This window comes from Salinicoccus sesuvii, assembly GCF_042648145.1.
GTDB classification, from domain to species: Bacteria; Bacillota; Bacilli; order Staphylococcales; family Salinicoccaceae; genus Salinicoccus; species Salinicoccus sesuvii.
This window is the reverse complement of sequence record NZ_JBHRWV010000007.1, coordinates 1-114,442: the sequence shown is the minus strand read 5'-3', so window position 1 is coordinate 114,442 and position 114,442 is coordinate 1. Positions and strand designations below refer to the sequence as shown.

At 42.6% G+C, this 114,442-nt stretch carries 127 protein-coding genes, 2 pseudogenes and 1 riboswitch (1 of these 130 cut by a window edge); of the genes and pseudogenes, 109 read left to right on the top strand and 20 right to left on the bottom strand.

Annotation, left to right across the window (positions count from 1 at the left end):
- Both ACFOJ8_RS06310 and ACFOJ8_RS06305 read left to right on the top strand, forming a co-directional pair.
- On the top strand, window positions 1–24 hold the 3' end of the coding sequence (locus ACFOJ8_RS06310; protein WP_380654138.1) for a tRNA (adenine(22)-N(1))-methyltransferase. The gene continues 651 nt to the left of window position 1, outside the view; 24 of the gene's 675 nt are visible here — the last part of the coding sequence; its start codon lies off the left edge, out of view; its stop codon occupies window positions 22–24.
- A complete protein-coding gene (locus ACFOJ8_RS06305; protein WP_380654136.1) occupies window positions 21–1,094 on the top strand; it encodes a Nif3-like dinuclear metal center hexameric protein in 1,074 nt (357 codons plus the stop codon). The genes ACFOJ8_RS06310 and ACFOJ8_RS06305 overlap by 4 nt, the downstream gene beginning before the upstream one ends.
- 36 nt (window positions 1,095–1,130) lie before the next feature.
- On the opposite strand, the gene ACFOJ8_RS06300 is transcribed toward ACFOJ8_RS06305, so the two are convergent.
- Window positions 1,131–2,093: a 4-hydroxy-3-methylbut-2-enyl diphosphate reductase gene (locus ACFOJ8_RS06300; RefSeq protein WP_380654133.1), complete on the bottom strand. Its 963-nt coding sequence runs from the start codon at window positions 2,091–2,093 to the stop codon at window positions 1,131–1,133.
- 140 nt (window positions 2,094–2,233) lie between these two features.
- On the opposite strand from ACFOJ8_RS06300, the gene ACFOJ8_RS06295 reads away from it, so the two are divergent.
- From ACFOJ8_RS06295 to ACFOJ8_RS06260, 8 genes are all read left to right on the top strand, one after another.
- Window positions 2,234–3,547, top strand: a complete 1,314-nt coding sequence (locus tag ACFOJ8_RS06295) for a DEAD/DEAH box helicase (RefSeq protein WP_380654131.1) — start codon at window positions 2,234–2,236, stop codon at window positions 3,545–3,547.
- Between the two features lie 21 nt (window positions 3,548–3,568).
- On the top strand, window positions 3,569–4,474 hold the full coding sequence (locus tag ACFOJ8_RS06290) for a deoxyribonuclease IV (protein ID WP_380654129.1): 906 nt from the start codon (window positions 3,569–3,571) through the stop codon (window positions 4,472–4,474).
- A gap of 123 nt (window positions 4,475–4,597) precedes the next feature.
- On the top strand, window positions 4,598–5,395 hold the full coding sequence (locus ACFOJ8_RS06285; RefSeq protein ID WP_380654126.1) for a metal ABC transporter ATP-binding protein: 798 nt from the start codon (window positions 4,598–4,600) through the stop codon (window positions 5,393–5,395).
- Window positions 5,376–6,233 (top strand): metal ABC transporter permease, encoded by an 858-nt coding sequence (locus tag ACFOJ8_RS06280; RefSeq protein WP_380654123.1) that lies wholly within the window; start codon window positions 5,376–5,378, stop codon window positions 6,231–6,233. The genes ACFOJ8_RS06285 and ACFOJ8_RS06280 overlap by 20 nt, the downstream gene beginning before the upstream one ends.
- Window positions 6,202–6,627 (top strand): Fur family transcriptional regulator, encoded by a 426-nt coding sequence (locus ACFOJ8_RS06275; RefSeq protein WP_380654121.1) that lies wholly within the window; start codon window positions 6,202–6,204, stop codon window positions 6,625–6,627. Before ACFOJ8_RS06280 ends, ACFOJ8_RS06275 begins: the two co-directional genes overlap by 32 nt.
- A gap of 82 nt (window positions 6,628–6,709) precedes the next feature.
- On the top strand, window positions 6,710–7,087 hold the full coding sequence (locus tag ACFOJ8_RS06270) for a GntR family transcriptional regulator (RefSeq protein ID WP_380654118.1): 378 nt from the start codon (window positions 6,710–6,712) through the stop codon (window positions 7,085–7,087).
- Window positions 7,084–7,956, top strand: a complete 873-nt coding sequence (locus ACFOJ8_RS06265; RefSeq protein WP_380654116.1) for an ABC transporter ATP-binding protein — start codon at window positions 7,084–7,086, stop codon at window positions 7,954–7,956. Before ACFOJ8_RS06270 ends, ACFOJ8_RS06265 begins: the two co-directional genes overlap by 4 nt.
- A 187-nt stretch (window positions 7,957–8,143) precedes the next feature.
- Window positions 8,144–8,602, top strand: coding sequence for a hypothetical protein (locus ACFOJ8_RS06260; protein WP_380659900.1), 459 nt, complete (start codon window positions 8,144–8,146; stop codon window positions 8,600–8,602).
- 45 nt (window positions 8,603–8,647) lie between these two features.
- Here ACFOJ8_RS06260 and ispG read toward each other — a convergent pair whose 3' ends face one another.
- Window positions 8,648–9,766, bottom strand: a complete 1,119-nt coding sequence (gene ispG, locus ACFOJ8_RS06255; protein WP_380654112.1) for a flavodoxin-dependent (E)-4-hydroxy-3-methylbut-2-enyl-diphosphate synthase — start codon at window positions 9,764–9,766, stop codon at window positions 8,648–8,650.
- Window positions 9,767–9,857: 91 nt separating this feature from the next.
- A complete protein-coding gene (locus ACFOJ8_RS06250; protein ID WP_380654109.1) occupies window positions 9,858–10,592 on the bottom strand; it encodes a DUF1189 family protein in 735 nt (244 codons plus the stop codon).
- 158 nt (window positions 10,593–10,750) lie between these two features.
- Here ACFOJ8_RS06250 and ACFOJ8_RS06245 point away from each other — a divergent pair, with 158 nt between their 5' ends.
- The 12 genes and pseudogenes from ACFOJ8_RS06245 to ACFOJ8_RS06190 all read left to right on the top strand — a co-directional run bounded on the left by ACFOJ8_RS06245 (window position 10,751) and on the right by ACFOJ8_RS06190 (window position 22,358).
- Complete coding sequence (locus ACFOJ8_RS06245) at window positions 10,751–11,353, top strand: superoxide dismutase (RefSeq protein ID WP_380654106.1); 603 nt, start codon at window positions 10,751–10,753, stop codon at window positions 11,351–11,353.
- 108 nt (window positions 11,354–11,461) lie between these two features.
- Window positions 11,462–13,657: a peptidoglycan D,D-transpeptidase FtsI family protein gene (locus ACFOJ8_RS06240; RefSeq protein WP_380654103.1), complete on the top strand. Its 2,196-nt coding sequence runs from the start codon at window positions 11,462–11,464 to the stop codon at window positions 13,655–13,657.
- Between the two features lie 152 nt (window positions 13,658–13,809).
- Window positions 13,810–14,790, top strand: coding sequence for a phosphate ABC transporter substrate-binding protein PstS family protein (locus tag ACFOJ8_RS06235; protein ID WP_380654100.1), 981 nt, complete (start codon window positions 13,810–13,812; stop codon window positions 14,788–14,790).
- A gap of 62 nt (window positions 14,791–14,852) precedes the next feature.
- Window positions 14,853–15,779, top strand: a complete 927-nt coding sequence (gene pstC / locus ACFOJ8_RS06230) for a phosphate ABC transporter permease subunit PstC (protein WP_380654097.1) — start codon at window positions 14,853–14,855, stop codon at window positions 15,777–15,779.
- Window positions 15,780–16,658: a phosphate ABC transporter permease PstA gene (pstA, locus tag ACFOJ8_RS06225; protein ID WP_380654094.1), complete on the top strand. Its 879-nt coding sequence runs from the start codon at window positions 15,780–15,782 to the stop codon at window positions 16,656–16,658.
- Window positions 16,659–16,706: 48 nt separating this feature from the next.
- Window positions 16,707–17,528 carry a phosphate ABC transporter ATP-binding protein PstB gene (gene pstB / locus ACFOJ8_RS06220; protein ID WP_380657051.1) on the top strand — a complete coding sequence of 274 codons (822 nt, stop codon included), beginning with the start codon at window positions 16,707–16,709 and terminating at the stop codon, window positions 17,526–17,528.
- Window positions 17,529–18,176 carry a phosphate signaling complex protein PhoU gene (gene phoU / locus ACFOJ8_RS06215; protein ID WP_380654092.1) on the top strand — a complete coding sequence of 216 codons (648 nt, stop codon included), beginning with the start codon at window positions 17,529–17,531 and terminating at the stop codon, window positions 18,174–18,176.
- A gap of 137 nt (window positions 18,177–18,313) precedes the next feature.
- Window positions 18,314–18,886 (top strand): 5-formyltetrahydrofolate cyclo-ligase, encoded by a 573-nt coding sequence (locus ACFOJ8_RS06210; RefSeq protein ID WP_380654089.1) that lies wholly within the window; start codon window positions 18,314–18,316, stop codon window positions 18,884–18,886.
- Window positions 18,879–20,294, top strand: a complete 1,416-nt coding sequence (locus ACFOJ8_RS06205; RefSeq protein ID WP_380654086.1) for a rhomboid family intramembrane serine protease — start codon at window positions 18,879–18,881, stop codon at window positions 20,292–20,294. Before ACFOJ8_RS06210 ends, ACFOJ8_RS06205 begins: the two co-directional genes overlap by 8 nt.
- On the top strand, window positions 20,287–20,475 hold the full coding sequence (locus ACFOJ8_RS06200) for a YqgQ family protein (RefSeq protein WP_380659899.1): 189 nt from the start codon (window positions 20,287–20,289) through the stop codon (window positions 20,473–20,475). The genes ACFOJ8_RS06205 and ACFOJ8_RS06200 overlap by 8 nt, the downstream gene beginning before the upstream one ends.
- A gap of 2 nt (window positions 20,476–20,477) precedes the next feature.
- Window positions 20,478–21,440, top strand: coding sequence for an ROK family glucokinase (locus ACFOJ8_RS06195; RefSeq protein ID WP_380654080.1), 963 nt, complete (start codon window positions 20,478–20,480; stop codon window positions 21,438–21,440).
- A gap of 61 nt (window positions 21,441–21,501) precedes the next feature.
- Window positions 21,502–22,358, top strand: a pseudogene (locus ACFOJ8_RS06190) (PhzF family phenazine biosynthesis protein).
- Window positions 22,359–22,411: 53 nt separating this feature from the next.
- Here ACFOJ8_RS06190 and ACFOJ8_RS06185 read toward each other — a convergent pair.
- On the bottom strand, window positions 22,412–23,140 hold the full coding sequence (locus tag ACFOJ8_RS06185; RefSeq protein WP_380654079.1) for an SDR family NAD(P)-dependent oxidoreductase: 729 nt from the start codon (window positions 23,138–23,140) through the stop codon (window positions 22,412–22,414).
- Window positions 23,141–23,299: 159 nt separating this feature from the next.
- On the opposite strand from ACFOJ8_RS06185, the gene ACFOJ8_RS06180 reads away from it, so the two are divergent.
- Together ACFOJ8_RS06180 and argH are read left to right on the top strand one after the other, a co-directional pair.
- Window positions 23,300–24,511, top strand: a complete 1,212-nt coding sequence (locus ACFOJ8_RS06180; protein WP_380654076.1) for an argininosuccinate synthase — start codon at window positions 23,300–23,302, stop codon at window positions 24,509–24,511.
- Complete coding sequence (gene argH / locus ACFOJ8_RS06175; protein WP_380654073.1) at window positions 24,504–25,883, top strand: argininosuccinate lyase; 1,380 nt, start codon at window positions 24,504–24,506, stop codon at window positions 25,881–25,883. The genes ACFOJ8_RS06180 and argH overlap by 8 nt, the downstream gene beginning before the upstream one ends.
- A gap of 45 nt (window positions 25,884–25,928) precedes the next feature.
- Here argH and ACFOJ8_RS06170 read toward each other — a convergent pair whose 3' ends face one another.
- Window positions 25,929–26,168, bottom strand: coding sequence for a DUF2759 domain-containing protein (locus tag ACFOJ8_RS06170; protein WP_380654071.1), 240 nt, complete (start codon window positions 26,166–26,168; stop codon window positions 25,929–25,931).
- Between the two features lie 91 nt (window positions 26,169–26,259).
- Here ACFOJ8_RS06170 and ACFOJ8_RS06165 point away from each other — a divergent pair, with 91 nt between their 5' ends.
- Entirely contained in the window at window positions 26,260–26,883 is a 624-nt protein-coding gene (locus ACFOJ8_RS06165) for an MBL fold metallo-hydrolase (RefSeq protein ID WP_380654068.1), read from the top strand.
- A 48-nt stretch (window positions 26,884–26,931) separates the two neighbouring features.
- Here ACFOJ8_RS06165 and ACFOJ8_RS06160 read toward each other — a convergent pair whose 3' ends face one another.
- Window positions 26,932–27,180 carry a DUF2626 family protein gene (locus ACFOJ8_RS06160; protein WP_380654065.1) on the bottom strand — a complete coding sequence of 83 codons (249 nt, stop codon included), beginning with the start codon at window positions 27,178–27,180 and terminating at the stop codon, window positions 26,932–26,934.
- A gap of 215 nt (window positions 27,181–27,395) precedes the next feature.
- On the opposite strand from ACFOJ8_RS06160, the gene comGA reads away from it, so the two are divergent.
- The 10 genes from comGA (at window position 27,396) to gcvPB (ending at window position 35,627) form a co-directional block, all read left to right on the top strand.
- A complete protein-coding gene (gene comGA / locus ACFOJ8_RS06155) occupies window positions 27,396–28,388 on the top strand; it encodes a competence type IV pilus ATPase ComGA (protein ID WP_380654062.1) in 993 nt (330 codons plus the stop codon).
- Window positions 28,354–29,403 carry a competence type IV pilus assembly protein ComGB gene (comGB, locus tag ACFOJ8_RS06150; RefSeq protein ID WP_380654059.1) on the top strand — a complete coding sequence of 350 codons (1,050 nt, stop codon included), beginning with the start codon at window positions 28,354–28,356 and terminating at the stop codon, window positions 29,401–29,403. The genes comGA and comGB overlap by 35 nt, the downstream gene beginning before the upstream one ends.
- A 16-nt stretch (window positions 29,404–29,419) precedes the next feature.
- Window positions 29,420–29,746, top strand: a complete 327-nt coding sequence (comGC, locus tag ACFOJ8_RS06145; RefSeq protein ID WP_380654056.1) for a competence type IV pilus major pilin ComGC — start codon at window positions 29,420–29,422, stop codon at window positions 29,744–29,746.
- Window positions 29,721–30,155: a prepilin-type N-terminal cleavage/methylation domain-containing protein gene (locus ACFOJ8_RS06140; RefSeq protein WP_380654053.1), complete on the top strand. Its 435-nt coding sequence runs from the start codon at window positions 29,721–29,723 to the stop codon at window positions 30,153–30,155. Before comGC ends, ACFOJ8_RS06140 begins: the two co-directional genes overlap by 26 nt.
- On the top strand, window positions 30,145–30,414 hold the full coding sequence (locus tag ACFOJ8_RS06135; RefSeq protein ID WP_380654050.1) for a hypothetical protein: 270 nt from the start codon (window positions 30,145–30,147) through the stop codon (window positions 30,412–30,414). The genes ACFOJ8_RS06140 and ACFOJ8_RS06135 overlap by 11 nt, the downstream gene beginning before the upstream one ends.
- Complete coding sequence (locus tag ACFOJ8_RS06130; protein WP_380654048.1) at window positions 30,398–30,814, top strand: competence type IV pilus minor pilin ComGF; 417 nt, start codon at window positions 30,398–30,400, stop codon at window positions 30,812–30,814. The genes ACFOJ8_RS06135 and ACFOJ8_RS06130 overlap by 17 nt, the downstream gene beginning before the upstream one ends.
- 158 nt (window positions 30,815–30,972) lie before the next feature.
- The gene (locus tag ACFOJ8_RS06125) at window positions 30,973–31,452 is read left to right on the top strand and encodes a shikimate kinase (protein ID WP_380654045.1); all 480 of its coding nucleotides are present in this window, start codon (window positions 30,973–30,975) and stop codon (window positions 31,450–31,452) included.
- A gap of 94 nt (window positions 31,453–31,546) precedes the next feature.
- Window positions 31,547–31,635: riboswitch (glycine riboswitch) on the top strand.
- Between the two features lie 67 nt (window positions 31,636–31,702).
- Window positions 31,703–32,788 carry a glycine cleavage system aminomethyltransferase GcvT gene (gcvT, locus tag ACFOJ8_RS06120; RefSeq protein ID WP_380657048.1) on the top strand — a complete coding sequence of 362 codons (1,086 nt, stop codon included), beginning with the start codon at window positions 31,703–31,705 and terminating at the stop codon, window positions 32,786–32,788.
- A 21-nt stretch (window positions 32,789–32,809) separates the two neighbouring features.
- Complete coding sequence (gcvPA, locus tag ACFOJ8_RS06115; protein ID WP_380654043.1) at window positions 32,810–34,153, top strand: aminomethyl-transferring glycine dehydrogenase subunit GcvPA; 1,344 nt, start codon at window positions 32,810–32,812, stop codon at window positions 34,151–34,153.
- Complete coding sequence (gene gcvPB / locus ACFOJ8_RS06110; protein WP_380654041.1) at window positions 34,146–35,627, top strand: aminomethyl-transferring glycine dehydrogenase subunit GcvPB; 1,482 nt, start codon at window positions 34,146–34,148, stop codon at window positions 35,625–35,627. The genes gcvPA and gcvPB overlap by 8 nt, the downstream gene beginning before the upstream one ends.
- 46 nt (window positions 35,628–35,673) lie before the next feature.
- Here the strand turns inward: gcvPB and ACFOJ8_RS06105 are convergent, their stop codons facing one another.
- Window positions 35,674–36,060 carry a rhodanese-like domain-containing protein gene (locus tag ACFOJ8_RS06105; RefSeq protein ID WP_380654038.1) on the bottom strand — a complete coding sequence of 129 codons (387 nt, stop codon included), beginning with the start codon at window positions 36,058–36,060 and terminating at the stop codon, window positions 35,674–35,676.
- 88 nt (window positions 36,061–36,148) lie between these two features.
- Between ACFOJ8_RS06105 and ACFOJ8_RS06100 the strand changes: the two genes are divergently transcribed.
- The gene (locus ACFOJ8_RS06100; protein WP_380654035.1) at window positions 36,149–36,982 is read left to right on the top strand and encodes a lipoate--protein ligase family protein; all 834 of its coding nucleotides are present in this window, start codon (window positions 36,149–36,151) and stop codon (window positions 36,980–36,982) included.
- 51 nt (window positions 36,983–37,033) lie between these two features.
- Here ACFOJ8_RS06100 and ACFOJ8_RS06095 read toward each other — a convergent pair.
- From ACFOJ8_RS06095 to ACFOJ8_RS06080, 4 genes and pseudogenes are all read right to left on the bottom strand, one after another.
- Window positions 37,034–38,348: pseudogene (locus ACFOJ8_RS06095) on the bottom strand (IS3 family transposase).
- A gap of 109 nt (window positions 38,349–38,457) precedes the next feature.
- Complete coding sequence (locus tag ACFOJ8_RS06090; protein ID WP_380654032.1) at window positions 38,458–38,682, bottom strand: SA1362 family protein; 225 nt, start codon at window positions 38,680–38,682, stop codon at window positions 38,458–38,460.
- A gap of 2 nt (window positions 38,683–38,684) precedes the next feature.
- On the bottom strand, window positions 38,685–39,587 hold the full coding sequence (locus tag ACFOJ8_RS06085; RefSeq protein WP_380654029.1) for a DUF1385 domain-containing protein: 903 nt from the start codon (window positions 39,585–39,587) through the stop codon (window positions 38,685–38,687).
- Window positions 39,588–39,607: 20 nt separating this feature from the next.
- Complete coding sequence (locus tag ACFOJ8_RS06080; RefSeq protein ID WP_380654026.1) at window positions 39,608–40,174, bottom strand: hypothetical protein; 567 nt, start codon at window positions 40,172–40,174, stop codon at window positions 39,608–39,610.
- Between the two features lie 183 nt (window positions 40,175–40,357).
- Here ACFOJ8_RS06080 and ACFOJ8_RS06075 point away from each other — a divergent pair, with 183 nt between their 5' ends.
- The 13 genes from ACFOJ8_RS06075 (at window position 40,358) to recN (ending at window position 52,279) form a co-directional block, all read left to right on the top strand.
- Window positions 40,358–41,413: a M24 family metallopeptidase gene (locus tag ACFOJ8_RS06075; protein ID WP_380654023.1), complete on the top strand. Its 1,056-nt coding sequence runs from the start codon at window positions 40,358–40,360 to the stop codon at window positions 41,411–41,413.
- A gap of 30 nt (window positions 41,414–41,443) precedes the next feature.
- Window positions 41,444–42,001: an elongation factor P gene (gene efp, locus ACFOJ8_RS06070; RefSeq protein ID WP_380654020.1), complete on the top strand. Its 558-nt coding sequence runs from the start codon at window positions 41,444–41,446 to the stop codon at window positions 41,999–42,001.
- Window positions 42,002–42,104: 103 nt separating this feature from the next.
- Window positions 42,105–42,536, top strand: a complete 432-nt coding sequence (gene accB, locus ACFOJ8_RS06065; protein WP_380654018.1) for an acetyl-CoA carboxylase biotin carboxyl carrier protein — start codon at window positions 42,105–42,107, stop codon at window positions 42,534–42,536.
- Entirely contained in the window at window positions 42,536–43,882 is a 1,347-nt protein-coding gene (accC, locus tag ACFOJ8_RS06060; protein ID WP_380657045.1) for an acetyl-CoA carboxylase biotin carboxylase subunit, read from the top strand. Before accB ends, accC begins: the two co-directional genes overlap by 1 nt.
- A 246-nt stretch (window positions 43,883–44,128) precedes the next feature.
- Window positions 44,129–44,476: an Asp23/Gls24 family envelope stress response protein gene (locus ACFOJ8_RS06055; protein WP_380659898.1), complete on the top strand. Its 348-nt coding sequence runs from the start codon at window positions 44,129–44,131 to the stop codon at window positions 44,474–44,476.
- A gap of 25 nt (window positions 44,477–44,501) precedes the next feature.
- Complete coding sequence (gene nusB, locus ACFOJ8_RS06050; protein WP_380654012.1) at window positions 44,502–44,903, top strand: transcription antitermination factor NusB; 402 nt, start codon at window positions 44,502–44,504, stop codon at window positions 44,901–44,903.
- Window positions 44,890–46,236 carry an exodeoxyribonuclease VII large subunit gene (xseA, locus tag ACFOJ8_RS06045; RefSeq protein WP_380654010.1) on the top strand — a complete coding sequence of 449 codons (1,347 nt, stop codon included), beginning with the start codon at window positions 44,890–44,892 and terminating at the stop codon, window positions 46,234–46,236. Before nusB ends, xseA begins: the two co-directional genes overlap by 14 nt.
- Complete coding sequence (xseB, locus tag ACFOJ8_RS06040) at window positions 46,223–46,432, top strand: exodeoxyribonuclease VII small subunit (RefSeq protein ID WP_380654007.1); 210 nt, start codon at window positions 46,223–46,225, stop codon at window positions 46,430–46,432. The genes xseA and xseB overlap by 14 nt, the downstream gene beginning before the upstream one ends.
- A 4-nt stretch (window positions 46,433–46,436) precedes the next feature.
- On the top strand, window positions 46,437–47,303 hold the full coding sequence (locus ACFOJ8_RS06035; RefSeq protein WP_380654004.1) for a polyprenyl synthetase family protein: 867 nt from the start codon (window positions 46,437–46,439) through the stop codon (window positions 47,301–47,303).
- Window positions 47,304–47,393: 90 nt separating this feature from the next.
- Window positions 47,394–49,286, top strand: coding sequence for a 1-deoxy-D-xylulose-5-phosphate synthase (gene dxs / locus ACFOJ8_RS06030; RefSeq protein WP_380654002.1), 1,893 nt, complete (start codon window positions 47,394–47,396; stop codon window positions 49,284–49,286).
- Complete coding sequence (locus ACFOJ8_RS06025) at window positions 49,264–50,055, top strand: TlyA family RNA methyltransferase (RefSeq protein WP_380653999.1); 792 nt, start codon at window positions 49,264–49,266, stop codon at window positions 50,053–50,055. Before dxs ends, ACFOJ8_RS06025 begins: the two co-directional genes overlap by 23 nt.
- A gap of 82 nt (window positions 50,056–50,137) precedes the next feature.
- A complete protein-coding gene (gene ahrC / locus ACFOJ8_RS06020; protein WP_145286201.1) occupies window positions 50,138–50,590 on the top strand; it encodes a transcriptional regulator AhrC/ArgR in 453 nt (150 codons plus the stop codon).
- Window positions 50,591–50,605: 15 nt separating this feature from the next.
- Entirely contained in the window at window positions 50,606–52,279 is a 1,674-nt protein-coding gene (recN, locus tag ACFOJ8_RS06015) for a DNA repair protein RecN (RefSeq protein WP_380659897.1), read from the top strand.
- Between the two features lie 10 nt (window positions 52,280–52,289).
- Here recN and ACFOJ8_RS06010 read toward each other — a convergent pair whose 3' ends face one another.
- On the bottom strand, window positions 52,290–52,556 hold the full coding sequence (locus tag ACFOJ8_RS06010) for a DUF2627 domain-containing protein (protein ID WP_380653994.1): 267 nt from the start codon (window positions 52,554–52,556) through the stop codon (window positions 52,290–52,292).
- A 160-nt stretch (window positions 52,557–52,716) separates the two neighbouring features.
- Between ACFOJ8_RS06010 and ACFOJ8_RS06005 the strand changes: the two genes are divergently transcribed.
- The 8 genes from ACFOJ8_RS06005 to ACFOJ8_RS05970 all read left to right on the top strand — a co-directional run bounded on the left by ACFOJ8_RS06005 (window position 52,717) and on the right by ACFOJ8_RS05970 (window position 61,040).
- Window positions 52,717–53,616, top strand: a complete 900-nt coding sequence (locus ACFOJ8_RS06005) for a phosphate acyltransferase (protein WP_380653991.1) — start codon at window positions 52,717–52,719, stop codon at window positions 53,614–53,616.
- 18 nt (window positions 53,617–53,634) lie between these two features.
- Window positions 53,635–54,729, top strand: a complete 1,095-nt coding sequence (locus ACFOJ8_RS06000) for a Leu/Phe/Val dehydrogenase (protein WP_380653989.1) — start codon at window positions 53,635–53,637, stop codon at window positions 54,727–54,729.
- 8 nt (window positions 54,730–54,737) lie between these two features.
- Window positions 54,738–55,802 (top strand): butyrate kinase, encoded by a 1,065-nt coding sequence (gene buk, locus ACFOJ8_RS05995; RefSeq protein ID WP_380653987.1) that lies wholly within the window; start codon window positions 54,738–54,740, stop codon window positions 55,800–55,802.
- A gap of 8 nt (window positions 55,803–55,810) precedes the next feature.
- Window positions 55,811–57,232, top strand: a complete 1,422-nt coding sequence (lpdA, locus tag ACFOJ8_RS05990) for a dihydrolipoyl dehydrogenase (protein ID WP_380657043.1) — start codon at window positions 55,811–55,813, stop codon at window positions 57,230–57,232.
- Between the two features lie 13 nt (window positions 57,233–57,245).
- Window positions 57,246–58,241: a thiamine pyrophosphate-dependent dehydrogenase E1 component subunit alpha gene (locus ACFOJ8_RS05985; protein ID WP_380653984.1), complete on the top strand. Its 996-nt coding sequence runs from the start codon at window positions 57,246–57,248 to the stop codon at window positions 58,239–58,241.
- Entirely contained in the window at window positions 58,234–59,217 is a 984-nt protein-coding gene (locus ACFOJ8_RS05980; RefSeq protein ID WP_380653981.1) for an alpha-ketoacid dehydrogenase subunit beta, read from the top strand. Before ACFOJ8_RS05985 ends, ACFOJ8_RS05980 begins: the two co-directional genes overlap by 8 nt.
- A gap of 14 nt (window positions 59,218–59,231) precedes the next feature.
- Complete coding sequence (locus tag ACFOJ8_RS05975; RefSeq protein ID WP_380653978.1) at window positions 59,232–60,509, top strand: dihydrolipoamide acetyltransferase family protein; 1,278 nt, start codon at window positions 59,232–59,234, stop codon at window positions 60,507–60,509.
- A 93-nt stretch (window positions 60,510–60,602) separates the two neighbouring features.
- Window positions 60,603–61,040 carry a BrxA/BrxB family bacilliredoxin gene (locus ACFOJ8_RS05970; protein WP_380653976.1) on the top strand — a complete coding sequence of 146 codons (438 nt, stop codon included), beginning with the start codon at window positions 60,603–60,605 and terminating at the stop codon, window positions 61,038–61,040.
- 38 nt (window positions 61,041–61,078) lie between these two features.
- Here ACFOJ8_RS05970 and prli42 read toward each other — a convergent pair whose 3' ends face one another.
- Entirely contained in the window at window positions 61,079–61,180 is a 102-nt protein-coding gene (gene prli42, locus ACFOJ8_RS05965; RefSeq protein ID WP_380653974.1) for a stressosome-associated protein Prli42, read from the bottom strand.
- 82 nt (window positions 61,181–61,262) lie between these two features.
- Between prli42 and ACFOJ8_RS05960 the strand changes: the two genes are divergently transcribed.
- The gene (locus tag ACFOJ8_RS05960) at window positions 61,263–62,390 is read left to right on the top strand and encodes a M20/M25/M40 family metallo-hydrolase (protein WP_380653972.1); all 1,128 of its coding nucleotides are present in this window, start codon (window positions 61,263–61,265) and stop codon (window positions 62,388–62,390) included.
- Window positions 62,387–63,790 carry an NADP-dependent phosphogluconate dehydrogenase gene (gene gndA / locus ACFOJ8_RS05955; RefSeq protein ID WP_380653969.1) on the top strand — a complete coding sequence of 468 codons (1,404 nt, stop codon included), beginning with the start codon at window positions 62,387–62,389 and terminating at the stop codon, window positions 63,788–63,790. The genes ACFOJ8_RS05960 and gndA overlap by 4 nt, the downstream gene beginning before the upstream one ends.
- Before the next feature lie 33 nt (window positions 63,791–63,823).
- Here gndA and ACFOJ8_RS05950 read toward each other — a convergent pair whose 3' ends face one another.
- Both ACFOJ8_RS05950 and zwf read right to left on the bottom strand, forming a co-directional pair.
- Complete coding sequence (locus ACFOJ8_RS05950; protein WP_380653966.1) at window positions 63,824–64,675, bottom strand: helix-turn-helix domain-containing protein; 852 nt, start codon at window positions 64,673–64,675, stop codon at window positions 63,824–63,826.
- A gap of 19 nt (window positions 64,676–64,694) precedes the next feature.
- Window positions 64,695–66,179 carry a glucose-6-phosphate dehydrogenase gene (gene zwf / locus ACFOJ8_RS05945; protein WP_380653963.1) on the bottom strand — a complete coding sequence of 495 codons (1,485 nt, stop codon included), beginning with the start codon at window positions 66,177–66,179 and terminating at the stop codon, window positions 64,695–64,697.
- A 113-nt stretch (window positions 66,180–66,292) separates the two neighbouring features.
- Between zwf and ACFOJ8_RS05940 the strand changes: the two genes are divergently transcribed.
- Entirely contained in the window at window positions 66,293–67,219 is a 927-nt protein-coding gene (locus tag ACFOJ8_RS05940) for an MBL fold metallo-hydrolase (protein ID WP_380653960.1), read from the top strand.
- Here the strand turns inward: ACFOJ8_RS05940 and ACFOJ8_RS05935 are convergent.
- Entirely contained in the window at window positions 67,194–68,114 is a 921-nt protein-coding gene (locus ACFOJ8_RS05935; protein WP_380653957.1) for an alpha/beta hydrolase, read from the bottom strand. The two genes, ACFOJ8_RS05940 and ACFOJ8_RS05935, sit on opposite strands and share 26 nt — an antisense overlap.
- The gene (locus ACFOJ8_RS05930; RefSeq protein ID WP_380653955.1) at window positions 68,114–69,034 is read right to left on the bottom strand and encodes an aldo/keto reductase; all 921 of its coding nucleotides are present in this window, start codon (window positions 69,032–69,034) and stop codon (window positions 68,114–68,116) included. The genes ACFOJ8_RS05935 and ACFOJ8_RS05930 overlap by 1 nt, the downstream gene beginning before the upstream one ends.
- A 153-nt stretch (window positions 69,035–69,187) precedes the next feature.
- Between ACFOJ8_RS05930 and ACFOJ8_RS05925 the strand changes: the two genes are divergently transcribed.
- The 4 genes from ACFOJ8_RS05925 to deoB all read left to right on the top strand — a co-directional run bounded on the left by ACFOJ8_RS05925 (window position 69,188) and on the right by deoB (window position 72,343).
- Window positions 69,188–69,745 (top strand): NUDIX hydrolase, encoded by a 558-nt coding sequence (locus tag ACFOJ8_RS05925; protein WP_380653952.1) that lies wholly within the window; start codon window positions 69,188–69,190, stop codon window positions 69,743–69,745.
- Between the two features lie 75 nt (window positions 69,746–69,820).
- Window positions 69,821–70,267 (top strand): ferric iron uptake transcriptional regulator, encoded by a 447-nt coding sequence (gene fur / locus ACFOJ8_RS05920; RefSeq protein ID WP_380653949.1) that lies wholly within the window; start codon window positions 69,821–69,823, stop codon window positions 70,265–70,267.
- A 9-nt stretch (window positions 70,268–70,276) separates the two neighbouring features.
- On the top strand, window positions 70,277–71,161 hold the full coding sequence (gene xerD / locus ACFOJ8_RS05915; RefSeq protein WP_380657040.1) for a site-specific tyrosine recombinase XerD: 885 nt from the start codon (window positions 70,277–70,279) through the stop codon (window positions 71,159–71,161).
- A 9-nt stretch (window positions 71,162–71,170) separates the two neighbouring features.
- Entirely contained in the window at window positions 71,171–72,343 is a 1,173-nt protein-coding gene (gene deoB / locus ACFOJ8_RS05910) for a phosphopentomutase (RefSeq protein ID WP_380653946.1), read from the top strand.
- An 86-nt stretch (window positions 72,344–72,429) separates the two neighbouring features.
- On the opposite strand, the gene ACFOJ8_RS05905 is transcribed toward deoB, so the two are convergent.
- On the bottom strand, window positions 72,430–72,957 hold the full coding sequence (locus ACFOJ8_RS05905; protein ID WP_380653943.1) for a DUF309 domain-containing protein: 528 nt from the start codon (window positions 72,955–72,957) through the stop codon (window positions 72,430–72,432).
- 31 nt (window positions 72,958–72,988) lie between these two features.
- Between ACFOJ8_RS05905 and ACFOJ8_RS05900 the strand changes: the two genes are divergently transcribed.
- From ACFOJ8_RS05900 to ACFOJ8_RS05860, 9 genes are all read left to right on the top strand, one after another.
- Window positions 72,989–73,702, top strand: a complete 714-nt coding sequence (locus ACFOJ8_RS05900; protein WP_380653940.1) for a segregation and condensation protein A — start codon at window positions 72,989–72,991, stop codon at window positions 73,700–73,702.
- Window positions 73,702–74,235, top strand: coding sequence for an SMC-Scp complex subunit ScpB (scpB, locus tag ACFOJ8_RS05895; protein WP_380653937.1), 534 nt, complete (start codon window positions 73,702–73,704; stop codon window positions 74,233–74,235). The genes ACFOJ8_RS05900 and scpB overlap by 1 nt, the downstream gene beginning before the upstream one ends.
- Window positions 74,231–74,962, top strand: a complete 732-nt coding sequence (locus tag ACFOJ8_RS05890) for a pseudouridine synthase (RefSeq protein WP_380657037.1) — start codon at window positions 74,231–74,233, stop codon at window positions 74,960–74,962. Before scpB ends, ACFOJ8_RS05890 begins: the two co-directional genes overlap by 5 nt.
- A 93-nt stretch (window positions 74,963–75,055) precedes the next feature.
- Entirely contained in the window at window positions 75,056–75,586 is a 531-nt protein-coding gene (locus ACFOJ8_RS05885; RefSeq protein WP_380653934.1) for a redoxin domain-containing protein, read from the top strand.
- A 12-nt stretch (window positions 75,587–75,598) separates the two neighbouring features.
- Window positions 75,599–77,230 carry a cytochrome c biogenesis protein ResB gene (locus ACFOJ8_RS05880; protein WP_380653931.1) on the top strand — a complete coding sequence of 544 codons (1,632 nt, stop codon included), beginning with the start codon at window positions 75,599–75,601 and terminating at the stop codon, window positions 77,228–77,230.
- Between the two features lie 4 nt (window positions 77,231–77,234).
- Entirely contained in the window at window positions 77,235–78,428 is a 1,194-nt protein-coding gene (ccsB, locus tag ACFOJ8_RS05875) for a c-type cytochrome biogenesis protein CcsB (protein WP_380659896.1), read from the top strand.
- A gap of 18 nt (window positions 78,429–78,446) precedes the next feature.
- Window positions 78,447–79,154: a response regulator gene (locus ACFOJ8_RS05870; protein WP_380653925.1), complete on the top strand. Its 708-nt coding sequence runs from the start codon at window positions 78,447–78,449 to the stop codon at window positions 79,152–79,154.
- On the top strand, window positions 79,154–80,851 hold the full coding sequence (locus tag ACFOJ8_RS05865; RefSeq protein WP_449329069.1) for an ATP-binding protein: 1,698 nt from the start codon (window positions 79,154–79,156) through the stop codon (window positions 80,849–80,851). The genes ACFOJ8_RS05870 and ACFOJ8_RS05865 overlap by 1 nt, the downstream gene beginning before the upstream one ends.
- On the top strand, window positions 80,848–81,405 hold the full coding sequence (locus ACFOJ8_RS05860; RefSeq protein WP_380659895.1) for an ECF transporter S component: 558 nt from the start codon (window positions 80,848–80,850) through the stop codon (window positions 81,403–81,405). Before ACFOJ8_RS05865 ends, ACFOJ8_RS05860 begins: the two co-directional genes overlap by 4 nt.
- 40 nt (window positions 81,406–81,445) lie before the next feature.
- On the opposite strand, the gene ACFOJ8_RS05855 is transcribed toward ACFOJ8_RS05860, so the two are convergent.
- Complete coding sequence (locus ACFOJ8_RS05855; RefSeq protein WP_380657034.1) at window positions 81,446–81,670, bottom strand: 4Fe-4S domain-containing protein; 225 nt, start codon at window positions 81,668–81,670, stop codon at window positions 81,446–81,448.
- A 212-nt stretch (window positions 81,671–81,882) separates the two neighbouring features.
- On the opposite strand from ACFOJ8_RS05855, the gene ACFOJ8_RS05850 reads away from it, so the two are divergent.
- Together ACFOJ8_RS05850 and ACFOJ8_RS05845 are read left to right on the top strand one after the other, a co-directional pair.
- Window positions 81,883–82,941 carry a LysM peptidoglycan-binding domain-containing protein gene (locus ACFOJ8_RS05850; protein ID WP_380653917.1) on the top strand — a complete coding sequence of 353 codons (1,059 nt, stop codon included), beginning with the start codon at window positions 81,883–81,885 and terminating at the stop codon, window positions 82,939–82,941.
- 13 nt (window positions 82,942–82,954) lie between these two features.
- On the top strand, window positions 82,955–83,929 hold the full coding sequence (locus ACFOJ8_RS05845) for a YpdA family putative bacillithiol disulfide reductase (protein ID WP_380653915.1): 975 nt from the start codon (window positions 82,955–82,957) through the stop codon (window positions 83,927–83,929).
- 44 nt (window positions 83,930–83,973) lie between these two features.
- Here ACFOJ8_RS05845 and ACFOJ8_RS05840 read toward each other — a convergent pair whose 3' ends face one another.
- Window positions 83,974–84,933 carry an asparaginase gene (locus ACFOJ8_RS05840; protein ID WP_380653912.1) on the bottom strand — a complete coding sequence of 320 codons (960 nt, stop codon included), beginning with the start codon at window positions 84,931–84,933 and terminating at the stop codon, window positions 83,974–83,976.
- 71 nt (window positions 84,934–85,004) lie between these two features.
- Here ACFOJ8_RS05840 and cmk point away from each other — a divergent pair, with 71 nt between their 5' ends.
- From cmk to ACFOJ8_RS05670, 34 genes are all read left to right on the top strand, one after another.
- Window positions 85,005–85,661, top strand: coding sequence for a (d)CMP kinase (gene cmk, locus ACFOJ8_RS05835; protein ID WP_380653910.1), 657 nt, complete (start codon window positions 85,005–85,007; stop codon window positions 85,659–85,661).
- 2 nt (window positions 85,662–85,663) lie between these two features.
- Window positions 85,664–86,239 (top strand): lysophospholipid acyltransferase family protein, encoded by a 576-nt coding sequence (locus ACFOJ8_RS05830; protein WP_380653907.1) that lies wholly within the window; start codon window positions 85,664–85,666, stop codon window positions 86,237–86,239.
- 74 nt (window positions 86,240–86,313) lie between these two features.
- Window positions 86,314–87,543: a 30S ribosomal protein S1 gene (gene rpsA / locus ACFOJ8_RS05825; protein ID WP_380653904.1), complete on the top strand. Its 1,230-nt coding sequence runs from the start codon at window positions 86,314–86,316 to the stop codon at window positions 87,541–87,543.
- A 102-nt stretch (window positions 87,544–87,645) separates the two neighbouring features.
- Window positions 87,646–88,956 (top strand): ribosome biogenesis GTPase Der, encoded by a 1,311-nt coding sequence (der, locus tag ACFOJ8_RS05820; protein ID WP_380653901.1) that lies wholly within the window; start codon window positions 87,646–87,648, stop codon window positions 88,954–88,956.
- A 15-nt stretch (window positions 88,957–88,971) separates the two neighbouring features.
- Window positions 88,972–90,015 carry an NAD(P)H-dependent glycerol-3-phosphate dehydrogenase gene (locus ACFOJ8_RS05815; RefSeq protein ID WP_380653898.1) on the top strand — a complete coding sequence of 348 codons (1,044 nt, stop codon included), beginning with the start codon at window positions 88,972–88,974 and terminating at the stop codon, window positions 90,013–90,015.
- Between the two features lie 19 nt (window positions 90,016–90,034).
- The gene (locus tag ACFOJ8_RS05810; protein WP_380659894.1) at window positions 90,035–90,241 is read left to right on the top strand and encodes a DUF2768 domain-containing protein; all 207 of its coding nucleotides are present in this window, start codon (window positions 90,035–90,037) and stop codon (window positions 90,239–90,241) included.
- The gene (locus ACFOJ8_RS05805; protein ID WP_380653893.1) at window positions 90,234–90,956 is read left to right on the top strand and encodes a hypothetical protein; all 723 of its coding nucleotides are present in this window, start codon (window positions 90,234–90,236) and stop codon (window positions 90,954–90,956) included. Before ACFOJ8_RS05810 ends, ACFOJ8_RS05805 begins: the two co-directional genes overlap by 8 nt.
- Before the next feature lie 119 nt (window positions 90,957–91,075).
- Complete coding sequence (locus ACFOJ8_RS05800) at window positions 91,076–91,348, top strand: HU family DNA-binding protein (RefSeq protein WP_160652473.1); 273 nt, start codon at window positions 91,076–91,078, stop codon at window positions 91,346–91,348.
- A gap of 60 nt (window positions 91,349–91,408) precedes the next feature.
- Window positions 91,409–91,903 (top strand): hypothetical protein, encoded by a 495-nt coding sequence (locus ACFOJ8_RS05795; protein ID WP_380653890.1) that lies wholly within the window; start codon window positions 91,409–91,411, stop codon window positions 91,901–91,903.
- Between the two features lie 11 nt (window positions 91,904–91,914).
- Window positions 91,915–92,625 carry a demethylmenaquinone methyltransferase gene (locus tag ACFOJ8_RS05790; protein WP_380653887.1) on the top strand — a complete coding sequence of 237 codons (711 nt, stop codon included), beginning with the start codon at window positions 91,915–91,917 and terminating at the stop codon, window positions 92,623–92,625.
- Window positions 92,622–93,575 carry a polyprenyl synthetase family protein gene (locus ACFOJ8_RS05785; protein WP_380653884.1) on the top strand — a complete coding sequence of 318 codons (954 nt, stop codon included), beginning with the start codon at window positions 92,622–92,624 and terminating at the stop codon, window positions 93,573–93,575. Before ACFOJ8_RS05790 ends, ACFOJ8_RS05785 begins: the two co-directional genes overlap by 4 nt.
- Before the next feature lie 68 nt (window positions 93,576–93,643).
- Entirely contained in the window at window positions 93,644–94,090 is a 447-nt protein-coding gene (gene ndk / locus ACFOJ8_RS05780) for a nucleoside-diphosphate kinase (RefSeq protein ID WP_380653881.1), read from the top strand.
- Window positions 94,091–94,164: 74 nt separating this feature from the next.
- Window positions 94,165–95,331, top strand: coding sequence for a chorismate synthase (aroC, locus tag ACFOJ8_RS05775; protein WP_380653878.1), 1,167 nt, complete (start codon window positions 94,165–94,167; stop codon window positions 95,329–95,331).
- 1 nt (window position 95,332) lies between these two features.
- Window positions 95,333–96,382 (top strand): 3-dehydroquinate synthase, encoded by a 1,050-nt coding sequence (aroB, locus tag ACFOJ8_RS05770; protein ID WP_380653875.1) that lies wholly within the window; start codon window positions 95,333–95,335, stop codon window positions 96,380–96,382.
- The gene (gene aroA / locus ACFOJ8_RS05765) at window positions 96,379–97,665 is read left to right on the top strand and encodes a 3-phosphoshikimate 1-carboxyvinyltransferase (protein ID WP_380653871.1); all 1,287 of its coding nucleotides are present in this window, start codon (window positions 96,379–96,381) and stop codon (window positions 97,663–97,665) included. The genes aroB and aroA overlap by 4 nt, the downstream gene beginning before the upstream one ends.
- Before the next feature lie 2 nt (window positions 97,666–97,667).
- A complete protein-coding gene (locus ACFOJ8_RS05760; protein WP_380653868.1) occupies window positions 97,668–98,939 on the top strand; it encodes a tetratricopeptide repeat protein in 1,272 nt (423 codons plus the stop codon).
- Entirely contained in the window at window positions 98,917–99,390 is a 474-nt protein-coding gene (locus ACFOJ8_RS05755) for a YpiB family protein (protein ID WP_380653866.1), read from the top strand. Before ACFOJ8_RS05760 ends, ACFOJ8_RS05755 begins: the two co-directional genes overlap by 23 nt.
- Window positions 99,391–99,403: 13 nt before the next feature.
- Window positions 99,404–99,838 carry a DUF2487 family protein gene (locus ACFOJ8_RS05750; RefSeq protein WP_380653863.1) on the top strand — a complete coding sequence of 145 codons (435 nt, stop codon included), beginning with the start codon at window positions 99,404–99,406 and terminating at the stop codon, window positions 99,836–99,838.
- 139 nt (window positions 99,839–99,977) lie between these two features.
- Window positions 99,978–100,478, top strand: coding sequence for a ubiquinol-cytochrome c reductase iron-sulfur subunit (locus tag ACFOJ8_RS05745; protein WP_380653860.1), 501 nt, complete (start codon window positions 99,978–99,980; stop codon window positions 100,476–100,478).
- 11 nt (window positions 100,479–100,489) lie between these two features.
- The gene (qcrB, locus tag ACFOJ8_RS05740) at window positions 100,490–101,164 is read left to right on the top strand and encodes a menaquinol-cytochrome c reductase cytochrome b subunit (protein WP_380653858.1); all 675 of its coding nucleotides are present in this window, start codon (window positions 100,490–100,492) and stop codon (window positions 101,162–101,164) included.
- A gap of 24 nt (window positions 101,165–101,188) precedes the next feature.
- Window positions 101,189–101,998 (top strand): menaquinol-cytochrome c reductase cytochrome b/c subunit, encoded by an 810-nt coding sequence (locus ACFOJ8_RS05735; RefSeq protein ID WP_380653855.1) that lies wholly within the window; start codon window positions 101,189–101,191, stop codon window positions 101,996–101,998.
- Window positions 101,999–102,051: 53 nt separating this feature from the next.
- Window positions 102,052–102,627, top strand: a complete 576-nt coding sequence (locus ACFOJ8_RS05730; protein ID WP_380653852.1) for a DUF1405 domain-containing protein — start codon at window positions 102,052–102,054, stop codon at window positions 102,625–102,627.
- Between the two features lie 66 nt (window positions 102,628–102,693).
- Window positions 102,694–103,383 carry a zinc metallopeptidase gene (locus ACFOJ8_RS05725; protein ID WP_380657031.1) on the top strand — a complete coding sequence of 230 codons (690 nt, stop codon included), beginning with the start codon at window positions 102,694–102,696 and terminating at the stop codon, window positions 103,381–103,383.
- Between the two features lie 86 nt (window positions 103,384–103,469).
- On the top strand, window positions 103,470–103,952 hold the full coding sequence (locus ACFOJ8_RS05720) for an NUDIX hydrolase (protein WP_380657028.1): 483 nt from the start codon (window positions 103,470–103,472) through the stop codon (window positions 103,950–103,952).
- A gap of 72 nt (window positions 103,953–104,024) precedes the next feature.
- On the top strand, window positions 104,025–104,408 hold the full coding sequence (locus ACFOJ8_RS05715) for a methylglyoxal synthase (protein ID WP_380653849.1): 384 nt from the start codon (window positions 104,025–104,027) through the stop codon (window positions 104,406–104,408).
- Entirely contained in the window at window positions 104,409–105,554 is a 1,146-nt protein-coding gene (gene bshA, locus ACFOJ8_RS05710; RefSeq protein ID WP_380653846.1) for an N-acetyl-alpha-D-glucosaminyl L-malate synthase BshA, read from the top strand.
- Window positions 105,547–106,758 (top strand): CCA tRNA nucleotidyltransferase, encoded by a 1,212-nt coding sequence (locus ACFOJ8_RS05705; RefSeq protein WP_380653843.1) that lies wholly within the window; start codon window positions 105,547–105,549, stop codon window positions 106,756–106,758. The genes bshA and ACFOJ8_RS05705 overlap by 8 nt, the downstream gene beginning before the upstream one ends.
- Window positions 106,715–107,677 carry a biotin--[acetyl-CoA-carboxylase] ligase gene (locus ACFOJ8_RS05700; RefSeq protein ID WP_380653841.1) on the top strand — a complete coding sequence of 321 codons (963 nt, stop codon included), beginning with the start codon at window positions 106,715–106,717 and terminating at the stop codon, window positions 107,675–107,677. Before ACFOJ8_RS05705 ends, ACFOJ8_RS05700 begins: the two co-directional genes overlap by 44 nt.
- 17 nt (window positions 107,678–107,694) lie before the next feature.
- Entirely contained in the window at window positions 107,695–110,211 is a 2,517-nt protein-coding gene (locus ACFOJ8_RS05695; RefSeq protein WP_380653838.1) for an exonuclease domain-containing protein, read from the top strand.
- A gap of 31 nt (window positions 110,212–110,242) precedes the next feature.
- Window positions 110,243–111,430 (top strand): pyridoxal phosphate-dependent aminotransferase, encoded by a 1,188-nt coding sequence (locus ACFOJ8_RS05690; protein ID WP_380653835.1) that lies wholly within the window; start codon window positions 110,243–110,245, stop codon window positions 111,428–111,430.
- Between the two features lie 6 nt (window positions 111,431–111,436).
- Window positions 111,437–112,726: an asparagine--tRNA ligase gene (asnS, locus tag ACFOJ8_RS05685; RefSeq protein ID WP_380653832.1), complete on the top strand. Its 1,290-nt coding sequence runs from the start codon at window positions 111,437–111,439 to the stop codon at window positions 112,724–112,726.
- A 46-nt stretch (window positions 112,727–112,772) separates the two neighbouring features.
- Window positions 112,773–113,390 carry a DnaD domain-containing protein gene (locus ACFOJ8_RS05680; RefSeq protein WP_380653829.1) on the top strand — a complete coding sequence of 206 codons (618 nt, stop codon included), beginning with the start codon at window positions 112,773–112,775 and terminating at the stop codon, window positions 113,388–113,390.
- Window positions 113,383–114,039 carry an endonuclease III gene (nth, locus tag ACFOJ8_RS05675; protein WP_380653826.1) on the top strand — a complete coding sequence of 219 codons (657 nt, stop codon included), beginning with the start codon at window positions 113,383–113,385 and terminating at the stop codon, window positions 114,037–114,039. The genes ACFOJ8_RS05680 and nth overlap by 8 nt, the downstream gene beginning before the upstream one ends.
- Window positions 114,036–114,320, top strand: a complete 285-nt coding sequence (locus tag ACFOJ8_RS05670) for a YpoC family protein (protein WP_380653823.1) — start codon at window positions 114,036–114,038, stop codon at window positions 114,318–114,320. The genes nth and ACFOJ8_RS05670 overlap by 4 nt, the downstream gene beginning before the upstream one ends.
- Window positions 114,321–114,442 lie beyond the last annotated feature (122 nt).

Genomic DNA, 114,442 nt, shown 5'->3' with positions numbered 1-114,442 from the left:
TTGAAAGAGGTGCTCGAAGAGTGAAAGTAGAAGAACTGATGACTGTGCTTGATGAAATTGCGCCGTTCAAGGATAGTGAAAAGTGGGACAATACAGGACTGCTTGTAGGGGATCAGAAAAGCGATGTATCCGGTATATTGACCACGCTCGACTGTGCCCATGAAACAGTGGAGGAGGCAATTAAAGCAGGTGCGAACGTTATCATCGCCCATCACCCGATAATTTTCCCGGAAATTTCTCAGATTATCGAATCGGGCACTGGTTCAGTCATTCGAAGTCTCATTAAAAATGATATCGCGCTTATTGCGATGCATACCAATCTGGATCATCAGCCAAACGGCGTCAGCCACATGATCGCAGAAACATTGGGGTTTAATGAGACGGAAATGCTGATTAAACACGAGTACTTCTATAAGAAGCTGCGTGTTAATATACCAAAAGAAGATGTGGAACAGCTGAAAAAAGATCTTTCAGCAGCAGGTGTTGGGCATCAAGGAGACTACTCAGAATGCTTTTTCGAATATGCTGTCAAAGGCCAGTTCCGTCCAAATGAGAATGCAGATCCATACATCGGCAAACAAGGGGAACTTGAGCATGTAGACGAATATATTGTCGAAGCCATATTTGAGACAGCGCATGAGAATCAGGTGATTGAGGCACTTATTGCTTCCCATCCTTATGAGGAACCTGTATATGACGTACTAACTTTGAAAAAGCCGAGCGATAAGGGGCTTGGTGTTCAATTCAGTTATGATGGTACTTTAGTGGATCTTGTATCTCTTATTGAGAGTAACATCGGTCGCAATGTCGTGAATATAGTTGACGGTGGCAATGAATCTATTAAGAGGGTAGGCATCATTGGAGGTGCTGGAATGAGCTATGTTGATGATGCATTTTCTCAGGGTATCGATGTACTCATTACTGGAGATGTGAAATACCATGAAGCGTACGATGCCAAACTGTCGCAAATGTCTATCATTGATGCCGGCCATTATGCTGAGTCAGTGATGGCAGAGGGATTAAAGCGTCTAGTAGAGCCGAAAGTAAATGTAGATGTACATGCTACGTCAGTATCGACTAATCCTTTCGAATAGTAAAAGGCCTTGGAGTAATTTTCCAAGGCCTTTTTATTATTCCATAATTTTTACTGGTTTTGCTTTTTTGATTTTTGGTAGGATTTTATCTTTAGGCACTGTCGATACAGGTTCGTTCGGTGTTTTTTCATCATAGTCTTTAATATAGTCGATAACTTCCTTAACGATTGGCGTCGGAGTGGAAGCGCCGGCTGTAATGGCCACACTATCGATGCCCTGAAGCCATTCGTTTTTCAATTCACTTAGCGAGCTAATTCGATATGCATTAGTATGTGCAATTTCCTTAGATACTTGTGCAAGTCTGTTGGAATTGTTACTTTTCGGATCACCAACCACGATGAGTAAATCCGCTTCTTTTGCTTGTTCAGCGACTGCTTCTTGGCGGACCTGAGTGGCCAGGCAGATTTCCTTGTGCACTTCAATATGCGGATATTGTTCTTTTAGTTGGTCCATGAGATGACTGACATCCCACTGGCTCATAGTGGTCTGATTGGTTACAACTAACTTTTTGTTGGCTAACACTTCCGGCAATGCTTTTACATCCTCAATGGTTTCCACAAGATGAACATGATCAGGTGAGACACCGAGGGCACCTTCTGGCTCAGGATGTCCCTTCTTGCCAACATAAATGACGTCATAGCCTTTTTGTGTTTTCTCTCGAATGAGCTGGTGTGTCACTTCGACATCAGGACATGTTGCATCAATGCATGTCAGTCCTTTTTCTTTAGCTCTCTGCTTCACCTGGGGAGAGACACCGTGCGCTGTAAAAATGACGGTCCCCTCATCAATGCCTTCCAAAATCTCAAGCCTGTTGGCGCCATCCAGAGTACGAATTCCATCTTCTTCGAATGCGTCAGTCACATGCTTGTTGTGTACGATCATACCGAGTATATATATCGGGCGGGGTAGTGTTTTGTCCATAGACGCATTTCTGGCAATCACCATTGCGTCCACAACACCGTAGCAATACCCACGCGGGCTAATTTTAATAATATCCATGAAGTTATTCCTCCCTTACATTCATTATAAACAATATCACACTTTTTTTAAATCAACACGCAGTATGAATGATGTGTGGCTTAACATCTCCATATCAGTTATAATATAATCTGAGTTTATTAAAGAAATCAGGTGAAATCATGAGCAGTGCTTTTAAAAGATTCGAGTTCAGCGATCAGATGCTGAAAGCAATCGAACGCATAAATTTTACACACCCGACTTTGGTACAGGAGCGTGTGATACCAAAAGTATTCAAAAGAGAAAATGTGGTGGCCCAGTCGGAGACGGGCAGTGGCAAGTCTCACTCCTTCCTTCTGCCGATCGTCCATGAGATCGATACGGATAAATCCCATACACAGTCAGTAATTCTCGCACCTACGAGAGAGCTAGCTAAGCAACTCTATCAAATGACGAATGAACTGCTGGAATCATTTCCAGAAATTAGTGCGGCTGCCTTCATCGGCGGCACAGATATTGAAAGGGATGTGCAAAAAGCAAGTAAGTCTCCGCATATCGTCATCGGTACCCCAACACGCATCAAGGATTTAAGAGACAAGGGTGGACTGCATCTTCATGCAGTCGAGAGTCTCGTCATAGATGAAGCAGACTTGATGATAGATCTCGGGTTCCTCGATCAGATTGACAGCATCTCTTCCACTGTCAGTGACTCCTGCCAGTTCCTTGTCTTCTCGGCAACCATTCCTGAAGCATTGAGAATTTTCCTTCGGAAGTACATTGGAGAGACCGAGATTATCATCATCGACCAGCCGAAGAACAAGGCCTCCATCCACTATAGCCTTGTACCGGTCAAGGGGGACGACAAAGCGGGCAAAGTACTTGCTCTGACTAAGGAGATTACACCATACATTGGTCTGATATTCGCCAACTCAAAAGATCGTGCCGATGAACTGTTTGAATACCTAAACAGTAACGGCGTAAACGTCGGTTTGTTCCACGGTGGGTTAAAACCGCGTGAACGTACAAAGGAAATCCGAAAAATCCGTGACCTTGAATACGTTTGGGTGGTCGCAAGCGACCTTGCTGCCAGAGGCTTGGATATAGACGGGGCATCGCACGTTATCAATTTCGATATACCAAAGGACATCGAGTTCTTTACGCATCGTGTCGGCCGTGTCGGCAGAGGCGAATACAAAGGAAATGCAATTACTCTCTACACTCCAGATGAGGAATACCTTGTCAATGCTTTGGAAGGCAAAGGCTATCATTTTTCACATGAGGATCTGCGTAAAGGGGAACTTGTTGAAATAAAATCACGTACTCAACGCGCAAAAAGGAAGCGTCAGGAAGATAACTTGGAAAATCAACTTTCACACAGGGTCAAGAAGCCGAAGAAAGTGAAGCCTGGTTACCGACGTAAGATGAAATATGAACTGGATACGTTAAAGAAGCAGGAACGCATGAAGCATGCAAAGAGTAAGAAGAAAAAACGATAGCAACATAGAAAGGTGAATTAGATGCTGATAGGATCACATGTTTCCATGAGTGGAAAGAAAATGCTCGAGGCGGCAAGTATATCTGCAAAGAGCTATGGGGCGAACACATTCATGATCTATACAGGTGCCCCTCAGAATACGAGAAGGAAAAAAGTGGAGGACCTGAATATTGAAGCTGGTAAGCGTCATATGGCAGACAACGGCATTTCGAATATTGTCGTCCATGCCCCTTATATCATCAATATAGCGAATTCAGAGCGCGAAGGCGTATTCGATCACGGTGTCGAATTTCTCCAAGAAGAGATTTTACGCACCGAACATCTTGGTGCCAAACAGATTGTACTGCATCCTGGAAGTCATGTTGGTACAGGCTCGGAGCGAGGCATCAAATCCATCATTGAAGGATTGAATGAAGTGCTGACGAATGATCACGACGTTCAGATTGCTCTTGAGACAATGGCAGGTAAGGGGTCTGAGGTCGGTCGTACTTTCGAGGAACTTGCAGAAATTATCAGTGGCGTGACAAATAACGAACGTCTCAGTGTCTGTTTTGATACTTGCCACGTCCATGACGCGGGATACGATATTGTTAACGATTTTGACGGTGTGCTTGATTCATTCGATCGCATCATAGGTAAAGACCGTATCAAAGTACTTCACATCAATGACTCTAAAAATGAAGTTGGTGCGCACAAGGACCGCCATGAAAATATTGGTTTCGGCCATATCGGCTTTGATGCACTGTCCTACATCATCAACCATCCCGATTTTGAATCTGTGCCAAAGATTCTTGAAACGCCCTTTGTTGGGCCAGACAAGAAGAATAGGATTGCACCGTACGAACATGAAATTGAAATGATCAGAAGCGGCCAGTTCAATCCTTCATTGAAGGAAGAGATAAACCCGATGATTACCGCTCAAGAATAGGTGTAGAATAAAACCAGGATGTCCTCATGGATGTCTTGGTTTTATTTCGTAATCATTACTATTTACAAATCGTAATGACTCCTTTATACTACTGTAGTGATTAAAAATAAAGGGGACAACGTGATGGCACATCCGATATTCGAACTAAAAAACATCTCCTATACTTATAAAGATAAACTCGAGACCACACCGGCTCTTAAAAATATTAACCTCAAGATTCATAAAGGTGACTTTGTTGCACTTGTGGGACCGAATGGTTCTGGCAAGACAACATTGCTGAAGCTCATACTCGGTGTGTTGCGACTACAGATAGGGGAAATCAACATTAACGGCAAAAGTATACGCAACTACCAATCTTGGCAGGAAGTCGGGTATGTCTCACAAAAGTCCAACAGCTTTAGCAAGGGATTTCCCGCGACAGTAGGGGAAGTTGTACTCAGCGGCCTGACTAAAGAAAAAGGGTTGTTCCGGCGTTTTAATAAAAAAGATCGTGAGAAACTACAGGAAGTACTTGAACTGCTGAACATCAGTCATTTGAAGAACAAGAACATTTCACTATTGTCCGGTGGGCAAACACAACGCGTTTTTATCGCTAGGGCACTAATCAACAATCCATCAATATTGGTGCTCGATGAGCCGACGGTCGGTATCGATGCAAAGCATGTCAAAGAGTTCTATGATGTCCTTTTTAAACTTAAATCCCAATCGGTTACTATCCTACTTGTAACCCATGATATTGGAGTAGTCGTTGACCATGCTGATATGGTGGCGTGTTTGAATGAGAATCTTCATTTCCATGGCACGAACAATGAGTTCAAAAATCTGGGTGAGGCTGAATTGTCTAAGATATATGGCTTCCCGCTGCAGCTGGTCAGTCACGATCACGAAAGGAGTGCGGCAAGTGATACAGGCACTTATTGATTATGACTTTATACGCTATTCTTTCATCAGCGGACTCATTGCCGGACTTATTGCGCCACTAATCGGTACGTTCATCGTCATCAGGAGATTGTCGCTCATTGCTGACGCATTGAGCCATGTGACACTGGGCGGAATTACGTTTGGTGTCTACCTATCGTCGCTTATCGGAATGACGATCAACCCACTGATTACAGGAATTTTATTTTCGGTATTTGGTGCACTTGGTATTGAACGTCTGCGTAGTGTTTATAAACACTACCAAGAACTTGCCATACCAATCATCATGAGTTTTGGTGTTGCTCTTAGTGTACTGTTTTTATCCTTGGCTGATGGTTTCAATCAGGATTTGTTTGGCTATTTGTTCGGCAGCATTAGTGCCGTTAACTCCTTTGACCTTATATTAATTTCTGTCATTGGGGTGGTTGTTCTCATCTTTATCTATCTATTATATAAAGAAATGTTTCTCGTTTCTTTTGATGAAGAGTATGCCAATGTAATGAATATCAGTAAATGGATCCATTTCCTATTCATTATCGTGGTCGCGCTTGTTATTAGTGCTTCGATGCGCATTGTAGGCATACTGCTTGTCAGTGCTTTAATGACATTGCCGGTAGCAGCCGCTATGCGTGTCACTTCAAGCTTTAAACAATTAATGGTAATGAGTGTGGTATTCGGTGAACTGTCGGTGGTTATCGGGTTATTTCTTAGTTTCCACCTTAACATATCACCAGGAGGTACGATTGTACTTATATCTCTGATGCTGCTTGCCATAACGATTATTCTTGACCGGATCGGAGTGAAGAGACGTGGCGAACCAACTGAATCAATACAAAGATAAATTAAAAGAAAATAACCTGAAGATTACACGCAAAAGGATGCGTATGATCGAATTGTTTCTTAATGAAAACAGGTATCTGAGTGCAAAGGACGTCCAAGAGCTCTTAAAGGAAGAGTACCCTGATCTCAGTTACGATACAATTTACCGCAACCTTTATACTATGAAAGACATAGATGTGCTTGAACAAACGACGTTATCGGGAGAAATGCACTACAAAATATCGTGCACAACCCATCATCATCATCATTTCATATGTGACAAATGTGGCGTTACACGTGTTATACACTACTGTCCGGTGCAACAATGGGAAGATGAACTGGATGATGTCGAAATAAAAAATCATAAAGTTGAACTATATGGCCTATGTGGCGAATGCAGAAAAACCAGGACTTGATCAGGTCTTGGTTTTTTTATATTGACGTAACTGTTTATATTGTATATATTAATTATATACAATATAAACAAAGAGGGTTTTTATGAATATCCGAATATCAAATCAGAGTGAGGTACCGATCTATGAACAACTTAAAGGAGAAATTATCAGACTCATCATGAATGGAGAACTAAGGCCTGGAGATCCACTATTGTCGATGCGCGCGCTCGCCAAAGAACTGAGTATCAGCATTATAACCACCAAGCGCGCCTATCAGGATCTTGAGGCTTCGGGTTTTGTCTATTCTGTTGTTGGTAAAGGAACATTTGTAAGCGAGCAGAATGCCGAAAATAGGAGAGAGCAAGTTCTTGTCGAAATTGAAAATAAGATTGAAGATTTGCTGAAGATATCAAAACAAGTCGACCTTTCCGTTGATGAACTCACGGAAATGATGAAAGTCATGGAGGATGAGAGTATATGAATGCCATCACCGTTACAGGACTGCATAAAAGTATGGGGGAATTTAAACTAGAAGGTATCGATATGAATATAAAGAAGGGATACATCACAGGGTTAATCGGAGAAAATGGCGCCGGAAAGTCCACAGTTATCAATCATATGCTGACCCTAAAGAAACAGGATGCAGGTCAAATTAACATCCTAGATAAAGATCTGGAAGCAGAGAGAACGGCACTTCTTAATGAAATTGGACTAGTTTTTGCGGAAGATCGACTACCACAGAACATAACACCGGATAGACTGGGCAAGCTTCTAAGGACTTTCTATGATCGATGGGATAAAGAAACATTTTTTTCTTATCTGAAAACGTTCAATGTCAGGGCAGATCGCAAGATAAAATACTTATCTACCGGCGAAAAAGTCAAACTTTCCATTGCTATTGCGCTCAGTCACAAGGCGAAATTGTTGATTCTAGACGAACCGACGTCGAATCTCGATCCGACCTTTCGCCTGGAACTCCTTGAAATACTGCAGGAACTGATGGTAGATGAAGAGGTTACGATACTTTTCAGTACGCACATTACCTCAGACCTCGATAAGATTGCGGACTACATTATCATGATCGACGATGGGAAAGTCATATTTGAAATGGAGAAGGAGACACTTTTTGAAACGTATAGGAAAGTAAAGGGTAGCTTAGATATGCTTGATGCTGAAATCGAATCACTAATCATCGGCACAACCAGGAGTTCTCTTGGCTTTGAAGGGATGTCCAAAGAATACGAAGTGTTCAAAGAATTGTTTGGAAATAAAGTTGTTATAGAGCCAATTACAATAGATGAAATTATGTACTACATCAAAAAGGAGAAGAGAGGATTCGATAATGTATAAGCAGCTTGTTTTAAATTTATTCCATTCGAAATGGATATGGTACATCGGTATTGCTACTATCATAATAAATTTCATTACAGCTACATTACCTTCAGATATCCAATCAATTATACTACCATATAGTAGTTGGGCAAATGTTTTCTCTATCGTATTTACGACTGCATCGTATCTGTTCATACATGAAGAGATGAAAAAAAATAATAACCATCATTTCTTTTTCACGCTTCCGAATACAAAACGAATTATGTTTCAAGGAGATTACCTTTATTACGCAATAATGATTCTTTTCACTTCTCTGATCATCGCGAGCTATCTTGCTACCGATAAGGAGATGTACTACATTTACGGGTTTATGATGCTTATCGGTGTCAGTCTGATCGTTATGAGTGTGTACTATCTTGGTTTTTCGAAGCATTGGATGCGCTATGTTTTTAATGGTTATATTCTATACAGTGTACCTATGATCCTTACCTATATTTTTCATTTTCTGCTAGTAAGAAATATTAATGAAATGAATCTCAACTTACCAAATTACGAAACTTTTCTCTATCAAATTTCATACTATACTCTAGCTATCGGCATCATCGTGTTCATTGCAACATACTTCATCAATAGGCGCAATGTCACAAAATATGACATGATATAAAAGAAGCCCTCCAAACCTGGGTTTGGAGGACTTCTGATTATCGATCTATTTTGCAGCTTGTGCTTCTTCTTTTGCTTTACGTTCTTTTTCGTAGTGTTCCTCTGCAAGAATATCAATTTCTTTTTTTAGTTCCTCGACCATGATTTCTTCCGGTACTTTTCTCACCGTCTTACCATGCATGAAGAGCAAGCCCTCGCCACGGGCACCAGCGATGCCAATGTCTGCTTCGCGAGCTTCGCCTGGGCCGTTTACTGCACAGCCAAGAACCGCCACCTTGAGTGGTGCTTTAATCGTCGAAATGTATTCTTCAACTTCGTTGGCGATGGAAATGAGATCAATCTCAATGCGACCACAAGTCGGACAGGCTATAAGTGTTGCCGCATTACTAGCAAGCCCATAGCTTTTCAGCAACTCTTTAGCTACCTTCACTTCTTCCACCGGATCTGCAGAGAGTGAAATCCTCATCGTGTTACCAATCCCTTTGGAGATGATAGCGCCGAGTCCTGCAGCACTTTTGACGGTACCAGCAAACAACGTGCCACTCTCTGTGATACCAAGGTGGAGGGGGTAATCGAAAGCTTTAGCGGCTTTTTCATATGCTTCGATGGCGAGATTAACATCCGATGCCTTCATCGACACGATGATATCGTGAAAGTCGAGATCTTCAAGTATTTTGATGTGATGCAAAGCACTCTCGACCATGCCATCAGCCGTTGGATAGCCATATTTCTTGATAATGTGCCTTTCAAGACTTCCAGCATTGACGCCGATACGAATCGGTATACCTTTAGCTTTACAGGCTTCAACGACTGCTTCGACTTTTTCACGCTTACCAATATTACCTGGATTGATACGAATCTTATCCGCACCGCCCTCAACAGCAAGCAATGCAAGTTTATAATCAAAATGGATATCTACAACAAGTGGAATGTTAATTTGTTTCTTTATTTCTGGAATAGCCAGTGCATCTTCTTCTTTAGGACATGCAACACGTACAACCTGACATCCTGCTTCTTCCAAACGATGAATCTCTTTTACTGTCGCTTCGACATCATGAGTTTTCGTCGTCGTCATGCTCTGGATGATGATTTGATCAGCGCCGCCGATGGTGACATCACCGACCTTGACCGGTCTTGTATTAGTACGGTGTGTAATTTGAGACATAACCAAACTCCTCATATTATATGATTCTCTAAATCACTAGCTATTATACTAGATTTCGATTGAAAATGTAAATCTTGCGCATTATTGAACACTATTTCAAAGTGGGAAGTTTTCTGTAATAGTGAATATAGGCAGGTATCGTAGCGATGTATATCCCCCACAAAGCGGAGCCGAAGACCAATTGGATAACAATTATTGGTACCAGAGCAGTGATAGTTGCAAAGGTTGAAAATTTAAACCAATTCATAAACCGTGATTTTTTTCTCAACCCAACTGAAATAGTGTGCATGGCATATACGCCTATTGACAGCAGTATAACCGTAAAGAACATAATGACCGAAGTATAAAAGACGACATACACTAAAGCGTAGAAATAAAGACTAGATGTCTGTTGCTCAATGAAAGTTTCAAGGTCCTCGTCTGTTTTTATTTCACTGATATACGAATAGTCCAGCCCGCCACCTTGCACATCACGTATGTATATACCATCTCGGAGGAATCCAATAAGTACATCCTGATCTGCTGAAACTGTCAAATCAGCTGTAGTTCTGTTTTCACTGAAAAGAATAGTGCTACCATGTATCTCTATCGTTTTTGAATCACCAACGTACTTGCCATCCACGATCTCGAATTCGGGTATCTCTGACTCGATGTCTGACAAGCCTGCGGTAGCATTTACGCTTTGGAACAATGAAACAACGTTCGGCAACGCAATAAGAATTGAAATAACCATGATATTTATGAGCATATGTTTGAAATTGGCAGTTCGGAATAATGGATATTTTTTAAAAGATAGTAATCTTTTATAGAAAGTAAAATACTTCATTGTAATACACTTCTTTCTGCTGCTTGAATATCTACTATCGCACTAAAATTCATACTACGGTCTGAAAAGTACAACGAAGATAGGCAATACATTTGTTATTTTAACACCGAATTGATATATTTGGTATGTAAACAACTAACTATGGAGGGGAATTAACTATGGCTTTTGAACTACCAGAACTACCTTATGCATATGATGCATTGGAACCTAACATTGACAAAGAAACTATGGAAATTCACCACACTAAGCACCATAACACCTATGTAACAAAACTGAATGATGCAGTACAAGGTACAGATCTTGAAAACAAGTCTATTGAAGAAATCATTAAAAATCTTGATTCTGTCCCTGAAGACAAGAAGACAGCAGTTAGAAATAATGGTGGCGGACACCTCAATCACTCTATGTTCTGGGAACTGCTTTCTCCAGAATCAAAAGAAGTTTCAGGTGATGTTAAAGACGCAATTGAATCTAAATTCGGTTCTTTCGACAAGTTTAAAGAAGAGTTCGAAGCTGCAGGTGCGGCACGTTTTGGTTCAGGCTGGGCTTGGCTCGTTGTAAACAATGGAGAACTTGAAATTGTCTCTACTCCAAACCAGGACAACCCTATTACGGATGGTAAAACACCAATCCTTGGTGTAGATGTTTGGGAGCATGCGTACTACTTAAAGTATCAGAACAAGCGCCCTGAATATCTAAAAGCATTCTGGAACGTTGTCAACTGGGATAAAGTAAACGAACTATACAACCACGCAAAATAATCAATCTATAAAGAGCAGGATTTCCTGCTCTTTTTTTATTTGTTTTCAATGTCTATGAAGAATATGTGGTAAAATAACGGTACATATTTTAAGTGGAAGAAGGAATGAGTGGAATTGAAACGTGCAAAAACCAAGAGCCTCGAGGCAATAAATAGACAAGTGATGAAATCAAGAATCAACATCATCATGTTGGTTGTTTTTTTGCTTTGTCTGGTTCTCGTATTCCGTCTCGGATACCTACAGATTGTAAAGGGTGACGAATATCAGGAGGAGATTGCCAACGAGCAGTACGTGGAAATCAACCAAAGTGTACCAAGAGGCGAGATATATGATAGAAATGGAAACTTGCTGGTCGGTAATGCCTCTAAAAAGGCAATTTATTTTACACGACATCGCAATATGTCCTCTGGTGAAATCATAGAGGTAGCTTCCGAACTCAGTACATATTTAGATATGGAAACAGAAAACTTGTCCTTAAGGGATAAACAGGACTATCTTATCAGAATGTACCCTGAAGAAGTGGGGGAACTCATGTCGGATGAGCAAACATTACTTGATAATGGTAACATTTCACAAGAACAGTTCAATCAGGAACTTTACCAACGTATTACGGATGAGCAGATTTCAGGTATACTCTCTGAGGAAGACCTTAACACTGTTGCTACCTATGTTGAGATGGTTAACGCACGCGAGCTGAATCCAGTTGTTGTCAAAAGTGACGGCGTAACGGAGGAGGAGTTCGCAGAAATCAACGAGTCACTGGATTCATTGACAGGGGTATCGACCGGAATGGATTGGGAAAGAGACTATCCATATGGCGACACACTGCGAACAATCCTAGGTGAAGTTTCCTCATCAGAAGAGGGGTTGCCGAGGGAGTTGCTCGACTACTATATGGCACGTGGTTACTCCAGAGACGATAGAGTAGGAAAGACTTACCTTGAATATCAGTATGAGAATATACTTCGAGGTAAAAAAGAACAGGTCAAGTTTACAACTGACAAATCGGGTGAAATTATCAATCGTGAAGTTGCCAAGCAAGGGGAACCAGGAGACAATTTATATTTGACTCTTGATATCAACCTTCAGCTTGAACTAGAATCGCTAGCCGAACATCACCTTACATCACTGAGAAATATGGCTGAGGAGATACAGCAAAGAAACAGAGGCACTGGGGAAATAGATTACACTATTATCCCGGAATATTTAGATACGGTTGTTCTTGTTGTTCAAGATCCGAACAATGGGGATGTGCTCGCTATGGTCGGAAAGCAACTTGATGAGAATGGGAATATCGTTGACTATCATTACGGTGCACTGACCTCCACCTACGCGGTAGGCTCGTCGGTCAAAGGTGCAACAGTTGCTACTGGATATCAAAACGGTGTCATCGAGCCTGGAGAAACGCTGATAGATGAACCATTGAACTTTGCAGGTAATACTCAGAATATCAGCTCATTCTTCAACAGATCGGGCCAAGTTCCAATCGATGATCAGGAGGCCCTGATGGTTTCATCAAACGTCTATATGATGAAAACTGCTTTGAAGATTGCGGGCCTCGAATACTACGATGGCATGTCATTACCAACGGATATAGGTGAGGCGGCAAACACCTTTAGAAATGGTCTTAATCAGTTCGGGCTCGGTGTGTCGACGGGAATTGACCTACCGAATGAAGCAATCGGTCTCAGCCCTGATCTTTCCAATAGTCCTGGAAGCTATCTAAATTTGGCAATCGGTCAATACGATACGTATTCCGCACTACAACTCTCGCAGTATGTTTCCACCATTGCCAATGGCGGAAACCGTGTAGGGCTGCATATGGCGAAGGAAGTCCGCGAAGGTGATGCTAATGAAAATGGTGCGATACTCCAGTCATTCAGTGGTCAAGTGCTCAATACGGTCGGTTTTTCACCTGCAGGATTATCACAGATTCAAGCAGGGTTTTACGATGTGTTTAATACGCACGATACATCCACCGATCGATACGGTACCGGATGGGATGCTTATCACGAACTAGAACCCAAAGCTTCGGGTAAGACAGGGACTGCAGAGGCAAGTTACAATGGCGACGATGTACTGAATCAGACCTACACCGGCTATGCTCCCTATGATAATCCAGAGATGGCATTCTCTATCATCTTCCCGCATATGCCATACACAGTTCCATTCTTTCCAGCTCAATATCTTGGTAGGGACGTTATTGATAAATACTATGAACTTTATTACGAACAGGCGCCTGTTGAACCTTATCAGTACGATACGGATGCTTTCTATGCAAGACTGTCGTACGGCAGTTATTAATAAAAACCTGGATTTGAAGTGATCTTCAAATCCAGGTTTTTTTAAACCGAATTTACACAATCTTTACAAACCATTCATTTCAAATTTACATTGGTTCGTTAAAGTAGTGCTTGTAACAAATACAACACACAATTATTGGAGGAATTCGGGTAATGAAAAAAAGTATGTTTATGGCTGCACTCCTTATGAGTTTAATGTTTATTCTTGCAGCTTGCGGCGGTGGTTCCGCTGAAGATCCAACAGATGAAAGCACAGAGGCTGATACAGAAAGTTCCGAGACAAGCTCCGACGAGGAAGCATCTGCATCTGGTAGCATTTCTGGTGACGGTTCATCCACAGTCGCACCAATCCTCGAATTAATAAATGAAGACTTCAACGCTGAAAATCCGGACGTGCAGGTTTCTATCGGTGTATCCGGCACAGGCGGTGGGTTTGAGAAGTTTGTAGCTGGTGAAACAGATTTTCAAAATGCTTCTCGTCCAATCAAGGAAGAAGAGATTTCTGAACTTGAAGACGCAGGCATCGAATACACAGAATTTAAAGTTGCGAACGATGGATTGACTGTAGCAGTCAATACTGAAAACGACTTTGTAGACTACCTCACATTCGAGGAACTTCAAATGATCTACAGTGGTGAAGCAACAACTTGGAGTGACGTCCGCTCTGACTTCCCTGATGAAGAAATCACAGCTTACGCTCCAGACCAGTCACACGGTACACACGACTTCTTCCAAGAAGCAGTTATGGAAGATGGTGATATCAGTGCTGAATTGAATCAAGATACAAATGTTATCTCCCAATCAGTTACAAGTGATGTAAATTCCATCGGATTCTTCGGATACAACTTCTATATGGTGAACGAAGAGAACTTGAAAGGTGTTCCTATCCAAGGTCCGGATAACGATGAGCCAGTTGAAGTGACTGACGAATCAGTGATGAGCTATGACTATCCACTAGCGCGCCCACTGTTCGTATATGCAAAGAATGAATCTCTTGAAAGCAATGATGCATTCATGCAGTTTATGGAATTCACAATTGATAACGCATCATCTGCAGCTGAAGAAGCTGGTTATGTAGCACTTACTGATGAAGAAATGCAAGAGCAGGTCGACAAACTTGCTGAATTTCAATAAGTAGTATCACATGGACGGGTTGAGCCCCGTCCATTTTAAAGTATTATGAAACGAGGTCTAATATGAGCGAGTATAATATCAGGGAAATGATTGAAAAGAAAAAAGGAAAAAGTGGGAATGCAGCCATAGAAAAAGCAGTACCTATCGTACTACTTATCATTACACTTGTATCCGTCCTGACTACGATAGGAATTCTAGTAACTCTCCTGACAGAAACCATAATGTTCTTCACTAGAGTCTCTCCCATAGAGTTTTTAACTTCCACTGAGTGGTCAGCTTTCAGTTCTGATCCACAATGGGGGATTTTTGCTTTAATCATGGGTACATTAAAAATTACAGTCATCGCAGTCATTTTTGCTGTTCCTGTTGGCTTGGGGGCGGCAATATACCTCAGTGAATATGCAAGTGATCGTGTTAGACGCCTAGTCAAACCGATTCTCGAAATACTTGCCGGAATTCCGACAGTTGTGTACGGATTCTTTGCGCTGACGTTTGTAACTCCATTGATTAGAGGTATTTGGCCTGAAGTCAACTTGTTCAATGCCATCAGTCCTGGACTTGTTGTGGGTGTTATGATTATACCGATGATTGCCAGTTTGAGTGAAGATGCTATGAGTGCAGTGCCGAACTCCACTAGAGAAGGCGCTTTGGGTCTCGGATCTACCCGCTTGGAAATGGTGATGAAAGTTGTTTTACCCGCTGCAGTTTCAGGCATCATGGCTTCAATTGTACTCGCCATATCCCGAGCAATTGGGGAGACAATGATTGTTTCTATCGCCGCAGGTAGCACACCGAACAATAGTCTCAATCTTATGGAATCTCTTCAGACGATGACTGGGTTTATTGTCCAGGTGGCATCGGGCGATGCAACGTATGGTACCGACACATACTTTAGTCTTTATGCCGTCGGTATGACACTATTTGTATTTACATTGTTGATGAATATTGTTGCGCAATGGTTCTCACGGAAATTCAGGGAGGAATACTAGATGGAATTGATAAATAAGGAACAGGTCTCGAAAAAGTTAAATGGAAGGCTGATGGTTAATAAAATCTTGAAGTTCGTCTTCCTACTATGTACTCTGGTAGGTCTGGTTGTACTTGCAACTTTGCTGATCGATACCATTCTCGAAGGCTGGAGCTATCTTAAGACTAACTTTTTCACAAACTTCAGCTCAAGTCGACCTGAAAATGCAGGAATTAGAGGCGCCATCATTGGAACACTTTGGTTGATGGCTACAACAGCACCGATAGCTATCATACTCTCAGTAGGTACGGCCCTCTATCTGGAGGAATATGCACCAAAGAACAAGCTTGTAGATTTCGTGAAGATAAATATCTCTAATCTTGCAGGTGTACCGTCAGTCGTATTTGGTCTTCTTGGCCTAACGCTTTTTGTAAGGATTGCTGGTCTCGGCAATTCAGTTTTGGCAGCAGCCCTTACGATGTCACTAATGATACTCCCAGTAATTGTAGTGGCATCGCAGGAATCCATCCGCTCAGTGCCTGGTTCCATACGTGAAGCGTCTATCGGTATGGGAGCTACAAAATGGCAGACTATCACACGTATCATTCTGCCAGCAGCAATACCCGGCATTATTACGGGAATCATTTTGTCTCTCTCTCGTGCAATTGGTGAGACAGCGCCTTTAGTCATTATCGGCATACCGACAATCCTTCTGTTTACGCCAACAGGTGTATTCGATACTTTCTCGGCACTGCCTATGCAAATATTCTCTTGGGTAAAAATGCCAAATCCTGAATTCCAGAACATTACAGCCGCCGCCATTCTTGTACTACTGTTTATTCTTTTCCTGATGAACTCAGTAGCAATCTATATAAGAAATAAATATTCGAAACGTTTTTAATTTGGAGGTTTAAATATGACTTCGTCAAAGATAAAAGAGGAAACTGATATGAATACAGTCTACGACACAGCCGTCAAAACTCGTGTGCAAGAAACAGAAACAGCTAAGCCAGCTGCGAATACAGTTTTTCAAGCAAAAGATTTCAATCTATGGTATGGTAACAACCATGCTCTTCAAGATATTAATCTGGACTTTAATGAAAATGAAATTTCAGCAATCATTGGTCCTTCGGGCTGTGGCAAATCAACCTTCATTAAATCATTAAATAGAATGGTTGAACTTGTGCCAATTGTACGCACAGAAGGGGATATTGTCTACCGAGATAAAAGTATCTTCGATAAGTCCTACACAGTGGAAGATCTTCGTACAAAAGTCGGTATGGTTTTCCAAAAACCCAATCCATTTCCTAAATCCATTTACGACAATGTCGCATACGGGGCACGCATACACGGCATTCGCAATAAAAAAGTCCTTGATCAGGTAGTAGAAAAAAGTCTCAAAGGCGCAGCTATCTGGGATGAAGTAAAAGACAGGCTTAATGACAATGCTTATGGCTTATCCGGAGGTCAGCAGCAGAGAATATGTATTGCACGTGCACTTGCGATAGAGCCTGACGTAATCTTGATGGATGAACCAACGAGCGCACTTGACCCGATCTCGACAACTAAAGTTGAAGACCTCATGCATGAATTGAAAAAAGATTACAGTATTGTCATAGTCACACATAATATGCAGCAAGCAGCTCGAATTTCTGACAAAACAGCTTTCTTCTATCAAGGGTATGTTGTCGAGTATGATAAAACCAATGTCATTTTCGATAAGCCGAAGGATCAACGCACCGAAGATTACGTATCGGGAAGATTCGGTTAGATGGTTTACCGCGAGAAATTCTCGAGTGAAATGGCATATTTACTGGAGAATGTACTGACACTTGGCAAGGAGTGCCACGAGCGTCTTGAGGGATGCACTGCCATACTATCGAGTGAGGACACCGCGGATGCCAGGCAATTGGTAAGTGATGATAAAAGAATCAATAAGCTTGAAGAGGAAATAAACACGCAGGCGGTCAACCTCATCACCACCCAGCAGCCTGTAGCAACGGATCTTCGCATTATCATTTCAAGTATCAAGATAGCAGATGATCTCGAGCGGATCAGTGATAACATTAGTAATCTTGGTGAAGTTAGAAAGCGTGTACGTATCACCAATGAAAGGCTTCTACTAAGATTGTCTACAATGGAGCACCTTGCTTTATTGATGCTCGAGGATGTAAGAACCGCGTACGATGATCAGGACCTTGAACTATGTAGGGAAATCATTGTGCGCGATCAAGATATTGATGGGTTATTTGTTCAAATCACAACATCGGATATATTCGATGAGACAGACGTTTTCATAACTGGGCAGAGCCAGCTGTGTGCAAAGTATTTGGAGCGTATCGGGGACCACATTAAGAATATCGCAGAACATGTCTATTATGTTCTGACTGGCGACAAATACGAAGCTAGAAACATTTAAGTAGACCTTGGTTTTCCAAGGTCTATTTTTATTGACTAAATTGTTTATATTCATTGTCTATACCTTTTTCTTTATAGTGATCATGATTATAATAGAGAGTATCATGCCAACAATTACATATGAAATGAGGTACTGAAATGAGTAAGAAAGCATTACGTAAGGCAATGATCGCCACCTTGTCTTCTATGGAATCTGTGGATAAACAAAAACACGAAGAAATACTGAAAGACAAGTTATTCGATTTTATCGAAAGTCATAAAATTCAATCTCTTGGAATTGTACTCTCCATGCCCCATGAAATGGAAACCGACGATATTATCGAGCAGCTTGTCCAACAGGGTAAACAAATATATACACCGGTGTGTGACTATAAAAGCAAAACGATGAATTTCTGCAGATTCAGATCTTTTAATGAAGTTGTTGAAGATGAAAAACACTTGCGCATTCCGCAAGATACAAAAGATGTTAACAACAATCCAGAGATGATTGTTGTACCGGGTCTGATCTATTCTGAAACTGGGTATAGAATTGGCTACGGCGGAGGCTACTACGACAGGTTTCTCATTGACTATACTGGTTTGAAGGTCTCTCTTCTATTTGAAGAGCAACTTGGCGATGTCGTTGTAGAAAATCATGACATTCCAGTAGACCATCTGCTTACGCCAGAAAGAATAATTGATGCACGAGCAAAGAGGCAGAACCATGTTTAGCTTATGGCATATCGCATATGAAATTTCACGCTATACTGACTACGCATTTTATCAATACGACCAAGGACGCGACATCATCTGGATGCGCCATTCTAAAAAGCATGCATTGATGTGTTTGAATGGTCGAAACATTGAAGAAAATAGCCAGGAGGACGAAATACAATACTTGTCGGAAATGCATGATAGGTTATCTCAAAATATGCATGTCTCTCTAATTGAAAGTTTCCATTTTACAAACAGCCCCTATACCATCAAACAAAAGGTACAAGGTGGAAAAATTGTACTCAGAGGCATCAAGAGTCCAGAAACAATAGTGAAAAATCCATTCTATAGGATTGATCTTTCCCACAAAAAATCGAAATCATCCAGTTACTATCAAAAGCGGCTGATGAGCAGCCATCCTTTCGAAAAGTTTATGCATCAGTTCAGTCCAATGACATATCTGCTTATATGCATCAACTTGATTATTTTCCTTGTCAATCTATCGGCCATCCAATTTGCAGATTCGTACAGATTTACTCAAATGCTTGCACTGAATCACGCCAATGTTGTTGAAGGAGATTTATACCGTCTGTTAAGTAGCAGTTTTCTACATTCAACTGTCGACCATTTTTTGTTTAATATATTTGCCCTTTACATTCTGGGAAAGTTCACAGAGAGTATCTTTGGCAGTTGGCGTCTCCTCATTGCGTATGTTACGACAGGTATCACTTCAAGTTTGTTCTCTATCATGTTCATTACTGAAGGAATATCGCTCGGGGCCAGTGGAGCTATATATGGACTGCTGGCAATTTTAATTCTCCACTTGCTTGTACACGGAAGGATCAGTTCCAAATTGCTTTTCCAGATTGTTGTCGTCTTCGTCGTGGTGTCTGTGCTCACCCAGTTCATATCAAATGTGAACCACTATGCGCACATCGGCGGTCTGATTTTCGGTGCATTAATCGGCGTGGTTTATCATCCACGAAAATTCGGATGGAGATGGCAGGCTACGGCAATTGCAGCATTTATCCTGCTTATCGCACTTTCCTGGTTTATGGCTCAAAGGCACGCCTCATCCCAGCCACAAAATATTATAGCGATGGAATACATTGAGGCAGGGGAGTATGAGGAGGCGCTCACTATGCTCAACGAAATAATACGTACGAACAATGATACAGCAAAGACATACCATTCACTTGGACTTTTAGCAGAGTATGCAGGAGATATGGAGCAGGCCGATGAGTTTCATGAACAGAGTTACAAAATGAATCCAAACGATGAGTGGGTAATGCGCCATAGGTTGATGCAACTTAGAAAAGAACGAAATTATAACGAAATGGAACAAATTCTTTCCGGAGTGGATATTGAGAAAATAGAAGATCCCCAACTACGGGCAATCGCGGAATCTTATAATGAAAATGAATAAGGACTTAACCTATATTAACAGACTATTGTTGCGCTACGGCATCTACGTATACGATAAGGATAAGCAAAACATGCTTAGACTTATGGAAATGGAAATCAAAGAACTATACAGTTATGGACTTATCACAAACGAAGAATACAAAACTTCCATACTAATTTTAAGACAGAGGAAAGAGGAATAGTTATGAAGAAAATTCTTGCAGCAGACATTGGTGGCACTACTTGTAAACTTGGTGTTTTTACATCAGATCTTGAACTTTTGGACAAATGGGAGATCCATACCGATGTAGCAGACGAGGGGATACGTATACTTGCAGATATTCATCATGCATTCCAGTCGAAAATAGGCAGACTGGAATATAATACCGATAATATTACCGGTATCGGTATCGGTGTACCAGGACCTGTAGATTTCAATAACGGTATACTAAATGGAGCGATTAATCTAAATTGGACCGAGCAGATGCCAATTGCGTCTCAGTTTGAAAAAATCAGTGGGATTCCAGCCATCGTAGATAACGATGCAAACGTTGCGGCTCTCGGTGAACAGTTCAAGGGAGCTGGCAGTGGACATAAAGACGTGGTTATGGTGACTCTCGGCACAGGTGTCGGTGGGGGTGTTGTCTCCAACGGTATGCTCATTCATGGTCATGGAGGGGCCGCTGGTGAAATTGGCCACACCTATGTAGACTATAATCAGCGTTTCCAGTGCAATTGTGGCAAGAAGGGCTGTCTTGAAACTGTAGCGTCTGCAACAGGCATGAAGAACCTTGCTTTACATCATTATGCCAATGGCATGACAAGTACATCATTGAAAGCGGAAATAGAAGCAGGCAGCTTATCGGCCAAAGCGATTGTCGAAGCAGCAGAAGAAAATGATACTTTGGCACTTAAAGTTGTTGACGAGGTCGCGTACTATATTGCGGTGGCACTCAGTACGCTTTCAGCTGTAACCAATCCAAAGTACTTCATTCTTGGTGGCGGGGTGAGTCGAGCAGGTCGCATGCTGACAGATAGAATATATAATCACTACCGTCCGCTGACGTTTACTCCGGCTTATGAAGGTACTGAAATAGTTTTGGCTGAACTTGGAAACGATGCAGGCATTTATGGAGCTTCTCGTCTCGTTAAACAGTTTCTATCATAAAACAAGACTGATTTGATATTGATCACTTCAGACTACAGACAAACATTAAAAGAGGTGAATTATGGAAATACCCGTGTATGTTGCGAGCGCGTTCAGCAAAGATCAGAACGGTGGAAACAAAGCAGGTGTCGTCTTTGTCTCCAATCCCTTATCAACAGTCCAAAAAAATATATAGCCAGACAGCTCGGCTATACAGAAACGGTCTTTATATCAAGTTCTGAGACTGCCGACTACAGGTTTGAATATTTTACTCCGAAAGAGGAAGTTGATCTATGCGGCCATGCAACAATCGGTGCTTTTGTAATATTGAAGCACCAAGGTAAGCTTAAAAGAAATAATTATACAATCCATACGAATAGCGGTATCCTCCCCATTAACATAGAAGGCGATATCATATCCATGGAACAGAACAGACCGGAATTCTATGATATTTTGCCAAAAGATGCACTTGTCGATTGTTTCGATATAGAAGTTCTGGATGATAACTACCCAATTCAGATTGTTTCAACGGGCTTGAAAGATATTCTAATTCCTATAAAAGACCAAGCAAGCCTAAATGAAATGAAGCCCGATTTTAAAGAAATTAAAAAGGTCAGTAAGCAGTATGGTGTTGTCGGTATGCATCTATACGCCGTCAGTGATTATCGAATGATATGTAGGAACTTTGCACCATTGTATGATATTAATGAAGAATCAGCGACGGGAACTTCGAATGGGGCATTGGCTTGTTATCTATATGAGAAACATGGAATGCATAAACCGCTCTATGTATTCGAGCAGGGATATTCTTTAGATGCTCCATCCGAAATACATGTCAGGTTAACGACTAACATTAATAACGAAATAGATGAGGTTCATGTTGGTGGGCAAGGGTACTACTGTGAAACCATACATTTGAACCTTGAGAATATTATATGAAAATAAAATCACCTAAAATAGTTATAAAAGGCGTCCCTAGGGGACGCCTTTTTTTATAGAAAATCACTGACACTATAACTTTCCGAGAAACCAAAATTATCAGAAGTGAGTATGCGTTTCGCAACATATGCAACAGTTTCTGCCGGGTAGAGTTTGTTTGAAGACTTATAGTCTTGGAACTTATTAATATCAGGAAAGTCATCTGGATCTGCAGAACGTATTTCACCTTGCATGTCTGTATCTATGACCCCAGGTCTATAGGTTGCAGAAAGTATTGGATAGTCAAGTCGATCCATTTCTTGTCTGAGAACATCACTCACCATGTTGACGGCCGCCTTGGAACTGCAGTATGCAGCCCATCCTTCAATCGGGTTGAGTGCTGCACCACTAGATACGGTAAGAATACGTTTTGATGCCTGTAATTCGCCAAATGCCTCTGTAAAGCCTTTCATAAGAAGGGCAGGGGCAAGTACGTTAATTTTATAGTTGTCGAGGAATCCTTTCGCATCCATATTGGCAATCGATTTAACTGGATTGACGGTTCCTGCATTGTTGATCAGAAATATTTCATCTCCTTTCTCCGGCTTTATGGAATCGAATACTTCGTTTAAAGTTTTTTCTAAAGTCTGTTCATCCAGAAAATCGACGTGAAAGGTTTTATACAAAGAAACATCCGTTTCAACTTCAGTCCTTGAAATACTGATAATACGGTCTTCCTTAAAAGTTTTGAGCAGGGCATTTCCGAGTCCCCGGCTTGTACCTGTAATAAATACATATCTCATACTTATCTCTCCTTATGTAGAATCCTTCTAAAGATAAAGACGGATTCTATAATTATTAATAAAAAACATGCATAATAATGAATAAATATACTTGAAATAGAATGTTTATAGTGCTATCATTCTAATCATTATAATTATAACATTACAGAGGTGAATGGAATGGAAAAGAAAGAAAAAGTGGTACTCGCTTATTCAGGCGGTTTGGATACAAGTGTAACAATTCAATGGTTTATAGATAAAGGATACGATGTTGTTGCGGTATGTCTTGATGTAGGTGAGGGTAAAGACCTCGATGTTGTCTATCAGAAGGCTCTCGATATGGGTGCGGTCGAATCTCATGTCATTGACACGACTAAAGAATTTGCAGACGAGTTTGTAGCTTATGCAATTTACGGCAATTCTATGTACGAAGGAAAATACCCACTTGTCTCTGCGCTCAGCCGTCCGCTTATTTCAAAGAAACTGGTTGAAATTGCGCACCACACTAACGCCGATTATGTTGCACATGGTTGCACTGGAAAAGGAAACGACCAAGTGCGCTTCGAAGTTGCGATCCAGGGGTTGGATCCAAATCTTAAGGTTCTCGCTCCCGTACGTGAGTGGACATGGAGTAGGGAAGAAGAAATTGACTACGCGAAAGAGAAAAACATTCCGATTCCAGTCAATCTTGACTCCCCATACTCCATCGACCAGAACCTTTGGGGGAGAAGCAATGAATGTGGTGTACTTGAAGATCCGTGGAACACACCACCCGAAGATGCATATGATCTGACAGCGAACATCGTTGATGCACCTGATGAACCAGAAGAATTGGTCATTTCGTTCGAAGCAGGACTGCCTACTACTATCAATGGCGTGTCTTACGATTTGGATGATTTGATTATCAAGTTGAATGATATCGCTGGTGTACATGGTATCGGAAGAATAGATCATGTAGAAAATAGGCTAGTTGGAATCAAATCTCGTGAAGTCTATGAAACACCTGGAGCTAAAGTCATTTTGACAGCCAAACACGACCTCGAAACGATTACGCTGACTAAAGATATTGCACATTTCAAACCATTTATCGAGCAACAATTTACAGAGCAAGTCTATAATGGCTTATGGTTCTCACCACTGTCTGACTCCTTGAGAAAAATGCTTAAAGACATGCAACAACCTGTGAATGGTGAGGTTCGTTTACAGTTGTACAAAGGAAATGTGACTGTAACCGGTAGACGTTCCGACAATAGTCTATACAATGAAAAACTTGCGACATACACGAACGAAGATGCATTTAATCAGGAAGCTTCCGTCGGATTCATAGAAATTTTTGGGCTACCGACCAAAGTCAAGTCAATGCTCGAAAGCGGCGTGAAACTCTATGACTAAAAAAGCATGGGGTGGAAGATTCCAGGGAGAAGCAATAGAGTGGGTGGATGCGTTCAACGCATCCATCCATTTTGATCAAGTACTGATTGAAAAGGACGTTGCCGGTAGTATCGCACATGCAACAATGCTTGCCGCTAAGGAGATTATAACGGAGGAAGAGAAAAAACAAATCATAGATGGACTGAGCGCAGTGCTCGACGATTACGATGCAGGACGACTTGATTTTTCTGTCCAACATGAAGACATCCATATGAATGTCGAGCACGCGCTTATCGAGAAGATTGGCGATGTCGGAGGTAAACTGCATACTGCCCGCAGTCGAAATGATCAAATTGCGACCGATATGCATCTGTATGTCAAAGAAAAGGTATACGAAATTATCGAAAGTATCGAAACCTTGCAGGAGACGATTCTTGAACTCGCTGAAAACAACCTCCATTGCATCATGCCGGGATATACTCATCTGCAACGCGCTCAGCCTGTTCTTTTTTCTCACCATATCATGGCATATTTCTGGATGCTTAAAAGAGACAAGGATCGTTTTAACGATGCACTTACACGTATCGACATGTCCCCGCTTGGTGCAGGTGCAATCAGCGGCACAACGTTTAATATTGATCGCGAAATGACTCAGGAACTGCTTCAATTTTCCGACGTTTATCAGAACAGTATGGATGCAGTAAGTGATCGTGATTATATCATTGAGACGCTCTCAGATATCAGTCTGGTCATGGTTCATCTTTCCAGACTTTCTGAAGAAATCATATTCTGGATGAGCGAGGAAGCAAATTTCGTACAACTTTCCGATCAGTTTACGACGGGCAGTTCGATGATGCCTCAGAAGAAGAATCCTGATATGGCTGAGCTCATCCGAGGTAAGAGTGCACGTACAACCGGCGCTCTGACAAGCATATTGATGCTGGTCAAAGGCTTGCCACTGACTTATAATAAGGATTTGCAAGAAGATAAAGAAGGGATATTCGATGCAGTAACTACAGTCAAAGGATCTCTTAGAATTATGACAGGCATGCTAGAGACAATGACGATTAACGAAGCAGTTCTTGAAAAAACGGTTCAAAATGATTTTTCGAATGCCACTGAACTGGCCGATTATCTTGTTCAAAAAGGAGTACCATTCAGAAAAGCACATGAAGTAGTAGGAGAACTTGTACTGAAGTGCATCAATGAAGACAAATACTTGAAAGATTTAGCTCTCGAGGAATACCAGAGGCACCACGAAGCGATACAGGGGGATATTTATACAGTACTCTCTCCCAAAACGGTCGTCGACAGAAGAAATAGCCTCGGTGGTACAGGGACAGAGGCTGTAAAAAAGCAACTGCATATTGCGAAAAATACAATAAAGAAATAAAAAAGCAAACCCAGAAAGGGTTTGCTTTTTTTCATACAGTAGGAGCTAGTGGGCTAGCTCCGGATAACCGTATGTAAAGATTGTTGCGATTGCGAAGAATCCAAATGTAGCAACAGTTGCCACACTGAATATAACAGCAAGCAAGTTTCTATTCTTAACAGCAGCCACAAGGCCCCATATACCGACAATAGTTATCATCAGCATCAATAGTGACAATGTATTGACCCCGATATGGATGGTAATGCCGCCGATTTCAAATAACTCACCAGTATCGATGAATGGCATTTTGCTCAACCTCCCGATATTTCTCTTTATTCTCATATATATTGTATAATTAAAACGTAGCTTTGTCGAGAAGATTTTAAGGAGGCACATAATGCAAATAAAAGTACTCCCATTGGGAGCATTAGAAACTAACTGCTACATTTTAAAGCATGAAAACGAAGTAATCATCATTGATCCTTCAGGAGAAGCTGATAGAATCATCGATACAATTCCCAAAGATAGTGTAGTGAAAGCTATTTTGCTTACTCACGCCCACTTCGACCATATCGGTGCACTCGATCGCGTTGCGAGTCACTTCGCCGTCAATACATTGATCGGTATAGAGGAGGAGGATTGGCTTAGGGATCCATCTAAAAATGGTTCAGCTAAGTATGGTGACATGGGTATCAAAACCATTGCTTCAACTATAGTACCCGAAATTATTAAACCGGGTAGTCATGAAATCGGTGCGTTTCAATTTGAGGCGTTGCATACCCCGGGCCATTCACCGGGTAGCATGAGCTTTCTTTTCCAGGATTTCATCGTGTCAGGAGATGTGCTGTTTAGCGGTGGGATTGGCAGAACAGATCTTTTTCAGGCGGATCACAACACATTGCTAAATAGCATCAGCAGAAAGCTCTATAGTCTGAACGATGATCTGATAGTATATCCCGGTCATGGACCCGAAACAACTATAGGTGATGAGAAAAGAACAAACCCATTCATCCGTGGCTGATTAAATATAAAAGAGCCAGGCAGATAAAATCTGCCTGGCTCTTTTATTCTAGTGCTGGTTGCCGAAACTCGGCTCGAGAAGGAATGTAGTGTAGTATGTGAATCCTACAAAGAAAAGGACTAAGTATGCAGCAAATACATACATATACATTCTTTCAGTGAGTTTCATGTAGCCTAGAAGAATGAAAAATCCACTCTGGGCGATGAAGAACAAAGTCATCATCATCATATCACCGACATAGAAAAGGATTGCAAACATTGCAGTCCAGAATCCCAGTGTTTTGAAAAGTTTATCCATAGGAACAGTCCTTTCGTCCTTACTTAACATATCGTTATCAATTATAAATAATAATCATATTAAAGTAAATACTTATAAGAATAAATGTCTTGGTATCTATTACCATTAATTAGTATTATACATGAAAATAAACACTGGAATAAAGAAATCGACAATTTATTTCATAAAAAATCAAATTCCCTTTATCGCGCCATATATAGTGCAGGAGGTGAATGATGAAACTGCTTGTCGAAGAAATCTTCAAAGATGCAATACATCACAATGCCACTGATATACATCTAACACTGGAAAGCACTAAAGGACTTGTCAGAGTGAGATGCAGGGGAGAGATGCTTATCATCAAAGAAGTCGGTTTAGAAGACTATAGGAAAATGGTTAACTTCCTGAAGTTTGTTGCTGAATTGGATATTAATGAACATAAAACGCCCCAGAGTGGTAGAACAGCACTCAGTATTGAAGGTCAGACGCTAAACGTTAGAATTAGTACATTACCGATCTCCCTGATGAATGAAATAATTGTCATCCGAATGCTCAACGCCATGGAAGAACGATCTTCTTCTTCGCTTTTCTATCAGCCGACAGACTATGATTTCTTGCTGGAATTCATGGTCCGTAAGCAAGGTCTGATTCTTTTTACAGGGCCGACAGGATCCGGCAAATCGACGCTCATGTACAGGTTGATACAGGATAGGGTTTTGGCTGGGAAGCAACAAATAATAAGTATCGAGGATCCAGTAGAGTATGAAATGGATGGACTTGTCCAGGTAGAAATCAACGAAAAGGCGAATATCGACTATCAGCCAATTCTAAAGGGTGTCCTCCGTTGCGACCCCGATATTATCATGTTTGGGGAAATCAGAGATGCCAATATAGCTTCACAGCTTTTAAAAGCAAGCCTATCTGGCCATCTGGTACTCAGTACATTCCATAGCAAGTCAGCTATCAGTACTCTTAGCCGATTGAAAGACTATGGTCTGTACGATGAAGAAATTATCCAGAGCATCTCACTTATCATCAATCAACGCCTAATATACACAGATAAAGGAAGCTTTATCGTATATGAAAAACTCGATAATACCCAGATCGCTACATTTTTGAGAGACGGTCAAGTCAAATGCTACACGCTTAGGGATAAGCTGTCGGAACTGCATCAGATAGGAGGTCTCAATGCGCATGAGTATGCTAGCTATTTGGAAAAATTCAAATAGGCTTGGGAAGTATGATGCTCATTTCCTACTTAAGATTGCAGATCTTCTTGAGGTCGGATTCACGCTGCAACAGTCACTTATATTTCTGCTCGAACAGTATGACGTATTAAAAGAAAAGGATAAGGCAACTTACCTCCAGATGGTAAGGGAAGGAGTCAGCCTTAGTCTTATATTGAAGGCGATGGGTTTTAGAAGTGCGATCGTAATCCAAGTATCGCTAGCTGAAATTCATGGGGAAGTACTTAAGAATCTAAGGGAATCTTCAGCGTATCTGAAACACCTTAGGAAAACTTCTTCAAAACTCATCAAATCACTGCAATATCCGATATTGCTTGTGACGATTTTTATCGCGATACTCATCGCTTTAAACTTCACTGTTATTCCACAGTTCAAAAACCTCTATATAGCGATGGGGACAGAATCTAGAGGGATTGTAAGCGTACTTATCGCCATGCTCGAATCATTACCGTATATTCTCGGAGTCGCTCTGTTGGCTTCTATAATCGCTTTGTTCACTACAGCATCAATCTTGCGCATAAAAGATGTCAGTAAAAAAAGTAGAATACTGGCTAGTATCCCGGTCTTTGGCTTCTACTTCAAAGGGTACCAGACATTCCGGTTTTCAAGGGAATTCGGTTATTTATTGAATAACGGACTTGAAGTGAAAGAAATACTCGATTTGTTCATTCATCAGGAAATTAGTCCCTATTTACAGCTTATTTCAAAAAAAATCGAATCCTCGTTGATGGATGGGAATTCTCTATCGGATGCACTGGCAGGTATGGAAATGCTCGACGAAAAGCTTAGTATTTTTGTTAGTCATGGAGAGCAGAACAGCAGCGTCGGCAAGGAACTAATTATGTTTAGCGAATATACTTTAGAACGGCTTATTATGAGGATTGAAAATACAACCCGAAGAATCCAACCTATCGTATTTCTAATACTTGGCATCCTGATTATCTGTTTGTATCTGATCATCGTCTTACCGATTTTCCAGATGATGTCTGAAATTTAAATAGGAGAGTTAAAAAATGAAAAATATATTCAGAAAGAAATTAAAGAATAAAGATGAGGGGTTCACCCTGATCGAAATGCTACTGGTTTTACTTGTCATTTCAGTATTGATCATACTCATCATACCGAACATTGCTGCTCAGAGTGCTAATGTGCAGAACACAGGGTGTGAAGCCCAAGTGCGGATGGTACAGAGTCAGATTGAAGCGTATACACTCAATGAAGGATCACCTCCGGGGGCGATTAGTGCACTTGTCCCGAACTACCTTACTACCGAGCAAATAACGTGTGCAAACGGGGATGCCATCGTTGTTAATAATGGCAAAGCGCTCCGTTCTGAATGATGGATTCACCATGCTCGAGATGATGCTCACATTGAGTATCATCAGTATTCTTCTGTTAATCAGCATAGTCGCTATGCCAACTGACAACGCCGGACACGTCGACCAAGAAATTGATACGATTGGTTATCTATTCCAAAGTGCGCAAACAGATGCGATGCGCACTAGTGCACAACGGATAATCAGCATGGATCCGATTGGTCAGAAGATACAGGTTCGTACACATGAAGGGCAGATTATCAAAACGTATCCACTTGAAACATGTACATTGAAACAGGGAGGCCTGGATCGAATCATATTTAAACCTGATGGTGATACTCACAAATTTGGCACAGTCAGCATGGACTGTCTAGGCACTTCTGTGAATTATGTTTTCCAAATACAGAGAGGGAGGTTCAGAATTGAAAGATGATGGATTCATGATGATTGATAGTGTACTTGCCATGCTGATTTTCTCCATCATACTCACTGTACTAGTGCCTGGCATGATCATGCTTAATCATACATTGTCGGATTCTGGCAGGCTGCTTGAGTATAGTCGCAGACTCTATGTTGATATGTTAGAATATGAGGACTTTCAATCTTTCGCGGGCGCCAGTCACAACTATCGTATTGAAAAAGATCGAATCTGTGATAAAAATAATCCGAAGCTGTGTGTTCAAATTGAATGATTCAGGCTTCACCTATATCGAAGCGATTATTTCACTGTCGGTTGCTGCATTCATTATGTCGCTCACACCATCCCTTCTAATGCAATTTGAAACCGTTCACTCCCAAGCGATGGATTTTGAAATAGATTTCTTCATGATTGATATCTCAGATACATACGAAAAGAGTACTGAGGTCCGTGTAGACACTCGCACACAGTCAATTGTTTTTAAAGTTGGGAAAGGAGAAATAGAATACCGGAAGCATGGCGCTCGTATTATTAAAACTGTTGATCAGAACGGATACGTTACCGTAATGTTTGGCGCTGAGGAATTCAGTCTCAAGGAGACCGATACCCTTGTTCATATTTCAATTCTCGGAAAGGGGGATGGAGGGTATGAAACTGCTGCTTTTTCAAAATGATGGATTCTTTAGCTTTTCCATATACTTCGTATTGCTATATCTGGTCGGGTTATATTACCATTACTATAATAAGAGTTCGATGATACTTGAAATTCAATCGAATTTTATAGAAATTTATCATCTCCGCATTCAGGGGTTGGTAGACTAGGAGTGTTAGAATGATTTTGATTGGTTTCATGGGGAGTGGCAAATCTACAGTCGCCCGTAGGCTTGGTGAAAGAATGCAGCTACCGGCGATCGACTTGGACGATGAAGTCGTTAGAATGAGTGGCATGGATATCCCTAAAATTTTCAAAGCAGAGGGAGAATCCGGATTTAGAGAAAGGGAATATGCAGCGCTGAAGCAGTTTAGTGAGGCCGAGTGCATTGTTGCCACTGGAGGGGGAATAGTTACATACGGACCTTCTTACAGTCTGCTACAGGACATGGAAGTACCAGTCATCTATCTCCATGCAGACTTTGATACACTCTACACCAGGATAAAAGAGGATAGCAACCGCCCGCTTGTTAAAAGCCGTGAGCAAGTAAAAGCCCTTTACAAGGAGCGACTTGGGAGATATCGCAAATTGGCAAATCAAGAAATCGACTGCAATAGATCGGTCGAACAGATCGTCTCTAATATTTTCGAGATTCAATGAGTCAGTATTGAAGAATCATCTTTTCAAAAATTCTTGCTATTTTTTAAATTCAAAGGGTATAATGAAAACGAATCGAAAATTGAAAATTTTGCGAATGAACAATGCTCGAGAGAACGAGTAATCGTCGCCGAAGGAGCAAACCCTAAGGGTGAATCTCTCAGGCAAAAGAACGGCATTGGGACGCATTCCTGAAGGCAATTCAACAGGGCAGCTATTACAGCTGTCCTGTTTTTTTATTATAAGGAGGTTAATCATGTCCGAATTAAAAAAGACACCGATGTATGACTACTATCATCAAGCCGGAGCAAAGGTTATCGATTTCTCAGGCTGGGCTTTGCCAGTACAGTTCAGTAGCATAAAAGAAGAACATACTGCGGTCAGGGAGTCTGCGGGAATCTTTGATGTCAGTCATATGGGTGAGCTGCTCGTTGAGGGTAGTGAAGCGGAAGAATTCCTAAACCATGCACTGACAAATGACGTTTCGAAACTTACAGATATAAGAGCACAGTACACAATGCTATGCAATGAACAGGGAGGTGTTATCGACGATCTTGTAATCTATAAGCTCGAGGCCAACAAATACCTGCTTGTTGTTAATGCCGGAAATACAGATAAGGATTTCCAGTGGTTGCAGCAGATTTCAGGCTATGATGTGGTAGTCACCAACGTATCCGCTGAGTATGGTCAGATTGCTGTACAGGGTCCAAAAGCACGTGACATTGTCCAGCAACACGTTGACGAAGATATCAGTGATATGAAGATGTTCCGCTTTAGACAAAATATCGATATCGCTGGATGCACTGTCATCCTGTCGCAAAGTGGATATACGGGCGAAGACGGTTTTGAAATCTACTGTAACGCTGACGATACTGAAAAACTGTGGAAAGTTTTCACTAATTCCAAAGTTATTCAGTGTGGACTTGGTGCTCGCGATACGCTGAGATTGGAAGCAGCGCTACCATTGCATGGGCAGGATCTTACTGAAGATATTACACCGGTTGAAGGTAACATGGGATTTGCAGTAAAAATTGACAAAGAAGATTTTATTGGCAAAACAGTATTGAAGGATCAGAAAGAGAACGGCGGGCCAAGAAAGCTTGCGGGATTTGAACTTCTCGGACGCGGTATTGCCCGTACCGATTACGAAGTTGTAGATCATGATGGAGAAATAGTCGGTTATGTTACAAGCGGCACACAGTCGCCCCTGACAAAACGTTCAATTGGTCTAGCGCTTGTCGACGGCGATTTCCATGAAATAGGCAAAACATTCACCATCAGAATTCGAAATAAGGATGTAGAAGCAAAGTTTGTTAAGACACCGTTTCATAAAAACTAACAATACGAGGGAGTGTATATATTGAGTCATCGTTACCTACCATTAACTGAAAAAGACAAGAGTCAGATGCTCGATAGAATTGGTGTTTCAAGCATCTCTGAACTTTTTGACGACATACCGGAAAGTGTCCGTTTTAAAGGAGAGCTCAATCTCAAGGAACGTAAGAGTGAGACATCGTTGCTGCGTGAACTTGCACGTATTTCAAACAAGAATATTACTTCGGAAACACATGCTTCATTCCTCGGTGCAGGTGTTTACGATCACTACATTCCAACAGTAGTGGACCATGTCATCTCTCGTTCAGAGTTCTATACCGCCTATACGCCATATCAACCAGAAATCTCTCAAGGCGAGCTCCAGGCTATATTTGAATTTCAGACGTTAATTTCCGAACTTACTGCAATGGATGTCGCCAATTCTTCAATGTATGACGGTCCGACTGCATTTGCCGAGGCAGCTACAATGGCCTCCGGTCAGACACGTAAGAAGAAAGTCGTCGTCTCGAGAGGCGTGCACTTTCAAGCAATCGAAGTACTCCGTTCCTACTGCACAGCACAGAATATTGAGGTAGTGGAAGTGGAGCTTGACGGTACCTATACCGATCTTGATAAACTTGCTGCAGCTTCTGATGAAGATACTGCTGCAGTAATGGTTCAGTATCCAAACTTCTTAGGATCAGTGGAGGATCTTGAAGCCATTGAAGAAATCGCCCATAAACATAAGGCATTGTTTGTAGTCAGTAGTAACCCACTTGCACTTAGTTTGTTAACACCACCAGGTGAATTTGGAGCTGACATTGTTACCGGTGATACACAGGTATTCGGCATCCCAGCACAGTTTGGCGGGCCACACTGTGGATACTTTGCAGCAACCAAGAAGCTTATGCGCAAAATGCCAGGCCGACTGGTTGGACAGACTCAGGATGAAGACGGCAATCGCGGATTCGTCTTAACTCTACAAGCAAGGGAGCAGCATATCAGACGGGACAAAGCGACAAGTAATATCTGTTCTAACCAAGCACTCAATGCGCTTGCTTCTTCAGTCGCAATGAGTGCTCTCGGTAAAAATGGTGCCATAGAGATGGCGGAACAGAACATTCAGAAAACATTCTATATGAAAAAAAAGCTGAAATCTGCTGGATTTACTGTGCTTGATGGACAGTCGTTCAACGAATTTGCTGTGAAACTATCAAAGGATATCGACGATATAAACGATGAACTTCTAGATTATGGCTATATTGGTGGTTTCAATCTCGGGAAAATAGATGCTTCACTTAATAACCACATGCTAGTCGCTGTCACCGAGATGCGTACGAAAGAAGATATTGACGGATTTGTCGAAAGGTTGGGTGAATATAATGAATAAGGGATCTAGTCCTTTGATTTTCGAAAGAAGTACAGAAGACCGTTTTGCGTATTCTCTCCCGGACCTCGAAGTGGAAAAGCAGCCGCTCGATGATATTATAGACAGTAGATTCATCCGCAACACAAAAGCTGAACTGCCAGAAATCAGCGAACTCGATCTGATGCGCCACTACACGGAGTTGTCTAATAAGAATCACGGTGTGGATTCCGGTTTCTATCCACTTGGCTCCTGTACCATGAAATATAATCCTAAAATCAACGAAAAAGTTGCCCGAATGTCAGGATTCGCCCTCAGCCATCCGTTACAGAGCGACCGTGCTATACAAGGCTCACTTGAAATCGTTTATGATATGCAAGAGCATCTAAAGGCTATTACTGGAATGGACGAAATCTCACTACAGCCCGCTGCAGGTGCGCAAGGGGAGTGGACTGCTCTGATGATGATTAAAGCTTTCCATGAAGAGAATGGCGACTTCAAGCGTACAAAAGTCATCGTGCCCGATTCTGCTCATGGTACAAACCCTGCCAGCGCAGTTGTTGCTGGATTTGAAGCTGTTACTGTCAAATCAAATGATCGTGGTCTCGTCGATATTGAAGATCTTAAAAGTGTGGTGGGGGATGACACAGCAGCAATTATGCTTACAAACCCGAATACACTCGGGCTATTTGAAGAAGATATACTGGAAATTCGGGATATCGTACACGAAGCAGGTGGCAAACTTTACTATGATGGTGCAAACCTGAATGCAATCATGGCAAAAGTCAGACCAGGGGACATGGGCTTTGACGCTGTCCATCTTAATCTTCATAAAACATTTACAGGCCCACACGGTGGTGGCGGACCAGGTTCTGGACCAATCGGTGTCAAATCAGATCTCGCTAGATTCCTACCGAAACCACTTATCGTTAAAAATACAGACGACACATACAAAGTAGAGCACAATGTGCCGAAAAGTATTGGGCGTGTGAAACCATTCTTCGGCAACTTTGGCATCTTCCTTCGCGCCTACACATACATCCGGACGATGGGACCGGATGGTCTGAAGGAAGTATCTGAAATTGCCGTACTCAATGCGAACTATATGATGAGAAGACTAGAAGGAACTTTTGATCTGCCTTATAAACAGCACTGCAAGCATGAATTTGTCATCAGCGGCTCTAGGCAGAAAAAAATGGGTGTACGAACACTTGATATGGCGAAGCGGCTACTCGACTTCGGTTATCACCCTCCAACCATTTACTTCCCACTCAATGTAGAGGAATGCATGATGATTGAACCGACTGAAACGGAATCGAAGGAGACACTAGATGGTTTCGTTGATACACTCATCAATATTTCGCAGGAAGCTGAGGAGAACCCTGATATTGTCCTCGAAGCGCCACATACAACAATTATTGGCAGACTGGACGAAACATTAGCTGCAAGGAAGCCAGTACTAAGGTTCGAGCGGGAAAATATTCTTGAAGAGAAGTAAGATAAAAGATGCGTACCGGTAATGACCGGTACGCATCTTTTTGATGTTATTTATTTTTAGATTTAATTTTACCTGTCCATTTACTGATGCCATTCTTTAGCATGTAAATGTCGTTATAACCTGCTTTTTTAAGCATTCTGCCAGCTCTGATAGACAGCCGTCCCGTCTGGTCATACAGATAAATGGGCTGATCTTTGCGAAGTGAATTCATTTTCATCGAGAAATTCATCATCGGAATGTTTCTCGCACCCATAATATGTCCATATTCGTACTTTTCTTTTTCTCTCAAATCCACTAGCTGAACGCGTCTTAAATCTTTCTTAAATTCTGCCTCGGGAAGTGATTTAACGCTTTTCATATTTCTGAAGCCGTTGAGCAACAGAAGAAGCAGAACAACTATTGCTGCCAGTAGAATGATCAACCATGTATCCAATCTGCATCTCTCCTTAAAAATTTCACATAAGTTTATTATAGAGATATTTGATATAATTTGAAAGAGAAAAAAGACAGGAGTGAACGCTGTGTCGAATAACAGTTGGGCTTACATTGAAAGTGGAAAAAACGATGCTGCTTACAATATGGCACTCGATGAACTATTGATGGAGAAGGTGAGGTCGGGAACAATCCCTGCTGCTATTAGATTGTACGAGTGGAAAACACCAACACTCTCAATTGGCTACTTTCAAAAAATGAAAAAAGAAATTGATATTGACCGTGTAAATGAATATGGATATGAATTGGTTCGACGTGCCACAGGTGGAAGAGGCGTACTCCACGACAAGGAATTAACGTACAGTGTAGTCCTGCCCGAAACTTACCCTGGCATGCCGGAATCCGTTACTGAAAGCTACCGAATTATTTCACAAGGACTGCTTGAAGGGTTCAGGAATCTTGGACTAGACGCACATTTTAGTATTCCGCGTACAAAGGAAGAAAAAAAGGAACTGACAAACATCAGAAGCAGTGTATGCTTTGACACTCCAAGCTGGTATGAGCTAGTCGTTGAAGGTAGAAAAATTGCGGGCAGCGCCCAAACACGTCAGAGCGGAATCATTATGCAGCACGGCTCCATATTGCTTGATGTTGATGTCGATCACCTCTTCGACATGTTTACATATGCAAACGAACGTTTCAAAAATAAGATGAAGGAAGCTTTCAAAGAGAAGGCCGTCGCAATCAACCAGATCAGTAGCAAAGAATTTTCAGTGGAGGCCCTATACCCAGCTTTTAAAAAGGGTTTTGAAAAAGGGCTGGATATCGTAACCGAGCCTTATATACTGACAAAAGACGATGAAGTACGCCTTTTAGAAATCAAAAGAAAGTACGAATCCAACGAATGGAACTATAGAAAATAAAAAACAGGCCGATCTGAAGTGACCCCTAAAAGTTAGACACAGTTTCTTCACTTAGGCTGTCTGTATAAAATGAGTTCGGTATTGTACCGGGCTCATTTTTAATTTGGCCTTTATGCGTTGTGTGTTGTAGTATGTTATATAATTTTCCAGTTCGCGTTTAAAATGGTCAATACTTTTGAATGTCTTCATATAGAGAAACTCAGACTTCATAATGCCAAAGAAATTCTCCATCACCGAATTGTCGTAGCAGTTTCCTTTACGCGACATACTCTGTATAATCCCGTTTGCTTTAAGTGTCTCTCGATATGCCTGCATTTGATAGTGCCACCCCTGATCTGAATGCATCAGTAGGTGATGTACTGCCGGTAGCCGATCCAACGCTTTTGATACCATTTCTGAAACCAATGAATATGTCGGTCTGATCCCCACTGTGTAGGTGATGATTTCTCCGTTGAATAAGTCCAGAACAGGCGACAGGTATAGTTTTTGGCCAAACAGCTTGAACTCGGTGATATCCGTGACCCATTTCTCATTGGGTGCTTTGGCTGAAAACTGACGGTTCAATACGTTCGGTGCGATCCTCCCGATGCCGCCTCTGTAGGATTTGTACCGTTTCATACGGACAATACATTTTAAACCCAGTGTGTGCATGAGACGCTGGACCTTCTTATGGTTGACCCGATGCCCTTGATTCGCCAGCGCATCTCGTATCCGACGATAGCCATAGCGCCCTTCATGCGTATGGTAGATTGCTTGGATCCGGGCTTTCAGCTCGGCATCCGGATCGGGGCGCTGCATCTGCTTTACCTGATTATAATACGTACTGCGCGGAATCTGCGCCAATTCAACGAGTGCTTTCACCGGATATTCCTGCCTTAATTCGTAGATGCCCTTTACTTTGTCTTTTTTGGTGATGTTTCCTTGGCTCGAACTAAGGCGTTCAACTTTTTTAGATAGGCATTTTCCATGCGTAGGCGGTCAATCTCTGCTTGAAGGGCTTCTGTGGAACCGTCTACAGGGGCTTGCGTGTTCTGTTCAGCGGATGTTTTCTTCATGGACGGCCGTCCCTTCTTTCTGGAAAGGAGCGCATCATATCCGTTTGTTTCCAGCTGATTCCGCCACTTTCGGATCAAGCGGGTGAGGAGATTCCAAAGATGACCGCAGCTGCGTTCGGAGATGCGCCCGTTTCGTTCATATAATTCAATACATCCATTTTAAACTTGGCTGCATAGGATGTATAGGATTTTTCAAAAGCAGCCCCGCCATAATATTCGAATTGTCTAATCCAATTACGGACAACCTCCGGCGTGGTACCGATGGATTTAAATATTTCTTTTATACTTTCGGTTCCCTTCTGATATCTCATGACAACTTAGTATTTTTGCTCGCTTGTGAATTTGGTCATAAAAAACTGCACCTCCAATTGTTAGACGTGTCTAACAATTGGGGTGCAGTTCAATCTACCGGCCTGTTTTCTATTTCCTTTTACTTTTATATTTTCTTTTCGATTTCCGCAAAGCCCGCTTATATTTTCTCTGGCTCTCAGTCAGAATGAAGAAGTAGTAGATGCCATATAGGATTAGACCGATTATCAACAGGAAGATTAGTGAGTTAACAATCATGTTCAGGAAGTAATCCATATTTGTAATCAGGCCGAGCGCTGCCACTGCAAGAACTAGGTATAGTAAAAACTTTTTCATTATCAGACGCTCCTTAATAGCTTGTTAAATGATTTAATTGCAACTTCGACTTGGGGACCGTCCGGCTGCTTCGTAGTGAGTAGCTGAAGCATAAGTCCCGGAATACCCAGCCATTTGAGCACCGGTACATTCCTTACACGGTTAGTAAACTGGAGAAATTCAAACGAAAGGCCGATGACCACAGGAATCAGGGCGATCCGGTTAAGTATCCTGACGTATAATGGATCGACCGGTACGAACATGTAGACGACGAAACCGATCATTACTGTGAATAGTATGAATGAACTGCCGCATCGGTAGTGTAGTCTTGAATGACGCTGAACATTTTCGACTGTCAGCTCAACGCCACTTTCAAAGGTATTGATCACCTTATGTTCGGCACCATGATACTGAAACAATCGCCTTACCATTGGTGTCATGGAAATAGCGTAGATGTAGACAAGCAACAAAATAAGCTTGAAGAGGGATTCTAAGAATACCTGTCCTACATGCGAGGTGACTACTCCTGAAAAAACTTCAGCAATGAACACCGGTATCAGCGTAAACAAGAACTTCCCCACTAGGAAAGATAAAATACCCACTATGATGGTAGACATAACAATCTTCGCAGTATTGGCGTCTTTCTTTTCTTGCTCTATCAGTACGTCATCCTTTGGATCTCTTTCATAGCGATCTGTCGCGAACTCCATATGCTTCATACCAAATATGCTTGATTCAATGATGGCAACGTTGCCTCTTAGAATAGGTATCTTCTTAAGCTTCTGCACCCATTTCTTCTCAGGACGATTCATTTCGAAATATTCAATTTCATCATTGCTCCTGCGAATTGCTGTAACCATTTTGTCTTTTGACTGGAACATGACACCTTCAACTACTGCTTGCCCACCGAACTTTGGTTTATTCATTTATCAGACGCTTCCTTCTATCAATAATATTCATTAGCATCTCTAAGCTGATCTAGCCCTTGGTCGAGCAAGTCTCGATCGGATGCTGAAATGCCGGTTCCAATTGTATTTAAAGCGCCAAGAATATCTTCATTCGCAAGTTCTATGGCACTATGTTGCCGGTTAAGATAGTCATCCAGTTCCACTTTGGCAACGTCATCGCGATACGTTTCGATCGCTTCAGTTAGATTTTCTGATATATCTCCATATGCATCTTCCATGGAGGATAGGTCTTCTTTATCTGCATTATCCGCAAGGAGGGTATCGAGCTCGGAAAGACCCTCTTGCATCGCTTGTGAATAATCAGTGACGGTTTCGACATAAGCGTCTATATCCGGATTACTAATGACAGACTGTATTTTAGAAATGTCATCTTCCAGTGCTTGCAGACGCTGTGTGTTCTTCTGAAGCGTGACCTCCTCGGTCTGGAGGATACTCTGCAGCTCCTCGTTGCGGTCATTCGCACTGGCAAGTTCTTCTTCAACTGATGGGGACCCGCAAGCACTTAAACCAAGTGCAATAAGGGGGACATATATTATGCGTTTCATATTCTCAATCTCCTGTATCTCATTGTATTATTTTATCATGTTATATTAAAACATGATATCCATTTGCAATACATCATTCTTTGAATGACACCTATTATTTTTTTATTTTAAGTTCATTATATGCTTTACTGAAATTTCCACGGATTTGATGTAATATATATTTGAAAGGTGGAGTGGATGTATATGATAAAATTTGATAAAGTTAATACTTTGATTGAAAAGAACAATCTTGATGCCCTACTTATAATGAGCGACTATAATCGCCGTTATCTCACAGGTTTCACAGGCTCGAGTGGTGCAGTGGTCATCACAAAGGAGAACAGGTATCTGATATCAGATTTCAGATATAAGGCCCAAGCAGTAAAACAAGCAGACGAGTTCGAGTTTGTGTTGCAGAATAAGGGTCTGCTCGATTTCATCACCGAATTTTTCGAAGAGAAAAAACTGCGTACTATAGGATTTGAAGGTCAACACGTAAACTACAATACCTATGAGCAACTAGACAGCCGATTCAATCTAGTGCCGATGACTAATGAAGTTGAAACCATCCGTATGTACAAAACATCCGAAGAAGTCTCACTCATCAGGAAAGCGTGTGAGATCGCGGATGAAACATATGACCACATACTTAAGTTTATCAAGCCTGGTCAGACTGAACTTGAAGTCAGAAACGAACTGGAAAGTCACATGCGTAAGCTTGGTGCAGAAGGATCGAGCTTTGATATCATCGTAGCCAGCGGCTACCGTGGTGCTTTGCCACACGGTGTTGCGTCGGATAAGAAGATTGAGTCTGGCGACATGGTGACAATCGACTTCGGTGCCTATTATAACGGCTATGCTTCCGATATCACACGTTCGTTCGGCGTCGGCTCTGTAACCGAAGAAATGGAAAAGGTGCACGGTATTGTGTTAACATCACAATTGGCCGCATTGGAGAAAGTGAAAAGCGGAATGACTGGCAAAGAGGCGGATGCTATTGCCCGTGATATAATTACAGAGCATGGATATGGAGAGTGTTTTGGTCACTCACTTGGACATGGACTCGGACTTGAAGTTCATGAAATGCCCGGACTTTCGAAAGCGAGCGACACGATTCTTGAGAAGGATATGTGTATCACAGTTGAACCAGGCATATATATCGACGGCGTCGGCGGTGTCCGTATTGAAGACGACTGCATTGTTACGGAAAGTGGACTCGAGAAGCTATCCAACAGTAGCAAAGAACTTTTCATCATCTGATTTTACCAGTGTAGAACTAGGAGGAATAATATGATTTCAGTTAATGATTTTAAAACAGGACTTACAGTAGAAGTAGATAATGGCATCTGGAGAGTTGTGGAATTTCAACACGTCAAGCCGGGCAAAGGCGCAGCATTTGTCAGGAGTAAACTAAGGAACCTGAGAACAGGTGCCATTCAGGAGAAGACTTTCCGCGCAGGTGAGAAGGTCGGTAGAGCTCAGATTGACAACAGGAAGATGCAGTATCTGTATGCTGATGGAGATACTCATGTGTTCATGGACAACAACACTTATGATCAAGTGGAGCTTCAAGCTTCAGCGCTCAAAGATGAATTGAAATATCTTCAGGAAAACATGAATGTTTCATTAATCATGTACGAAGGGGAAACACTTGGTGTCGAACTCCCGAAATCGGTCCAGCTGAGAGTCGTTGAAACAGAACCAGGCATCAAAGGTGATACTGCAAGTGGAGCGACCAAGTCGGCGACACTAGAAACCGGATTAGTACTTCAAGTGCCGCTTTTTGTAAACCAAGATGATGTACTGATTATAAGTACAGACGACGGAAGTTATGTATCCAGAGCATAGAAATAAAAGCAGATTTCGATCTGCTTTTATTTTTTCCTTGAATTGGTATGACCACTTGCGTAGAATGTAAGAGAGAAATTTTGAATGTTAAGGAGCAGTAGACATGAAACTGGAGTATATTGATGAACTGATAAGCAAAATGGAAAAGGCATCTTTGACAGAACTGTCATATAAGGACGGAGAAGTGGATATCGTGCTGAAGAGAGAAAGCACAAATGGGTTCCAACAAGCCGCCGCACCAGTCCAGGCCGCACCACAGTCTGTCCAGCCGGTACAGACCGAAGCTGCGCCAAAGGAGGAAGGAAAGGTCATTAAGGCACCGATGGTCGGAACTTTCTACAAGGCTTCGTCTCCAGAAGTAGACCCTTACGTCAAGGTCGGTGATAAGGTTGAAAATACAAGCGTAGTATGTATTCTGGAAGCAATGAAACTGTTCAATGAAATCCAGGCGGAAACTGCCGGTGAGATCACAGAAATTCTCGTCGAAGATGGAGAAATGGTTGAATACGACCAGCCATTGTTCAGAATACGATGATTAAAAAAATACTGATTGCAAACCGTGGAGAAATCGCCGTCCGAATCATCAGAGCGTGTACCGAACTTGATATAGAGTCGGTCAGCATCTATTCCGAAGCAGATGCCGACAGTCTTCATCGCAGACTTGCCACAGAATCATACTGCGTTGGTCCCAAACTGTCTAAAGATAGCTATCTTGATATGATCAGCATTATTACGATCGCCAAAAAAACCGGATGTGACGCTATCCATCCAGGATACGGCTTCTTGGCCGAAAATAGCGACTTCGCTGAAATGTGCGAAGCATCCAATCTCATTTTCATCGGTCCGATGCATGAGACGATTTCACTTATGGGTGTTAAGGATGTTGCAAAGGATACAATGAAAAAAGCAGGTGTACCGACCGTACCAGGTAGCGAAGGTGTAGTCGAATCCATTGAGGATGCAAAACAAATTGCTGACGAAATTGGATATCCTATCATCATCAAAGCAAGCTATGGCGGAGGTGGAAAAGGAATACGGGTTGCACGTGACGAGGCATCCCTCATCCAGAACTACAAAATGACTGAACAAGAGGCGGAGAGCGCCTTTGGCAACAAGAGTCTTTATATTGAAAAATATATAGAGAACTTCAGACATATTGAAATTCAGGTACTTGGAGATTATCACGGTAATGTTGTGCATCTGGGTGAGCGCGACTGTACCATCCAGCGACGTATGCAGAAACTGGTAGAGGAAGCACCGAGTCCGATCCTTTCTGATGAAAAGCGTAAAGAGATGGGCGAGACAGCGGTGACCGCCGCAAAGAGCATCGACTATATCGGTGCTGGTACTATTGAATTCATCTATGATCTCAACGAAGACCATTTCTACTTCATGGAGATGAACACGCGCATCCAAGTTGAGCATCCCGTGACAGAAATGATTACCGGTATTGACCTTGTCAAGATGCAGATTAGAGTCGCAAGAAGAGAAGCAATTCCTTTCAAACAGGAAGATATTGAATTTAAAGGTCATGCTGTTGAACTGCGGATAAACGCTGAAAATCCCTACAAGAACTTTATGCCATCTGCAGGCAAAATCAATGAGTTTATCACACCCGGTGGTTATGGTGTTAGACTCGATTCTGCATGTTACTCGGGATATGTCATTCCGCCGTACTATGATTCAATGATAGCCAAGCTGATTACATACGGAGATACGAGGGAAGAAGCCATTCTTACTGCACTCCGCGCACTTGGTGAATTTAAAATCGGTGGTGTAGATACGACGATTCCATTCCACTCGAACCTCCTACGCCATGAAGCATTCAGATCCAACAACTACAATACTAACTTCCTAGAAAATAATAGCATTATGAAGTAATGATAGGAAAGCGTGGAAAAGGGGCATCTCCATTGATGCCCTTTTTCTATGTTTTCATGTATTCGGAGTACCATCCATTTGGTTGACAATGATATTTGTACACCATAGTATTATACTCAACGGAAGGACGATTAAGGACTGGCATATACAGTTCCGATATGAATATAGGTTTCATGTTCAAGCTAGCTGAAACGTCGTCCAAATTCCAGCGAAATCATGATATAATGGACTGGCGAGGTGATGAACATGATAATTCAGGAAGACAAAGCAAATCTTGGAAAGATAGAGATATCACCGGAAGTACTTGAAGTGATCGCAAGCATTGCGGTGACTGAAACAGAAGGTGTACATGCATTACAGAACAACTTTGCAAGTGGTAATTTTGAGAAAATCGGCAAAAAGTATCGAGGCCGAGGGGTCAAAGTTGATACTAAAGACAACGAAGTAATGATTTCTATCTATGTTTCTCTGTCTACGAGCCGCAACATCCATGAAACTGCAGAATTGATCCAGAAAAATGTCGATCAGGCAATAAGGAATATGACGGATCATGATGTCAAAGAAGTCAATGTGCACATCGTTAATATTAAATAATAGAATAGTAGATGGGTGTTAATTAATGAACAGACACGAGCAACGAAAAAAAATATTCCAAATCATCTTCCAACAGGATCATGATCTGGTTACATTGGAAGAGACTGCGTTTTATGAAATATACAGGGATAATGAATATATCAGCCGGATTGTTGACTACTACGCTGACAATAGTGAATCAGTGGATGAAGACATCAGAAACCACCTTACTAACTACACGCTCGAAAGAATCCCTAAGGTGGAGCGTAATATCCTAAGAACAGCGATTTCAGAACTGCTTCATGGTGATTCCCCCCAGCGGGTCGTCATTAATGAAGCGATCCTGCTTGCCAAGCTCTATGGTGAGAAGGACAGCTTCCGTTTTGTTAATGGTGTCCTCAAAAACTTCATCACTGAAACGAGTGAGCCTTTAGATGGAGAACAATAAATACCTCTCTGTCGGTGCACTGACTAAATACCTTAAATATAAATTTGACCAAGACCCGTATTTGACACGGGTCTTTCTAAAAGGCGAGCTCTCCAACGTAAAACGTCACACTAGTGGACATATATTTTTTGCTATCAAGGATGAGCAATCCGTTGTGCGGGCAATCATGTTTTCGAGGAATACAGGTAGTTTAAACTTTAAACCGGAAGAAGGCCAGAGCGTGCTGATTGAAGGACGCGTCAGCGTTTTCGAGTCGAGTGGCCAGTATCAGATCTACGTGGAGAAGATGGAGATGGATGGCATCGGCCTCCTCTTTGAAAAGCTCGCGCAAGACAAAAGACAACTCGCTGAGAAAGGCTACTTTGATGTACGTCATAAAAAAGCGTTGCCACGTTACCCAAGGACCATCACAATCATCAGCTCCGAAACCGGAGCTGCAGTAAGAGATATGATTACGACACTCGAGAGGCGCTATCCTCTTGTCTCTGTGACAGTCATCAATACACTAATGCAGGGACCAAAAAGTCAGCAAGCGGTTATAGACAATCTGAGTTATGCAGATCAGCAGCAGAACGATATTATTATTCTTGCGCGCGGCGGGGGATCGATAGAGGATCTTTGGACCTTCAACGAAAAGAATGTAGCTCTTAAAATATTCGATATGTCGACGCCGGTTATCACTGGCATTGGTCACGAGACCGACACGACCTTGGTAGATTTCATTGCAGACGTTCGTGCAGCGACACCGACAGCTGCTGCAGAAATGGCAGTGCCGGACCAGCAGGATATACTTGAAAGGTTGCGACAATCTGAAAATCTTGTTTCCCGCAGGATCTTTCAGAAGCTCGATGTGGCCAGAAATCGACTAGACACACTAGGTACCTATTATAAGCTTAAGAATCCGGAACTTCTCTACGACCAACAAGTAGAAAAGCTTGTCAACCTGAAGGATTCACTGGACGATGGGATTTATGATGTCATCAAAGACAGCAGTTATCGGCTCTCGTCTATGAAAGAGAGCATAAAGTACAACACTCCAGCTCCTGAAATAAGAAGATCAACAGAGATGCTTATGGATCGCAGAAACGGCCTGGACCGTGCGATGCGAATAAAAACCATTGATGCAAAGAAGATGCTTACTCGAATGATTGAAAGTCTCAATACGCTGAGCCCGACCAACGTACTTTTGCGTGGCTATTCGTTCACTACGCACAACGGCAAACTCGTCAAGGATTCGCGCCAGCTCGAAGTAGGAGATGAAGTTCATTCGACGTTTGCCGAAGGCAACATCGTATCAAAAGTGACAGAGGTGAATCATGATGGCAGAAACTGAAAATCAAACATTTGAAGAGAAAATGAAACAGCTAGAGCTAATTGTCAAGCAGCTCGACGAAGACGAAGTCTCTCTCGAATCATCACTCGAGCTTTACCAAAAAGGTGTCGAGTTAACTGCAGAATGCGAAAAAATACTAAAAAATGCAGAACTGAAAGTTGAAACATTAAACCGTAAGGGAGCAGAGGATGAATAATAATATGCAAAATTATCTTGAAAAGACCGAATCTTGCATACTTCGACACCTTGAACAGAATCATGTTTCAGACACTATTCTTAAATCGAGTAGCTATTCAATTGAAGCAGGTGGAAAGCGGTTCCGCCCTTATCTCCTATTTTCGACGCTAAGTGCTCTTGGGCACGATCCATTAAAAGGTGTACAAACAGCAGCAGCAATCGAAATGATTCATACCTACTCATTAATCCACGATGACCTGCCTGCAATGGATGATGACGACTACCGTCGTGGTAGACTGACCAATCACAAAGTATATGGTGAAGCCGCGGCCATTCTTGCAGGAGACACTCTTTTAACAGAAAGTTTCAGTATCGTGGCTGCTGATGTGTCGCTGCCTGCTGAAAAGCGTATCGCACTAGTCAGTCAAATTGCCTCGAAGTCTGGGTTTAACGGAATGATCGGGGGACAGATGCTGGATATAGAAGCAGAAGGCCAAGAGATCAGTCTTTCAGAGCTTGAGAATATCCATCAGTATAAAACTGGAAAGTTAATTGTTCTCCCTGTGCAGTGTGCCTGTATAATCGCAGATGTCTCTGGTGATGTAACAAGACAACTAGTCAACTTTGCTGAAAAACTTGGTATTCTTTTTCAGATTAGAGACGATATTCTTGATGTAGAAGGTGATATCGCGATTACCGGCAAATCAGCGGGAAGTGATGAAAAGAATAATAAGACGACTTACGTCAGTACTTATGGACTCAAAGGTGCACATGAACAATTGGAAAAACTTGTTGAAAACGCTGAATTTATACTTAATGGTCTTGCCGAAGAAATTGAAACTAAAGAATTGCATAGTGTGCTGCAGAGGTTTGCAGTAAGAAATCAATGATAATTCATGGTCGTGAGTTATCATTTTTATTTTTGCCTAAATGATAAAAGTGGTATAATTAGCATTAGAAAATTTAAAGGTGGGTGCTATATGAATCTATATAGTATAGAAGACCCGTCATTTTTGAAGCAGAAAGATGATGAGGAACTAAAGGAACTGGCACAAGATGTAAGGGAGTTTTTGATTCATTCATGCTCGATTACAGGTGGTCATATTGGTGCCAATCTCGGCGTAGTGGAATTAACGATTGCCCTGCACAAGCATTTTGATTCACCGCAAGACCGACTTTTGTTCGACGTTGGACATCAGGCATATATTCATAAAATTCTCACCGGGCGCATAAGTGAGTTTGAAACACTCAGACAGTACAAAGGTTTATGTGGATTTCCAAAAATGCGCGAATCTGAGCACGATGTTTGGGAAGCAGGCCATTCATCTACTAGTCTTTCAGCGGCCATGGGCATCGCCAAGGCACGCGATATTAAAGGGGAAAACCATCATGTTATTCCGATTATTGGTGATGGGGCACTCACAGGTGGTATGGCTCTTGAAGCACTAAATCATATCGGATCGGATGGAACCGACATGACTATTATTCTGAACGATAATGAAATGAGTATTGCACCGAATGTTGGCGCAATGCATAATATGCTCGGCCGCATGCGAACAAATACACAGTATAATCGCGTTAAACACGATATAGAAGATTTCCTTAATCGTCTGCCTCAAGTAGGATCGAAGTTGAGGGATATGGCAGACAGGATAAAGGACAGCATGAAATATCTCGTAGTTGATGGCGTCTTTTTCGAAGAGCTTGGTATTAAGTATATCGGTCCAGTCGACGGGCATGATTTTTCTGCGCTCTCCAACGCAATACAAATCTCGAAAAGTCATAAAGGACCTGTGGTCATCCATGTCATCACTAAAAAAGGTAAAGGTTATCATCCGGCAGAGGACGACAAGCTTGGGAAATGGCATGGTCTCGGGCCATACAAAATAGATACCGGAGAAGTTCTAGGGAGCAAATCAAATCCCTCGTGGAGTGAATTTATGTCGAACAGCGTGCTTGCGCGTGCTGAAAAAGACGAGCGTATCGTTGCTCTGACACCAGCCATGCCAGTCGGCAGCAAGTTGACAAAATTCCAGAACACATTACCAGAAAGGTTTTTTGATGTCGGAATCGCTGAACAACATGCGGTCACCATGTCTGGTGGGCTTGCTGCGAGCGGTATGAGACCATATCTTGCAATTTATTCGACTTTTCTACAAAGGGGATATGACCAATTGCTTCATGATGTCGATCGCCAAAACTTGAATGTCTTCATAGGCATCGATAGGAGTGGGCTTGTTGGAGCAGATGGAGAAACACACCAAGGGGTTTTTGACATCAGTTTCATTTCTCCATTACCTAACATGACATTGATGATGCCAAAAGATGAGCTTGAAGCAGAGCAAATGATTGATTTGGCATTCAGTCACGAAGGTCCAGTGGCTTTGAGATATCCGCGCGGTAATATAAAAGGTGTAGAAGAGAGTACAAAAGAAAAACAGCTTAAGTACGGTCAGTGGGAGGAGCTTATCGAAGGCGATGACATGACGATCATTTCATTTGGCCCGACGCTTGACCTTGCCATAGATGCAGCCATTGCACTTAAAGAGAATGGAATCAGTGCCAGAGTTATCAATGCACGATTCATCAAACCAATGGATCAAAATATGCTTCAATCTCTAGGAATTAAAGGAAGTCCTATTCTTACGGTTGAAGAGTCCATGCTGACAGGCGGACTTGGTAGTATGATTGCAAGTTTTATGGCGGACCACGACTTCGCGGTTCCTATTAGAAGAATTGGCATTGGGGACGAGTATGTAGAACACGGTGACGTTAACAGACTGCTTGAAGATATTGGTATTACTACTGAGAACATTATTCTGCAAGCCAGAATATTACTGGAGCAGAATCATGAAAAAGAAATCAAGAATTGATATATATCTTCATGATCATTACAATCTCGGAACGTTAGAGGACATCAGACGTATAATTATGGCCGGCAAAGTACTGAACAACAACCAACCGGTTTATAAACCGTCCGAAACGATAGATATCTCTAAGACGGACATACGCTTTAAAAACATCAAACCGTATGTCTCGAGAGGTGGCGTCAAACTCGATTATGCTGTAAAAGCGTTCGGCATCGAACTCGATGGCAGTATCGTCACCGATATCGGAAGTTCGACGGGAGGGTTTACCGACTGCTCTCTACAGAAGGGAGCGATACATGTTTATGCAGTGGATGTAGGGACCAACCAGCTTGACTACAGATTGCGTACGGATTCAAGGGTGACAGTCATGGAGCAGACTAATTTCAAAAATACTGCACCCTCCGACTTCGCCCGAGTGCCTGATATTCTCACAATCGATGTATCCTTTACATCTATCGTCCCAATATTGAGGCATATCACGGAACTGTTTGAACATTGTTATGAAATTGTCGCCTTAATTAAACCCCAGTTTGAATCTTATTTGGAAGAACGTGAGGAGAGCGGCATCATAACTTCAAAATCGACACATGAGAATGTAATACACCGTGTGCTTGAAGCATGTACTGATATCGGACTTAGCTGCACAGGACTTGATAGATCGCCGATCACAGGAACTAAAGGAAATGTGGAGTATCTGCTTCATCTAAAATCTTGCGCTATTTCAGAATCCACGATAGAAGAAAAGGACATTCAGCAGCTCATCTATGGCTGATGTCCTTTTTTTATGTTGCAGTCTTTCATTTTATGATATCATATGTATAAATATACAAAAGGGGTACAAGAGGAGGAGCATCATGTCAAATAAATCAATTCGACAGATCAAAATCAGAGAAATCATCACAAATAGCAAGGTTGAAACACAAGAAGACTTGGTCGAAAGGCTGAATGAATACAACTTCAATGTGACTCAGGCTACAGTCTCCCGTGATATCAAAGAACTGCAACTTATCAAGGTCCCAACACCGAGCGGTTCATATGTTTATAGTATGCCGAAAGATCGCAAATTTCATCCGCTCGAGAAGCTTGGAAGGTATCTGATGGACAGTTTTGTTAAACTAGATTATACAGATAACCTTTTAGTACTGAAGACACTGCCTGGGAATGCGCAGTCCATTGGTGCAATTATAGACCAATTAGAATGGGAAGAGGTTGTCGGCACGATATGCGGCGACGATACGTGTCTCATGATATGTCGCAGTGAGGATGCACAAAATGAGATTAGGGACCGGATATTTAATCTGATCTAAATTGGAGTGTTTAATTTGCTGATACGTCTGAAAATCAAGAATCTAGCTGTACTAAAAGATATAGAACTCGATTTCGATAGTGGACTGACCGTCATTTCCGGAGAGTCAGGTGCCGGTAAATCTATGATCATCGAAGCCATAAGATACCTCTACGGGAAACGAGCTTCAATTGAGGATATCAGATATGAAACTGAAGGTGCACTTATTGAAGGTGTGTTCGACTTTCCAGAATCGGAGACAATCCGAGCACTACTCGCACAAAACGATATCGAAGAAGACGAGCTTTATATAGTAAAAAGGGAAGTCATGCAAAATCGCAAGAGCATCATTAAAATCAATTCGCGCATGATTACTCTCGGGGCGCTTAAAGACATTATGGATGAGGTCGTGAGTATCCACTCTCAGTCCTCACAGTCGGAGGCTCTGGAGCACAGCAAGCATATTCTATATCTAGACCGTTACATTGATATACCGGATAAGTCATCGTATGGAAAATATCAGGAGAGTTTTGAGGAATTTAAAGCACTCGAGACAAGAATTAAAGAGCTTGAGTACAAAGATAAAAACCGTGTTCAGCAGCTCCAAATGTTCCAGCATCAGTACGAAGAGCTTGAAAACATGGACCTCGTACATGATGAAGAGGAAAAACTCGAAGAAGAAATTAGCTATCTCGACAACTTTGAAAAAATCAGTAACACATTATCTTCAATCCAATCGCAACTCAGTTCGGAATATGCACCACAAAATGTACTTTATGACATTCACAGTCATATTGAAACACTCTCCAATTTTGATGAAAATTATAAAGAGTATGGAGATATAATACTAGAAGCCTATCATACACTGGATGAACTGAGCAGTAGGGTGGGAAGCGACCTTTCTACACTCGATTATGATGAACAAAGCCTGAACGCAAAGCAGTTACGATTGTCAGACATCAATTCTCTGAAAAGAAAATACAATAAGACCCTTGATGAACTGATAGAATATAGGACAACTCTTGCAGAGGATATTGAGCAACTCGGTAATATATCTCAATCTTTCGAAGCACTACAGAATAGACGTTCGCAGGCGCAAAAACGTATGGAAAATTATGCTAAAGATCTACACACCTTTAGGCTCGAACAGAAACATTTTCTTGAAAATAGAATCAAGAAGGAACTGAACGACCTCGATATGCCAGGTGCAGATTTTGAAATTAGTGTACGAGAAGGAGCGTTCGACTCATATGGATATTCCGATGTCGAATTTCTCATTTCTACGAATGCAGGGGAACCGCTCAAATCGATGAACCGCATTGCCTCAGGGGGAGAAATTGCACGTGTTATGCTTGCTCTGCGAACAATCTTCACCGAATCAGATGCGCAGAGTCTACTTATTCTCGACGAAATCGACACAGGTGTCAGTGGTCTTGTTGCTACACGTATGGCTGAAAAAATGCAATTGTTGTCTAAATCAAGACAAGTCATCTCAATTTCGCATTTGCCGCAAGCTGCAGCTCTTGCAGATCACCATCTCTATGTATCGAAGAAAACGTCAGCTCAACGGACTTCATCTGCTGCAGCATATCTGAACGCAGAAGATCACGTATATGAAATTGCAAGGATGCTCAGTGGTTCCGATATTACAGAAGCAGCACTAGAAAATGCAAAAACATTGATTCAAGCCAAAAATAGAGAGCCGAACTAAGTTCGGCTCTCTATTTTTCTTTATCTTCTTCTGCCTTCTTCGATTGTGTCATGAGCTCTTCTTGCATTTTTTTCTGGCGCTGTTCGCGGTGCAATATATAACCCCCGATAAACCAGACGCCTGCAACGGTTAACAGAAGACCAATGATGAACTGTACAACAGTGAGGGTGAAGGGGTCATTAACGATGCCGAAGACACTGTCCCTCATATATTTTATACCAAGCCCTGCCAGAAATACTGGAATGACCAATATGGCAAGCGCAATAATTTTTTTCATAGTATCACCCTGAGTATATAGATATGTACATTATAACCTAAGTCAGAAATGGAATAAAATATATGTCTTTTGGAAACCTTCTGAATTTTCCAAGTTTATGTAAAATCATGTAATTTAAATTGCGAATATGTATAATAAAAAGCATAGGGGAGGTATAGACATGGAGTTTGATGAAATTTTCGAAGGGGACAAAAATAAAATGATAGCGCTTTCAGTTTGCCGTGCGGCAGATCCTGAAGTGCTTGAACCGATTCTTCGCATTATCAAGGAAAAAGGCGTAAGATGTCATCTTGTAGATGACAAGGAGAAACTGGAAGCCATGCTGGTTTCATACGAGGCGGATCATCTTATAGATAATCAAATCGTAATCCATCATGCGGAGGATGATCGCGCTGCTGCAACGACAGCTTTGACGCTCATTAGTACATCCCAGGCGAATGTGCTCATGAAGGGTCTAATTTCAACAGCCATTCTGTTGAAGGAAGTTCTAAACAAGCAGCATGGAATGATAAATGACAATCTGCTCAGTCATGTTGCACTGTTTAATATACCGAACTATCACAAAGCTATCTTGCTTAGTGATGCCGGTATGAACATCGCGCCTTCGGTTGAAGACAAAAAGAAAATAATAGACAATACACTTGAATGTGCCATTCATCTTTCTGCACGTCGTCCCAAAGTCGGACTACTCGCGGCAGTGGAAAAGGTATCTGATAAGATGTCTGCCACAGCTGATGCAGATGTGTTGGCTCGGATGGATCCTAAAAGCTTCAAGCATGACTGCATAGTAGAAGGTCCGCTACAGTACGACCTTGCCATCTCAAAAGCCGCAGCCGACCACAAAGGAATCCAGTCGGATGTGGCGGGCGATGTAGATATCATCATCGCGCCAGCAATCGAAGCAGGAAATATACTTTATAAATCACTGGTCTACTCCGCGGGTGCAAGTGTAGCCTCAATCATAATGGGGGCAACTGTACCAATAGTATTGACTTCAAGAGCAGACAGCGCAGAAGATAGATATAACTCTATAAATTTAGCAATGAAAGTTTCCAAATAATTAGATGGAGTGATGAAAATGATATTTGAAAAAATGGAGAAATACGATTACGAGCAACTAATATTCTGTCAGGATAAAACAAGTGGATTGAAAGCAATCATCTGCATCCACGATACAACACTAGGTCCAGCACTCGGTGGAAGTAGAATGTGGCAGTACGACACAGAAGAAGAAGCTATAGAAGATGTACTCCGCCTCGCTAAAGGAATGACCTACAAGAATGCTGCAGCGGGACTTAATCTCGGTGGGGGTAAGACTGTAATCATTGGCGATGCTTCAAAAGATAAGTCTGAGGCATTTTTTAGAGCACTTGGCAGATATGTACATAGTCTTGGCGGCAGGTACATAACAGCTGAGGATGTAGGAACGACAGTTGAAGACATGGACTACATCTATCAGGAAACACCTTATGTATGCGGGATCAGTGAATCTTATGGTTCAGGCGGAAATCCGAGCCCTATGACGGCTTATGGCGTCTACGTAGCGATGAAGAGGACGGCCAAAGAAGCATTCGGGGACGATTCACTAGAAGGAAAGACGATTGCAGTTCAAGGTGTCGGCAACGTATCATATAGCTTGTGTAGGCACCTTCATGAAGAAGGTGCAAAACTGATTGTAACAGACATCAACCAGGCATCTGTAGACCGTGCAGTAAATGATTTTGGTGCTGAAGCAGTCGGCATTGAAGAGATCTATTCAGTCGATGCAGATATTTTCGCACCTTGCGCACTTGGTGGTGTATTGAATGACGAAACAATTCCAACCTTGAAGGTAAAAGCCGTCTGCGGAAGTGCTAACAACCAATTGCTCGATAGTGATAAGCACGGCAAAATGCTCGAATCAAGAGGTATCGTGTATGCACCGGATTATGTCGTCAACTGTGGTGGTGTTATCAATGTTGCAGATGAACTACAGGGATATGATGCAGACCGTGCAAAAGGTAAAGTAGAGGAAATCTACAAGCAAATGGATAAAATCTTTTCAATTGCTAAACGCGACAATGTCACACCTGCTGTTGCCGCTGATAGACTGGCTGAGGAAAGAATCGATAGCATGATGCGTGTGAGAAGTACTTTCTCACAGAACGAAATCACGACACTCAGCAGGAGGTAGACGACCCTATGAAACATACTATTCTGGTTGTCAATCTAGGTGGGACTTCCACCAAGGTGGCACTTTACGAAAACGATAAAAGTATCGCGGTCGAAACGTTAAGGCATCCGACCGAAATTATCATGCAACCATTTCATGAGCAGATTGAATTCAGATTCAGTTCGATTCTGAAATTTCTCGACAAACTTGGTGTAAATGCAACAGAAATTGACATCGTCAGTGCACGCGGAGGCGTGCTACGTCCGATCCAGGGGGGCACTTATAATATTAGTAAGGAAATGGTGGATGATCTCAAGGAAAGCAGATACGGTGAGCACGCCTCTAACATGAGCGGCGTAATCGCCGATCGGTTCCGGGATCTCTATGGCGCCCGGGCGGTAATAACAGACCCGGTCGTTGTGGATGAAATGATTGCCGAAGTACGGCCTACAGGATTGAGAGGAGTAGAAAGACGCTCTGTCTTCCATGCACTCAACCAGAAGGCAGTCGCACGGAAATATGCGGAGTCCACTGGCACAAATTACGATGAGATTAACGTCATCGTTTGTCATATGGGTGGTGGCATCACCGTGGGAGCACACAGGAAAGGCAAGGTCATCGACGTCAACGACGGCTTATCCGGAGAAGGGCCGATGAGTCCGACCCGGACAGGTTCCCTTCCAAACGATCGGCTTGCCAAGTACATTATTGAAAACGATCTGGACTATGATAGTATCTATAATGTACTCACAAAAGAGGGCGGCTTCATTTCACTCGCCGGTACCCAAGATGCACTTGAGCTTGAGAAGAGAGCACTTGCAGGAGATGAAGTCACGGAAGCCATCTACAAGGCACTTGCAGCACAAATCGCCAAAGAAATCGGCTCTCGCGCTGCAATACTTGAGGGCAAAGTGGATCAGATCATCTTCACAGGCGGTCTTGCCTATAGCAAATACCTCTTGGACTTTGTCACGCCTTACATCTCGTTCATTGCACCAATTACCATATATCCAGGTGAAGAAGAGATGCAGGCACTTGCAGAAGGAGCTTATCGTGTACTGAGTGGAAAAGAAGAAATGAAAACTTATGTGTAGGAGTGGATATAATGGCATATGAATATGACCTAGTCATTCTCGGTGGAGGTACTGCCGGCTATGTAGCAGCCATCAAGGCAAGTCAGCTCGGCCTTAAAACTGCGATTGTTGAAAAAGAGAACCTAGGCGGTACTTGTCTGCACAAGGGCTGTATCCCGACTAAAAGTATGCTTAAATCGGCAGAAATCGCTCATTCGATGCGGAATGCAGATCTTTATGGCATCAGTTCAGTCACACCTGAAATCGATATGTCAAAAATACAAGGTCGTAAGCAGGAAGTGGTAGACCGTATGCATGGAGGAGTTAAGCACCTCATGAAAAAGCATAAGGTTGATATCTTCAGTGGACATGGTCGTATACTCGGTCCTTCAATCTTTTCACCGATGGCCGGAACAGTGGCAGTGGAACATCCTGAAGATGAAGAGGCGGAAAGCGAAATCTTAATCAATCAGAACGTGCTGATTTCCACAGGTTCACACCCGCGCGCCCTACCTTTCTTACCATTCGACCATAAGCTTATACTTTCAAGTGATGATATGATGGGGCTTGATCATATTCCTTCGCGTATGGCCATTATCGGAGGAGGAGTCATTGGACTGGAGTTTGCCAGCATGTTGACTGATCTTGGGTCTGAAGTCACTGTCATCGAAGCCGGTGACCATCTTGTTCCGCACGAAGATAAGGATATTACTAACCAGCTGAGAAAATCCCTGGAATCTAGAGGCGTCACCTTCAAAATCGGCAACGCCCTAGATGAATCTAGTATCGACAAGCAAGAGGAGTCCATTGCACTTTCACTGGATGACGGGGAGTTATCCGTGGATAAGGTACTTGTTGCCATCGGACGGGGGCCTAACACTGATGATCTCGGACTTACAAACACAAAAATTAAGCTCAATAAAGGCTACATCGAAACCAATTCGAACTATCAGACCGATGATGCACATATATATGCCGTCGGTGATGTTATCGGAAATCTTCAACTCGCCCATGTCGCCACGAAAGAAGCAATTGCAGCAGTTGAACATATGGCCGACGAAAACCCCTACCCAATCGACTATAACAGCGTGCCAAGATGTATCTATACTTATCCAGAGGTCGCTGCCATCGGCATGACCGAAGCAGTACTAAAACAGCAGAGTATTGATTATTCGGCGCATAAGGTACCGTTCGCAGCCGTTGGAAAAGCAGTAATTTCCCACGGAGACAAAGGGTTTGGTAAAATACTTGTAGACCCGGAAACAAAAGATATTCTGGGACTTTCCCTAATCGGCCCTGGCGCCACTGAACTGATCAACGAGGCTGCTCTTGCCAAATTTCTAGATGCTTCAGCATTGGAACTTGGCAGCGCCATACATGCACATCCTTCAATCGGAGAAGTACTGATGGAGCTCGGCCTTGACGCAGAAGATAAAGGGATTCATGTATAAGGAGGATACGACATTGTTGGATTATAAAGAAGTAGGCCTCGAGCCTGATGACCTGAAGAACATGTACCGTACGATGCATCTTGCAAGAAAGCTTGATGAAAGAATGTGGCTTTTGAACCGTGCAGGTAAACTGCCGTTTGTAATTTCCTGTCAAGGTCAAGAGGCGACACAGGTGGGTGCTGGATATGCGCTCGACACGGAAATCGACATCATCAGCCCTTACTATAGAGATCTCGCACTCGTTACTCATTTTGGTATGACAGCAGAAGAAACGATGTTGTCGGCTTTTGCCAAGAAAGGGGACATTTCAAGTGGAGGAAAGCAGATGCCTTCCCACTTCAGTAAAAAATCCTGCAATATCATGACCCAAGGCTCCAGCGTTACTACACAGCTACTTCACGCTGTCGGAGCAAGCTTCAAATTTAAAATGGATAACGAGAAACGCGTTGCGCTGACAACGCTCGGGGAAGGTTCCTCAAACCAAGGCGATTTTCACGAAGGCCTGAACTTCGTTGGTGTCCATGATTTACCTTTCATTTGCATCATCGAGAACAATAAGTATGCGATAAGTGTACCGCGTGAACTCCAATATGGAGCGGATAAACTTTCTGACCGCGCACTTGGATATGGTATGCATGGTGAGCATATAGATGGTAATGATCCAATTGCTGTCTACAAAGCCGTCAAAGATGCTCGAGAACGTGCAATCAATGGGGGAGGCGGTACGCTAATAGAAGCGATGTCCACAAGACTAACTGCTCATTCTTCAGATGACGATGACAGTTATCGTGAGAAGGAAGAACGGGAAACCATGAAAGATTCGGATTGCCTACTGAACTTCAGAACTTACATTCTAGATAATGGTGTCGCAGATGAATCGTGGTTTGAAGAGTTAGAAAAAGAAATCAAAACAATCGTTACAGATGCGACGAAGGCAGCCGAAAAAGCACCTTATCCGGATGCTAGAGAAGCATTGACCCACGTTTACGAGGAGGTTCAGCATGGCTAAAATTTCCTATTTACAAGCAATACATCAAGCACTCGACTATGAAATGGGACAGGATGACAGTGTGTTCGTCCTTGGAGAGGACGTAGGAAAAAAAGGCGGTGTTTTCAAAGTGACCGCCGGACTCCAAGAGAAATACGGAGAGATGCGCTGTCTCGACACGCCACTTGCGGAATCGAATATTGTCGGTACCAGTATTGGTGCTGCCATGATGGGCAAAAGGCCAGTGGCTGAAATCCAATTTGCTGATTATATTTTGCCCGCAACGAATCAGATACTGAGTGAAGCAGCAAAGATCAGATATCGTTCTAATAATGATTGGAATTGCCCGATTGTCATCCGGGCCCCATTTGGTGGCGGTATACATGGTGCACTTTACCATTCACAGTCGGTTGAAACCATATTTACGTCAACACCTGGTCTCAAGGTGGTCGTTCCTTCTACACCAGCGGATGCCAAAGGACTGCTTATCTCTGCGATACGCGATAATGATCCTGTTTTGTTCTTTGAACATAAGAAAGCTTACCGTCTGCTGAAGGAAGAGGTGCCAGAGGGCGAATATACAGTTCCGATTGGCCAGGCCGATACTAAACGTGAAGGCGATGACATTACGGTTATTACCTATGGCTTGTGTGTCAACTATGCCCTCCAAGCTGCCGAGCGTCTGGCGAAGGATGGTTACGAAGCGGAAGTGCTCGACCTTAGGACTATCTATCCTCTCGACAAGGACAGCATCATTAAAGCAGCTGCTAAGACAGGTAAAGTGTTACTTGTAACAGAAGATAACTTAGAAGGCAGTGTCATAAGTGAAGTATCGGCAATTATCGGTGAAAATTGTCTTTACGATTTGGATGCACCAATCATGAGACTTGCCGGGCCTGATGTACCATCCATGCCATATGCACCACCAATGGAAGATTTCTTTATGGTCAATCCAGATAAGATTGAAGCTAAAATGAAAGAGCTCGCTGAACATTAAGGAGGACAAGAGTTATGGAAAAAGTGCTGATGCCGAAACTTGGCGAGAGTGTTACGGAAGGGACCATTGAAAGATGGCTGGTACAGCCTGGGGATACTGTAGAAGAATATGATCCCATATGTGAAGTCATCACTGATAAGGTGACGGCTGAAGTCCCTTCAGTTTACAATGGTGTCCTGAAGGAGCTGCTCGTCGAAGAAGGCGAAACAGTTGAGGTCGGCACACCAATATGCGTAATGGAAACAGAGGATTCTAGTGCAGAGGCAACAGAAGCTGTGGAAGAGAACGAGGGGGAACAGGAAACGAAACCGGAAGAAGCGCAAAAATCGACTCCCCAACCTAACAATGGTAGAGCCACCGGTCGTATCTCCCCGGTAGTCATGCGTCTGGCCGAGGAAAATGGTATCGATTTGTCGACTGTCTCTGGGTCTGGTTTCGAAGGCAGAATTACTAAGAAAGACATCCAGCGGATAGTCGAAGAAGGTCCATCTGAGCAAAGTTCACAACCACAGCAGGAGAAAGTAGAAGAGGAGCAATCGAAAACTGAGCGTTTCGTACAGGCACCGGTAGAAGCTGAAACGGATACTGCGTTGGCAGGAGAGGCACTTCCTGTCAATGGGGTCAGAAAAGCAATTGCCAACCGTATGGTGCAATCAAGTCAAGAGATTCCTCATGCATGGTTGATGATGGAAGTTGATGCGACAAACCTTGTCAATGTCAGAAACAGCCATAAGTCAGATTTCAAGAAACAGGAAGGATATAATCTTACCTTCTTCAGCTTTTTTGTCAAAGCAGTAGCTGAAACACTGAAAGAATACCCGATGTTGAACAGTTCATGGCATGGAGACAAGATTGTTGTTAACAAAGAAATCAACGTTTCCATCGCAGTCGCTGGCGACGATAAACTATATGTGCCGGTGATCCGCAATGCGGACGAATTGTCAATCAAGGGGATAGCAAGACAGGTTAGTGAGCTCGCCGAACTCGGTCGTACACATAAGTTGAGCGGTGCTCATATGGCAGGTGGAACGTTCACAGTTAATAATACAGGTGCTTTCGGCTCTGTCCAGTCCATGGGTATCATCAATCAGCCTCAAGCTGCTATACTGCAGGTAGAATCCATTGTTAAAAAGCCAGTTATTGTGGATGATATGATTGCGGTCAGGCATATGGTCAATCTCTGTCTCTCTATAGATCATCGTATACTTGACGGCCTAATTGCAGGACAGTTCTTAAAAGCTGTTAAAGAGAGAATTGAAGCTTATTCATTGGAACATACTTCAATCTATTAGACTTTACAAAAATCTTTATCCACTATAAACTTAAGGTACTAATCGCAAGTGACAATCTGTGGATTGATTGTTGCCCAAGAAGGAGTTTTTGCCATGAATATGGATTTTAATATGTATATGAATGATATAGTCAGTCAGGCGCGGAGTGAAATCAGAGAAGCCGGCTATACTGAGCTGACAACACCTGAAGTTGTGGATGAACATCTGAATAAAAAGGGCACCGCTCTTGTTATGATTAATTCGGTCTGTGGATGTGCAGGCGGAATTGCACGTCCTGCCGCAAAGCATGCCCTGAACTATGATAAGTTGCCGGATCAGCTCCTTACCGTCTTTGCGGGTCAAGATAAGGAAGCGACTGAACACGTACGAGAGAAAGCAACTGAGTTCCTGCCGTCATCGCCATCATTTGCTCTCTTCAAGGACGGCAAGATCGTTGATATGATCGAAAGACACGAAATTGAAGGGCACGAAACGATGAGTGTTATCACCAACCTGCAAGCTTGGTTTGAGAAGCACGGCAAGGAAATTTAGAAAAGAAAAAGAGGTCCCGAGGGACCTCTTTAATTTGATTACAGTGTTGTCAGCATACTGACTCCGAATAATACTCCCGAAATTACAATGAGAACTATCATAAACCAGATCACTGCTTTTTGAAATTTCCTGTTTCTCATGAAATCATCCTTAAATTTTTACTCTTTACATTATAATATACGTCAAAGTGACAATCAACACTACAACTGGAGGAAATGCCCGATGAATAAGGATAGACTTGTCAATCAATTTATGGATATGGTTCAGATTGATTCAGAAACTGGCCACGAAAGAGAGATGGCTGATTACCTCCTTGAGACATTTAAAAACATGAATATCGAAGCAACAGAAGACGATACTAAAGAAGAAACCGGTTATGGAGCAGGGAACATATTTGTACGTTTGAAAGGCGATGCTGATAAGACACCTGTCTATTTCACTGTACACATGGATACAGTTGCACCCGGAAAAAATGTCAAACCTTCCATTCAAAATGATTATATTATCAGTGATGGAAGTACTATTCTTGGCGCCGATGACAAGGCGGGAATTGCGGCGTTGATTGAGGCCATTCATACGCTTAAAGAATCAAACACAGCACACGGTGATGTGGAGATAGTCATCACTGTAGGGGAAGAATCTGGACTTGTCGGGGCTAAGGCATTTGATACAAATCAGCTGAAAAGCAGATTCGGCTACGCGATCGATTCTACTGGGAAAGTCGGAACAGTTGTAACTACAGCACCGACTCAAAGTCGAATTGAAGTGGATATTCATGGTAAAAAGGCACACGCAGGTGTGGCACCTGAAACAGGCATCAGCGCTATCAATATTGCTGCGCGGGCCATAAGTCAAATGAAGCTCGGACGTATCGATTCGGAGACCACAGCTAATATAGGACGTTTCGAAGGTGGGACTGCAACCAATGTTGTAACAGATCATGTTCATTTGCTTGCTGAGGCCAGAAGTCTCACTGCCAATAAGATGGAAGCCCAATCAAATCATATGAAAGAAACATTTGAAAATGTTGCCAGAGAGATGGGTGGAAGTGCAGATGTCAGTATTGAAGTCATGTATGCTGCTCTTAATGCTGCTGATGATTCCGAAGTTGTTCGTACCGCTGTCGAAGCGATAGAGAACATTGGTCGTACGCCTGATCTCATCAGTCTCGGCGGCGGAAGTGATGGTAATGTCTTTGCAGGAGCAGGCATTGATACGGCAATCCTTGGACTCGGTTATGAGAACATTCATACCACAGAGGAGAAAATGCCGATTGAAGAGCTCGTTAAAATCACAGAACTGGTAGTTGAAATCATCAGAGTACAAAATGACAAGGAGGGTGGCGCATGATATACGATATAGGAGTCGTCGGTCTTGGCGTAATGGGAACGAATATTGCTAAAAATATGTCTCGCAACGGTTTCAAAGTCGTCACATTTGATTTCTATGATGACGTCAGAGAAAACCGAACAGCTGAACTTAAGGCTGAAAATGTCGATGTTGCTTCTTCAATGGAAACTTTCATTGACAGTCTCAAAAAGCCCCGGAATATTCTTCTTCTCGTTAAGGCGGGAGAAGTGACTGATATGACCATCGAGCAGATTGTCCCCCACCTCGTTGAAGGAGATACATTGATCGATGGTGGCAATGAACAATATGAAAATACAAGACGTCGTAATCTTGCATTGACTGAAAAAGGTATCAATTTTATTGGTATGGGTGTCAGCGGTGGGGAAGAAGGCGCATTGAACGGCCCTTCGCTTATGCCAGGAGGACAGCGTGAAGCATACGATAACGTCAGTGATATTCTTGAGAAAATTGCTGCAAAAGCTGATGATGGGAAGCCTTGTGTCACGTATATTGGCAGTGATGGCAGCGGTCATTACGTCAAGATGATCCATAATGGTATCGAATATGCGGATATGGAACTGATTGCAGAAACCTATTACTTTATGAAGCACGGCCTTGGTATGTCTAATAAAGAAATGAGTGCTGTTTTCGATGAATGGAATAAGGGGGATCTGAACAGCTATCTAATAGAGATTACTGCTCGCATTCTTGAATTCAAGGATGAAGAAGGTAACTATGTTCTTGATCTGATACTTGATAAGGCAGGACAAAAAGGCACAGGTAAATGGACCGGTATAGAGGGCCTTAAGCTCGGTATACCACTTTCCTTAGTCACAGATAGTGTATTTGTGAGATGCCTCTCAAGTCTAGTAGAAGAGCGGAAACTTGTCAGCGAAGCTTATGACAGTCAAATTAAAACAATATCATCAGGTGATAAGGCGTCTATACTCGAAGACTTAAAAAATGCGCTTTACATCAGCAAATTGATGAGCTATTCACAAGGTTTCAGGTTGCTTAGGGAAGCAGGTAGTATCTACGATTGGAATCTTAAACTTGGTGAAATCTCTATGATTTGGAGAAAAGGTTGCATAATCAGAGCTCAGTTCCTAGAAGAAATCAACAGAGCATATGAAAATACACCAGATCTTAGTAATCTGCTACTTGACGATTACTTCAGAAATGTAGTGAAGAACAGTCACCCAAGCTTAAGAAAGATTGGAATTCTTGCAATTGAAAATGAAATACCGATGCCTGCATTCCTAAGTGCGCTATCCTATTTCGACAGCATGAAACAGGAGCGTGTATCTAGTAATATGATTCAGGCACAGAGGGACTATTTTGGTGCACACACCTATGAACGCATAGATCAGCCTGGTGTTTTCCATACTGACTGGCAATAAAAAAGCTGCTCATCAATTCTGATGAGCAGCTTTTTAAATTTCGTCATAAAGCGCTTGCCATACCTGGACTCTAGTATAATCCGAAGTAAATTCTCTCTGGCTTTTCAGAACTTCCATAGAAAAATTACAGTTCAAATCCCTTGGCTCTTTGAGATGCCATCTGCGGAATATATATTGATATATATCCTGGGCTGCCAAGGACGGTATGCCTTGCGTTTCAAAAACAACGAACTCACTTGTTTCAGTATATGTTTCTTCGAAAGGACTTTCCAATGAAGAGGAGACTCCAATGATCAGTTCCATCTCGCCATCGATGTAACGTTCATACATGATGATGCCCTTTATGCTTCCATTATTGTATCTTAACAACTCATCTAAAATGTTATTGTCATCAAGATATGCAAGAAAATCATACTTCATACGGCTGTTATAGTTCTGAAGCGAAAACGTTTGAACAGCACCGACCATCCTAAAACTTTCACTGTGAGTATACTTTGAAGAATACTTCGGACGGTCCACTGGTACTATTTCGAATGATAATCGTTCAGTTAAATCCAACTTATCCAGATGCCGCTCAGTCTCGTAAGGTGAAATGCCAAATGATTTCTGATATGCCGTTTTGAAAGTATCCACATCATAATAACCATAGTACTTCGCGATATCAATCAACCTTCGATGTCCAGCCTTCAAATCATAAGCGATTTCAGTCATTCTGCGCTTTGCTTGATATTCGTAAGGTGTCATTCCTGTAAGGGAAGTGAATATCGTAATAAAGGACTTTGGCTCAACACCCATGTTACGTAGTACTTTATCGTAATCTATATTTTCGCGAATATGATCTTCAATATAGATAATGAACTTTTCGATAAAATTTATTGTTTCCATAAAACGTCCACTTCTCTGATCATACGTCCCACCACTTGAAATCGTCCTTGGACAGTAGTAAATTGCTTTTAACTGGTCCATTGGAGCCAGATTTGTAGTTCGGGAATGATGCCGCTTCGTTTTCCCACGCTTTATTTACAGGATCGACGAACGACCATGCATTCATCAGCTCCTCGTAATGCGTAAAGTTGGTAGCATCACCATTTAGACAATCAAATATCAAGTTCTCATAAGCATCCACAGTTCGTGAAAGGTCTGACGGATCTACTGAATAAGACATCTTGATTTCTTTTGTATCCTGTTCGCCGGCATAGTCTTTGACATTTAAGTGAAGCGTAATGCTTTCGTTCGGCTGAATACGTATGACAAGTAGATTTTTCGCAAGGAGGTCGTTGGAATCATCCTGATAATAGAGATTTTTAGGTACTTCCTTAAATTCGACAACAATTTTCGTCTCTTTATTTTTCATCCGCTTGCCGGTGCGAACATAAAAAGGGACGCCCGCCCACCTAAAATTATCGATAAACAGTCTAGCCGCGATAAAAGTTGGCGTGTTTGAGTTACTACTGACATTCTCTTCTTCTCTGTAGCTTTTAACATGGTCGCCCTCAGCTATACCCTCATCGTATTGTCCGCGTACAAAATATTTTTTGATATCTTGGTATTCTACTTTTCTCAAGCTCTTCAATACCTTAATTTTCTCTTCACGAATATCATTGCTATTCAGACTGACCGGTGGTTCCATACCAAGAAGAGAAACGATCTGAAGCATGTGGTTTTGGAACATATCCCGTACAGCACCACTTTTTTCGTAGTATTCCGCTCTATCTAGCACGCCAAGTGATTCCGATGAAGTAATCTGCACATTGGATATATAGTGATTATTCCAAAGCGGCTCAAATAAGCTGTTGCTGAAACGAATCACTTCTATATTCTGAACCATCTCCTTGCCGAGATAATGGTCAATCCTGTAGATCTCATGTTCTGCGAATGATAGAGAGATTTCTTCATTGAGTTTATATGCGCTATCGTAATCTTTACCGAATGGTTTCTCTATAATCAGCTTTTTGGATCCTTTTGTATCGGTAATTCCCGAATCCCTCAGGTTATTAGTAATATCCGTGAAATACTGCGGGGGCATAGCGAGATAGAAAAGTCTATTGCCATCTGTATCAAGTGTGCCTTCTATCTCCTCAAATTTATCTTTCAAAGACGAGTAAGTGTCACTTTCATCAATTGCCAACTTGACGTAGTGAACGTGTGTGAGGAACGTCTCTAGCCCCTCTAGTGTTTCAAGCTTATCATTCTCGCTGATAGCGCTTCTGGCAATATCCCTAAAGTCGCCATCGGAGATATCACGTCTACCAACAGCAATCAGTGCAAAATCCTTTTTAAGTGCACCTTCCTGAAAAAGATGAAAGATGGAAGGTAGTAATTTTCTTCTCGATAAGTCGCCAGTCGCACCGAATAGGGCGATAGACACTTTAAATGGTTGTGTAGTCATAGCCAACAAGTCCTTTAGTCAAAATTTTTCTTTTATCATTATTCCACTGTATTCCTAAAAATACAACTCATTGATATGATATACTGAATCAACATTTAAAAACAGGTGATGCAATGAAATTTAAAGTACTGGGTTCTGGTGCAGGTATACCCTCCAGAACAAGAAATACCCAAAGTTTTGTACTCGATGTCGTTGAAGAAATCAATCAATACTTTCTGATTGATACTTCAGAGGCACTGCAGCATCGGATACTCGACACGACCATACGACCTTCTAAGATTAGACATGTGTTCATAACGCACCTACACGGTGATCATATACTCGGTCTCCCTGGATTTCTCTCTTCGCGTTCACATCAAGGTGGTGAAGGTATACCACTCATTGTCTACGGTCCACCTGGACTTGAAGAATGGATTGAGACGACATTCCGCACTAGCGGTACGCATCTCAACTACGCAATTCAGTTTGTTGAAGTTGGTAATGGTGACGTATTCGATATTGAAGGATTTAAAGTTTCGGTCCAATTACTCGATCACGCCATAGACAGTTTCCTCTATGTATTCGAAGAACCGGACAAACCTGGAGCATTGAAAAGTGACAAACTGCGTGAAATGGGCATTAAACCGGGGCCTATCTATAAGCAGATTAAAAGTTCAAAGACGTTTGAACATGAAGGAATCATTTACAATACATGCGACTATGTGAGTGCGCCGACAGCCGGTCGCAAGGTCGCTGTTCACGGCGACACGAGGGTAATCCGCCATAAAGATTACCTTGATATGCTTGAAGGCTCGGATCTTATCGTCCACGAAGCCACCTATCTTCATGGTGAACAGGAAAAAGCACACCTCTATTACCATTCGGAAATAAATGATGTGCTCTTTAACCTTTCACAAATATCTTATGGTCAACTATTGTTCAGTCATATTAGCAACCGCTATGATGCAGAGATGGTCCGTCTGGTCGAAGAACAGCTTCCAAGCGGTATCAAACTCGCACATGACTTTATTGAAATTACCATCCCACGTGATTCGCAATGAAGCTTGCAACAACCTTTCGGTACTTTTCGGGGTTCCTGTTAAAACTTTCAACATGACCGCCACGTTCAGGGTACCATGCCGCCTTCGGCGGCTTTTTTTTCTTGTAAAGTTGTTCAGTTTGGGTGTAGGGGATAAATTTATCAGGCTTTGAGTGAATGAAAAGTACCGGCTGCCTGATTTGATCTATTACCCGAATTGGTGACACTTTGAACAGTGAAAATCGACTCCTGATGCGGAAGAATATATTTGCGAATAACAGGACAATCGGGGAACCGATTTTTGTGTACTGACTGAATATATTCGTCAACTCATCTCCAAAAGTGGAGAACGAAGCATCCGAAATGTAGAATTTCGCACGGTTGGAGAGCTCACCGGCGTATAGCAGCATTGTCGCAGCACCCATGGATTCCCCGTGAATACCAACTTCGACATCTGGCCCGTAATGGTCGAATAGATAGTCAACAACGGTTTCAAGGTCATATTTCTCGTAGAATCCATACGTGGAATGGGCACCACCGGTATTGCCATGACGTCTTGCATCGTAGATGACGCAATTATATCCCATGTCTGTGAACATGTTCAGGTATTTTATAGAGCTGATCTTATTCTCTGTAACCCCGTGGCACAGCACCATCCATTTGTTTGTTTCATTTGGATAAACAAAGATGGCATTGATGCTGTAATCGAACTTTGATGGAATAAGGATGTCGTCTTGAGGTAAGCTTTGAAAAACTTCCATGTTGAGACGTTTAGCTCGAGTCTCACGCCTTTTTATCACTTCCACATCTCTCAACTTGAAGAAAAGTATCTGACTCGAAGCATAGTATCCGAGCGAGACGAATAGTACAACCAAGGAGCCGATCAGTGCAATCAGCCATGCAGCAAAAGGTTTCATTATCTGTGCGCCTCATATTTCATCATTTTAACCGCGGCCATAATTTGATCGAGATCGCCCTGGGACAATTCTGGCATTTGGTTATAACTGTCGATATTCGACTCTAGTTGCTCAATGCTACTAACGCCATTAACGATAACTGCATTATGATGGCGCAAGAAACCGTAAGAGAGGGCTGTGAGATCTGGATTGAGCGCACTCAATGCATCGATTGTATGATTTAGCTCGGATTGTGAATAATCCATTACACCATCCTCAAATTTATCCTTAAGTATTTCTTTGGAATTTTTACTGAGCAGTCCCTTCATCACAGGTCCTCTTGCAAGCACTGTCACATCACTATTGATGTCATCTAAAATCTCGAGGGGTCTGTTGTCAATCAAATTAAATTGCATCATGAGCGTAGAAATACTACTATGCTTCATGTAGTAGTTGATAACGTTCGGACGGATTGAAGAGATACCATAGCTTCTTATAAGCCCTTCCTGCTTAAGATCTTCAAAAGCCCCGATCGTTTCATCCTTGTTGTCTTCGATAGTACCCCCATGTAGCTGATAGAGGTCAATCACTTCCACACCCAACCTTGAAATCGACTGCTTGATAGCTTCCTTCAAGTGCGATGCCGAAGGATTCCAGCCGATTTTCTCCTGCTTGGCTGCATCAAATTCATTTCCTGCTTTTGTTCCTATAGTAAAGTCATAGTCGGCTTGGAACTTTCTGAGAATGTTGCCGACGACCCTCTCGTTTTCGCCGAACTGATAAAGATCTGCTGTATCAAAATGCGTGACACCTGCTTCTAGCGCTCTACCTATAATCTTTTCCGTTTCAGCGCTATCACTAAGGGGCAGATTCATACATCCGAGGGAAAACTCGGACAGATTGATACCATCTTTTAACTGAATATTTTTCATAAATGTCATGCCTCCATTGATTAGTCATATAGAATTATACCAACAGCTGGGGGGTCTTGCATCAATTTGGGTCTCAGTTCCCGTGTAATCACTACATGAAAATCTTCTCGTATGTTAATATACTATCAGTAGGAACAAAAGTTCAGATAAGGGAGCGGGCGTATGAGTACAGGCAATAATGACTTTTCACATCTTAAAGAGGAAATCATCTCTTCGGAGAGGGTATTCGATGGCAAGGTGATCAAGGTTGACCATAGCAAGGTAGGTCTGCCTGATGGTGGCAGTGCGGATAGGGAAATCGTCTACCACAAAGGGGCTGTCGCGCTCGTAGCAGTTGAAGGTGAGGAGATGTTCTTCGTCCGTCAGTACAGAGTAGCGACGGATGACTTTTTACTTGAGATTCCTGCTGGGAAGATCGAAGTGGGGGAAGCACCTGATGAAACGGCTGTAAAAGAGTTGAAAGAAGAAATTGGCGGTGTGTCAGAAAAACTTCGTAAAATTTATGGATTTTATGTTTCACCAGGTTTCTCGAATGAATATGTTCATCTCTACGAAGCAGAAAATATGGTAATCGATGAGCAATCATTAGATGAGGATGAGTTCTTGGACATCGTTAAAATAAAATTGTCTGACTTGACTACACGATTAGAGGATGGTGCCTTCCAAGATGCCAAAACGGTAATTGCCGTCCAGTATGTCATTGCAAAGTTTAATTTATAATGATTATAAATACCTTTTAATAATACGCCAAATTGGTTATAATGTTTGTGATTATCAAACAAAGTAGGTGAACACGTGGAAAACAGGATTCAGAGAATCAAGGAAGCACTGCAGGAAGCTCAGTATAAGCTGACACCCCAAAGAGAGGTGACGGTCAAAGTCCTGCTGGAGAATGAACGTGAACATCTCAGTGCAGAGGATGTCTTTCTCAAAGTGAAAGACAAATATCCGGAAATTGGGCTGGCCACGGTCTACCGCACACTTGAACTGCTGAGTGAACTCAAGATTCTCGATAAAATCAACTTCGGCGACGGGGTCAGCCGCTATGATCTCAGAAAAGAAGGCGCCAAACATTTCCACCATCACCTTGTATGCATGGAATGCGGAGCAGTAGAAGAGATAGAAGAGGATTTGCTGGAAGATGTAGAGAAGATTGTAGAAAAAGAATACAACTTCAAGGTACTGGACCACCGTCTTACTTTTCATGGCATCTGTGGAAATTGCCAGAGCAAGAAGGATTAGATCATGAAAATTGAAGATCACACAGAAGAATATCTCCTTTTTCTGAGTGTAGAAAAAGGCTTGAGCCAGTCATCCATCAGTTCCTATCGTCAGGATCTGATGCAGTATGGGGCTTTTCTTTTGGAAAAGGACATTTCGGATGTCTCGCGCATCGAGACGGAGACTTTGATAGACTTTCTAAAGAGTATGCGCGCGTCAGGTAAAAGTGCTAAGACCATTTCCCGCATGCAGTCCACCTTGAAGAACTTCCATCAGTTTTTAGTTAACGATAACATTACTTCCCATAACCCGGCACTTCGACTCCATTCGATTAAAGAGGCTAAAAAACTGCCGGTATACCTAACAGTAGAGGAGATGGAGCGTTTACTGTCCACTCCGGACACTTCGATTGCCGGGATAAGGGATAAGGCGATGATGGAATTGCTTTATGCTTCCGGGCTTCGTGTAAGCGAACTAATCGATATCAGAATTACGGATCTAAACGTAGAGATGGGCTTCATCCGTATAATGGGTAAAGGAAGTAAAGAAAGAATCGTTCCTATTACGGATTATGTCGGCAAATTGCTCAAGGATTACATTTCAGAAGGGCGCATTGTCTTGCTCAAGGCAGAGAATACCGATGTGCTTTTTCTTACTAATCGCGGCAGTGGATTTACCCGGCAAGGACTGTGGAAAACGATAAAGAAATATGAACTTCAAAGTGGTATTAGTAAAAACATTACCCCGCATACATTCAGACATTCGTTCGCGACCCATCTTATTGAGAATGGTGCCGATCTACGGGCAGTTCAAGAAATGCTTGGACACTCGGATATAAGCACTACCCAAATATACACGCAAATTTCCGCTGTGAAGATAAGGGAAATGTATAAAAAATATCATCCAAGAAAGTAGGAGATTCATATGTTCAAAAGAATACATCTAATTGTACTGGATTCAGTAGGTATTGGAGCACAGCACGATGCTGAGGATTTTGGGGATACTGGCTCACATACACTGAAACATACCCTGGAGAGTCATCCTGTCGAACTGCCCAACCTTGCACGGCTCGGCCTTGGTTGCATTGATACGCTACCTGGTGTGGAGTGTTCCGACCGACCGGAAGCATATTACAGTAAAATGAATGAAGTTTCCCAAGGTAAAGATACGATGACCGGTCATTGGGAGATTGCTGGACTGAATATCAAGAAGCCGTTTAAAGTCTATCCAGATGGCTTTCCTGAAGCACTGCTCGATAGGATACGTGAAGCGACTGGTCGTGATATCGTCGGGAATAAACCGGCAAGTGGCACGGAAATCATCAAAGAATATGGTGAACATCAGATGAAGACAGGCGACTTGATCGTTTATACATCCAATGATCCCGTACTGCAAATCGCTGCACACGAAGATATCATTCCATTAGATGAACTCTATACTATATGTGAAAAGGTACGTGCAATGACAACGGATCCGGATTTTCTTGTCGGACGCGTCATTGCAAGACCGTATATTGGTAATAGTAAAGACAATTTTGAACGGACTGAAAATAGGCATGACTATGCACTGGAGCCTTTTGGTAAAACAGTGCTGAACGCACTCGAGGAAAATGGAAATGACGTTATCGCAATCGGTAAGATCGACGACATATTTACAAGTTCCGGGATTACAGATGCTGTGCGTACGAAGAATAATAACGACGGCGTCGACAAACTACTTGAAGTCATGGATAGAGAGTTTACAGGGCTATCCTTTTTGAACCTTGTCGACTTCGATGCTCTCTACGGACATAGACGCAATCCTGAAGGTTACAGTAGTGCATTGAAAGCTTTTGATGACCGATTGCCTGAGATAGAAGCAAAGCTTTCCGAAGATGACCTTTTGATCATTACAGCTGATCACGGCAATGATCCGACCTTCGAAGGCACGGACCATACCCGCGAGTCTGTTCCATTGCTCATCAGACATGGCGGCAGTGGAAACTATGGACCACTGCGTAATTCAGATACATTCAGTGACGTTGCAGCTACAATTGCCGAGAATTTCAAAATCGGATACGATACACACGGTAAAAGCCTGCTTAGGGACATTACATGAAGAATAAGTATTTCACCTTCATTCTGATTGCCGTTCTTGCTATCGTCTGGGGCTTTGCTTATTGGATCATTTTTTTATAGAAAACATCATTCATGATGTTTTCTTTTTTTGATGGCCGCCTCCCGTTCTCTGATGACTCCGGACCTATCTCTCAGACGATGTTTATGAACCACCGCCGGATCTTGTATGAAACGTTTCTCCGATTTTTTTCTAAATGCATCAATTGTTATACCATTGCCGTAGGATGCATGGAGAGCTGCCCATGTCGGTTCAGTCAACGGAAATGAAGCTGGTATGAATGCACTAGTCGACATGCGAGATAACCGTGCGCGCATTAAGTCGATCAGTGCATCTTCCATCCCGAAAGCCTGTAAATCATATCGATTTTCATAGTATAGACTAAGCGCCCGTTTGTAGGATCTTTTGGCACCGATACTGTTATTCCGCCGATAATGATATTCGCCTGTCGCAAGCAGAATAAGAAAAACTTCGGGGTCTTTTTTTGTAAAATTAGATTTCGATTTCCATGCTTCCTCCATGATTTCATGGCATTCGAAGTAATCTTGCTTTATAATGAGTTCGTTATAGAAATCCATGAGATGTGGCAATTGCATACGATCGTCTCCTGATATTGAGGTAATTGGAATGAATGGTTATAAGGTACAACTCGATGTGTTTGAGGGTCCACTAGATTTGCTGTTACACTTGATAAAAGAACTAGAAATAGATATTTACGATATTCCGATGAAATCTCTTACTCGACAGTATATGGAATATATCGATGAAATGAAAGAGCTTGAAATCAATGTAGCAAGTGAATATTTAGTGATGGCAAGCGAGCTGCTAAAGATTAAAAGCCGGATGCTCCTCCCAGAGCCTTCCTATGCAGAGGAAGAATATGAAGATCCACGAGAGTCCTTGATGGAACAGCTTATCGAATATCAGAACTATAAGCAGTACGCAGAACAGCTGGCCGAAATGAAAACTGAAAACGAAAAGCTTTATATCAAGGCACCGCATGAATTTGAGGAGGAAGAGACAGACGCCACACCGCTTGATATTTCACTTGCTGATCTTATTGCCGCCTATCAGAAAGTAAGTGCACGTGTCGCTGTTGATCGTCCGAAAAATATAACAATCACCAGAGAACCGGTTTCCCGAGAAGAAGCAGAGACATTCCTACACAACCGGTTCGCACGGAAACAAGTATTAAAAATCGATGAATTATTCACTTTTACCGAGGCCAGACCTAAGGTCGTTGCTGTATTCATTGTTATTCTTGAATATATTAAAGACGGGAAACTGGGTATACGGATAGATGCCGGGAATGATTTTGAGATTGAAAGGCTGTATGATTAATGGAGAAGATCGATATTATAGAAGGACTTTTGTATATTGCTGGAGATGTTGGTCTCTCAGAAGAGCAACTTATCATGCATGTCCCGATTACAAAGACCCAGCTCGACAGTACGCTCGAAAACTATGAAAAGCCAAACTTCACAATACAAAGACATGGCGGCAAGTATTTTTTGAAGACAACGCAGCACATGGAGAAGTACATCCAGAGAGTACTTGATGATCGACCAAGCCAGAAACTTTCTCAAGCCTCTCTTGAGGTACTGTCCATCATTGCTTATAACCAACCCGTTTCTAGAGGAGATATCGAAGCATTGCGTGGTGTTGCGTCTGACGGACCAGTATCCACACTGCTTGGTAAAGGACTGATTATGAAAAAGAATGTGAACGACGAAAGAGCTGCACACTTTATAACTACAGACTATTTCCTGCAGCTTTTCGGGCTCTCCAGTTTAGAAGAGCTTCCATCGCAGAAGGAAATGATGGAACAAGAAGAGATGGACTTATTTTTCGAAAGTATGGAGGAGGAATATTAATATGGAAGAAATACGATTACAAAAAGCAATCGCAAATAGCGGAGTAACATCAAGAAGAAAAGCTGAGGTAATGATTACTGAAGGCCGTGTTAACGTCAACGGTAAGAAAGTCACAGAACTTGGCACCAAGGTTAGGGAAATAGATAAAATAGAAGTGGACGGTATACCACTTAGCCAAGAGGAAAAGGTGCACATACTATACTATAAGCCCGTCGGCGAAATTTCAGCAGCTGAAGATGATAGGAGCCGTCGTACTGTAGTAGACGCATTCGAGCAGATGGACGTCAGGCTCTATCCTGTCGGCCGCCTGGACTATGATACTTCAGGCATTCTGATTATGACCAATGATGGTGAGTTCACTCAGTACATGACACATCCAAAATACGAGATGAGCAAAACATATCGTGTCAAAATTGACGGTATACTGAAACGCGAGGAGCAAAAACAGATGCGCAAGGGTATTAAGCTTGAGGACGGTATGACAGCGCCTGCTGGTTTAAAAGTGATACGTGATAAAAACGATAGACAGATGATTCTGGAATTAACCATTCACGAAGGCCGTAACCGTCAGGTTAGAAGAATGTTTGAACATTTTGGTCTCAGAGTCGTTAAGCTGACAAGAATCAGTTACGACTTCCTGAACCTGAATGGGCTGGCTGAAGGTGAGTACAGGTTTCTGAAACCGCATGAAGTGAAAAAACTGATTGCCAACGCCAAAGCGGAATAGACCGTTTCCAATTGTCATAATACTGTCATACAGGGGATTTTTATTAGATGCTATAATGTTAGACATGAATAAAAGTACAGGCAGGTGAAAAAGATGAAGGGACGTACACGTAATATTCTGAGGGTGAGCATTATCACTTCGATTGCTTTGCTCATAGGGATTACAGTGTGGTTTAACTTGACTTCAGGTACCAAAGCTGTAGAAGTAGGGGATGAGGCAGTAGATTTTAAACTGACTACACTTGAAGGTGAGGAGATTCAGTTATCTGAACTCACTGAAGAGAAAGGTGTCATTCTGAACTTCTGGGGTACATGGTGCAAGCCATGCCGTGAAGAGATGCCTGACATGAATGAAACGTATCTGGATGGTCATGATGATTATGAGATTGTCGCAGTCAATGTCGCAGAAAACGCACAGCAAATCAGACAGTTCATTTCCGGGCTGGATGCAGAACTGGAATTTCCAATTGCGATGGACGAGTCGAGAAGTGTGACCAAAGCATACAATATTGGCCCACTGCCAACGACGATTGCTGTAAACAAAGAAGGCATTATCGTTAAAAAACAGGAATCCCAGCTCACTCCGGAAGATATTTCTTTATTTATCAGTGAAGCCATAGAATAGGATGAATGAGCAATGCAATTAAAAGAAATTAAGTGCGGGTCATGCGGTCACGTCAATCCCCCAGGCACACAGCTGTGCCAGTCCTGTGGAAAGATGATCGACAGTGATTATGACAAGGACAAAATCAAGGACCTGATGCGTTACGATGGTAGCGCTGTAAGATCGAAAGTCAGATCTAAAAGCATCTTTGACAAGATCTGGATTTTCTTCACTTCAGTAAAGATTGGTGTCACGATCATACTGATTATTGCAATAGCTGCTGCTATCGGAACTATTTTCCCACAGGAGTACTTCATTCCAATTGGAGTCGACCCAGGTGAATATTATCAGGAAAACTACGGCAGTCTAGGGTACCTCTACTATTCACTCGGCTTCCACAACCTCTACTCGTCATGGTGGTTCCTCATACTGAATGGCATGCTAGCACTCTCCATCATTGCAGCGAGCATCGACCGAGGTGTACCCCTGTTCAAGTCGCTTCATAAGCAACGTGTTAAAAAGCACGACAGCTTCTTTAGAAGGCAAAGGCTCTACCTATCAGAGGAAGATACACCAGAGACCGATGCAGTCATCGGATCTTTTAAAAAGAAAAGGTATAAGGTCAGCCAAGATGGTAACAGTTATCTCCTTGAGAAGGGCCGGCTCTCACGCTACGGTCCATACATTAATCATACAGGACTTATTATACTGCTCTTTGGTAGTATGCTGAGGTTTTTCCCGGGAATGTATGTAGATGAACTTGTTCATATCAATGAAGGTGAAACTAAAGAATTACCAACGACAAATGGTCAGTACTATGTACAAAACGATGGATTCACGCTCGATACTTATGATGAGAACGGCAATGAAGTATTCCAGCAAGCGCTTGAGAGCGACAATCAAGTTGTTAGCAATTTCCAGACGGACATCACTTTCTACGAAAATAGTAGTTCTGACATAATCGGTGCTCAATCCGACTTGGAAGCAGTTGAAGAATACAGCATACGTGTCAACCATCCGTATCGTTTCGGAAATTATGAACTCTATCAATCGAGTTATGACAATTCCCAACTCAAGTCAATGACTTTCAGGCTCGAAGATGGTGAAGGCAATACTGTGGGAGATAACTTTATAGTCGATCTCCGGGATCCGGAAGACAGCTTTGAGATTAGTGATGGTATCTCGGTAAACATGCGTGCATATTCTCCAGATTTCCAAGAAATTGCGGAGAATGGTACATTGGTATCAGCTACTCCAGTGCCAAGAAATCCGGCGTTCGTCTTTGAAGTAGATGATGGAGAAGAGAGTGAGCTCAGTCTGCTTCAGATTATGAATAGTACAGACATCACATCTGGAAACGACTATAGCATTCGCTTTGTTTCTGCCGAAGAGCATATGGCCAGTGTTCTAACACTGAAAAAAGACCTGACAATCCCTTTCATAGCTACAGGTTTTATCATCTTCCTGATCGGTCTCTTCATAGGATCCTATATCAACCACCGGAGAATCTGGCTTAAAGCTGAAGACAGCTTAACGCTGGCAGCACATACCAACAAGAACTACTTTGGAATGAAGAAAGAGATAAACGAAGTTCTTGAATCACATAATCTCGGTAAAGTTAACGATAAGCTGGATGATGGGGACAAAGACATAGATAAGGAGTAATAATATGGCATCTCAACTCGTATCGATCAGCAGCACGCTGCTGTACGTTGCATTTATACTGTATCTCGTCGCAATGCTTCCTTTGGCGACAAGCATAAAATCAAAAAAACCCGCTAAAATAGGGGTGGCAATGGTCATTGTCGGCTTTATCCTGCAGGTTTCCTATTTCATCCTCAGATGGATTGCACAAGGGCACGCCCCTGTATCGAACATGTATGAATTCATCACCATGTTCGCGATTATGATCGTCGCCGGATACCTGATCACCTATTTCTATTTCAGGACCAATCTCTTTGGCCTGTTCGCCTTGCCTATCTCCATGCTTCTTATGGCGTACGGAAGCATGTTTTCACGTGAAGTGGCACCGCTGATTCCTGCTTTGCAAAGTAGCTGGCTTGCCATTCATGTCATTACTGTGACGCTTGCCTATGGTATACTATCAATGAGTGCTGTTGCCGGTTTGATTTATTTGCTGAAGGCTGTACCAGCGACTGAAAAGTCATGGCGTGCCCGTTTCCTAGAAGCAATCATGGCAGGTATCGTTACTGTCATCGTCTTTATCGGCACGACTGTTGTCATGCAAAATGTCATCGGTTATCAAGACGATTTTCTCTATACCGATAAGCAAGGGCAAAATCAGGTAGCAGAATATCACTTGCCGAGCCTTGTGAATTTCGAAGGAGCTGTTGCAGTTGAAAACGTGGGGGATAATAATTATGAGCAAGCAGAACACTTCCATAGTGGCATCAACCTGCCACCAATTATCGATTCCCAGAAACTGAACACCGTAATATGGTCTGTTATTCTTGGTGCTATCGTTTACGGTATTGTTCGCCTCATTCTTAGAAAACGCATTATTGCACTACTGAAGCCGTGGTCCAACAAGGCAGATCTCAATCTGATGGATGAAATCGGATATCGATCTGTTATCATTGGTTTCCCGATATTTGCACTAGGTGGCATATTCTTTGCAGCTATCTGGGCACAAATTGCCTGGAGCAGATTCTGGGGGTGGGATCCGAAGGAAACGTGGGCGTTCATCACATTCATGTTCTACACGATCTTCCTGCACTTGCGTCTCAACCGAGGATATGAGGGAGAAAAGTCTGCATGGCTGGCCATCATCGGCTTCCTGCTCATTCTTTTCAACCTAATTGCCATCAACTTGCTGGTTGCAGGCCTGCACTCCTACGCATAATACGAAAAGAGGGTTTATATGTCTGAGAAAATTCTCATAGTGGATGATGAAGACCGCATCAGAAAACTTCTTAATATGTACCTGGTGCGCGAAGGTTATGAAATCACTGAAGCTGATAATGGAGAAGACGCCTTGGAACTCGCTTTAAAAGAGGATTTCCACTGTATACTGCTGGACCTCATGATGCCGAGCATGGACGGAATTGAAATGGCAAAGCGCCTTAGAACCCAGAAGTCTACTCCAATTATCATGCTGACTGCAAAAGGCGAGGAGAATAACCGGGTGGAAGGTTTTGAAGTCGGTGCGGATGACTACATTGTTAAGCCATTTTCTCCCAGAGAGGTGGTACTCCGGGTGAAGGCCATCTTGCGCCGTTCTTCAGAAACTGCATTCATTGAGGCAGATTCATCTACAAAAGATATTATTGTTTACGATCACCTAGTTATCGATAACGATGCTCACAGGGTGCTCGCTGAAGACGTTAAAGTGAACTTGACGCCAAAAGAGTACGAACTGCTACTATTTTTGGCTCGAAGTCCGGACAAAGTCTTCGATCGAGAAGAGCTACTCCGAGAAGTATGGCACTACGACTTCTACGGAGATTTAAGGACCGTAGATACTCATGTGAAACGTCTGCGTGAGAAGCTTAATAAAGTCTCACCGGAAGCGAGCGAAATGATTCATACCGTATGGGGCATCGGGTACAAATTCGAGGTTAATGAATAATGCGCTTTATCAACAGCATCGTCACAAAACTGTGGTTAACTATCATTCTGATAGTAACGACAGTTTTAATTATATTATCGGTAATTTTAAGTCTATATTTTCGTAATTACGCGCTAAACTCAACGGAAACTTTGCTTGATGATGAAATTTCACGCCTTGAGGAAATCGTGTTGGCTGAGCACGTTATAGAAGACATGGATTCCGTTTTGCTCCGTGAAGATAATCTTATCTTCTACGCTGAAGGTAGGATGATTTCTCACCAATCTCCAGCCGATGAAGCCATCTATCAGCGGATCTTGGAAGGAGAAGGGACGGGCACGACTTTTATACTCGAAGATATCTATAACCACGACTATATGGTCAAAGTTTCGAATTTGAGTGACTACTTTGATAGTGATGTTGCAATAATTAAATACAGAGACCTTGAAGACATCAATCAATCCATGCAAGCTGTTACGATCATCATTATCGGCAGTGCGTTCGTATTGTTTCTTATCACGACTTCATTTGCATTTTTCTTGATCAACAGGATTACCAGACCCCTGATTAACCTCAGAAGCGCTGCATTTTCAACAGCAAAAGGGAACTATAATACACTTAAAGTGAAGAGTAGAGATGAGATCGGTGAACTCACACTCGCATTTAATAAAATGAATAATGATATTAAGCACAATATTTCAGAAATCACACATGAACGGAATCTGCGTGAACAGATCTTCACATACATGAATGAAGGTGTCCTTTACTACAACGGTGATGCAGAACTTATATACAGCAATCAAAAAGGCCAGGAGCTCCACGATCTTATTTTACAGCATCAATCGGAATCCAAGCGTTTCACTGAAAATATTAGAGAGATTGCTCAAAACCGCGAATCCGCTATCGAACGAATGGAGATGGAATCTCGTCATCTCCAGTTTTCATATACACCGGTCGAGGAAGGAGACGTAGTCTATGGCGTCATTCTTCTTATAAAGGACATAACAGAAGAAGTGGGTACAGAAAAGATGAGATCCGAGTTCATTGCCAATGTATCTCATGAACTTAAAACACCAATGGTCATGCTAAGCGGCTACTCTGAAGCACTGCTCGATGACATCGTCACCGATCCTGATGAAATCAAGGAGATGATCAGCATTATCAAGGATGAATCGGATCGAATGAACACAATGGTCAATGAGTTGATCACTATCGCACGTATGGATAGTCGCTCAGATTTTTTCCATATACAAGAGAATGATTTCGGTCAGTTGCTTGATAAATTATCAAGCCGCTTCCGACACGAAATGCTCGAAAATGGTCTTGAATTTTCGATAGATGTAAACAGTAGCGATATGGTTTTCGATTTTGATTATGATAAACTGAGCCAGGTATTCACCAATCTGCTAGACAATGCAATCCGCTATACATCAGAGGGAGATTATATTACCATCAGTGTAACCAGTACTGAACGCTACTTCACTATCGACGTCAAAGATACTGGTACAGGTATCCGCACCGAACATCAGAAACGGATATTTGAGCGCTTCTACAAGGTCGACGAGTCTAGGACACGGGGGCAGCATGGCACTGGTCTTGGTCTATATATAGTAAAGAGCATCATCCATAGGCACAATGGCTCAATAGAACTTGACAGTACATTCGGTGAAGGAACTACTTTCCGGATTACCTTACCCAAAAATCACACAGAGGAATGATGCGCATGAGAAGAAATAACTTGGAAAGATTAATAATTATAAGTATTTTGGCGGCCCTATCTTTTATACTCATGCTCATACAATTTCCCATTCCATTCCTGCCGCCATTTCTGACTGTTGACTTCTCCGACATCCCAGCTTTCATAGGGTTCATTATTTTTGGCGGAGGAGCAGGCGCACTCATCATCATTATGAAAATCGTGCTATATGGCTTGTTAATGGCAAGCGAACCGATAGGCCCATTATCCAATATGATGGCAGCATTTTCACTCCTACTGCCGATATATTTTGTTTACGCTAGACACCGCTCCAAACGTGGCCTCTTAGCAGGTTTTATAGCGGGTATCATTACACTGACAGCAATGATGGCTGTATTGAACTATTTTGTTTTGCTTCCGATGTATGGAATCATCATTGATCAGTCTGATCTTGTAGCAAACTTACGTGCCGTAGTTACAGCAGGAATTATTCCTTTCAACCTTATAAAAGGAACGCTCGTATGTCTTGTCGCTTACGTAGTATATGTAAAAATTATTCCAAAGCTTCCGAAATGAAAAAAGCGTGCCCCTATTTCCTTAGGGTCACGCTTTAAATTTATTCGTATTTTAATGCATCGCCGTCGAACGGCTGGTCTTCAACTTTAATGGAGTCTGTTGGACAACCATCGAATGCATCTTCCATGTCTTCGAGCAATTCATTAGGGACAGCCTTAGTACCCTGGTTATCGTCCAGAATGACATAAGCGATTCCATCATCATCATAATCATATATATCAGGTGCTGCTGCACCACATGCACCACATGCGATGCAGGTATCCATATCAACGATTGTATACTTCTTTTCGCTCACTATTTTCACCTCTCAACCATTTCTTCATCTTTATTCTACGGCTATTCAAGTTATAATTCAATTATATTCAGTGTCAGGAGGGACAATACGACCTTAGTCGTAAAGTAGTGGCACTGCCTCTTTAAAATAAGTCAAAAACATACTATAATTAAAACGAAATATATAGTTTGAGGAGAATGTGCATGAAAGATGATTTCTATAAAGACATAGAACATAAGCGTGCTTCGAAGGAAGAAAAGGATAAGAGCACCAAAAAGCATTCTGAAGAAAACAAGGCATCGGATAGAACCTTCAGTCGGGCTGAACGCCATAAACCAAAGGATAAGGATAAAGATAAATCTTCAAGTCATCAGAAAGAGCGCCTTAAGGAATGGCGCCAAAAACTTGATGCCAGCATCAATAAAGAGAAACTGCAAAAAGGGAAGGCATTTTTTGCAGGTAAACTATCCTCATACGACAAGAGAGTCAGGGACGAACTCAAAATTTCCAAAGAAAAACTGTCGAAGGTCCGTCCAACCCGCAAACAAAGAAAAGATGAGAGTGTGGATGGTAGAAAGGATGGATTTGCACCGACATTAATCGCGGGAATTCTGATTCTGCCGGTAACGATTATTCTCGGTGTCCTCATCATTAGCAACTTCTGGCCGTCGCAGGATACGGACGTAGAAATTGCCAATAATACCGAAGACACAACTGAAGAAGTATCACCAGAGGAAAACACGGAAGCATCTCCTGAAGAAACAGATGGGGATCTCCAAGATCAGAAGGCGGAGCTTGAACGTGAATTAGCTGAATCAAGAAATGAGACAGAGAGTAACGATTTAGGAACTGGGTCAGTTGAGTTCGAATACAGTGATGAACAGCAATCAGAACTAGAAGCTGCAGCATCTACAGCGATAGAGGATAAGGAGTCGGGGGAGACGGCCGATTCAAGTACTAGTGTAGTTGAAACACCTGAAGCGGAGGCGGAACAAGCAGAAGAAACCACTGAAGAGTCATCTGTAGAACCGACCGAAGAAGTGACGGAGGAGCCGTCTGAGGAACAAGAAGAAGTGACGGAAGAAGCACCAGAAAACTCAGGTGGTAGTACCTATGTCGTACGCTCAGGCGATAACGTCTATCGTATTGCGATGAGATATTACGGTAGCGGCAGTGCAGAAAATGTCAGCAAGATACTGGAAGCCAACGGCGTTTCCGCAGATTCATTGTCGGTTGGGCAAGAACTGGTCATTCCAGAATAGAAAGGTGTATTACATGAAGCATATCGACACAATTATCATCGGTGCAGGTCCATGTGGCCTTTCTACCGCCATAGAACTTCAGAATAGGAATTTGGACTATCTGGTCATTGAGAAGGGGAACATCGTAGAAGCAATATACAACTACCCAACGCATCAGACATTCTTCTCCTCGAGTGAAAAGCTTTCTATCGGAGAATTTCCGTTTATTACAGAAGAACATAAGCCGAAAAGAAATCAGGCGCTTGTATACTATCGGGAAGTCGTCAAACACTTCGATCTAAATATCAATACCTATGAAACAGTAACTTCAGGCCGTAGGATAGAGGGAGGGTTTGTCCTTGAGACTTCAAAGGGCAGATATAGTTGTAGCCATCTCGTGATTGCGACCGGTTACTATGGCCAGCCGAATAGACTGAATGTCTCAGGAGAAGATAAAAGTAAAGTGCATCATTATTTCAAGGAAGCTCATCCTTTCTTCAATCAGAATGTACTAATCATTGGAGGAAAGAACTCCAGTGTAGATGCAGCAATCGAACTTGAAAAAGCAGGCAGCAATGTAACTGTCATCTATAGACAAGGGGCTTATTCGAAAAGTGTGAAGCCATGGGTTTTGCCCCAGTTCGATTCGCTCGTCAAGAATGATAAAGTCGCCATGCATTTCAACACTGATGTGATAGATATCAAAGACAGTAGCGTCGTGCTCCGAAAAGAGGGCGAAACGTTCGAAATTCCCAACGATCATGTATTTGCGATGATCGGATATCATCCGGACTACCGTCTGCTTACCTCGTTTGGTGTAGAGATCAACGAAAACATCCATGGTGTTGCGCCACTACACGACAAGAAAACAATGGAGACGAATGTGGATGGCCTTTATATTGCCGGAGTGATTGCTGCCGGCAACGATGCCAACACCATTTTTATAGAAAACGGAAAATTCCACGGTGGGGCTATTGCCAAGGATATAGAAAAAAAGGCAAGTAAATAAAATCAGCGCCTGCTACCGATATCGGTAGCAGGCGCTGATTTGTTCTAATGCTGGAAAACTTCGACCAACTCTTCACTTTCAATATCATTACAAAGAGCAAGGAGCAATTTTATACGTGCCTTTTGTCCATTAAGCCCGTTGGAGAAGATAACACCTCTCTTTTTCAAATCGTAGCCGCCTCCTTCATAGTCATAGTAGCTGCCGACAATGCCATTAAAGGATCGCGAAACCAGTACTGTGCTGATACCTGCTTGGATGATGCGGTCAAGGCCTGGAAGTGCACTAGGCGGGAGGTTTCCCTGACCTAGGCCTTCGACAACGAGGCCGTCATAACCCGCAGCTACAAGAGCATCAAACAGAATTTCATCAAGATCGGCGTGGGCTTTGATGAGTCCGACTTTCCTGCCTGAATGGGCAATGGCGAAATGATCCTGCAGGCTGACTTGATGGTGGAAGTGAATTTCATCTTTTGTCAGTATGCCAATCGGCCCGTGGTTCGGGCTTTGGAATGTAGCGATGTTCGAAGTGTGGGTCTTAGTGACGTTTCTAGCTGTATGTATCTCGTCGTTGAAGACAACAAGTACACCTCTTGAGTACGACTGGTCGTTCATGGCTGCACGGAGACTCGATATATAGTTGTACATGCCGTCTGAACCTATTTCATTGAAAGAGCGCATCGCCCCTGTAATCACGACAGGTTGCCCAATAGCCAGGGTTAGATCAAGGAAATAAGCGGTCTCCTCGAGTGTGTCGGTTCCATGGGTGATGACGAAGCCATCGTAGTCGTCAGTACTCTCGAGAATGATGTCGCGGATTGTAATCATATCGCTCAGGGTCATATGAGGCGATGGTTTTCTTACGGGGTAGCACTCTGTTAGCTCAATATCGAGCAGATCTGTCTTCTCCAAAGTAACTGGATTATCTCCCACAGGATTGACTAGACCCTCTGATGAAGTCATGCTGATGGTCCCCCCGGTATGTATTGCCAATATTTTTTTCTGCATATGACTTCCTCCTAAACGAATCTATAAAACTATGATAAAATAAACTGGAACAATGAACAAGGCGGGTTTATATGAAAAAGAAAATCAATATAGCAATTGATGGTCCTGCTGCTGCAGGCAAAAGTACAATAGCGAAACGGATCGCAGAAAGAATGGATTACATATACATCGACACAGGCGCGATGTACCGAGCTGTCACTCTGCATCTGATTCGTCACGATAGGCAGATTCTTAATCAGCTGGAGGACTTGGACATTCGTTTTGGAGCAGGCGGCACAACGCTGTACTTGAACGGAGAGGATGTTACGGAAGATATCCGTACACAGGAAGTGACCAGCAATGTAAGCGAGGTATCAAGTCTATCTGGGGTGAGGCGCTATCTTGTTTCGATGCAGCAGAAAATTGCAGAGGATAAAGGTGTCGTGATGGATGGCAGAGACATCGGAACGACTGTTTTGCCAGATGCAGAGCTTAAAATATTCATGAAAGCGTCTCCTGAAATACGGGCCAAGCGCAGACTCAAGGAAGAGGAAGCCCGCGGGGTAGACATCGATCTCGAAACGCTGACCGACCAGATTGTACGACGGGACGAACTGGATATGAACAGAGAGATATCACCACTTGTCAAAGCAGACGAAGCCGTGCTCCTTGATACAAGTCACATGGGCATAGCGGAAGTGGAAGATACAATCATAAAAATGGCTTTAGACCTGCTGGAGGGAAACTAGAAATGCTATACGGCACAGTGAAGGCAATTGTTAAGAAGTACTACCAGGCGAGATTTAAAATTAAAGTGATTGGTGAGGATAGAATCCCTATGGAGGGCCCTGTCCTTATCTGCAGCAATCATAAGTCACTCTACGATCCACCTTTAATCGCCACTAGCGTGAAGCGTGAAATGTCGTTTTTCGCAAAATCGGAACTATTCAAGATTCCTATCCTCGGTAACCTGATCAGACGTTTGAATGCTGTACCGGTTGAACGCGGTAAAGGAGATCGTGCAGCGCTGAAGAAATCAATTGAGGTGCTTGGCGAAGGCAATATGCTACTCGTTTTCCCTGAAGGGAGCAGGAATAAATCTGGCACACTAAAAGACCTGCAACAAGGCGCAAGTTTTTTGGCAGTAAAGTCGGAAGCACAGATTGTCCCTGCTGCCATAAAAGGTAGCTACGATAGAAAAAAGGGGATTACAATCATATTCGGAAAACCGATAGATACGAAGTCCCTTGTTGAATCAGGGCACAACCGCAAGAATATTACGGAAAAAATCAAAGAAGGCATCAACAATCTTCTTATTTCCGGTTAATTACTTGACAAATGATTATATTTGTAAGAAGTTAGATATATACACTTTATAGTAATGTAATTGGAGGCAGGCATATGACGACTGAAAATACTGTGAACGAAGAGAACAATGAAGAACTGAACCAAGAAAACAATGAAGAAGTGAATACTTCCGAAGAAACAAGTGCAAATACTTCTAGTACATTTGAAATCGGTGATACTGTAAGAGGCACCGTCTACAAGATAGAAGATAAATTTGTCAAAGCTCACATCGAGAATTCCGATTTTGAAGGCATTGTACCAATCAGCCAACTGACTAACAAAAGAATCGAACGCCCTGAAGAGATTGTATCGGAAGAAGATACGATCGAAGGCGTTGTCATCAAAGTTGAAAATGAGGAAGACCGTAAAAATGTCATCTTCTCCATCAGGAAGCTTGATGAGTCAAACGCTTACGATAACTTGCAGTCTGCTAAGGACAACGATGAAACAATCACAGGAACAGTTATGGAAGTTGTTAAAGCTGGACTTGTTGTTGATGTTGGTGTCAGAGGATTCATTCCAGCTTCATTGCTATCTGATGCTTATATCGAAGATCTCAACCAGTTCGAAGGACAAGAGCTCGAAGTCAAAGTTGAAGACATCGAATCTGAGAAGAATCGTGTCATCCTCAACCGTAAGCGTATTGTAGAAGCTGAAAAGACAGAAGAGCGCAAGAAGCAACTCGAATCTCTCGAAGCAGGAAGCGTTGTAGAAGGTGAAGTTGTAAGAATCACCACTTTTGGTGCATTCATAAATCTTGGCGAAGTCGATGGTCTGGCACACATTTCAGAGCTCGATTACAGCAGAGTTGAAAAAGTTGAAGATGCAGTCAGTATTGGGGATAAGGTACAGGTCAAGATTCTCGATGTAGATCCTGAGCAAGAAAGAATCAGCCTTTCCTTGAAACAGGCTCAGGCAAGTCCTTTCGATTCTTTCCTGAACGCTCACTCTGAAGGTGAAGTTTTGGAAGGTACAGTGAAGCGACTTGTTGATTTCGGTGCATTTGTTGAAGTTGCACCTGGTGTGGAAGGACTTGTCCACGTATCAGAAATCAGTCACGAGCATGTTGCAACACCATCTGACGTGCTTAAAGAAGGTCAGACAGTTTCTGTCAAAATTCTTTCATTGAATGAGGACTCCGAGAAAGTCTCACTTTCAATCAAAGAAACTTCAGATAAACCAGCCAAAGAAGAACAGGCTAAAGTATACCGTGACGATACAGAAGATGATGGTCCAACACTTGGCGACGTCTTCGGAGATCGTTTCAAAAACCTGGATATCTAAAGAGACCTCAAATTCAATATGTCATCAACTGATAAAGAGCGATAAGTATCGCTCTTTATTTTATTTTTGTGTTAAAATGATTTTAAATATAGGAGGTAGTCCATGTATAAACCAACAATAGCCGTGGTAGGGAGACCGAACGTCGGAAAATCTACTTTGTTCAACCGTATCATTGGTGAAAGAAAAGCAATCGTAGAAGACTCACCAGGCGTTACTAGAGACCGTCTTTACGCTGCGGCAGACTGGCTTAACTACGAATTCAATGTCATCGATACAGGTGGAATTGAAATTAAAGATGAACCATTCCAAGAACAGATTAAAATGCAGGCAGAAATCGCAATACTCGAGGCTGACGTAATCATAATGATTACAAATGGTCGGGAGGGCGTGACGGAGGACGACCTTTTTGTGGCGCGAATTCTCCAGAAATCGAAAAAGCCTGTCGTACTTGCAGTAAATAAGATAGATAACTTTGAAATGAGAAATGATATATACGAATTCTATCAGCTGGGTATTGGAGATCCTTTCCCAGTTTCTGGATCACATGGCCTCGGTCTCGGAGACGTTCTGGATGCAGCAGTTGAACACTTCAAAAACCTCGAGACAGAAGAGGAAGATAACGACTCCGTCAGAGTCTCACTAATTGGTCGACCGAACGTTGGAAAATCGAGTTTGGTCAATGCAATTCTCGGTGAAGAGCGTGTAATCGTTTCTGACATCGCTGGGACGACGAGAGACGCAATAGATACTGACTATTTTTATAACGACGAACACTATACACTAGTAGATACAGCAGGTATGAGAAAGCGCGGCAAGGTCTATGAAGCAACAGAAAAGTATTCAGTGCTTCGGGCGACACGCGCGATTGAACGTTCGGATGTTGTTTTAATCGTCATCAATGGTGAAGAAGGTATCATCGAGCAGGATAAGCGCATTGCTGGTTTGGCCCATGAGGCGGGGCGCGCTGTCGTCATTGTCGTTAACAAATGGGATGCAGTCGAGAAAGACGATAAGACAATGAAGAAGTTTGAAGATAAAGTAAGGCAGGAGTTCCAATTTCTGGACTATGCCCCGATCACCTTTGTCTCAGCACTGAAGAAAACGCGGATGACAACCCTTTTCCCACTCATCAGTCTTGTCAATGAGTCTCACAAGAAGCGTGTACAGTCCAGTACATTGAATGAAGTGCTTGTCGATAGTGTCAGCATGAATCCAACGCCGACAGATAATGGACGCAGACTGAGCATCTACTACGGTACTCAGGTTAGTGTCGCGCCACCAACTTTTGTCTTGTTCGTCAATGATGTTGAGCTAATGCATTTCAGCTACCGGCGGTATTTGCAGAACCAACTGAGAAAAGCCTTTGACTTTACAGGTACTCCAATCCACATTCTCAGCAGGAAAAGAAACTAGGAGGGTACAGTCCTTATGAAAATTTCAGTGATCGGCACAGGCAGTTTTGGCACCAGCCTGGCGATGGTGCTTGTCGATAATGGTCACGATGTGCATATTTATGGCAGGAACAAAGCAGTTGTGGACGAAATTAATACTCAGCATACAAATAACAGCTATTTGAAAGATGTTTTTATTCCTGAATCTGTGAAGGCCGTATCCTCGATGGAAGATAGCATCCAGCACGCTGAAGTGGTTGTTCTCGCTGTTCCTGTTAAAGCCATGAGAAAGGTCACCCAAGAACTCCATCAGCATCTGAAGGTGATGGGTAAAAAGGTGCTGTTGGTCCATGTTGCCAAAGGGCTCGAATTAGATAGTCACCTGAGAGTTTCCGAAATCATCTCAGAAGAAACAAATGAAGAGACTGTAAAGGACATCTGCGTACTTAGTGGCCCAAGCCATGCCGAAGAAGTCGCTAGAAAGGCACCGACGACTGTTAGTGCAGCTTCTGTGGGACCGGATGGCGCAAAAATCATACAAGATGTTTTCATGAACCAATATTTCCGTGTATACCATAATGATGATATGACTGGAGTGGAGATTGGCGGCGCACTTAAGAATATTATTGCTTTGGCGATTGGCGTTCTTCATGGACTCAATTTTGGAGACAATGCAAAGGCTGCGATCATTACGCGCGGGCTACAAGAAATTGCAAGGCTCGGCACACGCATGGGCGCTGACCCGTTGACATTCCTCGGACTCACGGGTATGGGGGATCTAATCGTTACAGCTACGAGCATGCATTCTAGAAATTACCGTTGCGGTATTATGCTAGCTGAAGGCAGAAGTGTAGAAGAGGCCCAAAAAGAGATGGGCATGGTCGTTGAGGGCGTTAATACGACACGAGCTGCCTATGAACTAGCAACACAATACAAAGTCGAGATGCCCATCACCGAAGTGCTGTATAAATATCTATTTGAAGATATCAGTCAGGAGGAAGCCTTCTATGCATTAATGATGCGTGAGAAGACCGGGGAAACTGATGATTTGAAAGAAGTGCTGCAGCAACAATACAAATAATGGACTAGAGAGTGATAAGATGTTTGATATTTCAAGAATGAATTTGATGTGGATTTCGTTCTACTCATTGGGAGCAATGGCGCTTGCAGCTGTACTAATATATGTTGCACGCTATAAAATTTCTTCCCGCCCGATAAGTATCATAGTTTCTATTGTCGCGTGGGCCCTTTTGATATTTTCCTTTCTGCTCATGATACCGGTGCTTGGAGGCAGCAGCCATGCGTAGCTTTAGATTCTTGCTGAGCGTGATTGTAGGCTGCATAGTCCTCTCCGGGTGTCTTTATCCGGAGTCAAATAGAGCAGGTAACCAAATTCCTCGCGATATGCAGATAGAGATGGTGCAGAACGCTGTAGATGAGTACAGGGAAGATTCCGATGGATTACTGCCGATCAGAACACTGGAAGGGCAGCGAGAATATCTCGAATACCAGATTGATTTTACAGCATTGATACCAAACTACCTTGAACAGCGGCCAGACAATGCCTATGAATCTGGAGGCAACTATCAGTATGTCATTGTCGATGCGGAAGATGATCCGAAAGTGAAACTCGCAGACCTGAGAATCACAGATGAGGTCAGGTCGCTTACCATTCGTCTGAATGCATTCGGGGAGAGCGTACAGCTTGGGGAACCCATTGGTCCAAACGTCTATCCATTGGATCTAAACTTCTACAAGTTTGATGAAAACCCAACTGTTACGAGTCCCTATACTAGTTCTACTTTGAACGTATACTACAATGGTGGACAGGAGTTCATCGTGGACTATCGAGAGGACATCGGTAAAATCATTGAAGAGAATGGTCTAGAATTCGAAACGGGTGAAGATGTCAGACATGTCCTTTACGAATATACGCCCATAGTGCCAATCTATTCTCCTGAAATTACCGTAGATGAGGAAAACATGCCAATATTCATGACGAACCGCCACAAAAGCGATTAAAACGGGGGTTTTTAGCGTTAAAGCGGCTAAATCCGTTGCAGTGCTACATTCACTGTGTTAAAGTCAAAATATAATGATAATCGTTGTTATCATTATAGTCATATAAGGAGGTGGATCTGATGAACAAAACAGATTTGATCAATGCTGTCAGTGATCATGCTGACCTTACTAAAAAAGAAGCAGGTGCTGCTGTTGATGCAGTATTTGACACTATTCAAGAATCACTGAAAAATGGTGAGAAAGTACAGCTTATCGGTTTCGGTAACTTTGAAGTGCGTGAGCGTTCAGCAAGAAAAGGACGTAATCCACAATCAGGAGAAGAAATTGAAATCTCAGCATCAAAAGTTCCTGCATTCAAAGCAGGAAAAGCACTTAAAGATGCAGTAAAATAATTCAATTATTTAGGCCTAACGTAATGGTTAGGTCTATTAATTTATAAGGTGATATTTGTCATGAATGCGCTCAGGAAAGAACTTGAATCCGACCTCGGTCCCAACTCATGGATCCTCGATATACATAATGATCCCTTCTTTGAATTTTTCTCGGAAGAGGCCCACATCCTAAATAGCCCTCACGTCAATCAGGCAGTGCTGCTCTTCAATACCGCTCTCAATCTTTTGGATCGGATACCTGAAGATGCTGATCGGGAATTGCATGTGCTTGCAGGCGACTACCTCTTTAGTAAATTCTATATGATGCTCTCTGAGCACGAAGAATATGAAGTGCTACGTGATATGATGGAGATGTCGAAATCGCTTAATTCTCGAAAATCAGAGTTGGCTATGGGCGATAGAATGCTCCGTTCACAGGAGATGGAATGGCTACTTTACGGTCCGATGCGCTATCTCATCTCGAATGGATATATTGATAGCCGTTTGGATAAGGTCATAGAGGCAAGCATGAACAACCTAGATATCACTTCACTTCCATACATAAACCAAAAGTAAAGGTGAGTTGAATGGACAAAGAGACAAAAGTTCAAAACATATTTAATTCTATATCATCAGACTATGATCGTATGAATGACATTATCAGTTTGAATCAGCACAATATGTGGCGCAAACGAACAATGAAGGAAATGTTTGTTAAAGACGGTCAGTCTGTACTTGATGTATGTTGTGGTACTGGGGATTGGACTATCCAGCTTTCAGAAAAGGCCCCGACTGCAGAAGTTATTGGTATCGATTTTAGTGAGAAGATGCTGGAAGTAGCTGAAGAAAAGACGACTACTCACGATAATATTGAGTTGCTTCAGGGCAATGCAATGTCATTACCGTTTGACGATGGTTCATTCGACTATGTAACCATCGGTTTCGGATTGAGAAATCTTCCTGATTACAATAAGGCAATTGAAGAATTCTATAGAGTATTGAAACCGGGTGGTACTCTTGTCGTTCTTGAAACATCTGTTCCAGAGAATAAATTCGTCGGCCAAGGCTTTGATTTCTACTTTGGTACAATCATGCCGAAGCTAGGCGGTCTGATCGCTGATCGTTCCAAGGAGTATGAATGGCTATATGAATCCACGAGTTCGTTCCTTTCCAAGGACGCACTCAAATTTATGATGTCCGACTGTGGATTTACCAATATTAAGGTTATCTCTCACACTTTCGGTACTGCTGCCACACATATTGGATACAGACCGCTCGAACAGGTGGATTTCAATTGAAAACAGCAAAACAGTACCTCGCTTCAGACTTTGAAGCAGTCGGAGAGATCATAAAGGAAAATCTTGATCCTAATGAGATTCTTGTAAATTCCAAAAGTTATGAACTTTTCAAATCTGGCGGTAAAAAGATTCGCCCAACATTCACGCTCCTTGTCGGCAGGCTGGGTGATCCCGAAAAATATCAGGATGTATTAAAAGCGAGTGCGAGTCTCGAATTGATTCACATGGCAACGCTGGTGCATGATGATATTATCGACAACAGCAGGCTGCGACGTGGCAGATCGACAGTCTATTACGAACATGGGTACTTACAAGCCATCAATACCGGGAACTATCTTTTGTCTACCTCTCTCTCAATTGTCAGTACAATAAAACACAAGGCGCTCCACGAGGCTTTCTCTAAAGCCATCAGGGATATAGTAGATGGAGAGATATTTCAACTGGATCATCAGTTCGATACTCACCAAACACTCGATGACTATTACACCAAAATATATAGGAAAACCGCGCTGTTGATTGAGCTAAGTATTAAAATGGGCGCATACGCATCAAATGTTGAGCAGCGCATTTTAGACGCCTTGCTTATATATGGCTATCACATTGGAATGAGTTTTCAAATTATTGATGATTGCCTCGACTTCATAGGAAGCGAAAAATCACTCGGTAAACCTAAGTTCTCAGACCTTCAGAACGGCCATTACACATTGCCGGTGCTTATGCTGAGAGACGAAAGTCAGAATTTCAGCAGGAAACTAAATGCATTCGATGGAAGCAGAGAGCAACTCGATGAGCTGATTGAAGATATACTTGCATCAGACGCAATCGACCGTTCCATCGCTATCAGCAACGTATATATAGATAAGGCAAGGTCGGCAATTGCAGATATAGATGAGCCGATCCGAGGGTACTTGATGGAAATCGCAGAAAAACTATCGAATCGTCTGAATTAAATTGAAAAATCAGAAATGATAGTGTTAAAATAATATGGATTGGATTTCAACTAAAGGAGAATTCAGAAATGGAAAAGACTTTTCTAATGATCAAGCCTGATGGTGTTCAAAGAAATCTCGTAGGTGACATTGTAGGGCGTCTAGAAAACAAAGGTTTTAGAATCGCCGGTGCCAAGCTGATGCAGGTATCTGAGGAACTTGCCAAAACTCATTATCAAGAACATGAGGAGAAACCATTCTTTGGTGAACTTGTAGACTTCATCACTTCTGGTCCAGTGTTCGCAATGGTACTAGAAGGTGAGAATGCTATTGATACAGCACGTCTTATTGTAGGTTCAACCAACCCCCAGCAAGCAGCTCCTGGAACCATCCGCGGAGACTATGGATTAACGGTCGGAAAGAATATCATTCATGGTTCTGATTCAAAAGAAAGTGCTGAACGAGAAATCTCACTTTTCTTTGATGAAAATGAAATTCTTGACTACAAGCTATCCAACAGTGCATGGATCTATTAGAGTAAAAAGGGCAGAAGCTGGGTAAAGTACTCAGCTTTTTTTAGTATCGTGAATTATTAAGGAGGATATTTAATATGAGATTTTTGACAGCAGGCGAATCGCATGGACCAAAACTTTCAGCCATCGTTGAAGGTTTCCCTGCAAATTTGCCAATAGACAAGGAGAGAATGACTGCTGAACTACTGAAAAGACAAGGTGGCTACGGACGCGGCCGTCGCATGCAGATAGAGAAGGATACTTTCCAGTTCGGTAGTGGTGTGAGACATGGCAAGACACTCGGCAGCCCCATTATGCTGGAAATTACAAACGATGATTTCAAACACTGGAGCAAAATCATGGGCAGCGAACCATTGACTGCAGAAGAAGAAGCTTCAATGAAAAGAGTGATTACGAAGCCAAGACCAGGTCATGCTGATCTAGTCGGTGGGATGAAATACAACGTGCGTGATCTGCGCAACGTCTTGGAACGTTCATCTGCAAGGGAAACTGCTTCACGCGTTGCTGTTGGTGCACTTTGTAAAGAGCTACTTCATGCGCTTGATATACGGATTTTTAGTCGGGTCAACCAAATTGGCGAAGTGAAAGACGAAGCAGAATACAGCATTGAAGAACGTGCTAACCGACCTGACCAATCTTCGGTACGTATGGTTTCAGAAGATAAGACGAAAGCGGCTGAAGAATTAATTGATGCAGCAAAGAAAAAAGGAGATTCTATTGGTGGCATCGTTGAAGTCATCGTAGAAAATCCGATACCTGGTCTCGGCAGTCATGTTCACTACGACCGAAAACTCGACGCTAAGATTGCTGGGAGCATCGTCAGCATAAATGCTTTCAAAGGCGTAGAATTCGGTATTGGTTTCAGAGCGGGTGAGACACCTGGGTCTGAAGTACAGGATGAGATTCTATATAGTGAAACGCAAGGTTACTATCGACGTACCAATAATCTCGGTGGGTTTGAAGGTGGTATGACGACAGGAATGCCAATTATCGTCAAAGCGGTTATGAAACCTATACCGACGCTTTATAAACCACTTTTCAGTGTAGATATCAATACTAAAGAAGCTTTCAAAGCGACTATTGAACGCAGCGATGCGTGTGCTGTGCCTGCAGCTTCTGTTGTATGTGAACATATGGTCGCCATCGAAATCGCAAACGCTATTCTAGACAAGTTCCCTCACGATGACTTCCAAGAGCTTGAATCAGCAGTTGCACAGTATAAACAGAGATTGAGTGAATATTAATATGGAGATCAGAACCAACTATATGGATGGCAACTACGCCATTTATGTCGATTATGGCATTCTTGAAGATCAAATATCCCAGTATACCTCACAGTATACCTCTGTACACTTCATAGTCGATCAAAACGTCTACACACTGTATCAAGACAGTACTCTTTCATTTGTTCAAAACCCTATCATATTAGAAGGCGGAGAGGCATCGAAATCGTTCGATGCCTTCAAGCGTATTACGGAAACCCTACTCGAGAGGGGAATAAAACGTAATGACCTACTCATTGTGATTGGTGGGGGAGCTGTCGGAGATGCCGGTGGTTTTGCTGCTGCAACAGTACTAAGAGGCGTAGACTATATCCAAGTGCCTACAACGCTACTTGCGCACGACTCCTCAATAGGCGGAAAAACTGCCATCAACAGTACATTTGGCAAAAATCTAATTGGTGCCTTTCATCGTCCGAAAGCAGTTATCTACGATTTGTCGTTTCTTGAAACATTGCCGCCCCACGAACTGCTGAGTGGTTTCGGTGAAGTATTTAAACATGCTCTTCTTAAAGATGAACAAACCGTTAAAGCGTTGATGGAGGCTACTAAAAATGAAATATCTCTCGATACACTAAAACCATTCATCATTAGCGGCATAGAAACTAAGATGCATTATGTAACGAATGATGAAAAGGAGTCGGGTATCAGAAAGTTTCTAAACTTAGGGCATACACTTGGACACGCGATAGAGTATAAATACAAGATGCCTCATGGAATCGCCATTGTACTCGGTCTTTATTTCATGATCTATGCTTCTAACGCGGAAGAGCGCCAGAACATATTCGATCTTAAATTGTTCAGACACTATTTTGAACAACATGGCTATCCGCTCGACCAACTCAAGACCATCAATGAAACCGAAATGATGACGCTTATGGGAAAAGATAAGAAAAACCAGAGTTCAGGGTCAATTGGCTTTGTATTGATGAAAAATTTTGGCCAGTGCTACTTCACTGAAATCGACAACGATCTACTGGAAAAATATATCAAGCAATTAAAGGAGAGTCTATGAAACACTTACTAAATAGCAGTTTCAGTGGAACTTTGAAAGTTCCCGGGGATAAATCGATTACACACCGTGCTCTCATGTTCGGCGCACTCGCGAATGGAACAACACACATTCATCTACCGCTTGAGAGCGAAGACACACGGCGCACCATGGAATGTATGCGTGCGCTTGGTGCAAAAATCGAGGAAAGTGATGAAAAATGGACAGTCACTTCGCCGGGACACGACGCGCTACACACACCAGAGGATGTACTTTACACAGGTAATTCCGGTACTACAACACGGCTAATTACCGGCTTGATCTCAGGACTCGGTCTCGCTGCCAAAATAGAAGGGGACGCATCAATCGCGAAACGACCAATGGACCGTGTGCAACAGCCACTCGCTGAAATGGGCGCAGATATTGCGCTTAAAGATGAAAAATACCCACCAATTAAAATAAAACCTACCACGCTTTTTCCTATCACATACACAATGCCGATTGCGAGTGCACAGGTAAAGAGTGCAATTCTGCTTGCGTCTCTTTTTACAAAAGGGGAAACAACCATACATGAACCATCACCTTCTAGGAATCATACCGAAATCATGCTTGAGCAGTTTGGAGCTGATATTTCATCCAAAAACGGTGTTATCACACTGACGGGTGGCAATGCATTAAAATCTTCAGATGTCACGGTACCAGGCGATATCTCTTCAGCAGCCTTTCCAATCGTGCTCGCTGTTTTGAAAAAAGACTCGAGCATTACAATCGAAAATGTATCTTTAAACCATACTCGCTCTGGTATTCTTGATGTTCTTGACATGATGGGGGCGAACGTGACAGTCGAGCAGACATCTCAGTCAGGAGAAGCGCTCGGTAGAATCCATGCAGCATACACGCCCAAACTGAAAGGGTTTGAAATATCCGGAGATATCATTCCTCGTCTGATTGATGAAATTCCTATACTTGCACTTTTGGCAGCATACAGCACTGAAGAGTGTACAGTGCGCGGAGCTGAAGAATTGCGCTTTAAAGAGACAGATCGTATTCGTGCGGTCGTCGATGAACTGTCCAAGTTCGGTGTACAGTTTACAGAATACGAGGATGGCTTTACCGTGCATCCAAGCCAGGTCGATGTTATGGAAAATACGGCTGTAAAAGGGTATAATGACCATCGAATCATTATGATGCTGATTGTATTCTCCATAATAAGCAATAGATTACTCGTGATAGACGACATGTCAGCCATTGATATATCCTATCCCGGATTTCTGGAGGACCTTGAAGCACTAAGGAAGGATGCCTAATCATGCAGGATCAAATCTACGAAATAATTGATCGGTTAAGAAAAGGGGAATACCCTGAAGATAAATTAAATGGAGTCGTTGCGGATATTGGTCAGCTTGTAGATGAAATGGATCTGGAAGCACTTTTTATCCTTGGTGACACGCTAATCGCGTCAGGACTGCATAAGGAAGCAGAAAGTATTTTCGTACATCTAAACAGTCAGACTGGCCATGATGATGAAGTTCTATCATATCTTGTCGATATACTGATTACAGATGGGCGCCTCGATGAGGCGCTCAGCCATGTCAACGAAGCTGAGAATACACCTGCAGTACTATTGCTTAGAGCAGAGATTTTCCAGCAGCTCAACATGAGTGAAGTGGCGATAAGGTCACTACTTGATGCGAAAGCATTAAGCGACGATCCTATCCTCGATTTTGCACTTGCAGAAATCTATTATCAAGAAGGTGAGTTTCTAGAAGCCGTCCGCCACTACGAGTCTTTGATTGCCGCTGGGCTTGAGGAAATTAATGGGGTCGAGTTGAATTTGAGGCTCGCTGAACTTCACATGAACCAGCTTGATCTCGAAAATGCCGGTAGATATTTCGAGCGGGCAGATGACAAGTTCTTCACTAATGACGACTACTACAGGAAAGCACTGCTTGAGTACCAACTCCAATCCTATGAAGCTGCTAAAAACCTTCTCAATCAAGTCATTGAAAATGAACCATATTATATTAATGCCTATATCCTGCTTATGAATGTACATGAAACAGAGCATGAACTTGTACCGGCAATAGAACTGATTGAAAGTTATATCAGACAGGATGACACTGAGCCTCTATTCTTTTTCCATCTCGGTAGGCTCCACTTCAGAAATGGAGACACTGATAAGGCAATCATCAATTTTTCTAAAGCAATCGCTATCGACCAGGACTACGACGATGCCTATCTAATGCTGTTCGAAACGCTACTCAAGTCTGATAGGACTGAGGATGTATCCGAGTTCATTGCAAATCTTGATACTCATGCACTATCAGGAGAAAGTCTTTATCTTCTGGCGAAGATTGAGCAGGAAAACGAAAATGATGAAAAAGCACTTGCTCTCTACGAGGATGCTTCGAAATTGATTGGCGAATCTATTGAATTCTACACAGGTTACTACAATTATTTGAATGAAATCCGTCATCCCGACAGGAAGGATATACTGGACAGACTCATCACCCTGGAACCTGACAATATAAATTGGCAGTTTGAAAAGGAGCGTTTTGATGAAGAGTATGATCAGACATAGAAAAGATTTCATCGACTATATTCTGTACAATTATGAGTTTCGGGACAGGACAGCGGTATGGATACTAAATTTTATTAAATCTCACCCAATTATTTCCAGCAATACAGTGTTTGTCGATGTTGGTGATATAGATCGCAAATTGCGTATCTCTGACAATGAGAGTGCAAGCCCTACATTGTTATTCGAAAAGGGAAACACAGTTACTGTGGATGGTGAAGTTATTTTCCATGAATTAAATATGAACCAAAAACAACCACTTTTCGTAAATTTTAACCTTCATCGTGAAGACCAGCGGTATAGTCAGTTGAAGGCAATGGAGACGAATATAGACACTGCACTTGAGGAAATTGGTCATCATTCAGTACTCAAACAAATTGATGAGGCACTGGATTCAAAAGACCATATTAGATTCATACAGCTGACGGACTATCTGAACCGCACAAACAATTAGAAGAGGTGATGAAATGCTATACAACCACCAAGGGCTAAAAGTCCTAAAGGACGAAATCGAATTTGTGGATACGGCACTGGTGCCTTTTGCGAGCGCAGACATGAATGATGGCGCTCGTGACAATGCAAGTGATATGGAAATGCTCCAGATGATAACAATTCAACTCGAAAAGCAATTCAAAGGGCGCCTCTTCATCACCCCTGCCATGATGACTGTCGAAGGTAAGACGGACGTGCTTAGTGCCTATGTTTCGCAGCTTAAATCATTTGGTTTCAAAAGAGTCATCATTCTGACACATCTTGAAAATTCTCTAGAATCCACGCATTCTATAGCACTGAACCGCATCCCGCTTGAAGATATGGACGCTGAGATGAAGATAAGCCTAGTCAATGATGAGGTCAAGAATGCGATGAAGCAGATCATCGGTATCTGGAATCGCAGGGATTAGGTATTATTACACGATTATGATTCCGGGGCATCTCGAAAGTTCATTTAGCTTATTGACCGGTTTCAGCTAATAGGCTAAAATTGAACTGTCCTAGTTATATTAAATGTAAAAGTACGCGCGTTTGAGGGGGGAAATTTGAATGTCGCAAAAAGTAACAAGACGCCAATTCCTGAACTATTCTCTAATGGGAGTAGGATCATTCATGGCGGCTGGTATGATACTGCCGATGGGTAGATTTGCACTCGATCCGTTGTTCCAGGATCAGGCGGAAGGTTCCATGATCACTACAAGTGTAAGAGCTGAAGAAATTACAGAGGAACCTGTCAAAGTGGACTTTTCCTTCGACCAGCAAGATGCATGGTATGAAAGCGAAGTGACAGACTTTGCATGGGTCTATAGAGATGGCGATGACATCATCGCTCTATCGCCAGTATGTAAGCACTTGGGTTGTACCGTAACGTGGGCTGGTGATAATGCCAATCCAAACAGATTCTTCTGTCCGTGCCACAATGGCCTCTACGAGAAGAGTGGTCAAAATGTGCCGGGTACACCTCCAAGAGGACCATTGGATCAGTTTGATGTCGGTACATCCGATGGTTATATCACTATAGGTGAAAGGTTCGCCAACGAAATTGTATAGGAGGGAAAACTTTGCTTAACAGAATCTATGATTGGATAGACGATCGCATCGACATCACTCCTATATGGAGAGATATTGCTGATCACGAAGTGCCAGAGCACGTTAATCCTGCCCATCACTTCTCAGCATTTGTGTATTGTTTCGGTGGGTTAACGTTTTTCATAACGGTCATCCAAATACTCTCAGGAATGTTCCTGACTATGTATTATGTACCTGATATCGTAAACGCATGGAACTCGGTCTACTACCTGCAGCATGACGTTGCAGCAGGTGTCATTGTCCGAGGGATGCACCATTGGGGTGCCAGCTTGGTGGTTGTGATGATGTTCCTACACACCCTTAGAGTGTTCTTTACTGGCTCTTACAAAGCTCCACGTGAGCTCAACTGGGTTGTAGGCGTGCTACTTTTCCTTGTAATCCTTGGTCTCGCTTTCACAGGCTACCTGCTTCCTTGGGATATGAAAGCACTGTTCGCTACAAAAGTAGGATTGGATATTGCAGAGAGTGTACCGTTTGTCGGTGAATGGATCAAGACACTGCTTGCTGGTGACGAAGAGATCATCGGTGCTCAGACATTGACACGTTTCTTTGCCATCCACGTATTCTTCCTGCCTGCTGCTCTATTTGCATTGATGGCTATTCACTTCATCATGATACGTAGACAAGGCATCTCAGGACCACTATAGGAATAATAAGGGAGGTAAATTGATATGAAACGTGGAAAAGGGCTGACTTTTGTCGGCGATTCACGAGTACAGAAGTACGATAAACCAAAGCTCAATCGCGACTATTCCGAATTCCCGGGACGTACAGAAGAATTCTATCCGGACTTCCTTCTGAAAGAATGGGTGACAGGCTCAGTATTCCTCATCGGTTTCCTGTGTCTCACTGTCGCACACCCTGCACCGCTAGAACGTATTGCAGATCCTACTGATACAGGATATATACCTCTTCCTGACTGGTATTTCCTATTCCTTTATCAAATTCTTAAATACACATACGCATCAGGACCGTTCAATGTCCTTGGTGCCATCGTTATGCCAGGTATTGCTGTTGGAGCACTAATGCTTGCACCATGGCTTGATAATAACAAAGAACGTAAATGGAACAAGCGACCAGTTACAGTTGCAATGATGCTCATTTCATTCGGTATTATCTTCTATACTACATGGGAATCAGTCGCTTATCATGATTGGGAAACACAAAACCAACAGGGGCAGATCGTATTCTCAAACCTTGATACAGAAGATCCCGTGTTCCAAGAGATTATAAGATCTAACTGTACGAGCTGCCACGGCGGAGAACTTACAGGTGGATCCGGACCGAACCTGATCGAACCGGAACTGAATCCAGAAACGGTACAAGCATTTGTAGAGAATGGGGCCGGCGATATGCCATCCTTCAAAGATCAATTGACGGATGACGAAATCCAGCAAGTTGCTGAATTCGTTGCCAACCTTGAACTTACATCTGAAGAAAATGCTACAAATTCAACAAATGACTCAGACACTTCTGAATAATAATTAAAAGCCCTAGTGATAGGGCTTTTTTTAGTAAGGGAAGGTAAGTCCTAATGTATAAAGTGATTGATTTAATGTACAACAGATGGTTTCTTATTCTGTTACTGATTTCCAATTTTATTGGCACATTATATGGTTACTGGTGGTATAGGGGGCAACTCTCTAATACGGAATGGTATTTTATCCCGTTCGTCCCGGATAGCCCAACAGCGACACTCTTCCTATCAATTGTGATACTTCTTATATTGATTGGTAAGAAGTCAGGGCTGATGGAGGCACTGGCATTTACCACCCTAATTAAGTATGGGGTTTGGGCCGTAGTCATGAATCTTTTAACTTTTATGGAAACAGGATTTATCTCATGGGTGGGGCTGATGTTGATAGCATCGCACGGTATCATGGCTTTACAAGCTATCCTTTTCCTGCCTCATCTAGAAATTAAACCTGTTCATCTCTATATCACGGCTATTTGGCTATTCCATAATGATGTCATAGACTATGTATATGGGCAGTATCCGGTCTACGGTAATCTCGCCCAGTATGAAGCCCATATCGGCTACTTTGCCTTTTGGTTGAGTGTACTGGTACTGATCTTGCTACACCAGCTAGTACCAAGGCGTTCTGATTGACTGTTTCAAGAAATTTAAAGTAAAATAAAGTATGAAAAATTTTTGGAGGTTGGGATCCCTGTGTATATTATATTGTATTTCGTAATTTTGATGGTCGTTCCAATGCTCGCACAGATGAACGTAAAGTCGACATTCAACAAGTATTCGAAAGTGCGTTCGACAAGTGGGCTGACAGGCCGAGAGGTCGCAGAGGAGATTCTTAGGGAAAACGGCATCTATGATGTTTCAGTAGAAAGAGGCCAAGGTTTCCTAAGCGACTACTACGATCCGAAGAACAAGAAAGTTGTTCTTTCACCACACAACTATGACACACCAAGTGTCGCAGGTACTGCAGTTGCAGCCCACGAAGTCGGGCACGCCATCCAGCATGCGACAGGCTACGCATTTCTGAACTTCCGCTCTGCGCTTTTCCCACTCGCCCAGCTTGGAAGTAACTTCTCATACATCCTGATCATTGCCGGTATATTCCTTACCTACGCTCAAAGCAATGCAGAAGGTGGACTCGGAGCCTTGCTTCTCTGGGGTGGTATCGGTTTAATGGCGTTCGCAGTACTGTTCCAGATCGTCACGTTACCGGTCGAATTTGATGCATCGAAACGCGCGATGAACCAGATTGAATCGTTGAACATCGTCAATCAGAAAGAGTATCGTCATGCTAAGAAGGTCCTGAACGCAGCAGCAATGACCTATGTTGCAGCAACAGCAGTCGCTGTGGCTGAACTGGTTAGATTTATTATGATTGCCAGAAGTAACTAGACAGGACCGAAGGAACCCTTTATGGGTTCCTTTTTTATTTTTTTGATATTCTGTTACTATGATAATGAGTACAAAAGGGGAGAGGCATCGACTGCAGTTATACTAGTGAGCAACGCATCTTTCGCTACAGAGCGGTTGGCCTGATCATTGAAAACGACCATGGACTGCTTGCTACTAATAATATGGCAGATTATTTCTATACAATTGGCGGCGCAGTAAAACATGGCGAGAGTAGTACAGATGCTGTCAGGAGAGAGGTTCTCGAAGAGACGAAGCTCAACTACGATATTGAAAAAATGCTTACAGTAGTTGAAAACTTCTTTGACTACGAATTCAATTGTATCGAATATGAATTCCACGAAGTCGCTATATACTATCTGATGAAGTCCCAAGGTATGAGAGAGATTAATTCAGTACAGGATATAGGGGGTGGGAGAAGAGAACATGTAGAGTGGATTCCGTTATCTCAGATTGACAAAATTGAACTAAAACCTTCAAACCTTAAGGAAATAATAGCTAACGTTAATCATCTTAATTCTCCGATTGTTCATAAAGATCAAGAACGTTAGTTTAAATCAGGTTCACACAGGGATAAAGATTGTCTATAATCATTAATAGCAACTAAAAGAATGGATGATGATATGAAAATTGCATTAATCGCACACGACAAGAAGAAGGATGACCTGCTGAGATTTATGGAGAAACACCTTATATTCTTCCAAAACCAGGAGCTTTATGCAACCGGAACTACCGGTGGCAGAATCATCGAACATACAGGACTCGACGTGCACCGCTGCAAATCCGGCCCCCTCGGTGGCGACCAGGAGATTGGTGCAATGGTCGCAAACAAAGCGATAGACTGCATCATCTTCTTTAGGGACCCGCTCACTGCACAACCACATGAACCGGATGTCAGCGCATTGCTCAGACTATCCGATGTCTACGACGTACCGCTCGCAACAAATGAGGGCACCGCAGAAGCTGTTCTTTATCATCTGAGTCATGGAGTCGAGGGGGCGGACTGAATGAAGATTGGTATAACCTGCTACCCGAGCGTTGGGGGCAGTGGCATTATTGCTACTGAACTCGGTATACAGATGGCCAGAAGGGGACATGAAGTACATTTCATCACTTCAAATGTGCCTTTCAGATTGGATGCAAACCATCCGAATATCTATATACATCAGACAGATATCAATGACTATAGTGTATTTCACTATCCGCCTTACGACATAACCTTGGCGAGCAAAATTTCAGAAATTATTGTAGAGTATGATTTGGAAATTATTCACATGCACTACGCCGTACCACATGCCATATGTGGCATTCTGGCACGGCAAATGTCTGGACGTAAGGTAGGTATCGTCACAACACTCCATGGCACCGACATTACAGTACTTGGCCATGATATGTCCCTTGTCAGTGCTATACGTTTTGGTATCAACGGCTCAGATATTGTCACGGCGGTTTCGGAAAGTCTCAAAGACCAAACGCAAAAGTTGATTGGTCCGGACAAGGACATACAGACGGTATACAATTTCGTGGATGAAAAACATTTTAACGCACTCGACAAAGACAATATAAAGCATCGGATGAAAAAAAGGTTTGGAGTACCTGAGAATACTCGGGTACTTATGCATACTTCGAATTTCAGGAAGATCAAAAGGATCGATGATATCATACGGACCTTTCATAAAGTTGAGCAATCTATCGATAGCGTTCTCGTACTAGTCGGGGATGGACCGGAAATGAATAGTATCCGGAGACTGGTCAAGAAGCTTGATATTGAAGAAAATGTTATATTTGCGGGCCAGCAGACAGATGTAAAGTCTTTCTATCTAATGAGTGACGTCTTTTTACTTATGAGTGAGAAGGAAAGCTTTGGACTGGCACTGCTCGAAGCAATGAATTGCGGCGCTGTGCCAGTTGGATCCACGGCTGGCGGTATAAGTGAAGTGATCAAGCATGAAAAGACTGGGTATCTGGTAGAAGTCGGAGATCATCATGCAGCGGCACGATATATTATCGATATACTAGAGGATGAGACACTCTATGAAAACATAAAAGCACGTATGCTTGAAGATATCCATTCCCGTTTCCATTCAAATGTCATCGTCGAAGAGTACGAAGTGCTTTATAAAAAGCTCATCGAGGCGCAGAACCATGAATGAACTCTTTGCGAAAGGTAGAACCATATTAAGGCAACTCGCTGCTCATGGATATAAGGGGTACTTTGTAGGCGGTTGTGTGCGTGATTATCATATGGGACGGGTTATCAACGACGTAGATATCACGACAGACGCATTGCCTGAAGACATCGAACGGATATTCATACACACAATTGACATCGGCAAAGTGCATGGCACTATAATCGTACTTGTTGAGGACATACCATTCGAAGTGACCACTTTCCGTACGGAATCGGATTACAGCGACTTCCGCCGACCAGATGTGGTCACCTTTACACGTGATCTAGACAGTGACCTTGAGCGTAGGGACTTTACCATGAATGCAATGGCTATGGACGGTGATTTTGATATTATCGATCCTTACGATGGCATGATGGCCATCAACCGCAAAGTGATTACTACTGTTGGTGAGTCAACCGAACGGTTCGGTGAAGACGCTCTTAGAATACTGAGAGCTGCCAGGTTCTCCTCCCAGCTCGAATTCAAAGTGGATGATGATACGAAACGTGCTATGTTGAAACATGCTGAGAACCTCAAGTACGTTGCTGTAGAAAGAAGCGTTGCAGAACTCGTCAAGCTTTACCGGGGAGCAAACCCTTCTGCGGCTAAAGTATTAATGGCGGAGACTCACTTGATTAAATATCTACCGTTCTTGGACCAAGTTGATGAAGCTGCTTTCCTTAAGTCTAACGTCCACTCTCTCGAATGTGAGTTGGCATTACAAATCTATCAGACACCAAAACTGAAAGAAACGCTCCATGAGTTGAAACTTTCCAACGCTGTTAAGACGGAAATTCTGAGTATCGTTAACCTGCTCAAAATGGTCGATTCGTCCTCAATCAGACACCTTGCTTACGATTTCGACGACAGAGTACTAAATATAACCAAGGATACGATCGTGAAGAATTCATTTCTACAGATTGGGAACAGGATGACGCGTCTAGAATCTGCTATAGCCATGAAACCCAAGCTCCCCATTAGCGATCCCTCTGAAATCAACCTTGACGGTCGTACACTCATGAGACTTTTCGAGGCTCAGGGCGGACGGTGGATTAGAACCATCCTTTCAGCTGTGGAACGGGAGATACTTGCTGGTCAGCTGGATAACGATAGAGATAAAATAATTGAATGGGTGAAGGCACATGTCGAATTTGAAGCAGGAAATATTAAAATTGCTGAAAAGTGATCGATTCATCTCCGGACAAGAGATGGCAGATCGACTCAAAGTTTCCAGAACTTCCGTCTGGAAAAGTATCAATGGCCTGAAGACTGAAGGATACAGCATTGAATCGGTTACTAAAAAGGGCTATCATCTGAAAGAGCACCCTCGCTACATAAGTCCAACTGCACTGAAAGTACTGGTTGAAGGTTCCTCACTCTTCACGCGGATGGAATACCTAGAAACCACCGAATCGACACAAATTGAGGCCATGCAGAAGCTTGAAAGCCAAGAAGGTGCTTACGTTGTTGTTGCACTCGAACAGACAAAAGGTAGGGGACGATTCAGCCGTCCATGGGCATCACCAAAGAATAGCGGTCTCTACCTCTCCATAGTGCTACGTCCGAATATACCTATTACAGAAATCATACGGTTCAATCTATTCATATCCCTGGCTCTATCTGAGGCACTGGATGCAGCATTTGGTGTGGAAAGCGGAATTAAATGGCCCAATGACATATATATTAAAAACAAAAAGGTTTCGGGTTTTTTGACTGAAGTCGTGAGTGAAAGTAATGTAATCAATGCTATAATCTGTGGTATTGGTATCAACATATACAAAAACGAAGATGTCACTGCACTGGGGACAGCAACCGATATAGAATCTGAAATTGATCCAGACAGAGAAATCGATTTGGATGATTTTATGAAAAAACTCATCCACAACATAGAGGTGTATTATGATCGCTTCATCAACGAACCATTTAGTAGCATACGAGAAGAATGGAAGTCGCGATCAATTGTCTTCAACAAAAAACTGAAAATCACTGAGACCAATGAGAGCTATGTGGCTAAAGTGCTCGATATTGACTCAGATGGCTTTTTGGAAGTGCTGGATGAAGCGGGAGAAATCAGAAGAGTGGTCAGTGCGGATATTGAACTCTAGTAGGAACTGGTGATGAAATGCTGAATGAGAAGTTTGCGGTGGTAGACCTTGAAACCGCCGGAAATAATAAGAACGAAGATAGTATCATCCAATTGGGCATCGTAATCGTCCAGAATTTCAAAGTTGTAAAGACGTATACGACTTTCTTGTCTGATGAAACGGAATTGACGCCATTTATAAAAGAATTGACGAACATCAAGACATCAATGCTTGAAAATGCACCCAGATTTGAAGATGTTGCCCACGAAATAGCATCTCTTCTTGAGGGCTGCATCTTTACTGCACACAATGTCGAGTTCGATTTTGGTTTTCTGCAATCCGCTTTCAGGAAGTGCGGGATAAGATACAAGCCCAGTCATCTGCTCGACACTGTAGAGCTTGCAAAAATATTTCTTCCGACACTAGAACGCCTACAGCTTAATGAGGTTGCACAGTCACTTGGGCTTGATCTCGCAAACGCACATCGTGCAGATGCAGATGCACTGGCGACGGCAGAGCTACTGATCCATTTGCTTCAAAAAATCACTGGACTGAATACAGAAACACAAAAGCAGCTGTACCATCTATCGAAATCTTTAAAGTATAGCCTGTCTGATATTCTTTTCTCCGTTATTGCAGAGTCTGCCGATAAACCATCTGGCCATCTTGATCATTACGGATCTTTCTTCATGAAAAAACCCCACCTTATGGACAAGACAGTCGATCCCATCACCGTCAGAGAGCTCTACGACAACTATGTCGCGTACTCTGGCAAGGAGTATCGTGAGGAACAACTTCGGCTTGCCAACGAAATATTCGAAGCGCTCGAACAAGATGATGATCTTGTAGTCGAAGCGTATACCGGTGTTGGAAAGACACTGGCGTTTCTAATTGCGTCGATTAGCTTCCATTCTCTTTTCGGTAGAAAAGTCCTTGTCAGCACCTCCAAGAAGATTTTGCAGAACCAGATACTCGCTGAAGAATTAAAAGTGCTTGAACAGGCTTCGGGTCTGTCACTTGGGGCGAAGAGTCTTAAAGGCCGGGAAAACTACTTGAATGTAGATGCTTTCGAACTATTACTATCGCTTGAAGAAAGTAACACTGAAATTGTACAGTTAAAAATGAAACTCCTTGTATGGCTACTTGAAACCGATACCGGTGATCTGGCCGAAATTCATCTCAAAGGGCCGGAACGTGCCTATTACAGAACTGCTTCCATCCAGGCAGGGGACTCGAGCAACCATCTATTCTTTGATCGTGCACTGGCAGAGGCAAGAGAAGCTGCATTTACAGTAACCAACCACTATTTTCTAATGGAGTGTCTTAAACATCTCCCTGATGTAGAGAGTATTATCATAGATGAAGCACACCAGCTCAAACGCTCCATTGAAGAGAGAATGAAGACAACTTTCAGTTATCAGACTATGAAGTTCTTCATCGGACAGATCGGCACTGCAGGTCAGGATCGACTGCTGACTACTTACTTCAAATACAATGATGAAACATCTGTCTATCTGCTTGAAGATATACTAAAACACCTCAATCAGAACATAGACAGAATATTCGCCGCAGCCGCAGCGGGCAACATGGAGGATATGCGCCACCATATCGAAGTTAGTATCCACCATGCGTCCATATTTCTTGGTACCATACGCGGAACGCAGAACTACCAGGTCCTCTATAATCATATGTACCATTATCAGAAAATGCTCGGCAGTTTGGAAAAGGGAGTAAGAACAGAAAGTTATTACCTTGAGTCCGACAAAAATCCACAGAAGATCAAGGTGCATGTACATGAAGGTGAAATTGCCGCACTACGTACTAAAGTCACCAATGTTAAGGCGACTATCATGCTGTCAGGGACACTCGAGGTGAATGGAAGTTTCGACCACCTCGACTACTGGTATGGCGAAGAACCTTTTAAAACGTTAGTCATTCGTAATGAGGCGCTTTTTAAGCAGACGAAGATATTTGTGCCAGAAGACATCCCTGCCTATGATGTTCAAAATGATGACTTTGTAACTGCCATTGTAGAATACATCGCCATCTACTTAACTGAGACGAACCAGAAACTGATGGTGCTATTTTCAAATTTCGAACTGCTCGATAAAGTTTATGAGTACACCGAAGATGTAGAAACTTTCGATGACTTTGTGGTATTAAGACAATCCAGAGCGACCACGACTGAGAAGTTGCTTGCCCAGTTCAACCAGCTAGATAGATGTGTACTTCTTGGTACATCAAGCTTCAATGAAGGTATCAATATACAGAGTACCGGAAGCAAATGTCTAATGCTGACAAAACTGCCTTTCCCTGTTCCGAAAAAGTCGGATTTCCGAAGTTTCTATCGGACGGACCTCCCAGAAGCAGTATTCCAATTCAGACAGATTGCCGGAAGAATTCACCGGCGCCCTGAAGAAAAAGGACTGCTGCTACTTTTTGATAAGCGTGTACTCAATCGAAGGTATAAAGATGCCTTTCTCAAATACTTCGTACCCGAAAATATCATCGAGGGGGACGGAGAGTCTTTCAAAGCACTGCTTCGTGATTTATAATGAGTTATATCAACTTCAAAGGAGACGAAATATGCAACTCTCTCAAAGAATCAGGAATATTACACCAAGTCAAACACTGGCCATCACTGCCAAATCAAGAGATCTGAAAGCTCAAGGTATCGATGTGATCAGCCTCAGCGCTGGGGAACCCGATTTCAATACGCCTGAAGAGATCATAGAAAAAACATATACAGCACTAAAGGAAGGGCAGACAAAGTATACATCAGCTTCGGGCATCAACAATCTAAAAGAGGCAATAGTCAAGAAAATGAAAAATGACAACGGTCTCGACTACGATGCTTCCGAAATATTCGTCGGTAGTGGTGCAAAGCATGTACTCTACAATCTTTTCCAGGCGACACTCGATGCAGGTGATGAAGTACTGATTCCGACACCATACTGGGTGAGCTATACAGAGCAGGTAAAGCTTGCTGAAGGTAATCCTGTCATTATGCATACTGATGAATCCACATCATTCAAAATGACACCTGAGATTATCGAAGCCCACAGGACCGATAAGACACGTATGCTCCTGCTCAACTCTCCGAGTAATCCGAGTGGCATGGTCTACACAGAAGAGGAACTAAGAAGTCTAGCTGAGTATCTCGAACAGACTGATATCGTGGTGGTCGCGGATGAAATCTATGAGACGCTTGTATATGACAGACCTCATATATCTATCGCAACGTTCAGTGACAAGATGAAAAAGAACACTATTGTTGTCAACGGTGTAAGTAAATCCCATGCAATGACAGGTTGGCGCATCGGTTATGCATGCGGCGACCGTGATGTCATGAAAGCGATGACTGACTTGACGAGTCACTCCACATCCAACGCAGCTACACCTTCTCAATGGGCTGCTGTAGCTGCCTATGAAATGGATCCATCCTATCTCAAAGAGTACAACAAGACCTTTAACGATAGAAGGGACCAGGCATATGATAAGTTGATGGAGATTCCATACATCGACTGCATTAAGCCAGAAGGAGCATTCTATTTGTTCCCGAATTTTGCAAAATGTGCAGAGAAATGTGGTTTCCCGGACGTTGACGCTTTCGTCACTGCTTTGCTTGAAGAGCAGTACGTCGCAGTCGTACCAGGCTCGGGATTTGGATCACCGGATAACATCAGGCTCAGCTATTCACTGAGCACAGAAGATATGGCCGAGGCACTCGACCGTATCAGAAAATTTGTAGAAGAACATTCCAAAGGAGTATAGTTCGAAATGAAAATATCAATTAATCAGGCATCAAATTTTGAAGGACAGCAGGTGACGATTGGATGCTGGCTGCTCCAAAAGCGTGGCAGTGGCAAAATTCAGTTCCTCCAGCTTAGGGATGGTACAGGCTTCATGCAGGGTGTTGTCGTCAAAGCAAGTGACGAAGCACTTTTCGAAACTGCCAAAGGACTGACACAAGAAACGTCTATGTATGTTTCAGGCACTATCAAGTCAGATGATCGTTCCCAGTTCGGATATGAAATGGAAGTCGATGACATCGAAATCATTCATGCATCAGAAGGTTATCCTATCACACCGAAAGCCCATGGTCCCGAGTTCCTGATGGATAATAGACATCTGTGGTTACGGTCTAAAAAACAGCATGCGGTCATGAATATAAGAAATCAGATCATCAAAAGCACGCATGACTTTTTCTTTGAGAACGGCTACAAGAAAATAGATCCACCGATTCTGACAAGCAGTTCACCGGAAGGAACAACAGAACTGTTCCATACAAAGTACTTCGATGAAGATGCTTACCTGTCTCAAAGTGGTCAGCTCTATGCTGAAGCCGCAGCTATGGCCCATGGGAAGGTGTTCTCATTCGGTCCTACTTTCAGAGCTGAAAAATCAAAAACTAGAAGACATTTAATTGAATTTTGGATGATAGAGCCTGAGATGGCATTCTATAAGCATGAGGACAGTCTTGAAGTCCAAGAGCAGTATGTGGAGTATTTGGTGCAACAAGTCCTCGCGAACTGCAGTCTCGATCTCGGGATTCTGGAACGAGATACAGCTGTACTCGAGAAAATTCGTGCGCCGTTCCCACGTATCACCTACACAGATGCAGTAGAGCTTCTAAAAGAAAAAGGGTTCGATGACATCGAGTGGGGCGAAGACTTTGGTGCACCGCACGAGACTGAAATCGCAAATCACTTTGACAAACCGGTCTTTATCACAAACTATCCGAAGGCAATAAAATCCTTCTATATGGAGGAGAACCCAGAAGACCCGCGCACTGTTCTATGTGCCGACATGATTGCGCCGGAAGGCTACGGAGAAATTATTGGAGGTAGCGAACGGATTCATGACTACGCAACGCTGGAGCAGAAGATTATCGACAGCGGACTGAATCTCGATGCCTACCAGTGGTATCTCGACCTGAGAAGATACGGCAGTGTGCCGCATTCCGGATTTGGTCTTGGACTGGAACGTACTGTGGCATGGCTGAGTGGTGTCCAGCACGTCAGGGAGACATCCCCATTCCCTAGACTGCTCAACCGTCTATACCCATAGGTTTAATATATCGCCGCAAGGCGATATTTTTATAAGGAGTCGTTTTATGATTGGTGATTATATAAGATATATGAATGTACCTGTAAATAAATTGCTGATCGACAATTATGGCACACTCGGTATTGACGAGCGTGCCATGATTGTCATCATCAAGTTGATTGATATCCATCAATACTCTTCGCAATTACCTGAGTTTACACTACTTTCTAAAGGCACGAAGATGTCAAGTAGCGATATTTCAAAAGTGATTGAGGAGCTGATACAAAAAGGGCTCCTTGAAGTCGAGACAATTAAGGAAACAGGCAAGTATATAGAGCGGTTCAATCTCGATCCACTCTATTCGAAACTCGCCAAGTTTCTCGACATGGCGGAGCCTGCAAAACCGGAACCTACGGAAATAAGGTCATTGTTCGAGTACGTTGAGGGTCTATACGGTCGTGTCATCAGTCCAAACGAGTTCGAGCGAATAAACAGTTGGCTCGAGGACTCGAAGTTTACTCCAGAAGCGATTCGAAATGCAGTGGATCTCGCTTATCAAAATCAGATAAAGTCATTGCAGTATGTAGAGCGTATCCTTGGTCAGACAGGCAGGGAGACAACAGAACCAAAGGCGGAACGAATGCCTGTACGTTCTTGGCTGGAAGGAGGAGACTTAAATGATTAGTAGGAAGAAGACCGTCGAGATGATAAACAAGATCGACATGATGTTCCCAGACGCAGAATGCGAACTGATTCATGACAACCCCTTCGAATTGACCATCGCAGTCCTTTTATCTGCACAATGTACCGACAATCTCGTAAATCGAGTAACCAGAGAGCTTTTTAAAAAATACAAAACACCAGAAGATTATCTGGCAGTTGAGCAATCAGAACTAGAAAATGATATCCGTTCTATTGGACTTTTCCGTAACAAAGCGAAAAATATACAGAAATTATGCCGAGATGTTATCAATCGATACGACGGTGAAATCCCTGGTAACTACGATGACCTGGTCAGCCTTGCTGGTGTTGGCCGTAAAACGGCTAATGTCGTCTTGGCAGTGGCATTTGGTGTACCAAGGATTGCTGTCGACACACATGTAGAGCGTGTGTCAAAACGCCTTGGTATTACGCGCTATAAAGACTCGGTGCTTGAAGTCGAAAAGACATTAATGCAGAAAGTACCTGAAGAACGTTGGAGCAAGACCCACCATCAGCTTATTTTCTTTGGACGCTATCATTGCACGGCCAGAAGCCCAAAATGTGAAACTTGCCCGCTGCTTGAAGATTGTAGGGAAGGGCAAAAGCGTATGAAGAGAAAGGACGCACGATGACAATTACAGAAATGTATGAAAAACTTCTGGAGAATGCCAAAAGACCTGACCGGGAACTTTATGATCGGTATGAACGCGCTATTCTTTCCGATATCGATACTGTACTCGAAGACATTGAGCCTGATGCATATACTCAAGTGCTGCCGTTCAATCATCAGGAACGTATGGACTATATCCAGTCGAGACCATACCAGTACCACAGTATCATCCAGCTAAAAGGTATACATGAAGAGTTTATCAAAAAGGTAGCATCTTATCGTATCAGAAAAAAGAGAAGTTAAAAAAAGCCATTGGAACATGAGCTGCTACCTCCTAAGTTTACAGATGAAATAAAAAATCTGTAAACTTAGGAGGTTTTTTAATGGCCAGACATCGCAGTTTCGAAGAAAAGATGGCGATTGTA

Excerpts from the sequence above, each read along its gene's own strand:
- ACFOJ8_RS06165 (WP_380654068.1), top strand. The coding sequence starts at position 26,260 with ATGCAAATAAAAGTACTCCCATTGGGAGCATTAGAAACTAACTGCTAC.
- ACFOJ8_RS06005 (WP_380653991.1), top strand. The coding sequence starts at position 52,717 with ATGGAGTTTGATGAAATTTTCGAAGGGGACAAAAATAAAATGATAGCG.
- ACFOJ8_RS05805 (WP_380653893.1), top strand. The coding sequence starts at position 90,234 with ATGCGTAGCTTTAGATTCTTGCTGAGCGTGATTGTAGGCTGCATAGTC.
- pstC (WP_380654097.1), top strand. The coding sequence starts at position 14,853 with ATGAGCGAGTATAATATCAGGGAAATGATTGAAAAGAAAAAAGGAAAA.
- ahrC (WP_145286201.1), top strand. The coding sequence starts at position 50,138 with ATGTCAAATAAATCAATTCGACAGATCAAAATCAGAGAAATCATCACA.
- ACFOJ8_RS06075 (WP_380654023.1), top strand. The coding sequence starts at position 40,358 with ATGATAAAATTTGATAAAGTTAATACTTTGATTGAAAAGAACAATCTT.
- ACFOJ8_RS06170 (WP_380654071.1), bottom strand. The coding sequence starts at position 26,168 with ATGCCATTCATCGATACTGGTGAGTTATTTGAAATCGGCGGCATTACC.
- ACFOJ8_RS05730 (WP_380653852.1), top strand. The coding sequence starts at position 102,052 with ATGTATAAAGTGATTGATTTAATGTACAACAGATGGTTTCTTATTCTG.
- gndA (WP_380653969.1), top strand. The coding sequence starts at position 62,387 with ATGATATACGATATAGGAGTCGTCGGTCTTGGCGTAATGGGAACGAAT.
- ACFOJ8_RS05680 (WP_380653829.1), top strand. The coding sequence starts at position 112,773 with ATGATTGGTGATTATATAAGATATATGAATGTACCTGTAAATAAATTG.
- ACFOJ8_RS05930 (WP_380653955.1), bottom strand. The coding sequence starts at position 69,034 with ATGACATTTATGAAAAATATTCAGTTAAAAGATGGTATCAATCTGTCC.
- xseA (WP_380654010.1), top strand. The coding sequence starts at position 44,890 with ATGGAGAACAATAAATACCTCTCTGTCGGTGCACTGACTAAATACCTT.
- ndk (WP_380653881.1), top strand. The coding sequence starts at position 93,644 with ATGGAAAAGACTTTTCTAATGATCAAGCCTGATGGTGTTCAAAGAAAT.
- ACFOJ8_RS05880 (WP_380653931.1), top strand. The coding sequence starts at position 75,599 with ATGCAATTAAAAGAAATTAAGTGCGGGTCATGCGGTCACGTCAATCCC.
- ACFOJ8_RS06245 (WP_380654106.1), top strand. The coding sequence starts at position 10,751 with ATGGCTTTTGAACTACCAGAACTACCTTATGCATATGATGCATTGGAA.
- ACFOJ8_RS06205 (WP_380654086.1), top strand. The coding sequence starts at position 18,879 with ATGTTTAGCTTATGGCATATCGCATATGAAATTTCACGCTATACTGAC.
- efp (WP_380654020.1), top strand. The coding sequence starts at position 41,444 with ATGATTTCAGTTAATGATTTTAAAACAGGACTTACAGTAGAAGTAGAT.
- asnS (WP_380653832.1), top strand. The coding sequence starts at position 111,437 with ATGAAAATATCAATTAATCAGGCATCAAATTTTGAAGGACAGCAGGTG.
- ACFOJ8_RS05975 (WP_380653978.1), top strand. The coding sequence starts at position 59,232 with ATGGAAAAAGTGCTGATGCCGAAACTTGGCGAGAGTGTTACGGAAGGG.
- ACFOJ8_RS06000 (WP_380653989.1), top strand. The coding sequence starts at position 53,635 with ATGATATTTGAAAAAATGGAGAAATACGATTACGAGCAACTAATATTC.
- ACFOJ8_RS06235 (WP_380654100.1), top strand. The coding sequence starts at position 13,810 with ATGAAAAAAAGTATGTTTATGGCTGCACTCCTTATGAGTTTAATGTTT.
- ACFOJ8_RS05750 (WP_380653863.1), top strand. The coding sequence starts at position 99,404 with ATGCTATACAACCACCAAGGGCTAAAAGTCCTAAAGGACGAAATCGAA.
- ACFOJ8_RS06055 (WP_380659898.1), top strand. The coding sequence starts at position 44,129 with ATGATAATTCAGGAAGACAAAGCAAATCTTGGAAAGATAGAGATATCA.
- ACFOJ8_RS05795 (WP_380653890.1), top strand. The coding sequence starts at position 91,409 with ATGAATGCGCTCAGGAAAGAACTTGAATCCGACCTCGGTCCCAACTCA.
- cmk (WP_380653910.1), top strand. The coding sequence starts at position 85,005 with ATGAAAAAGAAAATCAATATAGCAATTGATGGTCCTGCTGCTGCAGGC.
- ACFOJ8_RS05935 (WP_380653957.1), bottom strand. The coding sequence starts at position 68,114 with ATGAAACCTTTTGCTGCATGGCTGATTGCACTGATCGGCTCCTTGGTT.
- ACFOJ8_RS05830 (WP_380653907.1), top strand. The coding sequence starts at position 85,664 with ATGCTATACGGCACAGTGAAGGCAATTGTTAAGAAGTACTACCAGGCG.
- der (WP_380653901.1), top strand. The coding sequence starts at position 87,646 with ATGTATAAACCAACAATAGCCGTGGTAGGGAGACCGAACGTCGGAAAA.
- ACFOJ8_RS06025 (WP_380653999.1), top strand. The coding sequence starts at position 49,264 with ATGAAAAAGAAATCAAGAATTGATATATATCTTCATGATCATTACAAT.
- rpsA (WP_380653904.1), top strand. The coding sequence starts at position 86,314 with ATGACGACTGAAAATACTGTGAACGAAGAGAACAATGAAGAACTGAAC.
- phoU (WP_380654092.1), top strand. The coding sequence starts at position 17,529 with ATGGTTTACCGCGAGAAATTCTCGAGTGAAATGGCATATTTACTGGAG.
- ACFOJ8_RS06290 (WP_380654129.1), top strand. The coding sequence starts at position 3,569 with ATGCTGATAGGATCACATGTTTCCATGAGTGGAAAGAAAATGCTCGAG.
- buk (WP_380653987.1), top strand. The coding sequence starts at position 54,738 with ATGAAACATACTATTCTGGTTGTCAATCTAGGTGGGACTTCCACCAAG.
- ACFOJ8_RS05755 (WP_380653866.1), top strand. The coding sequence starts at position 98,917 with ATGAAGAGTATGATCAGACATAGAAAAGATTTCATCGACTATATTCTG.
- aroB (WP_380653875.1), top strand. The coding sequence starts at position 95,333 with ATGGAGATCAGAACCAACTATATGGATGGCAACTACGCCATTTATGTC.
- ACFOJ8_RS05700 (WP_380653841.1), top strand. The coding sequence starts at position 106,715 with ATGTCGAATTTGAAGCAGGAAATATTAAAATTGCTGAAAAGTGATCGA.
- ACFOJ8_RS06270 (WP_380654118.1), top strand. The coding sequence starts at position 6,710 with ATGAATATCCGAATATCAAATCAGAGTGAGGTACCGATCTATGAACAA.
- ACFOJ8_RS06010 (WP_380653994.1), bottom strand. The coding sequence starts at position 52,556 with ATGAAAAAAATTATTGCGCTTGCCATATTGGTCATTCCAGTATTTCTG.
- nth (WP_380653826.1), top strand. The coding sequence starts at position 113,383 with ATGATTAGTAGGAAGAAGACCGTCGAGATGATAAACAAGATCGACATG.
- ACFOJ8_RS05980 (WP_380653981.1), top strand. The coding sequence starts at position 58,234 with ATGGCTAAAATTTCCTATTTACAAGCAATACATCAAGCACTCGACTAT.
- ACFOJ8_RS06300 (WP_380654133.1), bottom strand. The coding sequence starts at position 2,093 with ATGGATATTATTAAAATTAGCCCGCGTGGGTATTGCTACGGTGTTGTG.
- ACFOJ8_RS06250 (WP_380654109.1), bottom strand. The coding sequence starts at position 10,592 with ATGAAGTATTTTACTTTCTATAAAAGATTACTATCTTTTAAAAAATAT.
- ACFOJ8_RS05695 (WP_380653838.1), top strand. The coding sequence starts at position 107,695 with ATGCTGAATGAGAAGTTTGCGGTGGTAGACCTTGAAACCGCCGGAAAT.
- ACFOJ8_RS05940 (WP_380653960.1), top strand. The coding sequence starts at position 66,293 with ATGAAATTTAAAGTACTGGGTTCTGGTGCAGGTATACCCTCCAGAACA.
- nusB (WP_380654012.1), top strand. The coding sequence starts at position 44,502 with ATGAACAGACACGAGCAACGAAAAAAAATATTCCAAATCATCTTCCAA.
- ACFOJ8_RS05690 (WP_380653835.1), top strand. The coding sequence starts at position 110,243 with ATGCAACTCTCTCAAAGAATCAGGAATATTACACCAAGTCAAACACTG.
- gcvPB (WP_380654041.1), top strand. The coding sequence starts at position 34,146 with ATGAATAAGGGATCTAGTCCTTTGATTTTCGAAAGAAGTACAGAAGAC.
- pstB (WP_380657051.1), top strand. The coding sequence starts at position 16,707 with ATGAATACAGTCTACGACACAGCCGTCAAAACTCGTGTGCAAGAAACA.
- accB (WP_380654018.1), top strand. The coding sequence starts at position 42,105 with ATGAAACTGGAGTATATTGATGAACTGATAAGCAAAATGGAAAAGGCA.
- xseB (WP_380654007.1), top strand. The coding sequence starts at position 46,223 with ATGGCAGAAACTGAAAATCAAACATTTGAAGAGAAAATGAAACAGCTA.
- ACFOJ8_RS05670 (WP_380653823.1), top strand. The coding sequence starts at position 114,036 with ATGACAATTACAGAAATGTATGAAAAACTTCTGGAGAATGCCAAAAGA.
- zwf (WP_380653963.1), bottom strand. The coding sequence starts at position 66,179 with ATGACTACACAACCATTTAAAGTGTCTATCGCCCTATTCGGTGCGACT.
- ACFOJ8_RS05925 (WP_380653952.1), top strand. The coding sequence starts at position 69,188 with ATGAGTACAGGCAATAATGACTTTTCACATCTTAAAGAGGAAATCATC.
- ACFOJ8_RS05840 (WP_380653912.1), bottom strand. The coding sequence starts at position 84,933 with ATGCAGAAAAAAATATTGGCAATACATACCGGGGGGACCATCAGCATG.
- ACFOJ8_RS06180 (WP_380654076.1), top strand. The coding sequence starts at position 23,300 with ATGGAAAAGAAAGAAAAAGTGGTACTCGCTTATTCAGGCGGTTTGGAT.
- ACFOJ8_RS06125 (WP_380654045.1), top strand. The coding sequence starts at position 30,973 with ATGATTTTGATTGGTTTCATGGGGAGTGGCAAATCTACAGTCGCCCGT.
- aroA (WP_380653871.1), top strand. The coding sequence starts at position 96,379 with ATGAAACACTTACTAAATAGCAGTTTCAGTGGAACTTTGAAAGTTCCC.
- ACFOJ8_RS05760 (WP_380653868.1), top strand. The coding sequence starts at position 97,668 with ATGCAGGATCAAATCTACGAAATAATTGATCGGTTAAGAAAAGGGGAA.
- ACFOJ8_RS05900 (WP_380653940.1), top strand. The coding sequence starts at position 72,989 with ATGAATGGTTATAAGGTACAACTCGATGTGTTTGAGGGTCCACTAGAT.
- ACFOJ8_RS06285 (WP_380654126.1), top strand. The coding sequence starts at position 4,598 with ATGGCACATCCGATATTCGAACTAAAAAACATCTCCTATACTTATAAA.
- ACFOJ8_RS06080 (WP_380654026.1), bottom strand. The coding sequence starts at position 40,174 with ATGAAACGCATAATATATGTCCCCCTTATTGCACTTGGTTTAAGTGCT.
- ACFOJ8_RS05860 (WP_380659895.1), top strand. The coding sequence starts at position 80,848 with ATGATGCGCATGAGAAGAAATAACTTGGAAAGATTAATAATTATAAGT.
- ACFOJ8_RS05970 (WP_380653976.1), top strand. The coding sequence starts at position 60,603 with ATGAATATGGATTTTAATATGTATATGAATGATATAGTCAGTCAGGCG.
- ACFOJ8_RS05745 (WP_380653860.1), top strand. The coding sequence starts at position 99,978 with ATGTCGCAAAAAGTAACAAGACGCCAATTCCTGAACTATTCTCTAATG.
- comGB (WP_380654059.1), top strand. The coding sequence starts at position 28,354 with ATGAGTATGCTAGCTATTTGGAAAAATTCAAATAGGCTTGGGAAGTAT.
- ACFOJ8_RS06195 (WP_380654080.1), top strand. The coding sequence starts at position 20,478 with ATGAAGAAAATTCTTGCAGCAGACATTGGTGGCACTACTTGTAAACTT.
- ACFOJ8_RS05715 (WP_380653849.1), top strand. The coding sequence starts at position 104,025 with ATGAAAATTGCATTAATCGCACACGACAAGAAGAAGGATGACCTGCTG.
- ACFOJ8_RS06210 (WP_380654089.1), top strand. The coding sequence starts at position 18,314 with ATGAGTAAGAAAGCATTACGTAAGGCAATGATCGCCACCTTGTCTTCT.
- ACFOJ8_RS06085 (WP_380654029.1), bottom strand. The coding sequence starts at position 39,587 with ATGAATAAACCAAAGTTCGGTGGGCAAGCAGTAGTTGAAGGTGTCATG.
- bshA (WP_380653846.1), top strand. The coding sequence starts at position 104,409 with ATGAAGATTGGTATAACCTGCTACCCGAGCGTTGGGGGCAGTGGCATT.
- ACFOJ8_RS05905 (WP_380653943.1), bottom strand. The coding sequence starts at position 72,957 with ATGCAATTGCCACATCTCATGGATTTCTATAACGAACTCATTATAAAG.
- ccsB (WP_380659896.1), top strand. The coding sequence starts at position 77,235 with ATGGCATCTCAACTCGTATCGATCAGCAGCACGCTGCTGTACGTTGCA.
- ACFOJ8_RS06295 (WP_380654131.1), top strand. The coding sequence starts at position 2,234 with ATGAGCAGTGCTTTTAAAAGATTCGAGTTCAGCGATCAGATGCTGAAA.
- aroC (WP_380653878.1), top strand. The coding sequence starts at position 94,165 with ATGAGATTTTTGACAGCAGGCGAATCGCATGGACCAAAACTTTCAGCC.
- prli42 (WP_380653974.1), bottom strand. The coding sequence starts at position 61,180 with ATGAGAAACAGGAAATTTCAAAAAGCAGTGATCTGGTTTATGATAGTT.
- ACFOJ8_RS05865 (WP_449329069.1), top strand. The coding sequence starts at position 79,154 with ATGCGCTTTATCAACAGCATCGTCACAAAACTGTGGTTAACTATCATT.
- ACFOJ8_RS05960 (WP_380653972.1), top strand. The coding sequence starts at position 61,263 with ATGAATAAGGATAGACTTGTCAATCAATTTATGGATATGGTTCAGATT.
- ACFOJ8_RS05885 (WP_380653934.1), top strand. The coding sequence starts at position 75,056 with ATGAAGGGACGTACACGTAATATTCTGAGGGTGAGCATTATCACTTCG.
- ACFOJ8_RS05790 (WP_380653887.1), top strand. The coding sequence starts at position 91,915 with ATGGACAAAGAGACAAAAGTTCAAAACATATTTAATTCTATATCATCA.
- ACFOJ8_RS05870 (WP_380653925.1), top strand. The coding sequence starts at position 78,447 with ATGTCTGAGAAAATTCTCATAGTGGATGATGAAGACCGCATCAGAAAA.
- dxs (WP_380654002.1), top strand. The coding sequence starts at position 47,394 with ATGAATCTATATAGTATAGAAGACCCGTCATTTTTGAAGCAGAAAGAT.
- ACFOJ8_RS06200 (WP_380659899.1), top strand. The coding sequence starts at position 20,287 with ATGAATAAGGACTTAACCTATATTAACAGACTATTGTTGCGCTACGGC.
- ACFOJ8_RS06260 (WP_380659900.1), top strand. The coding sequence starts at position 8,144 with ATGAAAAAAAATAATAACCATCATTTCTTTTTCACGCTTCCGAATACA.
- pstA (WP_380654094.1), top strand. The coding sequence starts at position 15,780 with ATGGAATTGATAAATAAGGAACAGGTCTCGAAAAAGTTAAATGGAAGG.
- ACFOJ8_RS05735 (WP_380653855.1), top strand. The coding sequence starts at position 101,189 with ATGAAACGTGGAAAAGGGCTGACTTTTGTCGGCGATTCACGAGTACAG.
- ispG (WP_380654112.1), bottom strand. The coding sequence starts at position 9,766 with ATGTCTCAAATTACACACCGTACTAATACAAGACCGGTCAAGGTCGGT.
- ACFOJ8_RS06035 (WP_380654004.1), top strand. The coding sequence starts at position 46,437 with ATGCAAAATTATCTTGAAAAGACCGAATCTTGCATACTTCGACACCTT.
- ACFOJ8_RS05845 (WP_380653915.1), top strand. The coding sequence starts at position 82,955 with ATGAAGCATATCGACACAATTATCATCGGTGCAGGTCCATGTGGCCTT.
- argH (WP_380654073.1), top strand. The coding sequence starts at position 24,504 with ATGACTAAAAAAGCATGGGGTGGAAGATTCCAGGGAGAAGCAATAGAG.
- deoB (WP_380653946.1), top strand. The coding sequence starts at position 71,171 with ATGTTCAAAAGAATACATCTAATTGTACTGGATTCAGTAGGTATTGGA.
- ACFOJ8_RS05850 (WP_380653917.1), top strand. The coding sequence starts at position 81,883 with ATGAAAGATGATTTCTATAAAGACATAGAACATAAGCGTGCTTCGAAG.
- ACFOJ8_RS05950 (WP_380653966.1), bottom strand. The coding sequence starts at position 64,675 with ATGGAAACAATAAATTTTATCGAAAAGTTCATTATCTATATTGAAGAT.
- ACFOJ8_RS06140 (WP_380654053.1), top strand. The coding sequence starts at position 29,721 with ATGGCAAAGCGCTCCGTTCTGAATGATGGATTCACCATGCTCGAGATG.
- ACFOJ8_RS06160 (WP_380654065.1), bottom strand. The coding sequence starts at position 27,180 with ATGGATAAACTTTTCAAAACACTGGGATTCTGGACTGCAATGTTTGCA.
- comGA (WP_380654062.1), top strand. The coding sequence starts at position 27,396 with ATGAAACTGCTTGTCGAAGAAATCTTCAAAGATGCAATACATCACAAT.
- comGC (WP_380654056.1), top strand. The coding sequence starts at position 29,420 with ATGAAAAATATATTCAGAAAGAAATTAAAGAATAAAGATGAGGGGTTC.
- ACFOJ8_RS06265 (WP_380654116.1), top strand. The coding sequence starts at position 7,084 with ATGAATGCCATCACCGTTACAGGACTGCATAAAAGTATGGGGGAATTT.
- ACFOJ8_RS06185 (WP_380654079.1), bottom strand. The coding sequence starts at position 23,140 with ATGAGATATGTATTTATTACAGGTACAAGCCGGGGACTCGGAAATGCC.
- ACFOJ8_RS06090 (WP_380654032.1), bottom strand. The coding sequence starts at position 38,682 with ATGAAAAAGTTTTTACTATACCTAGTTCTTGCAGTGGCAGCGCTCGGC.
- ACFOJ8_RS05810 (WP_380659894.1), top strand. The coding sequence starts at position 90,035 with ATGTTTGATATTTCAAGAATGAATTTGATGTGGATTTCGTTCTACTCA.
- ACFOJ8_RS05855 (WP_380657034.1), bottom strand. The coding sequence starts at position 81,670 with ATGGATACCTGCATCGCATGTGGTGCATGTGGTGCAGCAGCACCTGAT.
- ACFOJ8_RS05815 (WP_380653898.1), top strand. The coding sequence starts at position 88,972 with ATGAAAATTTCAGTGATCGGCACAGGCAGTTTTGGCACCAGCCTGGCG.
- ACFOJ8_RS05800 (WP_160652473.1), top strand. The coding sequence starts at position 91,076 with ATGAACAAAACAGATTTGATCAATGCTGTCAGTGATCATGCTGACCTT.
- ACFOJ8_RS05705 (WP_380653843.1), top strand. The coding sequence starts at position 105,547 with ATGAATGAACTCTTTGCGAAAGGTAGAACCATATTAAGGCAACTCGCT.
- scpB (WP_380653937.1), top strand. The coding sequence starts at position 73,702 with ATGGAGAAGATCGATATTATAGAAGGACTTTTGTATATTGCTGGAGAT.